This is a genomic window from Bacteroides sp. AM10-21B (genome assembly GCF_003472565.1).
In the GTDB taxonomy this organism is placed as follows: domain Bacteria; phylum Bacteroidota; class Bacteroidia; order Bacteroidales; family Bacteroidaceae; genus Bacteroides; species Bacteroides propionicigenes.
In genome coordinates this window covers 230686-335577 of the sequence record NZ_QRME01000006.1, presented here as the reverse complement: position 1 = coordinate 335577, position 104892 = coordinate 230686, and the positions used below count along the sequence as shown (strand labels likewise).

Genomic DNA, 104892 nt, shown 5'->3' with positions numbered 1-104892 from the left:
AACTTTTTACTCATATTTATCAACTTAAATTAATTCCGCCAACGGGTATTTTTATTAAAATTGTTAATGTTATACTTATGAAAAACAAAGTTTTACTATTTTTTGTATTGGTGGTACTGTGCTATTCTTCAGCATGGGCTCAGATCCAAATTAAAGGGACCGTCGTCTCGGAAAACGATTCCGAACCGATGATTGGAGTTGCGATTCTAGAGGTAGGAACTTCGAACGGAGTCATTACAGATTTGGATGGAAATTTCAATATTCAGGTAAAGAACGCCAACAGCCAACTGGAAGTGTCGTTTGTGGGATATAAAAAGCAAATTATCAAACTGCAGGGGCGCACTAACTTAAACGTGCGACTGGTTGAAGACACGAAGGTGTTGGATGAAGTGGTCGTTGTGGGTTATGGTGTCCAGAAGAAAAGCGATTTGACAGGGTCGGTGGCGTCTGTAAAGGCTGATGAACTGAAAGGTTTGTCAACTACCGATGCTGCTGCCGCTTTGCAAGGTAAGGCAGCAGGTGTACAGATTTTGAATGGTTCTGGTAAACCAGGTCAAGGCGCATCAATCCGCGTTCGTGGTTATTCTTCAAACTCCAACAACATCGGTCCTTTGTTGATTGTTGATGGTTTGCAAGTTAGCTCTATCCAATACCTCGACCCTTCTATGATTGAATCAATGGAAGTATTGAAGGATGCTGCTTCGGCGGCTATCTATGGTGCTGAAGCGGGTAATGGTGTTGTTCTTATCACTACTAAATCAGGTGCGAAAGGACGAGGTTCTATTACTTATAGTGGTAAGTGGACTAACCAATCACTCGGAAGCGTGCCCAATTTGCTTAACGGTGCTCAATTCAAGGACTGGATGACTATGCAGCTTGGTGCTGAATCTGTGAATGGTACTTTGGCTGATGCTCAGACTCAATACGGATGGGATCCTAATACCAATACAGACTGGTTGGATGCTTATTTCGAAGATACTTGGGCTCAACAGCACACCCTTACTCTCCAAGGTGGTAACGACCGCGGTTCATACTTCCTGAGTGTGAACTATGTGAACCAAGACGGTATCGTTAAGGGTAGCAAAGACAAGTACGAACGTCTTACCGCTCAACTCAATGCCGATTATATGATTAAAGATTGGTTGAAAGTAGGTACCAACACCTCTATTGAAAAATGGAGATCTCGCGGCATATCAGAACAAGGTTATGGCTCTTCATTCGAGATGCTTCTTTTGATTGACCCGTTAACTCCGCTCTATTGGACAAAACGAGAACAGATGTTGGGTGAATATCGTAACTATTACGACCAAATTCAAGCAGGTAACTCTAACTACACTCTCTTTGGTGATGAAAATGGTTACTATGCCACTTCCTACTTCAACCAACGTCTTTCCGGTGGTAACCCCTTCTCACAACGCGACCGTTCAGAATCGCGCAACAGTGGTGTGAACGTTAATGGTACTGCTTACATGAACGTTACTCCTGTCAAGCAAGTGACTTTCACTTCCCGTTTGGGTTATCGTATCTCCTTCAACAACGAATCTGACTGGCAATACCCCTACTACCTCAATGCTCAAACCAAAGGTGACAACTACACTATCTCAGGCGCCAGTAGAAACTCTACTTGGTATCAATGGGAAAACTTCGTCAACTATAACGATATCTTCGCCGGTAAACACGTTGTAGGTGCCATGGCCGGTATGTCATACCGCCAAAGCGATTCAAATTATGTCAGTGCCAATGCTTCGGGTCCGGATATCCTTAAAGCTTATTCAGCTAACTTCATCTACCTTAATAGCGTAAATGCTAATGATAAAACGGTGAAGAACATCGGCGGCATACCGGGTACTTCTCGCGCCCTCTCTTACTTCGGTCGTGTAACTTATAGCTACGACAACCGCTATAGCGTTCAGGCTAACTTTCGTGCCGATGCTTTCGACGCTTCTAAGCTTTCGAAAGACAACCGTTGGGGTCAGTTCTTCTCCGCATCTGCAGGCTGGACATTCTCAAACGAAAGCTTCTTCAAAGACAGAGTCAACCCAAGCATCATGTCATACGGTAAGATACGTGCATCTTGGGGACAGAATGGTAACGTGAATGTATTGAATAACTATGCATATACAGCTGGTATTAATACAAATGGACAATTCTATAACTATGGTTCAACAAATGCCGTTACTTTAGGTTCAATGCCTAATGGCATTGCCAACCCTAACTTGACTTGGGAAACTTCAGAACAAATCGACTTGGGTGCTGACTTCCGTTTCTTAAACGATAGATTGACCGTTGGTTTCGACTGGTACAAGAAAAAGACTAAGGACTTGCTTGTAAATGCTCCCACTATGCCTGAATCAGGTGTTTCTTCTATGACTGTAAACGCTGGTGAAATTGAAAACAGCGGTTTCGAAGTGGAACTTAGTTGGAAAGACCATATCGGTGACTTCAAATATGGAATATCTGCTAACATGGCAACACTTCACAATGAAGTGACTTACCTCGAGCCATCTATCGAACGTATCGCTGGCGCAACTGTTGAAGGTGCATCTCCTGAAGTTGTTCGTTGCTACTTCGAAGAAGGCGAACCCGTATGGTACATGCGCGGTTATAAGTATGCAGGCGTTGCTGCTGACGGTACTGCACAATATTACACCAAAGATGGTGAATTGACCAAGGACCCACAAACTGAGGACATGACTAACATAGGTTCTGGTCTTCCTACTTTGACTTATGGCATTACCTTGAATGCTGAATACAAGGGATTCGACTTCACTTTGTTTGGTACTGGTGCTGCTGGTAACGATATCTACTACGGTCTCTATCGTACAGGCTACAACAACATATCAGAAGATGTTTATAAAGAATTCAAGTCTGGCAAACTTCCTAACGCAGCTTCTGTAGCAGGTAGCGGTACATTCTGGCGTTCATCTGCCATGGTTTACAATGGCTCGTTCTTCAAGATCAAGCAAATTCAACTTGGTTACACATTGCCTAAGAAACTCACCAGTAAAGCATTCATCGAAAACGCACGTGTTTATGTATCATTGGACGACTTCTTCACATTCACCAAGTATCCGGGTCTCGACCCTGAAACTTGTACAAATGAATACAACTGTCCGGGTCTCGACAAGGGTGCATATCCTAACATGAGCAAGATGGTACTTGGCGTAAGTGTTACATTTTAATTTTAATTAATCGAAAGAGATATGAGAAAAATATTTTTATCAATCATTTTGCTTTCAAGTATGATGTTCACTGCGTGTGAAGACAGGCTTGATGTTGAACAGAAAGCAACCAGCAGTACAGATAACTTCTACAAAACAGATGCGGATGCCGAATCTGCGTTGACAGCCATGTACGCTACTTATATCAATGAAATCGGTGGTAATGAAGGAATTTGGAATGCATATATCATGGGTCTTAACTACTCTGCCGACGACGTGTTTGCAGCCGGTGGTGACATTAACGACCACGCAGATTTCCGTATCCTTAATGAGTTCCGTTATGATGCCAGCTCTCTCCCTATCAGTACGCTTTATAATCACATTTATAAGTCAATCTATTCTGCCAACTTGATAATTCACTATTTTGGTGAAACAGCCGATACTCCTATTAAGAAACGAGTTGTTGCCGAAGCTAAGGTTATGCGTGCATGGGCACACATGTTGGCTGCACAGGTTTATTATCAACCTCCTTTGATTGACCACCTCATCACCAATGAAAAACCGGTTAATGCTGAGTCACAAAAGGCTATCTTTGACTGGTGCGTGAAAGAATGTGAAGACGCTCTTCCTGACTTGCCCGATCGTAATGGTAAGAATGATAAAGAAGGTGCTTGGGTTGTAACTAAAGGTTTCGCTCAATTCGTAGCCGGCAAGTCAGCTCTTTTTGCAGGCGACAATGCTAAGGTGATTAGCGTAATGAAGCCCCTTGTAGAGTCTGAAAACTACGATCTCGTTCCGGGTGAACGTTTCCGCGACTTGTTCCACGTAGAAGGTGATGGTTGTGAAGAAAAGATCTTCGAATTCAACTATATTACTAATACAGCGGCTGCAGGTGGTGTAGATCCTTGGAGAGTTGGTAATAATCGTGGTCGTTGGATGGTAGCTAACGTACTCAACTGGCGTGGTGATGATATTAAAGGTGGTGGTAAGAGTCCATCCATTTGCTCAACTGCTGGTTGGGGTGGTGGCTCTATCAATCATGAGTTTGCTCATAAAATGTTAGCAAACGATGGTGACAGCTATCGTCGTAAAGCTACTTTCTTGACTTCTGACGAATTCTTCTACGATGAAGAACTCTGCGGTTGGAAAAGCGATGCTACTTGCACGACTCGCCAAGAAAAAGAAATGGACCCGGAACGTGGTATCACCAAGACTAATGGTTCTTTCGCTCGTAGTGACGTGATGGAAGTGAAGATGATGATGCATCCTAATGACGCTGACTTATCTGTAGGTGACAACTGTAACAATACGAACCTCTGTATTGCCCGTTTGGGTGAAGCTTATCTGATTTATGCAGAAGCTTGTATTGCATCAAATCAGCTTGATGAAGCTAAGAAGTATATCAACAAGATTCAAACTCGTGCAGGCTCAAATACTGTATCTGAAACTGTTGACCTCAAAGTGCTTCAAGACGAAAAGCAATATGAACTTTGGTTCGAAGGCTGCCGTTGGTTCGATATCGTTCGTTGGGGTATTGCTAAGCAGTGCTACGACAAGGTGCTTGATAATATCCCTTATCAAACTGACGAATTTTGGACTTCCCCTGAAAATGCCAGAAAACCTCACAAGCTTGTGTATACCGTACATCACCCATTTGCCGAGGCTGGTATTACACTTAAATTCGTTGAGGGTAAGAACGAATACTGGCCACTTCCACAAAATATAATCGAAATCAACGACCAAATACATCAAGTGCGCGGTTGGGCAAAATAGTAAAAACTATATTCATAATTTAATCAGAACGATGAAGAGGTTGTGTCATTGACACAGCCTCTTCTATTTTAAATATAGGTGGAATCAAGGTATCTTGCATTAGGGCGAATTTTTTTTACTTTTATTGAAGCCATCTATTTCTTCTTTACCGTTTTGGCAATGCTGTCCAGCCGTGCTGCCTCACGTTCCTTACGTTTGGCTTGTTCGCTGATAACTGCTTGTTTTCTGACCGTTTCCTCGTATTCCTCCACGTCCTCTTTCATCTGACGGATTCTCTTATCGTCCCGGTTTACCTCAAACATATCCTCCAGTTCATTGATACGGTTAGCATTTTCGCTGCCAAGCAAAATAGTGCATTGTTGTTCATTTCAAACGAGTTATGTTTTATTCTCTATCGGTTACTTATCGTTGCTGATGGTGTACATTGCCATTGGGCAGGCACAAACGTGCCATCGAGTAGGCACAATTGTGCCAATAGGCTGGCATAAATGGCACAGTTAAGCGGCTCTATTCCTCTTGCGCCAATAGCTTCACTTCGTTGCTTTCTTTCTCAAACCGATAGTTGCCGCCTTTTTCGCTCAGTTCGAACAGGGACAGTTTATCGGTGGCCTTGTCCACTATCATCAGCGCACTTTGCTCGGCAAACCGTTTTACTTCAAAGTTAAAAGGTTCTTTGTCAATGCGTTGGTCTATCAGGATGCTGTCGTTGAGAAGAATGGAGATGGAATCTCCGGTGAATCCTTTCACTAAAGTGATGTTGTAGGTTTCGGCGAAATACCGTTCGCCTTCCTTCTGGCGCTGCAAGCGCATACTCATATAGACAAAAATAACGACAACGAATATTACGGCAAAGGCAAGGATGCCGTTACCTATCATAAACTGTTTATTGGTATTCAGGTGATGTGCCATGATGATTAAGTTTAAAGAACCATGCAAATGTAGTGATTAATTTTGAATGAGGGATAATTTCCGGCAGGAGTGCTAAATATTCTTTTTTTCTCCTATTATTTTGTAGTCGAACAGATTATTTATATCTTTGCACCCGAAACGGATGAAAGGTGGAGGGGCGATTAAGCTCCTCTTTTTCGTTCTTAATGGTTAATCTATGATAGAAAAGAAAACAGTTTGTCAGATTGTAGACGAGTGGCTGGAGGATAAGGATTACTTCCTCGTGGAAGTCATAATCAGCCCTGATGACAAGATTGTGGTGGAAATAGACCACAAAGAAGGTGTTTGGATTGAGGATTGTGTAGAGCTGAGCCGCTACATAGAGTCCCGACTGAATCGAGAGGATGAGGATTACGAGCTGGAAGTCGGTTCTGCCGGCATCGGACAACCGTTTAAAGTATTGCAGCAATACACCAACCACATTGGCAAGGAGGTGGAAGTGCTGGCAAAGGACGGTCGTAAGCATTGCGGAATATTGAAGGATGCCGATGAACGGCAATTCACCGTTACCGTCCGGAAGAAAGTGAAAGAGGAGGGAGCCAAGCGTCCTAAAATGGTGGATGAAGATATAACCTTTACATACGAAGAGATAAAATATACTAAATACTTAATTAGTTTTAAATAAGACTATGGCCAAGAAAGAAGAAACTATCAGCTTGATAGATACCTTTTCGGAATTTAAAGAACTGAAGAATATTGATAGAACCACCATGGTGAGCGTACTCGAAGAGTCGTTCCGCAGTGTGATTGCAAAGATGTTCGGTACTGATGAGAATTACGACGTGATTGTGAACCCGGATAAGGGTGACTTCGAAATATGGCGTAATCGTGAAGTTGTGGCAGATGAAGATCTTGAAAATCCGAACTTACAGATTTCTTTGAGCGAAGCCCAAAAGATTGACGCTTCGTATGAAGTGGGAGAGGAAGTGACGGATGAAGTGAACTTTGCGAAGTTTGGCCGCCGTGCTATCCTGAACTTGCGCCAGACATTGGCTTCCAAGATTTTGGAACTGGAAAAAGACAGTATTTACAATAAATACATTGATAAGGTAGGTACTATTATCAATGCAGAAGTTTATCAGATTTGGAAAAAGGAAATGTTGCTGCTCGATGACGAAGGCAATGAACTGCTGTTGCCCAAGACCGAACAGATTCCGAGTGACTTCTACCGCAAGGGTGAGACTGCCCGTGCCGTGGTGGCGCGCGTTGACAACAAGAACAATAATCCGAAGATTATCTTGAGCCGTACATCGCCCGTTTTCCTGCAACGTCTGTTTGAAATGGAAGTACCTGAAATCAATGACGGACTGATTACCATCAAGAAGATTGCCCGCATCCCCGGTGAGCGTGCCAAGATTGCCGTAGAGTCGTACGATGACCGTATTGACCCGGTAGGCGCTTGCGTCGGTGTAAAAGGTAGCCGTATTCATGGCATTGTCCGCGAGCTTCGCAACGAGAATATCGATGTTATCAACTATACGTCGAATATCCAGTTGTTTATACAGCGTGCCCTTAGCCCTGCCAAAATATCTTCTATCCGTCTGAACGAAGAAGAGCACAAGGCAGAAGTCTTCCTGAAACCGGAAGAGGTATCGCTGGCTATCGGTAAAGGTGGTTTGAATATCAAACTGGCCAGTATGTTGACTGAGTACACCATTGACGTATTCCGCGAATTGGATGAAGCGGTAGAGGATGAAGATATCTACTTGGATGAATTCCGCGACGAGATTGACGGTTGGGTAATTGATGCCATCAAAGCTATCGGCATTGATACCGCCAAGGCTGTATTGAATGCCCCGCGCGAGATGTTGATTGAGAAGACAGATTTGGAAGAGGAAACGGTGGACGAAGTATTACGCATTTTGAAATCGGAGTTTGAGGAAGAGAATAATTAAGCACTAAATTCCGCTTCTTTCTCCATTATTCATTAAATTAAAGTATGACGATAAGGTTAAATAAAGTAACAAGAGATTTAAATGTAGGAATCACGACGGTAGTTGAGTTCTTGCAAAAGAAGGGGTATGCGATTGAAACAAACCCCAATACGAAGATTACCGACGAGCAGTATGACTTGCTCGTGAAAGAGTTTAGTACAGATAAGGATCTTAAATTGAAAACGGAACGTTTCATTCAGGAACGTCAGAGTAAGGACCGTAACAAGGCATCAGTGTCTATTGACGGTTATGACAAGGAAACACAAGAGAAACCCAAAGCTGAGGAGGTTGTAAAGACTGTGGTTCCCGAAGATGTACGTCCGAAGTTTAAGCCTGTCGGTAAAATTGATTTGGATAAACTGAATCGTAAACATACTGTGGAAAAAGAGAAAGAAGCAGAACCGGAAAAACCGGTAGTTGAAGAGGTGAAGGCAGAAGAGCTTGCACCTGTTGTTGAGGCTCCGAAACCGGAACCCGTTCCCGAACCTCAGCCCGAGCCGACACCGGAACCGGTTGTTGAGCCGGCTCCCGTTGTAGAGGAAGAACCTGTGCCTGTGGTGGCCGAACCTGTATCAGCACCTAAGGAAGAACCGGCTCCCGTTGTAACCGAAGAGATGGTTTCAGAAGATAAAGAAGAGATATTTAAAATACATCAGCCGGAGTTTGTATCGAAGATTAACGTCATCGGACAAATAGACCTTGCTGCGCTGAATCAGTCTACACGCCCGAAGAAGAAATCGAAAGAGGAAAAACGTAAGGAGCGCGAAGAAAAAGAGAAGCAGCGTCAGGATCAGAAGAAGCTGATGAAAGAAGCTATTATCAAGGAAATCCGTCGTGATGACAATAAGACGAAGGATTCGAAAGATAGCAACGATCCCAATGCCAAGAAGAAACGCGTCCGTATCAACAAGGAAAAAGTGGATATCAACAACGCGTCCAACTTCCAGCGTGGCGGAAACGATCGTCCGAAAGGTGGCAACCAACAAGGCGGCAATAACCAGCAGGCCGGTAAGAACAAGAACAAAGACCGCTTCAAGAAGCCTGTAATCAAGCAGGAAGTAAGTGAAGAGGATGTAGCAAAGCAGGTAAAGGAGACGTTGGCACGTCTGACCTCTAAAGGCAAGAATAAGGGCGCGAAATATCGTAAGGAAAAACGTGATATGGCATCCAACCGTATGCAGGAGTTGGAAGACCAGGAAATGGCGGAAAGCAAGGTATTGAAGCTGACCGAATTCGTGACTGCCAATGAGTTGGCAAGCATGATGGATGTTTCCGTTACGCAGGTTATCGCTACTTGTATGAGCATCGGCATGATGGTTTCCATTAACCAGCGTCTGGATGCCGAAACAATCAATCTGGTGGCGGAAGAATTCGGCTTCAAGACTGAATATGTAAGTGCGGAAGTAGCCCAGGCTATCGTTGAGGAAGAAGATGCCGAAGAAGATTTAGAGCATCGCGCTCCGATTGTAACGGTGATGGGTCACGTAGACCACGGTAAGACTTCATTGCTCGACTATATCCGTAAGGCGAATGTTATTGCTGGTGAGGCGGGTGGTATTACACAGCACATCGGCGCTTATCACGTGACGTTGGAAGACGGACGTAAGATTACGTTCCTCGATACTCCGGGTCATGAGGCGTTTACCGCTATGCGTGCCCGCGGTGCCAAGGCAACGGATATTGCCATCATCATCGTAGCTGCCGATGACAACGTGATGCCGCAGACCAAAGAAGCCATCAACCATGCCATGGCTGCCGGTGTGCCTATCGTGTTCGCCATCAACAAGATTGACAAGCCTACCGCCAATCCCGATAAGATTAAAGAAGAACTGGCTGCCATGAACTTCCTTGTAGAGGAATGGGGCGGCAAGTACCAGTCTCAAGATATTTCCGCCAAGAAAGGTCTTGGTGTAAGCGATTTGATGGAGAAAGTATTGCTGGAAGCTGAAATGCTGGATTTGAAGGCAAACCCGAACCGCCGTGCTACCGGTTCCATCATTGAGTCCTCATTGGATAAGGGTCGTGGCTATGTAGCTACGGTGCTGGTGTCCAACGGTACTTTGAAGATGGGTGACATTGTGCTCGCAGGTACAAGCTACGGTAAGGTGAAAGCCATGTTCAACGAGCGTAACCAGCGTCTGAAAGAGGCAGGTCCTTCGGAACCGGCTTTGATTCTGGGCTTGAACGGTGCGCCGGCTGCAGGTGATACATTCCACGTAATCGAAACAGAACAGGAAGCGCGTGAAATTGCCAACAAACGTGAACAGTTGCAACGTGAACAAGGCTTGCGTACACAGAAGATGTTGACATTGGATGAAGTAGGCCGCCGTTTGGCATTGGGCGACTTCCACGAACTGAACATCATCGTGAAGGGTGACGTAGACGGCTCTGTTGAAGCGTTGAGCGACTCGTTGATTAAACTGTCTACCGAACAGGTACAGGTGAACGTTATCCATAAGGGTGTCGGCGCTATCTCCGAATCGGATGTATCTCTGGCTGCCGCTTCGGATGCGATTATTGTCGGATTCCAAGTTCGTCCTTCGGGCGCTGCCGCTAAGCTGGCGGAACAGGAAGGTGTGGATATTCGCAAGTACTCTGTCATCTACGATGCCATTGAAGAGGTGAAGGCTGCCATGGAAGGTATGCTGGCGCCTACTTTGAAGGAACAGGTTACGGCAACTATCGAGGTTCGCGAAGTGTTCAACATTACCAAAGTGGGTCTCGTGGCAGGTGCTATGGTGAAGACCGGAAAGGTGAAACGCAGCGACAAGGCTCGTCTTATTCGCGACGGTATCGTTATCTTCACAGGAAACATCAATGCTTTGAAGCGCTTCAAGGATGATGTGAAGGAAGTAGGTACCAACTTTGAATGCGGTATCAGCCTGACAAACTGTAATGACATCAAGGTGGGAGATATTATAGAATCTTACGAAGAAGTGGAGGTAAAACAGACTTTGTAAGAAAAAAATAAATTTTTAGGCGCGGATTACACGAATTTCACGGATTGGTTAAAAGAAAAACCGTGCTTATCCGTGTAATCCGTGCCTTTTTAATATCATATATGGCTGTTATAGACATCGTAATATTGGTAATTGTCGGTGCGGGAGCGGTTGTCGGCTTCATGAAAGGATTTGTGAAGCAACTGGCCACTCTGCTGGGGCTGATTGTCGGCTTGCTGGCGGCAAAGACTTTGTATGCTTCCGTGGCCGAAAATGTATTTTCTAAGGTTACCGATTCGATGACGGTGGCACAAGTGCTGGCATTCATCGCTATTTGGATAGCCGTGCCGCTAGCTTTTGCACTGGTAGCCGCGCTGCTGACAAAAGCAATGGAAGCGGTTTCGCTTGGCTGGCTGAATCGTTGGCTGGGTTCCGGGCTGGGGGCGTTGAAGTCTTTGTTGCTGGTGAGCCTGCTGGTTGGTGTCATTGAGTTTATGGATGCAGACAATACGCTGCTCAGCCAAACAAAAAAGGAGGAATCGGTGTTATATTATCCTATGAAGTCGTTTGCCGGGATATTCTTTCCCGCGGCTAAGCATGTTACAGAACAATATATATTGAATGAATAATGCAACAAGAAGAACCCAATAAATATGTAAAGGAACTCACTCAGGAGAAGTACAAGTACGGTTTTACGACCGACGTGCACACAGATATCATCGAGCGTGGCTTGAATGAGGATGTGGTGCGGTTGATTTCTGAGAAAAAAGAAGAACCCGAGTGGTTGCTGGAGTTCCGTCTGAAAGCGTACCGTCACTGGCTGACGCTGGAGATGCCTGCATGGGCGCATCTCCGTATTCCTGAGATAGATTATCAGGCCATTTCATACTATGCCGACCCTACCAAGAAGAAGGACGGGCCTAAAAGTATGGACGAGGTGGATCCTGAGTTGGTCAAGACCTTTAATAAGCTGGGTATTCCTTTGGAGGAACAAATGGCGCTGAGCGGTATGGCGGTGGATGCCGTAATGGACTCTGTGTCTGTAAAGACAACTTTCAAGGAGACGCTTATGGAAAAGGGGATTATTTTCTGTTCGTTCAGCGAGGCTGTACGCGAGCATCCCGATTTGGTGCAGAAATATCTGGGTTCGGTAGTGGGGTATCGTGATAATTTCTTTGCGGCACTGAATTCTGCGGTGTTCTCCGACGGTTCTTTTGTCTATATACCGAAGGGGGTACGCTGCCCGATGGAATTGTCTACTTACTTCCGTATCAATGCCCGCAATACCGGGCAGTTTGAGAGAACGCTGATTGTAGCCGATGATGATTCGTACGTTTCTTATTTGGAAGGATGTACGGCGCCGATGCGTGATGAAAACCAATTGCACGCCGCTATTGTGGAGATTGTGGTACACGACCGTGCCGAAGTGAAATACAGTACCGTTCAAAACTGGTATCCGGGAGATGCCGAAGGCAAGGGTGGTGTCTATAACTTTGTAACGAAGCGCGGGCACTGCAAGGGCATAAACAGCAAACTGTCTTGGACACAGGTGGAGACCGGTTCGGCCATTACATGGAAATATCCCTCTTGCATCCTTTCAGGTGACAACTCTACGGCGGAATTTTACAGTGTAGCGGTCACCAATAACTATCAACAGGCAGATACCGGTACAAAGATGATTCATCTCGGAAAGAATACCCGCAGCACTATTGTCAGCAAAGGTATTTCTGCCGGACGGAGCGAGAATTCTTATCGCGGTCTGGTGCGTGTTGCCCAAAAGGCGGACAATGCCCGCAACTATAGCCAGTGCGACTCACTGCTGCTGGGTGATAAATGCGGTGCGCATACTTTCCCCTACATGGATATCCATAATGAGACGGCTATTGTAGAACACGAGGCAACTACCAGCAAGATTAGCGAGGACCAGATATTCTATTGCAATCAGCGAGGCATTTCCACGGAAGATGCGGTGGGGCTGATTGTAAACGGTTATGCAAAGGAAGTACTCAACAAGCTGCCTATGGAGTTTGCCGTAGAAGCTCAGAAATTGTTGGCTATTTCATTGGAAGGAAGCGTAGGATAAATGAGGAATTAAGAATGAAGAATGAAGAATTAAAATAGACAATGGAGAATTAAGGATGATGAAATGGACCACGCACTGTTATGCCGCATGGTCATTCTTCATTCTTAATTCTTCATTCTTAATTTAAAAGTATAATGTTAGAGATAAAAGACCTGCATGCCAGCATCAATGGCAAAGAAATATTGAAAGGTATCAACCTTACAATTCGTGACGGTGAGGTACACGCCCTGATGGGACAAAATGGAGCCGGAAAAAGTACCTTGAGTAATGTGCTGGTGGGACATCCTGCATACGAGGTTACACGCGGTACTGTAACTTTCAACGGTAAAGACCTTTTGGCTATGAGTCCCGAAGACCGTGCCCATGAAGGTATTTTCCTTTCATTTCAGATGCCGGTGGAGATACCGGGCGTTTCTATGGTGAACTTTATGCGCGCTGCCGTTAACGAACAGCGCAAATACCGCCATCTGCCCGCCTTGTCTGCCAGTGAATTTTTGAAACTGATGCGTGAGAAGCGCGCCATTGTCGAGTTGGATAACAAACTTGCCAACCGTAGCGTGAACGAAGGCTTCAGCGGTGGTGAGAAGAAGCGTAACGAAATCTTCCAAATGGCCATGCTGGAACCTACCTTCGCCATTCTTGACGAGACGGATTCCGGTCTTGATGTAGACGCTTTGCGTATTGTAGCCGATGGCTTCAATAAGCTGAAGACTCCCCGGACCAGTGCAATGGTTATTACTCACTATCAACGTCTGCTGGACTATCTGAAACCGGATACCGTCCATGTATTGCTTGGCGGTCGCATCGTAAAGACAGGCGGTCCCGAACTGGCGAAGGAGATTGAAGCACGTGGCTTCGATTGGATAAAGAAAGAAGCAAGTGAATTGTAAATTATGAATGATGAACTCATAATTAGATAACATGAGTGTAGAGCAACAATATATAGACCTTTTCTCCCAAACGGAAGCGATGATATGCCGCCACAGCACCGAGGTGCTGAACGCTCCGCGTGCTGCCGCGTTTGCCGACTTCGAGCGGCTGGGGTTTCCCACCCGTAAGACGGAGAAATATAAATATACCGATGTCAGCAAGTTCTTTGAACCCGACTACGGTTTGAACCTGAACCGTTTGGAGATTCCTGTCAATCCCTACGAAGTATTCAAGTGCGATGTGCCGAATATGAGCACTTCCCTTTACTTTGTTGTGAACGATGCTTTTTATAGCAAGGCTTTGCCCAAGTCGCATTTGCCCGAAGGTGTTATTTTCGGCAGTCTGAAGGATATGGCGGAACATCATCCGGAGTTGGTGAAGAAATACTACGGCAAGCTGGCGGATACTTCCAAAGATGGAGTGACGGCGTTTAATACAGTCTTTGCGCAAGACGGTGTATTGCTGTATGTTCCTAAGAATGTGGTAGTGGAAAAGCCTATTCAATTAGTGAATATCCTGCGCGGTGATGTCAACTTTATGGTGAACCGCCGGGTGCTCATTATTTTGGAAGAAGGTGCACAAGCCCGTCTTCTGGCATGCGACCATGCAATGGACGGCGTAAATTTCCTTGCAACGCAAGTGGTAGAGGCGTTCATCGGTGAGAATGCCACTTTCGATTTCTATGAATTGGAAGAGACGCACACCAGTACGGTACGTATCAGCAGCTTATATGTCAGGCAAGAAGCTAACAGCAACGTTTTGCTGAATGGAATGACTTTGCACAACGGTACTACCCGTAATACAACCGAAGTTACGCTTGCCGGCGAGGGTGCCGAACTGAATCTTTGCGGCATGGCTATTGCGGATAAGAACCAGCATGTGGACAATAATACCACCATAGATCATGCAGTGCCCAACTGCACCAGCAATGAACTCTTTAAGTATGTGCTCGACGACCGGTCTGTCGGCGCTTTTGCCGGTCTGGTGCTGGTACGTCCTGATGCACAGCATACCAGTTCCCAGCAAACGAACCGTAATCTTTGCGCCACTCGTGAAGCGCATATGTACACTCAGCCGCAGCTGGAGATTTATGCCGATGATGTAAAGTGTAGTCATGGCGCTACGGTAGGCCAGCTTGATGAAAGCGCCCTGTTCTATATGCAGCAACGCGGCATCTCCATGCATGAAGCCCGTTTGTTGTTGATGTTTGCCTTCGTAAATGAGGTGATTGATACAATCCGTCTGGATGCCTTGAAAGACCGCCTGCATCTGCTGGTAGAGAAACGTTTCCGCGGTGAACTGAACAAGTGTCAGGGGTGCGCGATATGTAAATAATGAAGAATCCTCCATTCATCATTCATAATTTAAAAGATATGGACCTTCAAAAGATAAGAGCTGATTTTCCGATACTTTCCCGCGAGGTATATGGTAAGCCGTTGGTTTACTTTGATAACAGCGCGACTACACAGAAGCCCCGTCAGGTGGTGGATGCCATTACGGATGAGTACTATTCGGTCAACGCCAATGTGCATCGTGGTGTGCATTTTCTTTCGCAGCAAGCTACGGAGCTGCACGAAGCGTCTCGTGAGACGGTGCGGAAGTTCATCAATGCCGGCAGTACGAATGAAATCGTCTTTACCCGCGGTACAACGGAGAGCATCAATCTGTTTGTGTCCAGCTTCGGCGAAGAGTTTATGCAGGAGGGCGATGAGGTGATTCTCTCCGTTATGGAGCATCACAGCAATATCGTTCCCTGGCAGTTGCTGGCAGCCAAGAGGGGGATTGCCATTAAAGTTATTCCGATGAATGACAGAGGAGAACTTCTGTTGGACGAGTACAAACAGCTGTTTTCCGAGCGTACAAAGATTGTCAGCGTGGCGCATGTGTCCAATGTGCTGGGTACTGTAAATCCTGTCAGGGAAATGATAGGCTATGCCCACGAACAGGGCGTTCCCGTGCTTGTAGACGGCGCTCAGTCCATTCCGCATATGCCGGTGGATGTGCGGGACCTGGATGCGGATTTCTACGTTTTTTCCGGTCATAAGGTGTACGGCCCTACCGGTGTGGGCGTGCTTTACGGTAAAGAAGAATGGCTCGACAAGATGCCTCCTTATCAGGGTGGCGGAGAGATGATACAACACGTATCGTTTGAACGGACTACCTTCAACGAACTTCCTTTCAAGTTCGAGGCTGGGACACCCGATTATATCGGTACGACCGGGCTTGCCAAAGCATTGGATTACGTTTCTGCCATCGGTATGGAGAAAATCGCCGCCCATGAGCACGAACTGACCGCGTATGCTATGGCCCGCCTGAAAGAGATTCCCGGTATGCGCATCTTCGGTGAGGCCAAAGAGAAGGGCAGTGTTATCTCTTTCCTTGTAGGCGATATCCACCATTTCGATATGGGTACTTTGCTCGACCGTCTCGGCATTGCCGTACGTACGGGACATCACTGTGCACAGCCGCTGATGCAACGTCTTGGCATTGAAGGAACGGTACGCGCTTCGTTCGGCTTGTATAATACGAAAGAGGAGATAGATATATTGGTGGCGGGCATAGAGCGTGTCAGCAAAATGTTTTGATGTTTTGCAACTTTTCTGGGGTTTCGTGCGTCTAATGTATTAAGAACTTAAAATACAGAATTATGTTAGTAACAACAACTCACACTATTGAGGGTGGCCGTATCACCCGTTATTTTGGTATCGTCAGTGGTGAGACGATTATCGGAGCCAATGTTTTTCGTGATTTCTTTGCCAGTATCCGCGATGTGGTAGGCGGGCGCAGCGGTTCGTACGAGGAAGTACTTCGCGAGGCTAAAGACACGGCACTTCGCGAAATGCAGGAACAAGCCCGTCTGATGGGTGCTAACGCTGTGATTGGCGTTGACCTTGATTACGAAACAGTAGGCGGTAGCGGCAGTATGTTGATGGTAACTGCCTGCGGTACGGCGGTAACGATAGAATAAAGGGAGCATTTTGACATACCCCCGTGGTTTTTGTTCCTTAGCATAAATTCGGTTAATCGTTTGCTTATTTCATTTCAAATCAATATTTTTAGGCTTTCGTTCAACCTTTTAATACGATTTATGCTATGGACCAATTGCTTTTCTGGCTGGTTCCAGCCGCTTCCGTTCTGGCACTTTGCTTTGCCTGGTATTTCCACCGTCAGATGATGAAAGAGAGTGAGGGAACTCCTCAAATGGTTAAGATTGCCGCTGCGGTGCGCAAGGGAGCCATGTCCTATCTCCGCCAGCAATATAAGATTGTGGGCTGGGTGTTTTTGGGGCTGGTGATTCTTTTCTCGATTATGGCCTACGGCTTCGGAGTGCAGAACTCTTGGGTTCCGATAGCTTTCCTCACAGGCGGATTCTTCTCCGGTCTTTCCGGATTTCTCGGTATGAAGACGGCTACATATGCCTCGGCACGTACGGCAAATGCTGCACGCAACTCATTGAATGCGGGTTTGCGTGTCGCTTTTCGCAGTGGTGCGGTAATGGGGCTGGTTGTAGTGGGGCTTGGCCTGCTCGATATTTCCTTCTGGTATCTGCTGCTCAACGCAGTTATCCCTGTGGATGTGATGACACCTACCCATAAACTTTGCATCATCACCACTACGATGCTGACGTTCGGTATGGGAGCTTCTACACAAGCCCTGTTTGCACGTGTGGGCGGCGGTATCTATACGAAAGCTGCCGACGTAGGCGCCGACCTTGTAGGTAAAGTGGAAGCCGGTATCCCCGAGGACGACCCGCGCAATCCCGCAACCATTGCCGACAATGTAGGCGATAATGTAGGCGATGTTGCCGGTATGGGCGCCGACCTTTACGAGAGCTATTGCGGTTCTATCCTTGCTACGGCCGCTCTTGGCGCTGCGGCTTTTATCCATTCGGGAGATACGCTGATGCAGTTTAAAGCCGTTATCGCTCCGATGCTGATTGCGGCTGTAGGAATTATCCTTTCTATTATAGGCATTTTCTCTGTACGCACTAAAGAGAATGCCAAGATGAAAGATTTGCTGAATTCCCTTGCTTTCGGTACGAACTTGAGCTCGGTATTGATAGTCGTTGCCACTTTCCTTATCCTTTGGCTGCTGAAGCTGGATAACTGGATGTGGATTTCCTGTTCGGTAGTTGTAGGTCTGGTGGTAGGTATCGTTATCGGACGTTCTACGGAATACTATACTTCCCAATCCTATCGTCCCACCCGGAAGTTGAGTGAGAGCGGCAAGACGGGACCGGCTACTGTCATTATCTCCGGCATCGGTTTGGGCATGCTTTCTACCGCTATTCCGGTGATTGCCGTAGTGGTGGGCATCATTGCTTCTTATCTTTTTGCTTCCGGATTCGACTTTGCCAATGTAGGCTTGGGACTTTACGGTATCGGTATCGCTGCCGTAGGTATGCTTTCCACTTTGGGCATTACATTGGCTACGGATGCTTACGGACCTATTGCCGACAATGCCGGCGGTAATGCGGAAATGTCCGGTCTGGGCGAGGAAGTGCGCAAGCGTACCGATGCGCTCGACTCTTTAGGAAATACAACAGCCGCCACGGGTAAAGGTTTCGCTATCGGTTCGGCTGCGTTGACAGGGCTTGCCTTGCTTGCATCTTATATTGAGGAAATTCGTATCGGACTGACCCGTTTGGGTACTACCGACATCTTTGTGGGTGGTGAAGCGGTGTCTGTGCACGATGCTACTTTCTTTGACTTCATGCACCATTACGATGTTACGTTGATGAATCCTAAAGTCCTTTCGGGTATGTTCCTCGGCAGTATGATGGCTTTCTTGTTCTGTGGATTGACGATGAATGCCGTAGGTCGTGCTGCCGCTCATATGGTAGACGAAGTGCGCCGTCAGTTCCGTGAGATAAAAGGTATTCTGACCGGTGAGGCGGAACCCGATTATGAACGTTGCGTGGCCATCTCTACGAAAGGTGCGCAGCGCGAAATGGTAGTTCCCTCACTGATAGCAATTGTAGCTCCTATTCTGACCGGACTTATTTTTGGTGTTCCCGGTGTGCTGGGACTGCTTATCGGCGGGCTTAGCAGCGGATTCGTACTTGCTATCTTTATGGCAAATGCCGGTGGCGCGTGGGACAATGCCAAGAAATATGTAGAAGAGGGCAACTTCGGCGGCAAAGGCAGCGAAGTGCATAAAGCCACGGTTGTGGGCGATACGGTAGGCGACCCGTTTAAAGATACCTCCGGTCCGAGCCTTAACATCCTTATCAAGCTGATGAGTATGGTAGCCATCGTGATGGCGGGGCTTACCGTGGCTTGGAGTTTGTTCTGATAGCCGCATAACTTCTGCTACTTTGAAGAAAAGAGTACCAAAGGGGGAAACTGTAAGTACCAAAGAGTGAAACTGTAAATACCAACGGTTGGTACAGGAAGTACCGACGTATAAAACCCGAAGTACCAACGGTTGGTATTTTCTATTCCAACCGTCGGTACTTCGGGTTTTATAGGAAGGAACAGAAATATCCTCCTATGTTAATATCGGAAAGTCAGTTACTTCAGTTTCTTCCCGTAGTCATCGTACATCATCAGCAGATGCGATGAACTCCAACTGAAGTGTGGGGCTTTCAGGCGTTCACCTGTGTGGGTTCCATAGTTTTCGTGTATTGGGGCTCCTTCCTTCAATCCGTTCAGACGCTCAAACACTTGCAACGTATATCGGTCGGCAAGTTCGTTATAACCGTAGTTACGCAATCCTCGAATGGCAAAATACGTCTGGTCCAACCAGATAGGTCCACGCCAATATCCGCGGGGATTGTATTTGGGATTATCTGCGGCAATCGTCGGGAAAGGGATATAAGTAGAGAACTTGGCGGTATCTTGCAGCATAGGCAGCATACTGTCTACTTGCTCCTGTGTAGCAACTTCCGTCCACAAAGGGGTGTAGGCTTCGCATCCCGGTTCGCGTACGAAAGAGCCGTCTTTCAGGCGACGGTCGAAGAAGAAGTTCATCTCCTTGTCGAAGAAGTAGTCGGCAACCTTGTCGCCATAGTCGGGGGCGTCAAAGGCGGTGTTCAGCAGTCCGGCGAATTTCTTCAGCAGCTTGCACTCCAATGCAAGATAGGCATTCAGATCCACACTTTCCTGATCCATGCTCCAAGCATCGCTGGCACCTTTGTTTTTCAGCATTACGGCATCGTCAAAGCGGATGGCATTGTCCATGCCGCTTTCCCATGCGGCAGCTTCGAGCGTTCCGTCGGTAGAGCCGTATTCGCACATTCCGTTTTGGTTATGGTCGCGTTTCTTGTACCACCATTTGTAGTAAGAGAGCAACTGCGGATACATCTCCGCCACAAAAGCGGTATCACCGGTGTGCGTAAAGATTTCGTCCACCGCCCAGCACACCAAAGGAGGCTTGCTGTCGCGGGCATTGTTTTCGGACGGGTCGGTGTAGATGCAGTCTATTATCATGCCGTCAGGCTGCTGGTAGTCGAACATGGCGCGGATGTTGTTCTTGGCCAGTTCGGGATCGAACTTGGCGGTTCCCGCACTGAAGCGCCAGCTGTCCCATGCCCAAAAGCCTACAAAGTAACCTACGGCATGGCTGGGGATGATACCTTCGTGCAGTAGTCCGCCACGATGTGTCCGCCAGTTCGCGATAAGCGTTGTTACGGCTTTCACGGCGATGCGGTCGTATTCGGGTTTCATGTCAGTGCGTAAAATCTTCTTCAGGTAGCCTTCCCAGCGTTCGGAGTTGGCGCGTATGGCTTCTTCCGGGTTATTGAGTACCGTGATGGTGTTTTGTATGCCGGCGGTCAGTTCCTTTTCGGAGGTGAAGAAAGAAATGACTACATTAGTCTGTTCTTTCGGAGTGTGCAGTGTGGCGGTGTAGTTATTGTCAAGTTGCGCCAGAACTACATCGGACATGAATGTCAGGACCACGCTTTCACCGCTGGGGTGATGTGCTACGACTGAATTCTGTTCTACGCTTATCGTGACATCCTTGCCCCATTGGCTTCCTGTAAATACTAACCCTTCTTTACTGTCGGTGTTGATACGCAGCAAGGCGGTAGTGGCATCGATGAAGTTGAGGCGTTGGCTGATTGTGCCTTTGCCGGAATGCGCAGACATATACAGCTCGCCCGGATAGTAGCACGTAGAGTCGGGAACGAAACTTGTTTCGGGAGCTTTTGCAAACTTCACTGTTACGGCGGACCGGGCAATCCATTGGCGGCGGAACATATCAAGGCTGAAAGGACCGCAGAACCCGTTTACCCATTTGTCCTTTTCGGGCAGGGTGAATCCCATCCACGAACCGGCATCGGTGAACCAGCCGTAGCAACGGTGCAGTGTGTCGGGAGTGTAGGCTATGTCCAGAATATTGTTGAAGGTGTACCTCTTTTCGGTAACGGCCTTGCTGCCTGATTGGCAGGCTGTGATGCCTGCAATCAGCAGCGAGAGGCAGATGAAATATCTTACTTTATGTAGCATGGTTTTTGAGCTTTTTTAGAACAAACATTTATGTGCCTGTCGGGCGGCATCTTGTTGTGTGCCGAGCGGTTGCAGGGTGAAGCTGTACTTCCATTCATGCGGGGTGATGGTGTATTCGGGATGTACCTGCGCTCCCCAAGTGTTGTCACCGCCTACGCCCATTTGTTTGTAGTCGATGTTGAGCCACACCATGTCTTTCTTCAGGATGCTTCCTCCATGACGGCGTTCTATTTGTGACGGACGGTATTCGATGTCTTCCATCGGGAAGTTCCAGGCACTGATGCTGAGCGGTTGCTCACCGGTGATTAACAGACCGTTTCCGGAGGCGTCACGCAGGGCTATCCAGCGCACATCGCAGTGGTTCCCTGTTTCTTGGGCGCGTACATAGGGGTGGAAGGTGTCCCACACCGTAGATTGGTATACTCCAATGAGTGCGCCTGTTTTGCGGTCGGCATAGTTTTCCTGTGGTCCGCGTCCCAGCCAAGACATCATTTCGTATTCGGCAGGCAGTATCATGCGCATACCCAGTCGCGGCATTTCGCTCAGTGGCTTTTTGCCGGGCGTGAAGTGCATGGTTACGCGGACAGCACCGTCGGGGCGTATATCGTATACGGTTTGCAGGCGGGAGTCTTGTGCTTCCATACGGTAAGTGGCAGTGAGAGTTGCCGATTGCTTGTTTTCTGTAACTTTCAAATCCGTCAGTCGGGCATCGCGTCCGGCCGTTTTCCAAGTGGCGCAGCGGTCAAGGTGTCCGGTGGGGATGTCATTATCGGTCAGCGGACGCCAGAAGTTGGGTTGCAGGCCTTGTTTCACCATCTCCTTTCCGTTGTAGGCAAGGCTCGTCATTTCACCGTTGCGGGTGGAGAACCGCACTTGGAAGTTATTACCTTTCAGCAGGACGGCGCTGTCGCTGCGTTCTACCGTAAGTATACCGTTGGCAGGCTCTGCGGTCTTTGCAATCTGTGCAGAAGGCAGTAACCATTGTTCGATAGCCGCTTCATGTCCTTTCGGCACTAATGGCGCTTCATGTTTGGTGAAGGTACGCAGGGTAAGGAAATATTCTCTGCCGTCAGCGGGCAATGCTTCCAGCGGAAGTTCTATTTCGGCAGATGCTCCCGGGGCGATGACGGGGAAGTCTGTTTCGCCGCTTTGTACCGCTTTGCCGTCACATTCTACCGCCCAGCGGAGTCGGTATCTTTCCAGTCCGATGAAGTCGTGCCGGTTGGTTATTTTTATTTTGTTGGCTGTGAAAGCTACGGGGGCGAAGTGGATATATTGCAATACCTTTTTCACTTCATAGATGTGCGGATGCGGGGTGCGGTTGGCAGCTACCAGTCCGTTGGCGCAGAAGTTGGAGTCGTTTACAACACCCACGAAGCCCATATCACCGCCAAATGCCCATATATCGCGGTTGTTCCGGTCTTTGATGGCGAAGGTCTGGTCCACCCAGTCCCAGATGAAGCCGCCTTGCAGTTGGTCGTATTTATAAATCAAATCCCAGTAATCTTGGAAGTTTCCCACGCTGTTGCCCATGGCATGAGCATATTCGCACATAATCATCGGACGCTTGTCGCGTTGGTTGATATGGCGGCGAAGCGACCATATACGTGCATACATGGGACAGTAGATGTCACTCTTTGCATCATAGCCGCCGCCTTCGTACTGCACGGGACGTGTTGTGTCTGTCTTTTTTGTATAGTCATAGAGTGTCTCGAAGTGTTTGCCATAGCCCGATTCATTTCCCATAGACCATGTGACGATGGCGGTGCAGTTACGGTCGCGGGCTATCATGCGGCTCATGCGTTGCATGAACGGCAGTTCCCAATCGGGATAGTTGGCGAGGGTTTCGTCTTTGTGGAACATCATTCCATGGCTTTCGATGTTGGCTTCGTCCACCATATATAAGCCGAATTCGGTGCAGAGTTCGTACCAGGGGGCATTGTTGGGGTAGTGGCAGTTGCGTACACCGTTCAGATTGAACTGTTTCATCAGCTGAATGTCATGTATCATGGATGCTACGGTAATGGTACGTCCCTTGTGAGGGTCGTGTTCGTGGCGGTTCACTCCTTTGAAGAGTACTGCCTTGCCGTTAATCATCTGCATACCGTTCGTCATCTCTACGGTACGGAAGCCGAAGAGGTGAGTGAAAGACTCCAGTGGTTTGCCTTGTGCATCAAAGTGGTTCACTACCAATGTATAGGTGTTGGGTGTTTCGGCGTTCCATGCGCGGGCATTGGGGAAGAGTTGCCGTTGGCTGAACAACGTGTCAGTGGCGGTGGAAATAGTTTTCTTTTGTTTGTAAGCAACCTTTCCCTCATCCATGACTTTCACTTCTACCGTTTCGCCGGGTTGGGGGCAGTGGAGGATGACGTCTAATTGCAGTTCGCCGTCCTTGTAGCCGTTCACCAGTTCAGAGGTCATGCGGAAATCCTTTACACGGCTTTGCGGGCGTGCATAAAGATAGACATCACGTTCTATGCCGCTGTACTTCCAGTAATCCTGACCCTCCAAATAAGAGCCGTCACTGTAGCGGAACACTTTTACAGCAAGCTTGTTATTCCCTTTTTTCAGCAGCTTGGTGATGTTGAAGTGCGACGGCAGGCGGCTGTCTTCGGCATAACCGGCGAGTTCTCCGTTGACCCATACGTAGTAAGCGGATTCTACTCCTTCGAAATCAAGGAAGACGTCCATGCCTTTCCAATCGGCAGGCACGGTGAATTCACGGATGTATGCGCCTACAGGATTATAGTCGGTAGGTACGTAGGGTGGATTGGGTGGGAAAGGATAACGGGTATCTGTATAAATGGGAGCGTCGAAACCTTGTAGTTCCCAACTTCCGGGAACTTGTATCTTGCTCCATTTGCGTGTACTGTAGCCGGGTTTATGGAAGTCTGCAGGGCACAACTCGTTGTTTTTCGAGAAAAGGAACTTCCAAGTGCCGTTCAATGAGACACGTCGTTCGGCGGCGGGATTCAGGTCGAAGCGTTGGTCGGCGGGCAGTCCGCGTTGCTTCATTGCGCCGGCTTCATCTACAAAGGGGGTGAAGTGCGCATACATCGGTTCCCGGTTCATTTCGTTCACCTGCGGGTTTTGCCAAGGCTCGTTATCTGCCAAAGCGCTTGTACACAGTAGCGAAGAGAGTAAGAATGTATAAAGTTTGATTTTCATGGTTTTCTTAATTATAGGTTTATATCGAACAGAACAGAGTCACCAGAAACGGTACGCTGAAATCGACTACAAATCCGTGGAATATGGAAACTACTACAAATTGTTGTCCTGCCGTGCGGGTAATGATAGGAAGCGTAGTATCCATCGTTGTGGCGCCGCCGGCGGAGATAGGGGCCAGATTGCCGAACCAGCGCACCAATAACGGTGCTGCCAGTAGAGTAAGTATCTCACGGGTAATGTTTGCCAACAGAGCGATGGTTCCTAATTCAGCTCCTTTGTATTCGGTAATGAAGATACTGGAAAGCGAATAATACCCGAATCCCGAACCGACTGCCAGACAGTCCGTCACGGAACGGTGTGTCAGGAGCAGGCTGACTGCTGCAGAGCCTGCCAGCGTACCCAGTATGGTCATTATGGGCAGGAAGATTAACCGTGGATTGAGTGAACGGAAGTTTTTCAGCGTCTGCGGATCGTTACCCACACTCAGTCCTACACTGAACATCAATGCACAAAGAGCATAGAAACTGATTTGACTGTCCATGATGAGGTCAACGGGTATCAGGTGGAAAACTCCGCAAAGCGTACCCAGCACAAAGAAACCGACTATGATGAGACTTCCTTTCATGCTTCTTCTCCTTTCCTTTTATATAAAGCTCTCCACAATGCCCAAGCGGCAATGACGCTTCCCAAAGTTCCGCCCAGAGTCAATACAACAGCCTCCATTCCTATAGTGTGCAGCCCTTTGATAATTTGCTCGTTTCCGCCTACTTCAATGCCGAGAATGAAGAGAAGTACCCAGATTAGCACTGTGATAATGGTATGAATTTTACGTAAATTCCGTTTCCGTAAGAAGTAGCCCAGCAGCATTCCTGTGAGCATAAGTCCGATAATTGTAAACATATCTATTGTCGTTTAATTTTATTGGGCAAAGATAATGTAATTTGCGCAAAGGCAAGAATCAAACAAGGCAAGGCGGTATTACCCGAAGGCATATGCCGCCTTGTCTGGATTGCCGGATTAGGTTATTGAACCTGAGGGTTAGCGTTGACTTCCCACAATGGGATAGGGAAGAATTCATGTGTACCCTTCACAAAACCGCGGCTGCCTAATTGTTGTTCCAGTTTGCCCCAACGACGCAAATCATACCAGCGATAGCTTTCCAACGGAAACTCTATGATGCGTTCGTGTTCTATTTGGGCTTGAACTTCTGCCTGAGTAGTTCCGGACATGGCGGGCATATCACCGTGGGTTCTTCTGATGTCGTTGATGATAGGAATCGCCAGTTCGGGATGGCCTTGTTTGTTCAATACCTCGGCTTTCATCAGCAGTACGTTGGCATAACGCATTAAAGGAATGTTGAAGCCGCATCTTGTTTTAAGTTCTTTTTTTGTGGCAGGAGTGAAGCGGCGGAAGGCCGGGCGGTCAATCAACTTAGCGTCGGGTGCAGGTTCTTTTAACGCATCCCCATCTTCGTCTTTAATGTTGTTGCCTTCTTCATCCTTGGGATAAATGTACTTATCAGCGAACCAGTAACTGTATTTCTTTCCTATCACTGTCTCTTCTTCCTCTTCTGTGAAATATTCGTCGAGGAAATATACAGTATTGTACAAGCGTTGGTCGTAGCGTCCTGCAGTTCCACCGGGTCTGACTCTGCCTTCTTTCTTAAACTCGTTCATCAGGAAATCATTAGGCAGGATTTCGTCCCAGCCGCCCAATTGCTTGCTTGCTATGAATTGGTGAACGTAAGAATAGTATCTGGCACCGTTATCTGTGTTTGAACTATATTGCAGTTCAAAAACGGACTCTTTGCTGTTTTTGTTTCTGCCGTTGAACATATCGACCAAATCATTGCCGCTTACCAATTCATAGTTCTTAACTTCGTTCAGGGCATTCAGAGCGTCTTTCAAGAAAGTTGTTTCTTGCTCCGGTTCTTCGTATGCACGCGTTAAATAAGCGAAGCCTAAATAAGCGTTGGCTGCTCCGGATGTAGCGCGTCCGGCTTCTGTGCTGGGACGTTCAGATGGAAGAGCTGCTCCTAATTTAAGCTCATCGATGACAAAATTCCAGCAGGTTACACGGTCGGATAGAGGAAGGTTTAATTCATCCTGATTGTTGATATATTTGTCGCGTATGATAATCTTTTCCCAATTTAATATTAACATCATATGAAGGTAACCTCTCATAAAGTGGGCTTCAGCTATCAACTCATTCCGTTTGCTGGTAGTAATGCCGCTTTCGGGTATCAGGGGAACAAATTCCAATACCTGATTGGCAAAATTGATTCCGCGATAAAGGTCTTGGTAATAATAAGAGAATTGCGTATTACCGTTAGTATACGTGAATTTATAAATGTCTGTCCAAGTCTGATAGTTGATGGCATCATTTCCCATAGCGTATAAATCAGTACGGAAAGCTTCTACCGGCCATCTGACTTCACTGGTGGCATAGGCGTCACCATGATAAAGCTGTGCGTAGACTGAAGCCATGGTAGCTTCGGCGTCTTCTTGATTTCTCCAGAAGTTGTCGGTGGTCAACTCGTCGGGAGAAGATACGGTTAGAAAGTCGTCGCAGGAAGCGAAAGACATTGTGAGGCATAAGCTTGCCAAATATATAAATTTTTTCATATTCTTATGTATATATCTGTTTGTAATGGTTAGAATGTAAGTTGTGCACCTACCGTATATGAGCGGGTAAACGGATAAATGTGTCTGTCAATACCTGAATTGACGGGACTGCTGGTAGAGAATTCTGGGTCAATGCCGTCATATCCTGTAATGGTAAATAAGTTATCGCCGCTGATATAGAAACGGAGTTTCTCAATGTGTGCTTTCTTCAACAAAGAAGTAGGTAAAGTATAGCCTATTTGTGCTTGACGCAGACGGACGAAGTTGCCGTTTTCAAGGAAACGTTCAGACTCGCGGGAGTTACCGTTGGGGTCGTTATAAACGGCACGCGGGATATCGGTACCTTTGTTATTCGGTGTCCAAGCATTGGCTACACTGCTCAACATATTGGTAGGAGCACTCATTGACTGGTAGAAGTATTTGTTACCATTGTAAATCTTATGCCCCCACGCGCTACCCAAGCTCAATGAAAGGTCGAAGCCTTTATAGGCAGCTGAAAAGTTTAGGTTGGCTTCTACTTTGGGAATACCTGTACCACAGTATTCTTTATCGTCTTCATCGATAGTACCGTCACCGTTTGAATCTACAAAACGGATATCACCGGCTTTGGCATTGGGTAGAAGACGTTCGCCGTCTTTGTTGACATATTCGGCAGCTTCTTGGTCACTCTGGAAAATACCGTTTGTGCGATACAGATAGAAACCGCTGATTGGCTTACCTTCTTTGGCATAAGCGGGGACGTGGTCGGTGTCGTACAATAAACCTGTGGCGGGCAATGCTTGGCCTTTGTCTGCCAATTCCACCACTTCATTCTTGGTAGTGGCAAAGTTGAAGCCTATATTGTATTCAAAATCTTTTACTTTATCACTCCAGTTCAGTTCCAGTTCTACACCTGTATTGCGTATCTTTCCTACGTTCAAAATTGGATTCTCGTAACCTGCGGAAGGAGACAAGCGTTTGGTTATCAGAAGGTCTTCTGTTTGATTGATGTAGTAGTTGATGCTACCCGTCAGTTTATTGTTAAACATACCGAGATCGAAACCGATATTCTTTGTATCGGTAGTTTCCCATTTCAAGTCATTCCTCTCAATATTCCAAGATGCGGAGCCCGGCCATGCGTTTCCACCCTGTATGTATCCGCCTTCGTGACGGTTATAAGAGGTTATAAGTGCTTGGAAATCATAGTATCCTAAAGCATTTTCGTTACCCAAGCGTCCCCAACTGGCACGGAACTTCAGGTTATTTATGAATATGTCTTTCGGGAAGAAATCCTCTTCACTGATTCTCCAACCCAAAGCTACAGACGGGAAACAACCCCAACGGTTGTTGGAACCGAATTTGGAAGAACCGTCATAGCGCATGGTAGCTTGGACAAGATAACGATTGTTGTAGTTGTAGTTTATGCGGCCGAAGAAAGAGGCACGGTTGTATTTATAGTTGTAGCCGTCACCTGCAAAAGTACCGCCGATACCTGCATTGATAGTGCTGAAACTCGGATCGAGGAAACCGGCAGGTTCCTCGCGGTTTGCGAGATTACCATTTTGGTCTACATAGTATTTAGTGGTTTTACCGGTTACGTTTACACCGTTTTCAGTATATTTGGTGGAAGTGATAGAAGAGCCTGCCATCACATTCAAGCTGTGCTTGCCGAACTCTTTGTTGAAAGTCAGCACATTGTCTATAACCTGCTCTTCCCAATAGTAAGTATCTTCCTGTTGATAAGGGTAATTGTAGGGATTTTGTCCGTTGGATATATAGTCAGGGTAGTGCAAGGCATAACGATAGTGTACACCGCGATAGGCATAGCTGGTCTTGAAGTTAAGCCACGGAGCCAATTTTACGCCTAAAGAGACGTTGGCTGTGGTATAGAATTTTTTGGTAGCAGCGTTACGGAAAGTGTAGTCTGCCATAACGTTGTTGTTGGCAGGCAATTGATGAGTGGATGCCAGACCGAAACCGTACTTCTCTGTTTCATCATAAACGGGAAGCAACGGAGAGGAAGCATACATTTCTTTCAGGCTGTATTGCGGTTGCTTGCTTTTGGTATAGCGTAAGCCAAGATTGGCATCAATGTCAAAAATGTATTTGCTCATGTGCATTTTCATACGGGCGTTATCTTGACGATAGTCGTTACCCAAGAAGATACCTTTGTCATCCGCATGGTTGTAAGATACGGAATATTGCGCTGTCTCTCCACCACCGCGTACACTGAACATATAGTTCTGTGAAAGACCATTGCGCAACATCAAATCTTGCCAGTCAGTGTTTACACCCGTATTGGAAGTAACATATGCGGGAATTGTTTCCGCATCGTCGGGATACTGTGCATTGTAATTCTCGAACATTGTTTTGATAGTGTTCTTGTACTGTTCTGCATTGGTCATCTCCAACTTATTGGCAACCTGAGTTACGCTTAAATAAGTATTAAAGTCGATGTGTGTTTCACCTTTCTTTCCGTTTTTGGTAGTGATGATGATAACCCCGTTAGCGGCTACCGAACCATAGATTGCAGCTGCGGCTCCGTCTTTCAGAACTTCCATAGACTGAATATCTTGCGGATTGACATTGTCAATATCACCGGGGAAACCGTCGATGATGTAGAGAGGTTCGTTGCTTCCGAATGATTTCACACCACGGATTTTTACAGATACGCCGGCGCCGGCATTGCCACCGGCTTTCATAATGTTTACACCGGCAATCTTGCCTTGAAGGGCTTCTGCAGGATTGGTTGTGGCGCGTTTGGTTAATTCCTCCGTATCCACCGAAGAAATGGCTCCTGTCATGTCGCTCTTTTTCATGGTTCCGTAGCCGATGACAACTACTTCATCCAGCATTTCGTTGTCTTCCTTTAAAACAACGTTTAATGTTTTACGGCCGTTGAGAGGGATTTCCTGTGTTGTATAACCCACATAAGAGATTACGATTGTTGCGTTGGGTGATACGGTTAATGAGAAGTTACCGTCAATGTCTGTAATAAGACCGTTGGTGGTTCCTTTTTCCAGTACACTGGCACCGATGACTGTTTCGCCGGATGTATCGGTTACTGTACCTGTCAACTGGATGCTTTGTGCCCATGTACATACAGGTAACATAAAAGCAAAGAAAAGGAACAGTTGGATTGTTCTTTCTTTAAAAGCATTACTTTTACTCATTTGAATAAGTTTTTTAAGGTTAATATTTTTTTTGTTTTCCACAATGCCAAATTAAGATGATATTAATGGGCTTTACTAATAAAGGTTATCTACAAATAGCCTACAAATAGGACGTTTCTGCTCTTTTATAATCTACATGAATACTTGTAATCTATTGATATATAGTAGTATAATTGCTTAATCCTATCTACAGAATAGAATATTGCTTTATAGTATATATTAAAGTTCAATGAATTGAATGTGGTGAACAGGGACGGTAATGAAGATAGTTCGTCTCTTCGTTGTCTCAATGAAATAATCTCATATATTCTGCAGATAGTCTGTCAAGTCCTCTTCGGAAGATAAGTTTAAAGATTTACGTAAGCGATAACGGTTCATGTTGATGGTTTTAGGAGTAGTGCCCGTCAGCATAGCTACTTCTTTGGTGGAAAGGTTAACTCTTAACAGGGTAGCAAGATATTTTTCTCCTTGCGTTAATTTGGGGTGTAGGGTAATGAGCTTCTGCAAGAATTCATTATTCTTATCTTCGATATTAATTAATAAAGAAGTGTTGGTTTTATCGCCATTTTGATATTGTTTGATAAATGAATTGATTTTCTTAAGATGCGGAACAATGGCTTGAGAATCCATTTTATATCCTTCTTTTATCATTTCGCGTATCTTGTCCAGCAGTTCATTGCGGCTTTTCAGGAATACGGCAAAACTTGTAGCTTCCTGCCGGCTTGCCTGCAAGGCACTCTGTACATTTTGTAGTTCCAATTCTTGTTGGTGTAGTTTCAGTTCGGCAACTTCCCGTTCGGATAGTTGAAGTTGGTATCGGGCTTCTACCAATTGTAGGTTCTTTTTGCGCTTATACCATTTATATAGAAAAATGCAGGAAGCTATTCCAAGAATGAATATGCAACTCAGAAGCCATAGATTTCGTTTTAGGAGTTCTATCTTGTAGATTTGTTCCTGTATCTCGGTAGCATATTTTTGGTCTTGATACCTTTTGTAAGAGATTTCCTGTTCAATATTGCGCAGTTTATTGCTGCTTTGGAGTTTTTTACTTAAAGCGGACATTTGGCTTAAGCATTTGAAAGCTTGGTTATAGTTACCAATGGCGGCATATACCCAAGATGAGTATTCATAGTTGTCACAAATCAGTTCACGTGCACCGATGCTATGAGCATATTCATAGGCTTTTTCTAAAGCTTCCAATGCTTTGGAATATTGCTCTCCAAAGTAATATTGCTTACCCATATTATTATAGTTTTCGCCTAAGGACCATTGGGAATCTAAATTTTTGTTGATGGTAATGGCTTCATGTATGAGTTTCAGCTTTTCGTCGGTATTACCTTGATACAGACAAAGATTACTTAGATTTGTAGCAATACCTTTTAGATTGCGTTGGGCACGGTTGATTATTAAAGCGCGCTGAAAGAATCTTTCGGCAATCAAAAATTCATTAAGGAGATAATGCATGACACCCCGTTCATTATAACATTCGGCTATGGAGATTGAATCTCCCAATACTTTGAAAATAGAAGTGGCTTTGTCGTTTAATTCAATCGCTTTGTTGTAATCACCCAATTTGCTGTATACTCGGCCCATGAGTGAGTAGAGTTGTGCATTTTGTAGTTTGTTCGAGGGTGTGATGTATTTTTCTGTATCATATAGATTTTTGATACTCATATCAAAGTTTCCTAACAGCTGTTCTGCTTGACTTTGAAGCAACATGGCTTGTGCGCGTATCTCATTAGGCTCATTTTCCGGGAATAAGTTTACTGCCTGCCCTGCATAGTATGAGGCTTGTTTTGGAGTACTGAATAGGTCCTTCTGTGCTTGTTCGATAAATTCCAGTGCTTTCTCTAAGTCTTGGGCCTGTAGAAGTATGTTGGGTAAAAGGTAGATAAAGAAAAAGATATAGTATTTTTTCATAAGGGTTTCTTCTTTCTGCAAATTTAATTATTTTTGTTTAAAAGCCTCGTTTGCTTATGAAAAGATTTATCTTTGTGCGCTCTAATATAGTGATATATGCTATTACCTTACTTAAATAAAGATATGATAGAAGCCGGCTGTGATGAGGCCGGACGTGGCTGTCTTGCAGGTGCTGTTTATGCTGCCGCCGTTATTCTGCCTACGGATTTTAAGAATGACTTGCTGAATGATTCTAAGCAACTGACTGAAAAACAACGGTACGCTTTGCGTGAAGTCATTGAGAAAGAAGCGTTGGCTTGGGCGGTGGGAGTTGTTTCGCCTGAAGAAATAGACAAGATAAATATCCTGAACGCTTCTTTTCTTGCAATGCATCGCGCTGTAGACCGGTTAAAATTATGTCCGCAACATTTGCTTATAGACGGTAACCGCTTCAAGAAATACCGGGATATTCCACACACTACTGTAGTGAAAGGTGATGGCAAATATCTTTCTATTGCGGCAGCTTCCATTCTTGCCAAGACTTATCGTGATGATTATATGAATCGTCTACATGAAGAATTTCCTTATTACGATTGGGAGCATAATAAGGGATATCCCACAAAAAAACATCGTGCAGCTATTGCCGAACGGGGGACTACTCCGTATCATCGTATGACCTTTAATCTGCTGGGTGATGGACAGTTGGAACTGGACTTCAAATAGTCGTCATTTTCTCTGCTCCAACTGTTCAATTCTTTTGCATAGTAAATCAATCGTCCTGCAATTAGCCTTGACCAGTTCATAAAGGGTATTGTAACTTTCAGGATCATTATTATTTAGAACATTATTGGCAGAATTATTTTTCTTATAATAAGAATCGGTATCTGTGTACTTATCAATGCGTGCCAATAAATCCATAAAAGATATGTCTAATGCTTGTGCTATTTTATATAATCGTGTAAGCGTTAAATCAGTCTCTCCATATTCAATTTTGCAATAAGCACTTGTAGACAGATTTAGTTTCTCGCCCATCTGCTCTTGGGTTAAGTTCCTTTCCAGACGCAATAGCTGTAGTTGTTGACCTGCAATTTTCTTCAGTTTTTTTTCCATACTGATAATGTTTTGGGGAGTGTTGCTTGTTTATCGGGTAAATATAATAAAATCTGTGGATATAATCAATGTTAAAACCTACTTATCTTTGTGAACAATGAAAAACATTTATGTCAAACCGGTTAATGTGATGCGATATCACTGTTGAGTAAGTTAATAATGTTTTAACTGGAGAGAGATTTACACATTTATTATAAACCCGAAACAGAGATATTACCTCTGCTTCACATTAACGATTACAGGTTATGAAAAAGTATTTATTTATTCTATTGGGTATTTTTGTCTTAAGTACTACTGTTTATGCTCAGGAACTGACAGAAAAGGAAAAAGCAAGACAAGAAAAAGAGGCGGCCAAACAAGAAAAAGAGAATGCCAAGAAAGAAGCTAAACTTAAAAAGGCAGCAAAGAAGCAGGCTAAAGATGCTGAACGCCGTGCTGATTATGAAGCATTCTTGAAAGAATGGGAGCCTATTGAAGCTAATGTCGGTATTGCAGAAGTAGACACTTTCTTTGTACATTCTAACGAACTGTTTGCCTTGTTGGTTTCCATTGAGCAGAATATCGGTTTTATTGAAATGGTTCCTGAACCCTATTTTGATGAGGAAATGGGTGTGAATGATACCATTTGGAATGCCAAGAATAAGTTGACTAATGAGCCTATTGCCAAGAATGATGCCCTGAAAGTATACAGCTTAGCTTTATTGGATGCAACGACAGCTACTGCCAGTACCGTTTCTCTGACAGCCGAGGGTGTCAGTGCTATTGCCGCTTTGACGGGTGACCCTTTGAAAGCTTTGACTTTGGGCAAGCAAGTGAAGAAAGTAGGAAAATACATTAAAATCGCAGGAGATATTCTTCCCTTAACCATACGGAATATTAAAAGTAATACAGAGAAGTTGAAGTATAAGAAAGCTAATGAGGGGCAAGAAGTTGCAACCGAATAATAGCGAAGCGGATAAAGATAGATTATGAAAAGGATATATTTATTGTTTGTAATGGTTGCCCTTGCTCTGAACGGTTTTGCTCAGAGTAAGGGCAAAAACGCAATGACACTGCGTTTGGTTGATATAAAAGTAACCGATGGGACTTTAGTTAATATTGCTAAAGAACAGGAAGCCAAAGGTAATACCAAGCCTATGGATTTGATTCGTATTTATGAAGGAAATGTACGCGCCAAGTTGGATGAAGTTGCGAAAGCCTGCGGACGTTTTGAAATATCGGATGAGAAGGCGCTGCAAGCCCTTACACGGGATGCAGAAGAGAAATTGTTTATGAAGATGTCTAAAGCAGAAAGAATAGAATACGTTTCTGCCCAGCAGAATGACTACACTCTTTCCTGTGACATCAATAGTTGCCAGTTTACGCGCAGGGCGGGTGGAGCAGGTTATTCTTGTGTGCTTCGCTTGAAAGTGAGCATAGGAGATGCACGCGATTCTACTGCCGCCGCTTTAATTTCTCGTGAGTTCATCAGCGATATAAAGAAAACGGCAATCCGTCCCAATAGAGACGCTGCGTGTCAGGAAGCTTTGGCTACATTGACGGAGCCTCTTACTGATTTTTTTCTGAATAACATCCCTATATACGGGCTTCTTGACTACGAAGGAGATGAATATATAGTTACTTGCGGTGAAAATCTGAATATCAGAAAAGGTGATCAATTTCAAGTCTCCTTGGTAAAGTATAATGGAGGGGAGCGAGAAAGTGAGGTTGTTGGTGTGGTAAAAGTGCAAGATTTGCGTGCTTCAACATCCGCCATCTCTTTCTCCGAAGGTAAAGACCGTATTATAGAGGCGATACCCACTTTGGATGCTAATAGTTTTCTGCAATGCAGATTGTTACTTTTAAAATCTCGTTAACTTATGAAAAAGGTATTAATTTTTTCTTTGTTCTGTTTGCTGTTCTTTACAGGGGCTTTTGCTCAAAAGGTAAAACCTGTGAATTATGGCGGCTCGGTAAATTTAATGGAAGTGAAAGGACGTGCAGGAGATGCCACACTGGTGCTTCGTACGTTGGGTTATGGTAAAAATGATGCTTTGGCACAGGAAGATGCGGAAGTACGCGTAATACGTGCACTGTTGTATTCCGGCTTTTCCAAAGATTATCCGGCTGTTATTTCAATGACCGAATCGGAAGCGGAATCGAAGAGTCAGGGTAAACTGCTCGCTTTCTTTGAGAATAAAGAGTATAAGGATTGCATAAGTTCGGTAAAGCCGTTGGGTAAGCTGGATAAAGTGAAAGGAGAAAAGGTCAAGAAGAAACCGTTTGATATAACGGTCAACTATTTTGTCCTGAAGAATAGAATTGCGAGTATGAATTTTGATTCATTTGGTTTTTGAATCATTAATATAAGATGATGATTATGAAAAGATTAATTTTCTTTTTGAGTATGTTTTTGCCTCTTTATCTTTTTGCACAAGGCAATTCGGCAAGAAATCCGAGTGTGATAGTTGTACCTTTTGTAGAACCGGGTGATGGAGAGAATGATCGTATTAAAGAGGCAGTTCTGAATGATGAGGCTGTGCCACTGGCTCTTTCTAAAATAAAAGAGCAGTTCAATCTGCGCAGTTTTAATACGATTGATTTTATGACCGAATTTCAGAGAGTACAGAATCGCTCTTATGCAGCTTCTGCCTTGAATGCCAAGTCTACCGGTCTGCAAGCCTATGTGGATGGTGCAAGAGCGGACATATACGTAACCGTAAAGATTAGCAAAGAAGATTTTGACGGGGGAGCCTCAAATGTCACCCTTCTGCTGGAAGCCAAAGAGAGAGAAACGGGGTTCTCATTGGCTAATGCCAGTGTTGTGAGCGATCGTTTTCGGGCATCGAAGAAAGAGTTGACGGAGTATGCTTTGGAAGGAATTACAGAAAATTTCTTCAATCAGCTGAAACTTGCTTTTCGCGATATGGTGAATAACGGACGTGAAGTGAATGTAACGCTCAATGTAGACGAAAACTGCGAGTTTGACATGGAGAACGATGTGGTAGGTACACAAGACATGACTTTGAGTGAGGAACTTGATGAATGGGTGCTCAACAATGCTTTTAAAGGTAATGGAGAAGTGCGTTGGGGTGGTAATAGTCTGAACGTCTTTATGCGTGTACCTGTGTATGACCCTGAAACCGGAAGACCGCGTTCCATAAGTTCGGAAGTCGGTAAAATGAGAAGATTCATTTCCGGCTTGTTGAAAAGCAAAGGTTATACAGCAAGTTCAAAAGCAGCTTCCGGACAGTATATCCAGCTTTTGATTCAGAATTCAAGAGAATAACCTAAGGCGGATATTCGGTGCGTGTTGGTCTGAGTAAATACACAGCTGGGTATCGGTCTTTTAATAATAATAGACATGAGGAAATTTTTATTTCTATTGGCGACAGCTTTCTGCACTGTTCAGCTTTGGGGTCAGACAATTAATTTTTCTGTTCAGCCTTTGGCGGAAGCGGGCGATTTGTCCGACGCATCGCAGGAGCTGCTGCAAAATAAATTGAAGCAAATCATTACCCGTAATAGTGCAGGTGCATCAAATGATTATAATGTCTTTGTAATAGAACCTACAATAGATATTGTGGACAAACAATCTACTACGGGGCTGATGCGCAATGCCACTCTTGTGAAAGGAGAACTGACCTTAGTGGCTAAAAACAAAGTAGACGGCAGCTTGTATCACAGTGCTGTCGTGCAGATTTCCGGACAGGCGGCGGAAGGAGCCGACCCTTATAAAGCAATGATTACCGGTATCCGTTCTACCGATCCGGTTTATACCCGCTTCATCCGTATAGCTCGTCAGAAGATACAGGATTATTATGCGGCTAATTGTGCAACTATACTTCAGAAAGCCCAAAGTCTTTACGGTTTGAAAAAATATGCGGAGGCTTTAAGCTATCTCTCTGCGATTTCGGAGAGTGTGCCTTGCTATGAGCAGGCGGCTGTACTCCAGACAGAACTCGCACAGTATGTTCCCGATGCACAACCCGATACGGTGATTATACAAAAAGTTATTGAAAAACCTGTTGAGGTGGAAAAGATTGTGGAAGTTGAAAAGATAGTGGAGAAGCCGGTAGTCGTTGAGAAGGTAGTAGAAAAACCGGTTGTTGTAGAAAAAGTAGTTGAGAAACCTGTGGTTGTTGAGAAACCGGTTGTCAGGGAAACGCCGAAGGCGGACTGTGAAATAACCTTTTCCACCAACAGACTGCAACTTAACGTACTGAAGTGCTACGGTAACGCTGCTCAACAACGTATTACAATCTTGGTTGAGATGACCAATTTGGATACTAATCGCAATACGGAGGAGTATCTGCGAATAAATTCGGCTGTGACCGATAGCGGCGCGGAGTGCAAGAATTTTGAGATTCAGAATGGAAATTGGATGAAGATGCCTCCTCGCGTAAAGCTTCGTCGTGAGTTTTATATAACGAAAGTTTTTGATAGATTTTCCAGTTTCTCTTATGTGGAACTGAAGATTGCAGATACTCAGGTATACATCCGTAATCTGCCTATCCAATGGCAATAAAAAACAAGATGCTTATGAAACGATTGATGTGGGTGGTTTGTGCCTTGTTACTGGCAGTTGGGATAAATGCCCAGACTAAAGTAATAGAGAAAAGTGCCAAGAAAGTTCCGGGGTGGATGAATACGGCTGTGGATGATTATCTGATAGTTTCTGTTACAGCAAGTTCTTTGGCAGACGGGCAGTCGAAAGTCTTGCAGGAAATTACGGAGCGTATCATTCAGGCTGTTGCGAGTAACGTTTCTGTCTCTAAAGAGAATATCCTTTCGGAGGTGAATACAAATGGAGAGATTGAGTCTTCGGATGCTTTTAAGCAAATATCCAAGATTAAATCGGCGAACCTTCCTTTTTTGAAAGGCATTTCTCTTTCTAATGTGGAAGAAATCTATTGGGAGAAAGTACAGGATAAGTCTACGAAAAAGGAACACTATAACTATTCGGTGAAGTATCCGTTCTCGCAGGCGGAGCAGCGTAAGTTGGTGGCGGAGTTTGAAGCGTTGGATGCTGAGAAAGTAGCTCAATACAAGGCTTTGGAACAGAAATTGCATTCGATAGAGTCAGTAGACGAAATCAATCAGGCTGTTTTAGCATTGAATACTTTGTCCGAGTACTTTTTTGATGAGGTGCGTTTGAGTCAAGTAAAAGGCCTAATCAGCCAGTATAATGAATTGTATAAAGCGATTTCCGTTACCGGCACTTTTCTTGATAACGGGAAATACCAATGCCAAGTATTGCTTGAAGGCAATCCGGTAAAGGTGTCTGCCACCCCGAAAGTAACTTCTAACTGTGCCGGCCAGCTCAGTGCCCGTCCTGATGACGGTAGGTTTGTTATTTCTTATAATGCGGAAGACTGTCTGCCTGAGGAGGAGAATGTATTGAACATTACATTCGTCATCAATGGAAAGCGCATACAGCACCAAGCTTTCTTGAATGAATCGGGAGCAAGCGGCGTATCCTTTTCAGTAGTGCCCGAAGGAAAACTTATTCTCACTGCCGATTCCGTAGTGTCTGCCAACAGGAAATTGTTCAATATCAATATCCGCCTCACGCTCAACAACCGTGGCGGTACTCCTTTCGGACTGAAATCACTGGAACTCCATATTCCGGAAATTTCCACTCCTATCATTTTTGATGATATTGACGGAGTGTACAAGACCAAGGGAATCGTTCAGATAAAGGCATTGGCTGAGGGTGAATTTACCGCAAAAGAGAAGAAAAACTCAGCTTTCTCCTTTGCTAAGGGTTCCATTACATTTGTCAATCCGTTGACAGGCGCTGTAGAACGCAGTCAGCTCTCTTTGCCTTATATAACGAATTGGGAATAAAGAAGTAAAGTCATAGTATTAACTGTTAAATTAGAATGATTATGAAAAGAAGTTTTGCATTTTTTGCGCTTGTCTGCGCTATACTTTTCGGATGCGTGGCAACTGTCGATGCACAATCCAAAGCTCTGAAGAAAGATGTCAAGAAGAGAGTGAAAGAGCTGAAGAAGGAAGGATGGAAGCCTTTGGCAAGTTCTTCTACATTGGAATATGCTTTCTCTAAATATCGTACTTATCTGGAAGAAGACCCCGAAAACCGTATTGAGATGGTGGGTATTGCAATTGGTAAGAATGTGAAGATTGGCAGAGAGAACGCCATAATGAACGGTATTACCAGCTATGCTTCTCGCGCTAAGGCACAGGTAGTGGGTAAAATGAAGAGTCTGCTTTCCTCCTCCGCAACCGATGCTCCGGAAGAAGAGATTGATAAGTTTGGAGCTGCCTATCAGGCTGCGGTGAATACAAAGATTGCCGGGCTGGTGAAGCAACACCTTGTTTTGGTGAAAGAGAATAAAGACGGAAGCAAAGAATTTAACGTTTATATGTCCATTGATGAGGCTCAGGCAAAGAAGGCCAGAGAAGCGGCTGCATTGGAAGCCAAGAAAAATGCTGCTTTGGGAGACTTGTCACAGAAGGTGGAAGAATTTATTGGCGAACCGGTAGAGGAATACTAATCCGGATAAATCTATAAAGGTTGTCCTTGTGCCGAACGGCTCCGGGTACAACCTTTTTTAAATTATTTAAAAGTATGCGACCATGAAGAAAACAGGAGTTTTTATTGCGGGGCTTTTCCTCTCTTTGGCAGGAATGGCTCAAGAAAACAAGGGAGGCATATCTGACTTTATGAAAGAGGAGATAGCGGATTTCGATAAGTTTATGAGCGATGCCGATAAAGAATTCATAGACTTCATGCGTAATCCCTGGAAAGAGTTTGAGGCAAAGAAGCCTGTGGTGAAGCGGGTGAAGCCCGAACCTGTGAAACCGGTCGTCTATGATGAAAAGGTTACGCCCAAGGATGCAGCGCCGGTATGTCTTACGATTGAGGAGATACTGGACATGACTACTTCCGAAGGCAAGCAAAAGCCGGTGATACAGCTGGATGACGTAGATAAAATCACTTTTGACAAACCTGAAGTAATTGTCAAGAAGAAAAAAGACCCCAAGGTCATTATTATCGAAGAGAAGTTGCCTGATAAACCGTCAGTACAGCCCGAGAAGAAACCGGTGGTTGAGGTCGTTGAGCCGGAACCGGTTGTTCCTTCTCCCGTCATTCCGCAGCCCGCAGTAAAACCGGAGACACCTGTCGCCACACCGCCTAAGACTTCTCCGTTGTACACCGCCCAAACAGGACGTAGCAAGATAACTTATGCCGGTGAATCTTTCTATCTGAGCAACGCACTGAGTGGCAAGTGCCGCTTGAGCGGACTGAATGAGAACGCCATTGCTGACGCTTACGAAGCATTATGCAGATCCAATTACCAACCGTTGGTGGCTGACTGTGCGCAGATAAAGAAGGATTTACGGCTGAATGACTGGGGGATGTTCACGCTGATACGGCAGATATCCGATGCTTATTGCAGTACAACTGATGAAAGTATCGTCATGCAGCAGTTTCTGCTGAATGAGATGGGATATAAGGCTCGTATGGCGCGAAAGGCCACGGGAAATAAGATGATGCTCTTTGTGGCTACGGATTGTAACATCTATGCGCATCCTTATATCACATTGGAGGGGCGCAATTATTACAATATGAGTGGTGATAATACGCAGTGCCAATTCTATATGTGCCCGAAGGATTCTCCGAAAGCTAAGAATCTTGTGGGTATGCGTCTGAATGCAGCTCCTAACTTTTCGGGTACAGTGGCCACTGCCACTCGTCAGGCACGGGGAAGCGCCGCCAAAGTTACGGTGGAGGTTCCCAAAGCCCTTGCCGATTTTTATAAAAGCTATCCTCAGTGTGATTACAGTGTTTATTTCAATGCTACGGTCAACAGTGCTGTCGAGAGCCGGCTCATTTCTTCTTTATCTCCTTTGATACAGGGCAAGAGTGAAGCTGATGCGGCAAATATCCTTATAAACTTTGTGCAGACCGCGTTTCAGTATCAGACGGACGACGAGCAGTTTGGGTATGAAAAGCCGTTTTTTGTCGAAGAGCTTTTCTATTACCCTTATTCCGATTGCGAAGACCGTTCCATGTTGTTTTCTTACCTGGTAAGGAAGTTGCTGGGACTTGATGTGGTGTTGCTGGACTATCCCAACCATATAGCCACGGCCGTTCGTTTCAAAGGAAACGTCAGTGGAGATTATGTCATGGTAAACGGGCAGAAGTATACGGTATGTGACCCTACTTATATCGGAGCCTCCATCGGCATGACAATGCCGAAGTTTAAGACCGTAGCGGCAAAGGTCTTGAGATACTAAGTCTTGAAGATATTAAAGTGGTTCTTTTCAGAACCACTTTATTTTTCTGAACCAGATGAAAGTTATAGCCGACAGTATTGCGGACAACAAGATGATGAGCACAAACGCATGTGGGAAACTTTCCAGATGTATGTCCACATTCATGCCATAGAAACTGGCTATCAAGGTGGGTATCATCAGTGTGATGGACAGGCTCGTCATACGTTTCATGATAGCGTTCACGTTGTTGGATATGATGGAAGCAAAGGCATCCATTGTTCCCGTAAGGATGTCGCTGTAGATGTTTACCGTATTATAGGCCTGCTTCAGTTCTATCACGACGTCTTCCAGCAGCTCCATGTCAAGGTAGTCTGTATCTTGGAAGATATTCTTCAGCCGTCCTATCATAACCTCGTTTCCTCGGATGGAAGTGTTGAAGTATACGAGCGTTTTTTGCAACTTCATCAATTGAAGGAGGTCCTCGTTACGGATACTCTTCTCCAGTTCCTTTTCGGCGGTGGCCACATCGTTATTGATTTGTTTCAGGTATTTCAGGAACCATACGGCTGAGGAATAGATAATACGTAAAATCAGAGTCAGCTTATTGTTGACAACAATGCCTTTGCGACGGGTGTGCTGTATGAAGTCCGGTATCAGTTCGGTGTGGTGATAGCATACGGAAACAATGATGTCGTTATTGGTGATGATTCCGATGGGTACTGTGATAAACGGAATACCATGTTGGCTGCTCTGCATGGGAATACGCAGAATGGTGAGCAACCAGTTGCCTTCCGTTTCCGTACGAGGGCGCTCGTCCGTATCGGCAATGTCTTCAAGGAATGATTCGGGAACTTTCAGTTCTTGGGTAAGGAATTGGAAATCGCTGTCGTCCGGGCATTCTACATTTACCCAGCAGTTAGGTTTCCACTCGGCCTTTTCTACGAAGCCGTTTTCGCTGTAGAGATACTTTCTCATTGTTTTGCCTCCTTTCTTTAGTCCGAACAGAGGCATTGCGACCAACGTCTCCGCTCGCTTTAATTGTAAACACTATTGCACGTTCGTGGGTTTGAATCGTCCATAATTTTAATTGATTATGATGGAAAGTTCTGCAAAAGTATGAAAATCAAACCTTACTTCATGTCTTTGTACTGCTTTTTTAGTATTTCTTGTTATTTAGCCTTCGTGGTAAATGCTGTTTTCCCTTGTGTGAAATGCCCCGGTGCCTTGTATGAAATGCTGTGATGCTCCATGTATTTCTTCGTCCCGCAGTTGGCAACCGCAGAGCCCGCAGCTGGCAACCGTACAGCCCGCAGCTGGAAAACGGGATAATGCACGAAGTGTTGTAGGCTTTTGCATGAAGGAGCACGGCTTTTGGCAGTATGTATAAGCATCTTTTATACAGGGGCGGGAGGGAGCCGCCCTGGGGAGTGTGCCGGGTTTGCCCTCTATAAATGTTATTTTTACTTTTTGAAGTAACATAGTTTGGTTGCTATTTCGTACCTTTGTGCGCGGAAAAACAAATGGTACCTCCGCAGTGTTTTCTATGTGAGAAAGAGATTGTACAATTAAAACAATAATAATTATGAGTAAGAAAGCCCTTTTAATGATTCTTGATGGCTGGGGTGTCGGCGATCAAGGCAAAGATGATGTGATTTTCAACACGCCTACTCCCTATTGGGATAGTCTGTTGGCTACTTATCCGCACTCTGAGTTGCAGGCAAGCGGTGAGAATGTCGGATTGCCCGACGGACAGATGGGTAACTCGGAAGTAGGCCACCTCAATATCGGTGCAGGACGTATCGTATATCAGGACTTGGTAAAGATTAACCGCGCTTGTGCCGACGGCAGTATCTTGAAGAACAAGGAAATCGTTTCTGCTTTCTCTTACGCTAAAGAACACGGAAAGAGTGTCCACTTTATGGGACTGACCAGTAACGGTGGTGTGCACAGTTCTTTCGACCACTTGTTCAAACTCTGCGATATTTCAAAGGAATATGGCATCGAAAATACATTTATCCATTGCTTCATGGACGGCCGTGATACCGACCCGAAGAGCGGTAAAGGTTTCATCGAACAACTGACAGCGCATTGCGAGAAGTCGGCAGGCAAGATTGCCTCTATCGTGGGCCGTTTCTACGCTATGGACCGTGACAAACGTTGGGAGCGTGTGAAAGTGGCTTATGACCTGTTGGTAAACGGTGAAGGCAAGGCTGCTTCCGATATGGTGCAGGCTATGCAAGAGTCTTATGACGAAGGTGTAACCGATGAATTCATCAAACCGATTGTGAATGCCAACTGCGACGGCACTATCAAGGAGGGTGATGTTGTAATCTTCTTCAACTACCGTAACGACCGTGCCAAGGAGTTGACTATCGTTCTGACCCAACAAGATATGCCGGAACAGGGAATGCATACCATCCCTAACTTGCAGTATTACTGCATGACTCCGTATGATGCTTCTTTCAAGGGTGTTCATGTTCTCTTTGATAAGGAAAATGTACAGAATACATTAGGCGAATACCTCGCTGCCAATGACAAGACCCAGCTTCACATTGCCGAAACGGAGAAGTATGCTCACGTTACATTCTTCTTCAACGGCGGTCGCGAAACTCCGTACGATGCCGAAGAACGTATCCTTGTTCCGTCTCCCAAGGTTGCTACCTATGACCTGAAGCCGGAAATGAGCGCTTACGAAGTAAAAGACAAATTGGTTGAGGCTATCAATACGAAGAAGTTCGATTTCATCGTAGTGAATTATGCAAATGGTGACATGGTTGGTCACACCGGCATCTACGAAGCCATTGAGAAAGCCGTAAAAGCTATCGACGAATGTGTGAAAGATACGGTAGAAGCTGCCAAAGCCAACGATTATGAGGTAATCATCATTGCCGACCACGGTAATGCCGACCATGCTCTGAACGAGGATGGCACTCCGAATACGGCTCACTCTTTGAATCCTGTTCCGTTTGTTTATGTAACGGCAAACAAGGACGCTAAGGTGGAAAACGGTGTGTTGGCGGATGTGGCTCCTTCTATCCTGCATATTCTGGGTATGAAGCAACCGGCTGAAATGACGGGTAAAGACTTGATAAAGTAATTAAGAGGCCGGATTAGATAATTTAGGCGCAGATTACACGGGTTACACGGTGCTTACTCCGTATATGTTCCCGCGTACTCTGCGCCTTATTTCGTTTGTAATATGGCTTTGGGCCTTTAATTTTTTAATTTAAAACAATGTTACAGATTGGTGATATAGTAGTCAGCTTCGATGTGTTGCGTGAGAAATTCCTTTGCAACCTTGAAGCTTGTAAGGGCGAATGTTGTATTGAAGGGGATGCCGGTGCTCCGGTGGAATTGGAAGAAGTGGAGAAACTTGAAGAAGTGCTTCCCGCGATTTGGAATGAGCTTTCTTCGGAAGCACGGGCTGTGATAGATGCGCAGGGTGTGGTGTACACGGATGAAGAGGGCGATTTGGTAACCTCTATCGTTAATAATAAGGATTGTGTATTTACTTGCTATGATGAGAAAGGCTGTTGCTATTGCGCCATAGAGAAAGCGTACAGAGAAGGCAAAACGGACTTCTACAAACCTGTTTCCTGCCATCTTTATCCTATTCGTATAGGCGATTACGGCCCTTATAAAGCGGTGAACTACCATCGCTGGGATGTCTGCAAGGCAGCGGTGTTATTAGGACAGAAAGAGGATGTCCCTGTATATAAGTTTCTGAAAGAGCCTCTGATACGCAAATTCGGTGAAGACTGGTATGCCGAACTGGAAGTGGCGGCTGAGGAAATGAAAAAGCAAGGAATGATATAAGAAAAGCTCCGGTCAACAGGTATTTCCTGTCCGTCCGGAGCTTCTTCGTTGTAAGATGTGAGGTTGGTAAATAAAAACGTTATTCGGTGATTAATGACTAAATGCTAATCATTAATCACTGTCCTTTTATGCATCGATATTTGCATACGTTGCATTCTTTTCAATGAAATCGCGGCGCGGACCTACGTCTTCACCCATCAGCATGGAGAACGTGTAGTCGGCTTCGGCGGCATTTTCAAGATGTACTTGTTTCAGCATACGGTTTTCCGGATTCATGGTTGTTTCCCACAGCTGTTCCGGGTTCATTTCACCCAAACCTTTGTAGCGTTGGGTATGGATTGCATTTTCCGAACCGCCGCCGTAAGTGTCGATAAACTTCTGGCGTTGCTGGTCTGTCCAGCAATACTCTTTTACTTTGCCCTTGGTGCAAAGGTAGAGCGGGGGAGTGGCAATATACAAGTAACCTTGCTGTATTACCTGCGGGAAATAGCGGAAGAAGAGCGTCATAATCAGTGTGTCGATGTGAGAACCATCGACATCGGCATCGGTCATGATGATTACTTTCTTATAACGCAGCTTGTCTATGTTGGCTTCTTTGCTGTCTTCGCTGTCTACACCGAAGCGGATACCCAAGGCTTGGATGATGTTGTTTACTTCGTCGCTTTCGAATGCTTTGTGCCACATGGCTTTCTCCACATTCAAAATCTTACCGCGAAGCGGCAGGATAGCTTGGAAAGCGCGGTTACGTCCTTGTTTGGCAGAACCGCCTGCAGAGTCACCCTCGACGAGGAACAATTCGCATTCTTCCGGGTCTTTGCTGGAACAGTCGGCTAGTTTGCCCGGCATACCGCCGCCTGACATCGGCGACTTGCGCTGTACGGATTCACGTGCCTTGCGTGCTGCCACACGTGCTTGTGCTGCCAATATCACCTTGTCTACAATTACCTTGGACTCTTTGGGGTGCTCTTCCAGATAGTAGGAGAGCGCTTCGCCCACGGCTTGGTCTACGGCTCCCATAACCTCGTTGTTGCCGAGCTTGGTTTTGGTCTGCCCTTCAAACTGCGGTTCGGCCACTTTGATAGAAATAACGGCGGTCAGACCTTCGCGGAAGTCATCACCGGATATCTCTACTTTTGCCTTTTCCAGCATCTTGTTGTCCTCGGCATATTTCTTTAATGTACGGGTCAGCGCACGGCGGAAACCTGCCAAGTGAGTACCTCCTTCAATGGTATTGATATTATTTACATAAGAATGGATGTTCTCGTTGTAGGAAGTGTTGTACATGATGGCTACTTCTACCGGTGTACCTTGCTTTTCGGTGTTGATGTAGATGACATCGTTCACCAGATGCTCGCGGGAAGAATCGATGTAGCGTACAAACTCCTTCAAGCCCTCTACGGAATAGAAAATTTCTTGCTTGTAACTTCCGTCTTCTTCTTTTACGCGAAGGTCGGTCAGCGTGATTTTGATTCCGGCATTCAGATAAGCCAACTCGCGCATACGAGTTGCCAGAATATCATAATTGTAGACCGTTTCGGTAAAGATTGTATCATCCGGCCAGAATTGTTGGCGCGTACCTGTAATCTCGGTAGTGCCGACTTCCTTTACCGAATAAAGCGGATGTCCGCATTCGTATTCTTGCTGATAGACTTTTCCGTTACGGAAAACTTGGGTAGTCATGTGCGTGGACAATGCGTTCACACAAGATACGCCGACACCGTGCAGACCACCGGATACTTTATAAGAGCCCTTGTCGAACTTACCACCGGCGTGCAGCACAGTCATAACAACTTCGAGAGCTGATTTCTGTTCTTTTTCGTGAAAGTCTACCGGAATACCGCGTCCGTTATCTTGTACGGTGATAGAGTTGTCTTCGTTAATGGTAACCTCGATGTGGTCGCAATAACCGGCGAGCGCTTCGTCAATAGAGTTGTCTACAACCTCGTAAACCAAGTGATGAAGTCCCTTGATACTAATGTCGCCGATATACATGGCGGGACGTTTACGTACGGCCTCCAAACCTTCCAAAACTTGGATGTTACTGGCCGAGTAATTGTTTTCGCCGTTTATCTTTTCTTCTTCAGTCATAATCTAATTTCTCTTATTGTAATAACAAAGCAAAAATAGTGAAAATCCTTGATATATCATGCCTGTGCTCTGATAAATTTGGGTCGTTTACAGCTTTTTAGCATCGTGAGGACTTGCTTTGAGAATGTGGTGCAGGAATGATGTGAATGCAGAAAAGGCCGGACTAAAAAGTCCAGCCTCTCATATCTTTTTTACTTATCAGCTTAACCGAGCTTGTTGATGTAAACCGCCAACTTAGACTTCAAGTTGTTCGCTTTGTTCTTGTGGATTATGTTAGTCTTAGCCAACTTATCCAACATCTTGGTGATACCAGGATACATAGCTGTTGCTTCAGCTTTATCTGTAGTAGCGCGAAGCTTGCGAACAGCGTTTCTCATGGTCTTACCATAATATCTGTTGTGAAGTCTTCTTGTCTCTTCTTGTCTGATTCTCTTCAGTGATGATTTGTGATTTGCCATCTCGACTAATCTTTTTTTAATTCGTTTATTCTTTTAATTGTAGCCCGTGGGGGAATCGAACCCCCCTTTCAAGAATGAAAATCTTGCGTCCTAACCGATAGACGAACGGGCCATCCTTTGGTGAGCGTTTCCGCTCTTGCATCCGCTTTTCCTTTCGTTTGCGGTTGCAAAGGTAGAAACTATTTTTGAATTGGCAAACATTTCTGATGAAAATTTTATAGCATTTCTCAGGTGATTCCTTTGTTCTTGGATTTTATCTACTGATAATCAGGTGTATATATGTATTGTATTTTTTATTCTTTTACCTCGTTTTTTTATTCCTCTTCTTTAAATTCTGTGGTTTCATGCTTTTTTTGTAGCTTTGTTTGCAGGATTGAAACTTGACAAAGGACGGAAATGTTACAGAAAACACAGGGAATCGTATTGCATTCTTTAAAGTATAAGGATACTTCTATTATAGTGGACATCTATACAGAGGTATCCGGACGGGCTTCTTTTTTGGTTCCGGTATCCCGTTCGCGCAAGGCGGCGGTGAAGTCGGTATTGTTCCAACCTTTGTCCTTGGTGGAGCTGGAAGCGGATTTTCGGCCGAATACTGCTATATATAAAGTAAAAGAAGCGAAATCGCTTTATCCTTTTACTTCCATTCCTTATGACCCTTATAAGTCTGCTATCGCTTTGTTTTTGTCCGAGTTCCTATATCGTGCTTTGCGTGAAGAAGCGGAAAACCGTCCTCTGTTCGCTTATTTGCAGCATTCCATTATTTGGTTGGATGAGTGCGGCAGCGGTTTTGCCAATTTTCATTTGGTCTTTTTGATGCGTTTGTCCCGTTTCCTCGGATTATATCCTAATTTGGAAGATTACCGCAGCGGTGATTTCTTTGATTTGCAGAATGCTTGTTTTACCCCGTTGCGCCCGCAACTACACTCTGGCTACATAGGCCCGGAGGAGGCATCTCGCCTGACGGGGTTGATGCGCATGAATTACGAAACGATGCATCTCTTTGCCATGAGCCGCACCGAACGTGCCCGCTGTCTGACAATAATGAATGAGTATTACCGTTTGCATCTGCCCGATTTTCCCGTATTGAAGTCTTTGGAGGTTCTGAAAGAGTTGTTTGATTGAGTTTCGCCCGCAATCATTTGTTTATGGTGTAGAAAAACTATAAACAAATGATTGCGGGCGAGTGATATGGCTCTACTTATATTGGGAACGGAGGAACTCTTATCCCAACAGTTCTTTTACTTTGGCTGAAATGGCACGTCCTTCGGCAAGTCCGGCAAGTTTCTTGCTGGCTACGCCCATTACCTTGCCCATGTCTTTGCCACCGGTAGCGCCTACTTCGGCAATGATTGTTTTCAGGGCAGCTTCCAGTTCTTCGGGAGACATCTGTTTGGGCAGATATGCTTCCATGACTTTCACTTGTGCCAGTTCTGCATCGGCAAGGTCCTGACGTCCTTGTTGTACATAAATTTCGGCGGCATCTTTGCCTTGTTTGGTCAGCTTCTGAATGATTTTCAGGGCGTCGGTATCGGTCAGGGTATCATTGGCTCCCGGAGCTGTCTTTGCTTCAAGGAATACTTTCTTTACGTTTCTCAAAGTTTCCAGGGCTACTTTATCTTTAGCCTTCATTGCGGTTTTAATGTCTTCGCTGACTTTTTCAAATAAATCCATCTTATTATATTTATAGTTTTATTATTTGCAATTTGCTATCTCCGGTCGAAGTTTTCGAACCGTCGCGTCGGCAGTTTAGAAAGTAATTACGTTGCCATTACCGTTTTCGGTATCTTGGGCTTCTTCGGTAGCGAGCATTCCGGCTTCCTCCGCCTTGATTTTAATTGTAGCCAGTGTACTTTTATCGCGCAGGTAGGTGGGAGAGTTCTCTACCATGCTGATGATGTCAGTATTGTCCATATCTTCGGGGTTGAAAATATAAATATGCCGGCGGCGCAGACGTTGGTACTTGGCATTGGCATCCTTTCCGTAGTATGTTTCGCGGCGTGAGCGTCTCTGTTCTTCTTCCTCTTCCAGTTCGGCAAGGCGTTTTTGCTCTTCTGCAGTACGCTGAGTGATGCGTTCATCCATTTCTTTCATATGAATATCCTGAATGCCGAAGCCGGTGGCAAGTAAGGTAATCTTGACGCTTTGTCCCAGTTCCGGATCTTCGGCCATACCGAATTTGGTTTCGAAGTCACGGTTGAAACGGTTCATAAATTCCTTTACTTCATCCATTTCGCTCATCATCAGTTCATGGTCGGGACTGTAGGAAATATTGAGCAATACTTTCTTGGAGTTGAAGATGTCATTGTTATTGAGTAGCGGAGAGTGCTGTGCATTTTTGATGGCTTCGCTGACGCGGCTTTCGCCTTCGCCGTAACCGGTACTCATGATAGCTACCCCGCCGTCCTTCATAACTGTTTTTACATCGTTGAAGTCGAGATTAATGATGCCTCGCATAGTGATGATTTCGGCAATGCTCTTGGCGGCAATCAGCAATGTGTCATTTGCTTTGGCAAATGCACTGGTAACGGAGAGGTCCGGATAAATCTCGCCCAGCTTCTCGTTGTTGATGACAAGCAGCGCATCTACATGTTTGCTGATTTCTTCTACACCGTCCAGTGCCTGATCTATCTTTTTATCCCCCTCCCAGCGGAAAGGAATAGTGACGATGCCGACGGTCAGTATATCCATATCTTTGGCAATCCGGGCAATGGTAGGGGCTGCGCCGGTACCAGTGCCGCCACCCATGCCGGCGGTGATGAATACCATTTTCGTACCGTCATTCAGCATACCTTGCACTTCGTTAATGCTTTCTTCAGTTGCTTCTTTCGCTTTCTTGGGGCGGTTTCCGGCTCCCAATCCTTCGTGCCCCAGTTGCAGTTTGACCGGAACCGGAGATTCTTCCAATGCTTTGCGGTCGGTATTGCAAACGACGAAAGCAACATCATGTATGCCTTCCCGATACATATGGTTTACGGCATTACCGCCACCACCACCTACACCGATAACTTTAATAATCTTTGGTGAATCGGTCGGAAAATCGAATTGTGCTATATCATCCATGATTATATAGTTTTTTTGAATTATTTCATATCGTCATCTGAGAATATCTCGTTGGAGAGTTTGTTGAAGGTTTTTTCAAACCAGCTGGGACCTTTCTTCTTCTCTTTATCTTTCTTCTCCCGGTCTCTACGTTCTTTCTCTCTGCGCTCCTTTTCCTCTTTCTCGCGTTGAGCTTTGGCGGCACGGGCTGCGGCTTCCTGTTCTTTCAGGGCTTCGTCATTGCCGAACATATCTACCGGTTTGGGCGTGGGATTACCGGCAGGTTGTGCAGGCTTTACCTCTTGCAGGCAGCAATTTTCATTGCCTGCGGCAAGAAGGCCGAGCAATGTATTCTGCATACCGTCTTTGGTCAGCACGTCACTGAAGCCGTGAATCGTATTATGGACAAAGCGCATTGTTTTTATCTTCTCTATTTTGCTGTGCTTGCGGAAAGCTTCTTCAATGTTCTTCAGGTTTGCGCCGCCACCGGTGAATACTACTCCGGAGAACAGCTTGTCTTCATAGCCGGAGAGTTGTAACTGGTTCCATACGTTGGCAAGGATTTCTTCGGCACGGGCTTCGATGATGTTATTCAGTGTGGCCTGTTCGATAGTGCGTCCGTCGTCCAGCGTACATACGGCGGGAGTTTCGCTATCTTCCTCTTCTTCGTAAAGGGCGTTGCCGTATTGCAATTTCAGTTTTTCGGCATCTTGTTCCTCCATTTGCAATGAGGTGATGTCACGGGTGATGGTGTTTCCGCCCAAAGGCAATACACTCAGGTAGCGGAGAATGTTGTTCTTATAAACTGAAATAGTAGTTGTATCGGCGCCAAAATCCACCAACGCACAGCCCGAGCGCATTTCATTTTCCGTTAAAACGGCATTTGCCAACGCTATCGGGGCGATGAGAAGGTCGGCTATCTCTACCTTTGCCTGCTCAAAACTGTGTTCCAGATTCTTCTTGAGTGAAGCGCGGGCTACGATATTGAGGAATTGTCCTGTGATATGCTGCCCTGCCACTCCTACCGGGTCGGCTTGGAGGTTATTGTCTATCTTATATTCTTGAGGGGCAACATCCAGTACACTCATGTCTGCCAACGGCACTTCAAGGTTCTCGTCGCAGATAGAGTCTACCAGCTCTTGTGAGATGATGCCTTCCTCTTCCAGTGTACGACTTACCGCATTTTTTACTGTGCGCAATGATTGTCCGCCGATGCCTACATATACTTTGGCAATGGAGTTGTTAAGCTGGCTTTCCAGTTTGTTGGTGATGGAAGTCAATGCCTGCGCTGTCTTATCTATGTTGTAGATGACACCCTTGTGAATGAACGAGGAGGCGTCTTCACGTGCATAAGCCAACACCTGAATACTTCCGTCACTGTTCTTCTTTCCTGTGATACCGGAAATCTTGGAAGAACTCAACTCAATAGCGGCGATGAAATCTGTTGTTGCCATAACTATTTTATTTACTATTTTACTATTTACTGTCTACTATTTGCTACACGGAAACTATTCTCTTTTCGTGCAGATAATCTGGTTACCGAATTCAACACTGATGCGGGAATATTTGTTCCAGCCTACTTTGTTTAAGCCTTTTTCGTAGAATGTCTTTACTCGTTTCAGTTTTTGTTCGAAACCATCTAATTTGCCGAGGTAGATGATATGGTCGCCTACACGCGGTACTAACTCTATGTTTTTGCCCGGTAATACATGGATCTGTTCGATTTGTGCATCCCAGAACGAATTCTTTTGCAAAAATACACCAAACTTATATAAATCCCTCATGGCAAACGACTTTTCTACGTTTCCGGTTACAATGGCGAGGTGTGCAACGCACTTTGCATCAGGCGGCATCACTGTGCCTTTGTTGTCCAGATAGTAGTTATCGCCATTGGCACTCATTATCCGCAGGATTGGAATGCGTTGGCTTACTTCGATACAGAGTTTGCCGCTTGGTGTCTTGTAACATTCCACTTCGTCGATAAGCGGATGCTTGGAGAGTACCTGTTCTAAAGTCTTGGTGCGGATACGATCCAAGTTTTTGCCTATGGGGCTGATGCCTTTCTTCTCCAGCATGGCGGCTACTTCCTTTTTCGTGATGAAACCGGCGTATACCGTATCCTTGATGACCAACTCTACATCGCGGCACACCTGACCGGCCGGCTTTCGGTTGAAAGCGGTAACGGCTACTACCAGATAGGCGAGGACAAGCAGCAGGACGATGGAGAGTAAAATCCGTTTAATCATAGGCTTATTTACTGTTTCACGATTTATTATTAACTGTTTGCTCTCTGTTCAAGCAATTGGGTTATGGAAGGCACATAGTTATCCAAGTCGCCGGCTCCCAACACTATCAGCACTTCGATAGGTTTCTCCGAAAGCAGGTTCAGAATATCTTCTTTCTTACAAATGCACTTTTCGATACCTGGGCGCAGGTTGTCATAAATGAGCCGGCTGCTGACACCGGGAATGGGTTGCTCGCGGGCAGGATAGATTTCTGTCAGAATCACCTCGTCCAATAGAGAAAGACTGTCTGCAAACTCTTTGTAGAAATTCTTGGTGCGGGTATAAAGGTGCGGCTGGAAGATAGCGGTTATCTTCTTGTCCTTGTAGAGTTCGCGGATGGACGTTACGCTTTGTGCGATTTCGGCAGGATGATGGGCGTAGTCGCTGAGGAATACGAGCTTGTCTGTTTTAATCTTGAAGTCAAAGCGGCGGTCTACTCCGCGGAAACTTGCCATTCCTTGTTTGATTTCCTCATCGGTGACCCCGTTCAGGTGGGCAAGCGCCATGGCAGCCACGCCGTTTTCTATGTTGATGCCGATGGGCACACCGAGCCGGATGTCATTGATGCGGGTGTCCGGCGCAACGAAGTCTATGAAGATTTCACCATTGCCGATGCGGATATTCTCTGCATGGAAGTCTCCTTCGTTGCGAGAGTAGGTGTATATCTTTACTCCCGGTTGTACCTCCGGCTGCAAGGCAAGGCCTTTACGGATAATCAATGCGCCTCCCGGTTGGATAAGGGTGGTGTAGTGGCGGAAACTTTCAAGGTAAGCTTCGCGTGTACCGTATATATCCAAATGGTCGGGGTCTGTGGCGGTGATGACGCTCATATAGGGAGAGAGCCAGTGAAAGGAACGGTCGAATTCGTCCGCTTCAATTACAGTGTACGGGCTGGTTTGCGACAAAAGCAGGTTTGTTCCGTAGTTTTTGGAAATACCGCCGAGAAAAGCGGTACAGCCTATATGCGACTGATGGAATAGGTGTGCGGCCATTGTACTCGTAGTGGTCTTTCCATGAGTGCCGGCAACGCACAGTCCCTTGCTGCTGCGGGTGATTGTACCCAGTACTTGGGAACGTTTATGTATCTCAAAGCCGTTTTCATGGAAGTATGTCAACTCAGCGTGTTCTTGAGGAATGGCAGGGGTGTACACAACCAGAGTGCTTTCTTTCTCCTTACAATTCTCCGGAATGAGGGCGACGTTTTCCTCATAATGTATTTGTGCACCTTCTGCAATCAGATGCCCGGTCAGCGCGCTTGGTGTGCGGTCATACCCTGCTACGAATTTGCCTTTGGAAAGGAAATAGCGTATCAGTGCGCTCATGCCAATGCCGCCGGCGCCGACGAAATAAACGGATTTTATAGTTTCTATATTCATGTCCTTGTCATTTTATAAGTTTCAGTACCTCTTTGGCAATGATTGTTGCCGAGCCGGGTAGTGCCAATTTGGCGATATTGTTACTCAATTCTTTCAGCTTACTACTGTCTTTTACGGTTGCCAGTGCTACGGGCAGAAGTTTTTCTTGGGCTTCCGCATCCTTTACATAGATAGCGGCGTCTTTATCGACGAGCGCCAGCGCATTCATGGTCTGGTGGTCTTCCGCCACATTGGGCGATGGAACAAGGATTACAGGCTTGCGCAGCAGGCAGAATTCAGAGATGGAACCTGCACCGGCGCGGGAGATTACCAAATCGGCTGCCGCATAGGCATTCGCCATGTCTTTGATGAAATCTGTTACATACAGATTAGGAATGGCGTTGATATGAGGATGATGCACGGCTTCACCGGTTGCTGTGGTGATGGCGGCTCTTACTTGGTCGATGTATATTTTACCGGTTTGCCAAATGAACTGTATGTCGGGGTTCTGCCGAATGATGTCAAGCCCTGCGGTTAAAGTCCGGTTAATGGTTCGCGCCCCAAGACTGCCGCCCAATATCAGAATAGTCTTTTTGGACGGGTCCAAACTGAAATAGCGTACGGCTTCTTCGTGCGAAATGGAATGTCCGAACAGATTTTGACGGACCGGGTTGCCGGTCATGATAATTTTCTCTGCAGGAAAGAACTTTTCCATACCTTCGTAGGCAACGCATATCTTACAGGCTTTCTTGGCAAGTAGCTTGTTGGTGACACCTGCATAAGAGTTTTGCTCTTGTATTAAGGTTGGAACTCCCATCATTCCTGCCGTTTTCAGGGTAGGACCACTGGCATAACCGCCTACGCCTACTGCCACTTGCGGACGGAATTGTTTGATGATTCTGCGCGCCTTCCATTGGCTGCGCGCCAGTTTTACCAATACGGCAAAGTTCTTCCACAAATGCTTGCGATCAAATCCCGCTACAGGCAGACCGATAATCTTGTAGCCGGCATCGGGTACACGCTGCATTTCCATACGCCCTTCTGCGCCTACAAACAGGATTTCCGCATCGGGACACAACTCCTTAATTGCGTTGGCGATGGATACAGCCGGGAAAATATGTCCGCCTGTGCCGCCACCGCTGATAATAATGCGCGGCTTGTTATTCTTTGTTTCCATATCTAAGTTTATCTACTTGCTACTACTGATGATTAATCTTATTCAAATTCGGCATCGCTGTTCAGCATTTTGGCTGTCGGCTCTGCGGCGCTTTGCGCCTCACTGTAAATACTCTCGTCTCCGTTGCCGGCTTCTACTTGCATGGTGATTTGCGCATCGTGTTCTCTCTGTTCTTCCAATTTAGCTGTATATCGGCTGACGCTTAATATCATGCCGATATAAGCGCAGTTTATCAACGTAGAAGTACCTCCCTTGCTGATAAGCGGTAACGGCTGTCCGGTAACGGGAGCCAACCCCACGGCTACCATCATGTTGAAGACGGCCTGTGACACCAGTAACAGGGCGATGCCGATGATGAGAAAGGCGGGGAAAGTACGGTCGCATTTCTTGGCAATACGCCCTACACGTATCAATAGGCAGATGTAGAGGAATACAACTACGACTCCTCCTACCAGTCCGAGTTCTTCGATGATAATGGCAAAGATAAAGTCGGAGAATGCCTGGCTCAAGAAGTCCCGCTGCACGGAATTACCCGGACCTTTGCCCACAACATTGCTGGTGGCAACGGCGATACGTGCGTGGGCTATCTGTGCATCTTTGTCTATGTCAAACTTGGCGGCGGGTACTTCCTTGTCACTCGTGAATTTCTCAATACGGGCGCGCCATGTATCAAACCGGTGCAGGAAAGGTATGTCGCTGTTCTTTGTCATCAGCAGGAAAGTTACGGCAATAATACCTACCGATGCCAAACCGCCAATCAGTATCAATAGTTTTTTTGCGGAGACACGTCCTATGAACATCATCAAAAAGACCACCCCGAACAACAATGCCGCTGTGGACAGGTTCTCCGGAGCAATGAGCAGGCAGATAACTCCGGTTATTATCATAATCCGCTTGAAAGCCTTCGGATTGGCGCCGTCCTCGTCCTGTCCTTTGGATAGTATAAAGGCTGTGACGATGATAACCGCCATTTTTGCAATCTCCGAGGGCTGGAACTGTATACCCATGAATGTCATCCAGCGTGCCGCGCCATTGATGCGCTCCATCATCATAACCAGCACCAGCAATATTGCGGAAGCCGGCAACAGGAAGACGGGAAACACTTGGAACCATTTATAGGGGATGTTGTGCATAAGAACCACAATCACAGCACCCACCATTAGAATAATGCTGTGCTGGGTGATAGGGCCCCAATGGTCGCCACTCTTGTAAGTAAGCGTACTGGCAGCACTGAACACCTCTGTGATGGAGATGAGACAGAGGAAGAGGAAGATAATCCAGATTACCTTATCTCCTTTGAATATGCTTTTTAATAAATCCATTTATAGCTCTCTTACGTATTTCTTAAATTGGTCACCTCTGTCTTCGTAGCTCTTGAAGAGGTCGAATGAGGCGCAACAGGGGCTCAATAATACCGTTTCACCTTTCTGTGCCAGCTTGAAAGCTGCATCTACCGCATCTTTCATACCGGTTTGCACATCGGCTACAGGCAGACCGAAACGGTCAAAAAACTCATGCAGCTTTTCATTGTGCAGCCCCAAGTAAACTAAGGCTGAGCATTTGGTGCGTACCAAGTCCTCTATTTCGGTATAATCATTCCCTTTGTCTTTGCCGCCAAGAATAAGTACGGTCTTGGTCGTCATGCTTTGTAAGGCATACCAGCAAGAATTGACGTTGGTTGCTTTGGAGTCATTGATGAACCGGATGCCGCGTACGGTCGCCACTTTTTCCAATCGGTGCTCCACACCCTTGAAGTCGGACAGGGCTTTGCGTATATCTTCTTTCCTGATACCTGCAAGGTTGGCAGAGATACCGGCAGCCAGTGAATTATAGAGATTGTGGGTTCCGTGCAGGGCAAGCTCCTCTTGTTCCATATTGAAAGCGATAGGCTCGTTGATTTCCACTTCGCCGTCTTCCACATAAGCGATGGCTCCATCCTCTTTCACGGCGGCAAAAGGATAGGGATGCGCTTTCAGACCGTGCTTCTCCAACTCCTTGCGGATAATAGGGTCGTCGTTCCAGTAGATGAAGGCATCTTCCGGCGTCTGGTTTTGCGTGATGCGGAATTTGGCATCTACGTATTTCTGCATACAATGATCGTATCGGTCCAGATGGTCGGGAGTGATATTCATCAGGACAGCGATATTGGCACGGAACTTATACATATTATCCAGTTGGAAGGAACTGAGCTCGATAATATAATAATCGTGCTTTTCCATTGCTACTTGCAAGGCAAGGCTGTTGCCGATGTTTCCGGCCAGCCCCACGTTCAGTCCCGCACTCTTAAAGATGTGGTAAATGAGCGAAGTAGTGGTAGTCTTACCGTTAGAACCTGTAATACAAATCATCTTGGCGTTTGTATAACGTCCGGCAAATTCTATCTCGGAGATGATAGAAATACCTTTTTCTTTTAACTTCAGAATCAGCGGAGCATCATTAGGGATACCGGGGCTTTTTACCACTTCATCGGCATTGAGTATCAGTTCTTCCGTATGCTGTCCCTCCTCCCAAGCAATGTCATACTTGTTCAACAGTTCCTTGTACTTGTCTTTAATGGCGGACATATCGGATACGAACGTGTCGAAACCCTTGACTTTGGCAAGTACGGCAGCTCCCGCGCCGCTTTCGCCTGCTCCTAAAACTACAATTCTACTCATACTTTATTATAATTAAGAATGAAGAATGATGAATGAAGAATTCCTCATTTAATTGTTATCTTATCTTTAACGTTATAATTGTTATTGCCGCCAGTACAATGGTTACAATCCAGAAACGGACGGTAATCTTTGATTCATGGAACAATTGCGTCGGTTGGGTAAATACCACTTTGCAACCGGGTTCTATCAGGTTCATGCCGGTGCGGAAGTGGTCGTGTATCGGCGTTCGCTTAAAGAGACGCTGCTTGACTCCTTTTCGTTTACCGGCCTTGTAATATACCCGTTGCAGAATCACCGACAGGTTCTCTACGAGGAATATGCCGCAGAGAATCGGTATCAATAGTTCTTTGTGAATAATGATGGCGTATACGGCAATGATGCCGCCGATGGTCAGACTACCCGTATCACCCATGAATACTTGTGCCGGATAAGCATTGTACCAGAGGAAGCCTATCATTGCACCGATAAAGGCGCAGATGAAGATTACCAGTTCTTCCGACCCAGGGATATACATGATGTTCAGATAACCGGCATATTCGATGTGGCTGGATACGTATGCCAGTATACCCAAAGTCAGACCGATGATGGCGGAGTTGCCCGCTGCCATGCCGTCCATGCCGTCATTCAGGTTAGCACCGTTGGAAACGGCTGTCACAACGAAGATTGTGACGAATACGAACAGTATCCAGCCGGCTGTTTGGGCATGCTCTCCCAGAAAGGATACGAGGTCGGCATAGTCAAGGTTATTGCTTTTGAAAAAAGGAATGGTAGTCTGTGTAGCCTTGATTTCTTTGGCGGCATGTACTACTTCAATGCCTTGTCCGGGCTTTTCCACTTCGATGTTTTCACGAATAACGACCTGCGGGCTGAGATACAGCGTAAGTCCTACGATGAGCCCGAGACCTACCTGACCGATAATCTTGAACTTACCGTGCAGACCTTCCTTGTCTTTCTTGAATATCTTGATATAGTCGTCGGCAAACCCCAGTGAGCCCAACCAAACGGTTGTGACAAGCATTAGAATCATATAGATATTACCTAACTTGCCCAGCAACAGGCAGGGAATCAAAATGGCAAAGATTATGATTACCCCGCCCATACTTGGTACGCCCACCTTGTTTACGCCAAACGGGTCGATACTGGCATCCCGCTGTGTTTCGGTGATTTGCTTGCGTTTTAATAAATTAATGAACTTGTCACCCCATATACTCGAAATGAGCAATGCCAGGATGATAGCCATTAACGCCCTGAAAGATGTATAACCGAACATACCCGCACCGGGGAAGTCGTATTTATCTAACCATTGGAATAAGTAGTATAACATAGTCTCTCTCTTTTATAATAATAAGTGATAAGGGGTAGTGTGATGTCACATTACCGCCTTATGACTCTAAAACATAATCGCCTTTAACTCTTCTTTGTCATCAAAATGATGTTTCACTCCTTTTATCTCCTGATAATTTTCGTGTCCTTTGCCGGCAACGAGGATTACATCTCCCGGTTGTGCCAGCATACAGGCGGTTTTTATGGCTTCTTTTCTATCGGTGATGCTGATCGTTTTCTGCAAATCGTCTTTGTCCAAGCCTGCCAGCATATCGTTGATGATGTCTTGCGGCTCTTCAAAGCGGGGGTTGTCGGAAGTGATGATAACCCGGTCGCTCAAACGGGCTGACTCTTTCGCCATGATAGGGCGTTTCCCTTTGTCGCGGTTGCCGCCTGCGCCAACTACGGTAATAACCTTTCCCTTACCTTCCAATACGCCGTGGATGGCATTCAGCACATTCACCAAAGCATCCGGAGTATGGGCGTAGTCTACAATGGCGGTAATCCCCTTCGGGGAACGGATTGAGTCGAATCTGCCGGCTACCGGATGCAGAGTGCTGAGGGCAACGAGGACATCTTCTTCTTTTTTGCCTAATAACACGGCTGCGCCGAACACGGCAAGAAGGTTGGACGCGTTGAACCTGCCGATGAAGCGTACGGCCAGCTCGCGGTTATTGAAATCGAGCAACATCCCTTCAAAATGAGATTCCAATACTTTCCCTTTAAAGTCGCTGAGGCTTCTTAATGAATAGGTATATACGTGCGAACGTGTATTCTGAGTCATAACCAGTCCGTTCTTATCATCCAGATTGGTCAGGCTGAACGCATTCTTCGGCATATCGTCGAAGAACTTCTTTTTCGCCTTGAGGTAGTTCTCCACTGTCTTATGATAGTCCAAGTGGTCACGCGTAAGGTTGGTGAAGATACCTCCGGTAAACTTCAGGCCGCTAATGCGTTGCTGTGCGATGGAGTGGGAACTGACTTCCATAAATGCGTATTTGCATCCGGAGTCTGCCATCTCGCCCAACAGGCGGTTGAGGGTAATCGGGTCCGGAGTGGTATGCTCGGTCGGAACGGGCTGGTCGTCGATGTAGTTGCATACGGTAGAAATCAGTCCTACTTTATACCCGAAATAGCGGAATGTATTATATAATAAGGTGGCGATGGTTGTTTTGCCATTGGTGCCGGTTACGCCTACCAACTCCATTTTGGAGGTAGGGTCGCCGTAGAAGGTGGTGGCAATCTTGCCTACCGCATTTTCGCTGTCCTTTACTTGGATATATGTAATGTCGGGGTTAAGCTCTTCCGGCATATCTTCGCACAGCACAGCTATAGCGCCTTTGTCAATGGCTGTCGGGATATATGTGTGCCCGTCGGTCTGCGTGCCGCGCATTGCCATAAACAAATGTCCGGCCGCCACTAAACGGGAGTCTATATTTACTCCGGTTATATCAATCTCCGTACTGCCGATAATCTGTATCGGTTGTATCGCTTTTAATAGTTCGCTTAATTTCATACCTTATTATATATAATGTATATTCTATTGTTAACGTAAAGTCAAGGCTATTGTCTGACCTCTTACCAGCCGGCTTCCACCCGCAATGGACTGGCTTCTTACTTTGCCGATTCCGTTGAGGCGTACTTTGAGCCCTTTGCTTTCCAGCAAATAAACGGCATCTTTGGCCCCCATGCCCACTACGCTGGGTACTATGCCGGCGGAAACCTTCTGATTTTGCAGGATAACGGCAGACGGGGCAGCCTGGCTGTGTCCCCATAATTCTCTCCCTTTTTGTGTTTCAAACTGTTTCTGTACCGGAACATCCAATGTGTTGAGCACACGCAACGCTTCGTTCATCTCTCCGGCCTTTACTGCAGGAATCACATTTGTGGTGCTGTCTATCGCACTGCGTATGTCAAATCGCAGATTCTTGGCATATACCCTCTCTGCAATCTTGCTGAATACGCTACCCGCCATTAAACCGCCCGATGCCGGAAGTCCCGGCTTCTGTATGGAGACGATGCAACTGTATTTGGGAGCCTCTGCCGGGAAGTATCCGCAGAAGCTGACGAGATAATTCACCCGTCCTGCCTTATACCCGGCGGCGCCTTGTGAAATCTGTGCCGTACCCGTTTTGCCGGCTACGGCAAATTGCTTGCTTCCCGCAGGCTTTGCCAAACCTTCGGAGACTACTTTGTACAGAATCTCCCGTATCTGCGTCAGCGTATTGTCCGAGCAAATCTTGGGATTGATAACCTCCGTAGGGAATTCATGCACAACCTCACCGTCTTTCACCGCCGCTTTCACGAATTTCGGGCGTACCATCGTACCGTTGTTGGCAATGGCGTTATAGAAAGTCAGGATGTTCAGTGGCGGTACTTGCGTTTCGTAGCCTATACTCATCCAAGGCAAAGTAGTCTTGGCAAAGTAACGTTCTTTCGGACCGCGGATGTTAGGCTTACCTTCTCCGGCTATTTGCAGATGAAGCGGGCGGTCTATGCCGATACGCTTCAATCCGTCTACAAACTTTTGCGGATTGTCGCTATAGTGCTTGTCGATAAGGTAAGAAACGCCGATGTTGGATGATACTTCCAGAATACGTGTCACATTAATCTTGCCATATCCGCCCCGGTGCCAGTTATGGTCTTTCATCGGGCGGCCGTGCATCATCATGATGCCGTTGCCCGTATCAACCTCGGTGTCGGGGGTGATTTTTCCGTCTTCGAGGGCTACCATGATGGAGGCTGTCTTGAATGTGGAGCCCGGCTCCAGCATATCACTGATGGCATTGTTGCGCATTTCGTAATAGTTGCCGTCACCCGCTTTCATCATGTTGACAATGGCTTTTACTTCTCCCGTTTGTACTTCCATCAATACGGCGACACCTACATTGGCATTGATTTCTTTCAGCTTGTCTATCAATGCTTTCTCGCAAATATCCTGCATACCTACGTCGATGGTGGAGATAATGTCGCAGCCGTCTACGGGAGCAATGTCCACTATGTTCAGGTATTTGTTCATCACCTTTTGGCGATGGGTGATGCCGTTGCGTCCTTTCAACAGCGTATCAAATGCCAGCTCGATACCGTTCTTTGCTCCTTGCGCCGTGTCGGCGTAGAGGTCGCCCAACGTACGGGCTGCCAAAGAGCCGAAAGGCTTTTTGCGCTGATTGTAAATCTGTTCGTGGAAGCCGCCTTTGTATTTGTTCAGGTTGAACACCGGTAACCTCTTGGCTTCTTTGTACTGGATGTAAGAGATACGTTTGGGGTAAATCAGGTAATTACGGCTTCCCTTCTTGCGCCCTTTTAACAAGTGTCTTTTAAATTCGGCGGCGCTTTTATCGGGGAATATTTGGTGCAGTCCTTCGCATATTTCACCCAGATGATTCATAAGCATGGTGTCTTTCTTCTCACCACCGGCTTTGAAGTCCATATAGATGCGGTACTCCGGCAGGGAACTCGCCATTAGCTTACCGTCGGATGAAAGGATGTTTCCGCGGTTGGGTTTCACCGTAACATTCTCCTTCACAAAGCGGTCGGCGACATCTTGCCAGTACTGTCGTTCGGCAAACATGATGACAGTGCCTTTTACGATAATAGCTACTCCTATCAGTCCCATGACGAGGACTACGAAGAAGTAACGGGTCATTATATTTTTCTTGTTTACTGCCAAGGCTTTTTTTAGTTTACTATTTCACTATTTACAATTTACTAATTCATGGTCTACGATTTACTAAATCGTTGCTTGCAATTTACTAAATCTTATTTGCTCCTCGTATCTTGCGTCTATTTGATTAAATACGGCGGATTGGTTGAAGTCTGCAAATCGCTTTCTTTCGTTGCAATATATTCTTCGATGCGCGATTGGCGGCTTCGTTCCATCAATTCGGAACTGCGCGTCAGAGCATCGTATTTTATATCTATCAACTCTTTTTTGAGTTTGTCTATCTCTATCATCTGTTGCTGGCAAGCGTAACGGTTGTGGATGTAGAACAGAATAAGAACCATGATAAGGACAAGTAGTTTTGTCTGACGACGGAAAAAGTCCGTAGCCAGAATATCGCCGCCTATAATATTCTTTAGCGAAGTGTGTCTTTTTACTTTTTCGCTTTTTTGTTCTTCTTGTTTGGTACCTGTCTCGTTCATCACCTTGTTATTTTACCACATTACCGTCTTGTCACTTCTTTCCTTCCGCCACTTTTTCCGCAATCCTCAGCTTGGCGCTTCGTGAACGCGGATTATGCTCAATCTCGGCTTCGTCCGGAACAATCACTTTGTTGTTTACCAAACGGAAAGGCGTTTGCACGTTTCCGAAGAAGTCTTTTTCCGCCTTGCCTTCTATGTTGCCGGTCTTCATTATGTTTTTCACCATGCGGTCTTCCAGCGAATGGTAGGTGATTACTACCAACCGGCCGCCGGGCTTTAATGCTTCCGTAGCCGCATAGAGCATTTCTTTCAGCGCTTCCATCTCTTGATTGACTTCGATGCGCAACGCTTGAAATACTTTTGCAAGTTCTTTCTTTTCTCTTTCGCGTCCGAATAGGGGCTTGATAATGTCCAGGAATTCTCCGATGGTGCTAATCTTTTGGGTAGCGCGTGCCTTGGCTATGACAGACGCTAATTTGCGGCTGTTCTTTAATTCTCCGTACAAATAGAATATATCGGCAAGACGCTCTTCGTCGTATGTATTCACAATATCGGCAGCGGTGAGCCCGGCACGCTTGTTCATACGCATATCGAGCGCTCCGTCGAAACGGAAAGAAAATCCCCGCTCGCTGTCATCGAAGTGGTGTGATGACACACCGAGGTCGGCAAGTACGGCATCCACTTGCTCGATACCGTGATAGCGCAGGAAATTATGCAGATAGCGGAAGTTGCTGCGTACAAATGTAAAGTGCGGGTCGTTTACGATGTTTTGTTCCGCATCCTCATCTTGGTCAAATCCCAGTAATCTTCCTCCTTTGCCTAAGCGGGACAGTATTTCCCGGGAATGACCGCCTCCGCCGAATGTTACGTCCACGTACGTTCCGTCCGGACGGATGTCCATTCCGTCAACACTTGGCATTAGTAATACCGGAATATGATATGTCGTTTCTTCCTTCATTTTTCTTTCGTTAGAATCGTTTATTGCTCTATTGTCTCACCACTTCTCTCTGTCGCTTCCCAATTATCATCTCCCAGAATATCTTGTAACGCTTCGCTGAACTCTTCCGGGTTCATGAAAGGTTGTTCAGCCTTCTCTTTCGCCCAGATTTCAATGGTGTTGTCCACGCCGATAAAGCGTACATCGCTTTGTATGCCTGCCATTTGCAAGTAACGCTTAGGCAGCAGGATACGTCCGTTCCCGTCGGGAATCATGATTTCCGCATCACTGACGAATTGCCGGAAGATTTGTTGGTGTTTGGCATTCCACTTGTTCAGCCTCTGCCGAAGTTGGGTTTGCGTTTTGAACCAGACGCTTTCGGGATAGAGTATCAAGCAGTCTTGGAATACGTCTTTGCGCAATACAAGTCTTTCTTCGGAAACGGCTTGTAGCTGTTTCCGGAAGCTGGCGGGGATAAATACGCGTCCCTTTGTATCTGTCTTTGCTTCAATATTGCCTAAAAAGCGTATCATTTTCACCTTATTATAATAAGCGACGGTAAAAATACACATTTCCCCACAATTCCCCACAATGTTTTAACTAAAATCTTGCTTAGAAGTTTTCAACAAGTTGTTGATTACTTATACTGTTGAAAATGAATATGGTGCTGTATCACTTTATTGGTGGGGGATTGATGCGGGTATTGGATAAAAAAAATCATCCCATGAGATGAATGTGCTTATCTCATGGGATGACTTTATATCGGGTGTTAGTTAAACAAAATCTTTCAAATCTTGTTGTAGTTTTTGGCGGGTAAAGAAGATGCGGCTTTTTACGGTTCCTAATGGAAGACCCAGCTTCTCAGCTATTTCGCGGTATTTAAAACCGGAAACATGCATGGAGAATGGAACTTTATATTCACGCGGCAGTGCGTTGACAATGCGGTGCATTTCTTTCAGGTCGTATGTGCTTTCCGTACTCTCAAAGGCGGAGTCACGCGGCAGGTTCAGATGATAAAGATTGTCTGTCTGGTCTACAAATGTCTGGTCGCGCACAACTTTACGGTAGTTGTTGATAAAGATGTTGCGCATGATAGTATATATCCACCCCTTGAAATTAGTATCGGGCATGTATTTATCTTCATTATCCAAAGCCTTGAGAGAGGTTTCCTGAAGAAGGTCGTTTGCTTCTTCGCGGTCGGAGGTGAGCTTATATGCGAAGCGTAATAAGTCGTTTTGTACTCCAACCAGATCTTTTTTAAATGTAATACTGTTCATAATGTGCTTTGTTAAATGATTACTTGTTCGTTTAGCTTTTCAGCAATGCAAGTTTACGGAAATTTTAGCTTTGTGACGGGTGGTTTTTAGGCAATCTTTGGGGTAAAATCTATCAATTGATAGATTTTAGGTGCTGTTTGATAGATTTTGGGTGCAGTTTTCTATCAAATATTTGCATTTAATTAAAAAGATGCGTTAATTTTGCGCAATCATTTCATCATAAAAAGAATGGCTGACGACTCTTTATTTTTGATTGACATTGATAAGATTCTTCGGGAGAAAGCTCCGAAGCATGTAAAATATATCCCTAAGTTTGTCGTGTCTTATTTGAAGCGCATCGTTCATCAAGATGAATTGAATGTCTTTCTGAAAGAGTCGAAAGATAAAGTTGGGGTGGAGTTTCTGCAGGCTTGTCTGGACTTCCTTGATGCCAAATTGATTGTAAAAGGCGAGGAGAATCTGTCTAAGGACGGTCTTTATACGTTTGTTTCCAATCATCCTTTGGGCGGACAGGATGGAGTGGCGCTGGGTTACGTGCTTGGAACTTATTACGATGGAAAGGTGAAATATATGGTAAACGACTTGCTCATGAACCTGCACGGATTGGCTCCCCTTTGCATTCCTATCAATAAGACCGGCAAGCAGGCTAAGGACTTTCCGAAAATGGTGGAAGCCGGATTTGCGTCGGATGACCAACTTATTATGTTTCCTGCCGGACTTTGCTCGCGTCGTCAGAATGGGGTTATCCGTGATTTGGACTGGAAGAAGACATTTATAGTAAAGAGTGTTGAAGCACATCGTGATGTAGTTCCCATTCATTTTGAGGGACGTAATTCCGACTTCTTTTATAATCTGGCCAATCTTTGTAAAACGTTGGGCATCAAGTTCAATATTGCCATGCTTTACTTGGCGGACGAAATGCTGAAAAACCGTCATAAAACATTTACTATTACAATAGGCAAGCCTATTCCCTGGCAAACATTCGATAAAACGAAAACACCTGCACAATGGGCGCAGTATGTGAAGGATATCGTGTATAAATTATAAGTTGAAAATTGAATATTAAAAAATAGAAAATCGGAAGATGGAAGATATTATTGCACCGATAAGCAAAGAATTGCTGAAAGCGGAGTTGACTGAAGACAAACGCTTGCGCATGACGAACAAGAGTAATAATCAGATATACATTATTACCGCTCAGGACTCACCTAATACGATGAAAGAAATCGGGCGTCTGCGTGAGATTGCATTTCGTGCTGCCGGTGGCGGAACAGGGTTGTCCATGGACCTTGACGAATACGATTTGATGGATAATCCCTATAAGCAGTTGATTGTCTGGAATCCGGAAGCGGAGGAGATATTGGGCGGTTATCGCTATATCCTCGGTACGGATGTACGCTTTGACGAGCATGGGGCGCCGATTTTGGCTACTGCGCATATGTTTAATTTTTCCGAGAAGTTCCTGAATGAGTATCTTCCTACCACCATCGAACTCGGACGTTCATTCGTGACGCTCGAATATCAGTCTACCCGTCGTGATAGCAAGGGATTGTTTGCGCTGGATAATTTATGGGACGGTTTGGGCGCATTAACGGTGGTTATGCCTAATGTGAAATATTTCTTCGGAAAGGTTACCATGTATCCCAGTTATATCCGTAAGGGACGCGACATGATTCTTTATTTCTTGAAGAAGCATTTTGCGGATAAGGATAGCTTGATTACTCCGATGAAACCGTTACAACTGGAAGCTGACGAAAATGAATTGGCAGCTTTATTCTGTAAAGATACATTTAAGGAGGATTATAAGATTCTGAATGGTGAAATCCGTAAATTGGGATACAATATTCCGCCGTTGGTGAATGCGTACATGAGTCTTAGCCCGACAATGCGTATGTTCGGTACGGCTATTAATTACGGTTTCGGTGATGTGGAAGAAACGGGAATCTTAATCGCTGTCGATGAAATTCTGGCAGAGAAGCGTATCCGGCATATCCAGTCATTCATCGAGAGCGAACCGGAATCATGCAATCTGACTTCCGGAGCGAATAAGATATTTTTTCCAAGCAGGTAATTACACGGCCGGCAGACTGTTTCCGTTGATTTTCCGGTATAGGTCGAGGGCAAATACGTCCGTCATTCCGGATATGTAGTCTAATACGGCTTGCACTCTTTCATATAACGCAGTTGCTTTCATGTTGTATTGATCGGACACCCGGTTGATGAGCAACTGCGAATATGTTTTTTCCGGTGAACATACCGCATCAATCATCAGTTCGAGCAGAGTGCTGATGATGCGAAATCCGGCAAGTTCTATATCCAATACGTCACGCGAACGGTATATCTTTTTGAAAGATACCTTCTCGCAATTTTTATAGGCTGTGGCAGGCCGTTCTGCAATATGCTTGATGAGACTTCCCTCAAATTCTCCTTCCAAAATTTGCGTTTCATTGTCAAGGAATGCTTGGGTGCATTCGCCGATAAGCAACCCGATGACAGAAGAACGCAGGTAAGCAATCTGTTCATTGGTGTCGCTCACAATCTTGAACGTATCGAGTATGTGCGCTTTGCGCTCATCAGGGAAATAAGACAGTAATAAGTCCTGTGTTTCCTGAGTTGTCAGAATCTTCAGTTTGTGGGCATCTTCAATATCCATCATCTGATAGCAAATATCGTCTGCGGCTTCTACCAGATAAACGAGCGGGTGGCGTGCGTATTTTAGGGGCGAGTCATTAAGCTTCTTCATGCCTAATTCTTCAGCTATCCGCCGAAAGCTTTCTTCTTCGGTCGTGAAGAATCCGAATTTGGATTTTTGTCCCGCTAAACTCGATGAAAAGGGATATTTTACGATGCTGGCAAGTGTGGAGTAGGTTAGAACGAAGCCGCCTTTGCGGCGTCCTTCAAATTGGTGGGTAAGCAGGCGGAAGGCATTTGCGTTTCCTTCAAAGTGTGTCAGGTCTTCCCATTGCGCCGGGGTGAGTTGTTCTCCGTTAGGTTGCTGTTCTTTTAAAGCCAATCCTTTCCCTTCCGAAAAGAAAGTGGAAATGGCACGCTCGCCGGAATGGCCGAATGGCGGATTGCCCAAATCGTGTGCCAAGCATGCGGCGGAAACAATAGAACCGATTTCCGGCAGATAAGAACTTTGCAATTCGGGACGTCGGGCAAGGATGGCTTTGGCTACATCATTACCCAATGAACGGCCTACACAAGAGACTTCCAAACTATGTGTCAACCGGTTGTGTACGAATATGCTTCCGGGCAGGGGGAATACTTGCGTCTTGTTCTGTAATCTTCGGAAAGGTGCGGAGAAGACGAGGCGGTCGTAATCCCGCTGAAATTCGGAACGGTTCTCGCGGCGTTCTTTATGAAACTCTTCCAAGCCGAATCGCTTGGCAGATATGAGGGTATTCCAGTCCATCATGTTGTTACTTTCTTATTATTTAACTGCAAATGTATGACTATTTGCTTCAAAATCCGTAATTTTGCCCGTTAAATAGTGAATTTAAAGTAATCTCAATCGTAAATAGCAAATTGTAGTATGACTGTCCAAATTATAAATAAGTCGAAACATCCGTTACCCGCATATGCCACTGAATTATCTGCCGGAATGGATATCCGCGCCAACCTTTCCGAACCGATAGCTTTGGAACCCTTGCAGCGTTGTTTGGTTCCTACAGGTTTGTACATTGCTTTGCCGGCAGGTTTTGAAGCGCAAATCCGTCCACGTAGCGGTTTGGCTATCAAGAAAGGCATTTCGGTATTGAATTCTCCGGGAACCATCGATGCCGACTATCGCGGTGAAATCTGTATTATCCTCGTAAACCTTTCTTCGGAAACATTTGTAATTGAGGATGGCGAACGAATAGCCCAAATGGTAATAGCCCGCCATGAGCAGGCTGTATGGCAGGAGGTGGACGTGTTGGACGAAACAGAACGCGGCGCCGGCGGCTTTGGACATACGGGCGTATAACAAGAAGCTTGCATGAGAAATAAGAATATTCACATAATCGGATGCTTATTGGCCTGTGTGCTGTTTGTCTCCTGCGGCACTTCCCGCCAGAAGATGAAAGTGCAATCGGTGGAGACTGCCGTGCTCGCTCCGGAACAGCAGCGTAAGTATGATTACTTTTTTCTGGAAGCAGCCCGCTTGAAGATTCAGAAAGATTATGATGCCGCTTTTGATTTGTTGCAGCACTGCCTGACTATCAATCCGAATGCTTCGTCGGCTCTATATGAACTGGCGCAATATTATCTGTTCTTGAAACAAATGCCTCAGGGACAAGCGGCATTGGAAAAAGCTGTGGAAAATGACCCCGGCAATTATTGGTACAGTCAGGGACTGGCAAATCTCTATCAGCAGCAGGATGAGACTGAGAAAGCGACGAAGCTGTTGGAAAGTATGTCCGTACGTTTCACTGATAAGCTTGATCCGCTTTATGCCTTGTTGGACATCTATAATCGGCAGGAGCAGTACGATAAGGTAATTGCCACTTTGAACCGTATTGAGGGAAAGATGGGCAAAAGCGAGCAGCTGAGTATGGAGAAGTTCCGTATCTACCTGCAAATGAAGGATAATAAGAATGCTTTCCATGAGATAGAGAGTTTGGTTGCGGAGTACCCGATGGATTCCCGTTATCAAGTTGTGCTGGGCGATGTGTATATGCAGAACGGGAAGAAGGAAGAAGCATATAATATGTATCGTAAGGTGTTGGATGCAGAGCCGGACAATGCCATGGCGATGTATTCGCTGGCTTCTTATTATGAGGCGACCGGTCAGAAGGAACTCTATCAGCAGCAGATGGACACATTATTGCTCAACAAGAAAGTGCCGTCGGAAACAAAGCTGAATGTAATGCGGCAGTTCGTGGTGCAGAATGAGCAGGACGGTAAGGATAGTACGCGGGTCATCAACCTTTTCAACCGTATTCTGGAACAGGAACCGGATGATGCGGGCATACCGATGCTTTATTCCCAATACCTTTTGTCTAAAGGCATGAACAAAGAAGCATTTCCCGTGCTGCGCCAAGTATTGGCAATAGACCCTACCAATACGGCTGCACGTATGATGTTGCTGGGTGAGGCCGTACGCAAGGAAGATTACAATGATGTTATCAATTTGTGTGAAGCGGGTGTTGAAACCAACCCTGAAATGTTGGAGTTCTATTTCTATCTGGCCATTGCTTATAATCAGGCGGAACGGACTGATGATGTGATTTCCGTCTGCCGGAAAGCATTGACGCAAATCACGGCCGACAGTAAGAAAGAGGTTGTTTCGGATTTCTATTCCATCTTGGGAGATGCTTACCATACGAAAGACCTGAATACGGAAGCTTATGCCGCTTATGATTCGGCATTGGTGTATAATCCTTCCAATATCGGAGCATTGAACAATTATGCTTATTACTTGTCCGTTGAGCGCCGCAATCTGGACAAAGCAGAGGAGATGAGTTATAAGACGGTAAAGGCAGAACCCAATAATGCTACTTATCTGGATACTTATGCTTGGATTCTGTTTGAGAAAGGCAATTATGCCGAAGCCCGTTTGTATATAGACGATGCCATGAAAAATGATGGCGGCAAGAGTGATGTTATCGTGGAACATTGCGGTGACATCTATTATATGACAGGTGATGCGGATAAGGCTTTGGAATACTGGAAGCAGGCATTGGAGATAGGAAGTAAGTCCAAAACGCTGAAACAGAAGATTCAGAAGAAGAAATATATTGATGAAAAGTAAGGCGATAGGGGGATAAAGTGATAAATGATAAAAGTGATAAGGTGATGGTACAGACAAAATTCAATAGTAAGACACTGGTCTTTATGCTTTTTCTTCTCTGTTGTTTGGCAGGTTGTAAGACTTCCCGTAAGGCGGAGACATCCAAATTGCCTGAAAGCGCCCGTTACTTATCTTCTAAGGTACGATTGACAGTTCCTACCAAAGATGCCGTTTTCACCGTCAACGGAACGATGAAATTGATAAGCGGTGAACGGATGCAGCTCTCTTTCCTTATGCCTATTATACGTACAGAGGTGGCGCGCATGGAAGTGACGCCCGAAGAAATATTACTGGTAGACCGCATGGGTAAGCGTTATGTGCGGGCTACTCGCAAAGAATTGAAGGATGTATTGCCGAAGAAAGCCGATTTTGTCCATTTGGAAAAGATACTGTTCGATGCTTCCAAGCCCAATGGGAAGAAGGAATTGTCCGGAAAGGAACTGGGTATCCCTTCATTGGAGAAGGGTAGAATTGAGTTGTCCGGCTTCTCCAGTACTTCGTTTTCCCTGACGCCTACCGAACTGTCTTCAAAGTATACACAAGTCGAGTTACATGAAATATTAGAAATGCTGATGAGCTTATGAAACGTTTGCTTTGTATTTTTATAAGTTGTTTCTGTCTGGCCCTTCCGCTTCTTGCACAGTCTAACAAGCTGATAAAAGAATTGGAAAGTAAGCGCGGCGCTTTGCAAAAGCAGATTACGGAATCGGAAACACTTCTGAAAACTACAAAGAAAACCGTAAGCAGCCAGCTGAACGGACTTGCCGCCCTGACCGGGCAGATAGAGGAGCGCAAGCGCTATATTCTTACCATAAATAATGATGTGGAGTCGATAGACCGTGAGTTGGCGTCACTGGAACGTCAGTTGGGGAAATTACAGCGAGACTTGAAGGACAAGAAGAAGAAATACGACTCGTCCGTGCAATATCTTTATAAGAATCGCTCCATTGAAGAGAAGCTGATGTTTATTTTCTCCGCCCAAAGTTTGGCGCAGACCTATCGCCGCTTGCGTTATGTACGAGAGTATGCCACTTACCAACGTCTGCAGGGCGAGGAAGTGCTGAAGAAGCAAGAGCAGGTCAATAAGAAGAAAGCGGAACTACGGCAGGTACGGACTGCCAAAGCCAATTTGCTGAAAGAGCGTGAAGCCGAAAAGGTAAAGCTTGAAGCGCAGGAGAAGGAAAAGCGTACTCTTGTAACCAGTCTGCAGAAGAAGCAGCGCGGATTGCAGAATGAGATTGCCAAGAAGCGTCGTGAAGCCAATCAGCTTAATGCACGCATCGACCGCTTGATTGCTGAAGAAATAGAGAAAGCCCGCAAACGCGCCGCAGAAGAAGCGCGTCGTGAAGCGGCTGCCCGCAAGAAAGAAGGGGCAAAGACGGATAAGCCGGCAACATCCGCCTCCAAAACAAAAGCGGCTCCTCTGGAGACCTATACTATGAGCAAAGCCGATCGCGAGTTGTCCGGTGACTTTGCCAATAATCGTGGTAAGTTGCCTATGCCTATCAGCGGGGCTTACATCATAACCAGCCATTACGGGCAATATGCGGTGGAAGGATTGCGCAATGTCAAACTTGATAATAAGGGTATCGACATTCAAGGAAAACCGGGAGCGCAAGCTCGTGCCATCTTCAACGGCAAGGTAGCGGCAGTATTCAAGTTGAACGGGTTGTTTAATATCCTTATCCGTCATGGAGCTTATATTTCCGTATATTGTAACCTGTCTTCTGCCTCGGTGAAACAAGGTGATATGGTTACTACCAAGCAGGCTATCGGCCAGGTATTCTCGGACGGGGCTGATGGCGGGCGCACGGTACTTCATTTCCAGCTACGCCGCGAGAAGGAGAAACTGAATCCCGAACCTTGGCTGAACAGGTAGGTCTTATATCTTTGCTCCGTCCAATAATTCCAGATAGAGCGTAATCGCCTCTTCAATCTCCCTGATGAAAATAAATTCATCGGCTGTATGGGAACGGCTGCTCTTGCCCGGTCCTATTTTCATGGATGGGAATGACATCAACGCTTGGTCTGAAAGTGTAGGAGAGCCGAACGGCACTCTGCCCAGCTCGACAGCTTTTCTTACCAGCGGATGGTCGGGTGAGACGTGCGAAGAACTCAAACGGAAAGAGCGGGCTTTGGCTTCACAACCGATATGTTTCTGTATTTCGTCGAAAAGCTCCTGATTGCTATAACATTCATTACTGCGGATGTCGACAACGAACGTGCAACGGTCCGGTATCACATTGTGCTGTGTCCCTGCATTTACCATGGTCACACTCATCTTCACCGGCCCCAGTAAGGACGATTCTTTCGTGAAACGGTAGTCGCGGAACCAGGCAATATCGTTTAGTACCTTATATATGGCGTTGTCGCCTTCATTTCGGGCGGCATGGCCCGATTTACCGTAAGCGATAACATCCAGTACCATTAGTCCTTTTTCGGCAATGGCGGGTTGCATCTCCGTGGGCTCACCCACAACGGCGAATTGTATGGGCGGCAGTTCCGGCAGTACGGATTCTATTCCGTTCTTGCCCGACACTTCTTCTTCGCAGGAAGCCAAATAAATGAGATTGTATGCCTGTGTAGTCCGGCAGAGTTGCAGGAACACTTGCAACAGGCTGACGACACTTGCTCCGGCATCGTTACTCCCTAAACCATAAATCTTGCCGTTCTCTTCCAACGGGGTGAACGGAGCTTTCCGCCACCCGTTTACAGGTTTCACCGTGTCAATATGTGAGTTTAACAGCAACGTCGGCTTGTTCAAGTCGAACATCGGGCTGAGACACCATACGTTGTTGCCTTTTCTTCCGGTTGACATTCCCTGCATTTCGATATAATTCTGTAAAAAGTCCGCAGCTTGTTCTTCTTCGCGGCTTAATGAGGGAATGGCTATCAATGATTTAAGCAATCCGGTAGCTTCGGAAACCAAAGTCTGTATGTCGGTTATCATCGTCAAGATTAGTTATATATTTGTTATTACTTTGCAAACTTACGGATAAATCCCGAAAAAGGGAGATAGTTTCAAATAAAACTAATACCTTTGTGCCCATATTTACCAATTTATTAAAGATATGACTTATCATCATTTGTCTGTCATGGTACACCGTCAGGCAGAGAAGTATGGAGACAAAGTAGCCCTTAAATACAGGGACTATGAAACATCACAATGGATACCTATCACTTGGAATAAATTCTCCCAAACAGTACGTCAGGCAGCCAATGCGCTGGTGGCTTTGGGAGTGGAGGAACAGAGGAATATCGGTATCTTCTCACAAAATAAACCAGAATGTTTGTTTACTGATTTTGCAGCTTTTGCCAATCGCTTGGTGACCATACCGCTGTATGCCACCAGTTCCTCGGCTCAGGCGCAGTATATTATTAATGACGCTCAGATACGCTTCCTTTTTGTAGGCGAACAGTTTCAATACGATGCGGCCTTCAGCGCATTCGGTTTTTGCCATTCTTTGCAGAAGTTGATTGTTTTTGACCGTAGTGTCGTGCTCGACCCTCGCGATAAAACATCTATTTACTACGATGATTTCCTTGCGTTGGGCGAGGGACTTCCTCATAACGATGTTGTAGAAGAGCGTACCGCCCGTGCGTCGGACGACGATCTTGCCAATATTCTTTATACATCCGGTACTACCGGTGAGCCGAAGGGAGTTATGCTGCATCACTTCAACTACAGAGAAGCTATACGCATTCATGACATTCGCCTGACCGCCATGACGGATAAGGACGTGTCCATGAACTTCCTTCCGCTGACACATGTATTTGAGAAAGCCTGGACTTATCTCTGCATTCACAGAGGAGTACAAGTCTGCATTAATCTTCGCCCGGCAGATATTCAGACCACTATCAGGGAAATACGTCCTACGTTGATGTGCAGTGTTCCCCGCTTCTGGGAAAAGGTATATGCAGGTGTGCAAGAGAAGATTGCGCAGGAAACCGGTTTGCGGAAGGCGATGATGCTGGATGCCATCAAAGTAGGCAAGATACATAACATAGATTACCTGCGTGCAGGCAAAACACCGCCGTTGATGCTTCATTTGAAGTATAAGTTTTATGAAAAGACTATTTATGCTTTGCTGAAAAAGACAATCGGTATTGAGAATGGTAACTTCTTCCCTACGGCAGGTGCGGCTGTGTCCGATGAAATATGTGAATTTGTACACTCCGTAGGCATCAATATGGTAGTGGGCTATGGACTGACGGAGTCTACGGCTACCGTTTCCTGTTTCCTCGACAAGGGATATGAAATAGGTTCGGTAGGAACTGTGATGCCCGATGTTGAAGTGAAAATAGGAGAGAACAATGAGATTCTGCTCCGAGGCAAGACTATTACTGTCGGCTATTACAAGAAGCCGGAAGCTACTGCTGCGGCTATCGACAAAGACGGTTGGTTTCATACAGGTGATGCCGGTTATATGAAGGGTGACCACTTGTATCTGACTGAGCGCATTAAAGACTTGTTCAAGACTTCCAATGGCAAGTATATTTCCCCGCAGGCTTTGGAAACCAAGCTGGCAATAGACCGTTATATCGACCAGATTGCTGTTATTGCCGATCAGCGTAAGTTTGTGTCCGCTCTGATAGTTCCCGTGTACGGCTTGGTGAAGAATTATGCCAAAGAGAAGGGACTTGAATATAAGGATATGGAGGACTTGTTGCAACATCCTAAGGTACAGGGCTTGTTCCGTGCCCGCATTGATACGTTGCAGCAACAGTTTGCTCACTATGAACAAGTGAAACGTTTCACTTTATTGCCCGAACCGTTTAATATGGAACGGGGCGAGTTGACAAATACATTGAAGCTGAAGCGCTCTGTGGTATCAAAGAACTACAAAGAGTTGATTGATAAGATGTACGAAGAATGAAACTTTTGCACTATCTTTGCATCCGAAAAAGATAGAATTTGAAGAAAGTATATGATTACCATTGAACAACTGAAAGATATCAAGGAACGTACCGAAGCGTTAAACCGCTATCTGGACATTGAAGGAAAGAAAATACAAGTAGAAGAGGAACAGTTGCGTACGCAAGCTCCGGGCTTTTGGGATGACCAGAAAGCCGCCGAAGCACAGATGAAGAAAGTAAAAGGCTTGCAGCAATGGATTTCCGGCTACAATGAAGTCAAGGTTATGGCAGATGAGTTGCAACTTGCATTCGATTTCTATAAAGATGAACTGGTGACGGAAGAAGAGGTGGATGAGGCCTATGCAAAAGCATCTGTTGCTGTAGAGGCCCTTGAACTCAAGAATATGCTTCGTGAAGAAGCCGACCAGATGGACTGCGTACTGAAAATCAATTCCGGTGCCGGCGGTACGGAAAGCCAGGATTGGGCAAGTATGTTGATGCGTATGTACTTGCGATATGCCGAAACTCATGGATATAAGGCAACTATCGCCAACTTGCAGGAAGGTGATGAAGCCGGAATCAAGGCTTGTACCATTGAGATAGCGGGTGATTATGCTTACGGTTATCTGAAAGGCGAGAACGGCGTACACCGTTTGGTGCGCGTATCTCCCTACAATGCCCAGGGTAAGCGTATGACATCTTTCGCATCTGTTTTCGTCACTCCGCTGGTAGATGATACGATTGAGGTGAATATTGAACAAGCGCGTATCTCTTGGGATACTTTCCGTTCCAGTGGTGCGGGCGGGCAGAACGTAAATAAGGTTGAGTCCGGTGTGCGTCTGCGTTATCAGTTCAAAGACCCTTATACAGGCGAGGAAGAAGAAATTCTGATTGAGAATACCGAAACGCGCGACCAGCCCAAGAACCGCGAAAACGCGATGCGTCAGTTGCGTTCTATCCTGTACGATAAGGAACTACAACACCGTATGGCGGAACAGGCAAAGGTGGAGGCCGGTAAGAAGAAGATTGAGTGGGGATCGCAAATTCGCAGTTACGTGTTCGATGACCGGCGTGTGAAAGACCACCGTACCAACTTCCAGACGTCGGACGTGAATGGAGTAATGGACGGAAAGATAGACGGTTTCGTCAAGGCCTATCTGATGGAGTTTGCAGGCGGAGATACTATTTAGCCCTTTTTAAAAGTTAACATCATTGTCCGGAACAAGTTAACTGAGTTGCGGGCAAAAAGTTAATATCGTATATGCGGGAAGTTAACATCATATAATCAATGATGTTAACTTCCCGCTTTTTTCTTTTATAAATGTTTGCAAACTTCCCGAATTTCCTTTTACTTTGTTTATCGTTGAACTTTAAACTATAGAAACACCATGGGAAAGAGTAAAAAGAAAGTAATGCACAGCCGGAAAGAGGAACAACAAGCCAAGAAAGTATTGCTGATTATCGGAGTGACCGCTTTGGTATTGGTAGTTGGTATGCTGATATTGTACTCTTTCTGGTAATAAAATAGCAGAATATGCCGCAAGAGATAGAACGGAAGTTTCTCATAAAAGGAGAGTATAAGTCGCAAGCATACGCACAGAACCGCATCATTCAAGGATATATCAGTAGTGCGCGCGGACGGACGGTAAGGGTTCGCATACGCGGCGGGCAGGGCTACCTTACCATTAAGGGGGCATCTGATGTGTCCGGCATCAGCCGTTACGAGTGGGAGAAAGAGATTCCCTTGAATGAAGCCGAGGACTTAATGAAGTTGTGCGAACCGGGTATTATTGATAAAACCCGTTATCTGATACGCAGTGGAAACCATGTTTTTGAGGTAGACGAGTTCTATGGGGAAAATGAAGGACTGGTAGTGGCGGAAGTAGAGCTTACCTCGGAGAGCGAGCCTTTCGAGAAGCCGGATTTTATCGGGCAGGAAGTAACGGGAGACATCCGTTATTATAATTCGCAGTTGATGAAGCATCCGTTTAAAGAATGGAAGTAAACTAATCATGTCCCGTAATTGTTGATTCGTATATGGAGAAACTATACCAATACCTGCCGGAAGAACTTGTCACTTTTATTTTGGTGACAGTGTTTTCTTTGCTTATAGGCCTTTCCTTGCGGCGTATCAGCTTGAAGCGCGAAGGGGAGACTACCCTTTTCGGTACGGACCGTACTTTTACCTTTATCGGTATTCTGGGTTATCTCCTTTATATTCTTGATCCGGTAGACTATCGCCTTTTTATGGGGGGAGGGGCTATCTTAGGCCTATTGCTTGCTTTGAACTACTACGTTAAGCAAGCCCAGTTTCACGTATTCGGGGTTACTACTATTGTCATTGCACTCATTACGTATTGCATTGCGCCTATTGTTGCTACACAGCCGTCTTGGTTTTATGTAATGGTGATTGTGACGGTATTGCTCTTTACGGAGTTGAAACATACATTCACCGAACTGGCGCAGCGGATGAAGAATGACGAAATGATTACGCTTGCCAAGTTCCTTGCCATTAGCGGTATCATACTTCCGATGCTGCCTAACGAGAATCTGATACCGGGCGTCAATCTCACGCCTTATAGCATTTGGCTGGCTACGGTAGTGGTTTCAGGTATTTCCTATCTTTCTTATTTGCTGAAGAGATATGTATTTCGTGAATCGGGCATTCTGGTTTCCGGTATTGTAGGAGGGTTGTACAGCAGCACTGCCACTATATCCGTACTGGCGCGTAAAAGCCGTAAGGCATCACCTCAGGAAGCTCCCGAATATGTGGCCGCCATGCTGCTGGCAGTCAGTATGATGTTCCTGCGATTCTTGATACTGATTGGTATATTCAGCGTAGATACTTTAACGGCTATCTATCCCTATCTGTTGATTATGTCCGCTGTCTCTGCGGGAACGGCTTGGTTTCTGCATTCCAAATGGAAACGTCCTGCCGTATCGGGAGCGGCCGATGAAGATGAGGACAGCAGTAACCCGTTGGAATTTAAGGTAGCGCTTATTTTTGCCGTACTTTTTGTGGTATTTACAATAGCTACCCATTACACGTTGATATATGCCGGCAAGAGCGGGTTGACTTTACTCTCCTTTGTGTCCGGTTTCAGTGACATCACTCCGTTTATTTTGAATCTTCTACAAGGTACGGGCAGTGTGCCCGTTTCGTTGATAACGGCTTGCAGTATGCAGGCGATAGTAAGTAATATTGCCGTAAATATGTGCTATGCACTCTTTTTTTCCGGTAAGAAAAGCTCGCTGCGTTCGTGGATTTTGGGCGGTTTCGGTTGTGTCATAATCGCCAATGTATTCTTGTTATTATTCTTCTACTTTCTGTAAATCAACGGACTTTTCGCTTTTTTAACTCCGGTGTTCCGCTAAATGCCGAAGAATGCTCTATTTTTGCCCAGTCCATAACAACACAATATGGATAGAACACTTATAATACAAAACAATAAACCAAAATACTGATTTAAACAGGGGAATACCATGAAAATTAGATGGGTTATGTTGCTGACGGTATTATTACTATCTGCCGGGGCAACTGCACAGAATACGACAAATTCTTCATTTCAGATTAAAGGGGTTCTGCTCGACTCGCTTACTCAGGAAGGAGAGCCTTATGCAACAATCAAGATTGTAAAGAAAGAAGCACCGGCACAAGCTGTCAAGATGCTGGTAACGGATATGAAAGGACAGTTTCAGGAGAAAGTGCCCGGTAATAAAGGTAACTTTATTATGACAATTTCTTCGGTAGGGCGAAACAGCATTGTGAAGAATTTTTCCGTAAAATCCGATAAGTATTTGCAGGTAATTTAGAATGAGAGCGTTATAAGTTTATCTGTTTTTTAGGGTAATGACTTGGCAACAGTCCTAATTTCAATGTTTTGCGGCTCATTACTGTCAAACAACTCTTCTGTATGCAAAGGTAACATTATTTTTTGAAACCTCTGTCTTTATTGAGGATGAAATTGCAACATTGACATTCGTAATAATCTAAATTAAATGAATTATCAACTATGATTGCCCGAATTTGTATTTCAATCCATACTCTTCCAGTTTGCTGTACAGCGTTGTACGTCCTATTCCGAGCAGTTCGGCGGCAATCTTTCTGTTTCCGTTCGCCTGCTTCAACGCACGTAAAATCCGCTCTTTGTCTTCCGCATCGTTACGCAGGGCAAAGCTGGCGGATGAGGACGATAATGTCTCGTCACTGCCAAACTCCAGATTTTCTTTGGTTATCATATCGGCTTCCGTATGTAGGACTGCCACCTGTATCTTTTGTTTCAGTTCGCGCACGTTGCCCGGCCACGGATAAGTGAGCAGGGCTTTCCGTGCGGATGCGTCAAAGCCCTTGATGTTGCGCTCCAACTCCTTGTTCGCAAATTCAAGGAAGAACTCTGCCAGTGGCATGATGTCCTCTTGGCAGTTGCGAAGCGGAGGCACGGTTATCGTGTACTCTTTCAGACGATAGAGCAAGTCTTCGCGGAAACGCTTTTCGGCGACTGCCTTTTGCAAGTCCTCGTTGGTTGCCGCCACGATGCGCACATCGGCTGTCTTGTCCCCCTTTGCCCCAATGGGGCGATAACGGCGTTCCTGTATGGCACGAAGCAACATCCGCTGCATTTCCATCGGCAGGTTGGCCACTTCATCAAGAAACAATGTACCGCCATTGGCTTCTTGAAAATACCCAACATGGGTAGAATCTGCTCCTGTGAATGCACCTTTGATGTGTCCGAAGAATGCGGACAGTGCCAATGTCGGGGACAACGAACCACAGTCCACCGCCACGAAAGGCTTATCCGCACGTTTGCTCTGTGCGTGGATGTGTTGGGCAATATGTTCTTTGCCCGTACCGTTCTCACCTAATATCAATACACTCATACGGGTGGGTGCAACCAACCGGACACGCCGCTTGATTCCTTGATATGCCGTACCTTGCCGGACAAATATCGGGACTTGTTTGTTCCTTTTCTGTTCCTGTGCTTTGTGTATGGAGCGGATGAGAGGAACAAGCCTGTCCTCTACCAATTGCTTGGGAATATAGTCGGCGGAGCCGAGTTTCATACTTTCCACTGCCGTATGCACCTCGGCGTAATCGGTCATGATGATGAACGGCTGCGGCTTCCCTTCCTTGCGCATCCAACGCAACAGGTCGACACCCTCACCATCAGGTAGACGCAAGTCGGCAAGCACAGTATTATCTTCCTCTGCCTTTGCCAGCAATTTCTTGGCGGTAGAAAGCCGATACGCCTGCATGGTGTCGAAGCCGCCTTTCTTCAAGAAGTTGCAGACATAATCGTTATAAACGGGATTGTCCTCTACTACAATTACCTTCATAATCCGTCTTCCTTTCGTTTTTTAGCCTGTTCCACAATCTTGTCACCCATTGCCAATACTGCATTCACGGTGTGTTGAATCTCGTTATCGGAACATTCCGTGTCTGAATGCAGAAGTCTGTGCAGTTCCCATAGTGGTTTGTCCGCACGGATTACTGCCCACGAACTGCGTAAACGGTGTACCTGCATATCCAATTCTTTGCGGTCACACCGCTCTCCGGCATCGCTAATGGCTTGCATGTCCTTTTCCGTTTCGGTTTTCAGTTTGTCAAGCATAGTCACCTTGTCACCATACGCCAATAAAGAAGAAAGGTCAGGTTGTTTCTCTTTGTTATTTTTGACAGAAGATACTGAAAGGCATTTGCCCGACACCGCCAGCAGTTCCGACAGGCCGAACGGCTTGAACAGGCAGGCGGAAAAGCCATGAGCCAGCAGTTCTTCTTCGGTGCAGCTTCCCGAAGCAGTGGCGACAATCACAGGGATGGTCTTCGAGTTGCCGACGTGGGACGAGCGCAGCAGTTCCAATACCTCAAAGCCATTTATTTCCGGCATCTTCAAGTCTGTAATCAGCAGGTCGTAGTCCTTTGTCCGCATGGCTTCCATGAGGTCGCTTGTATTAGTGCACACATCACAACGGATACCGTAATGGGCATACATATCCATTGCCATCGAAAGAAGAATGTCGTTGTCATCCAACATAATGACCGAATAGGCACGTTCAGAATAAGGATATTGTTCTTGCACTTCTTTCTTTTCGATGACAGCAATATCAGCGGTTTGCATGGGTATTTCTATCGTGAAACGACTGCCCCGACCTTTCTTGCTTTCCAATCGGACAGTACCGCCTAACATATCCACGATGCGTTTCACGATGGATAATCCTAATCCGAAACCGTCCTGCGTGGCGGCGTTGGAGAGCCGTTCAAATGCTCCGAACACCCGTTGCTGTTCTTCTTCGCTCATACCGCTGCCTGTATCTTCCACCACAATGGAAAGGTTATTGCCGTTGTAGTCCATGCGGAGCGATACGCTTCCGGCTTGCGTGAACTTGATGGCATTGGATAACAGGTTTGCGGAAACCTGCATAATGCGCTCCTTGTCGCCCATGAGGATAACATCGGTATTGCATTCCACCGTCAAACACAAGTCCTTTGTCTCTGCCAATGGAGCAAATTCCGCCGATAAAGCGTCTGCCATGCCCTGCAAACGGAACGGGGAAGTATTCGCACTCTCCTTTCCACTATCCAACCGAAAGAAGTCAAGCAGCGTGTTCAACATGGCAATCATTCGTTGCGATGCCTGCCGGATATTGCCCGAATAGCGTTCCGTCTGCGTTGCATTTTCTCCGTTGGCTATCAGTTCCGCATAGCCGTGTATGGCGGTCAGCGGTGTACGCAGTTCATGAGTAATGGTGTGCATGGCTCTCTTGCGTGAGGAAATCAGTTCCCTGTTTCTCATATCCGATTCATGGAGTTGCCTTATCAGATTAACGGTCTTTGCCTTATACCGCTTTATGCGGCGTATGTCCCTGTGGATGATGATGTATGACACAACCAAAAGAAGAAAAAGAAATCCTGTCAGCCCTCCGATTTGAAAGAACGAGCGTTCACGCATGGCGGTTATCTCTGCCTCACGCTTTTGCAGGTCACGTTCTACTTTCCTGTCCATCTGCCCGATAAGCGATTGCAGTTGTCGATTCAATTCGCTGTTGCGCATGGCGAGGCTGTCGGCATGTTCCGACAAGCGGCGGCTTTGCGCCTGTTGTTGTGTAATCTCCTTGCGGTTCAGTGCATGGAGCATGGAGGTTGTGGCGGTCGGTTTCGACTTTTCTTTCTTGCCGAACAAGCCTAAGAAACCTTTGCGCTTCGTTTTCTTAGGCTGTTCCTGTGTGCTTTTTGCCGCAATGAAGGGTACACGCTTAGCAATTTCCCGATTCAAATTTTCCTGTTTATTCAATACTTCCACAATGCTACAAAGCAAATTTTCCTTGCTTTCTAACAAATGACGCACACTGTCTATCCGCTCTGCCGGATAAACGGTTTTGAAACGGCACAGCAGACTATCCACCGCCATGCGCCGGATATGGTAATGCTCCAAATCCTCGTCTTCCCACTCCAACACACTTTCGCCCAAAAGGGAAAGCCCCGTCATTTCCCCATAAACAAGATGCACTTCCTGACGAAAAGCATTTATACGTCGGTTCTCCGTTTCCAATGCTTCAATCTCTTTCCATTCATAAAACCACAGGTACATGATGCCGACTGCCAGCAGGCACATCAATAAATAACCTGCGGCAATCAGCGTGCGGAGAAATTTTGTTCCTATGGTACTTCTCATTTGATTATTCCTTTTTAATCATGCAGCCCGTAGTCCATCTAAAACCACAGGCTGCATACATTATAGCAATCTTTGTCAGCAATGACATTATCCCAAAGGATTGTCACCATCTTCGCCATTACCGGAACCGTCTGTGCTTCCGCCACCCTGCGCCGGGTCATCGTCCTTCGCATCGGCAGAAAGTTCAATCCATTCCAAATCATCGCTGTCCACAAGGGCACGGGTGTAGGTCTTGTTCGACAGCCGCTCCCGTTCGGGTGTGAACTGCACGCGCACCGCCTGCACCTGCTTGTCGAAGTCCGCCAAATCCTTCACGCCCTTCGTGTCGAGCGTGTAGCGGAAATAGCCCAGCCCCTTGATGTGGACGCTCTTGCCCTGCGCCATGCGCGTGTGCATCACGCCTGCGATGTCGCCCAACACGGCTTGCACGTCACTGTTACTTACTGTGAAGATTTTCGTCAAATCCTTTGCTATGGTCTCCGTTTCCACGGGCTTGCCCTGCACTACGGCTTGGGGATAGTAAACGCCCTGTTGCTTCTGAAACGCTTTTTCCCCAAAAGGCATAGTCTTACGTTTTTAATTGGTTGATGAATAATGTTTATTGTCTCACTCGGATGCCTTTGCAAGCATCCGTTTTGCTGTTGCCTGAACTAACCTCCACTCTTGATTTTCCGAAGTGCCACTTCGACCACCACAAAGTGGCACCTTGTGCGCCTCGAAGTGCCACTTTGTCTTTCACCAGCTTCCACCTCCCAACGCATGATACAGATTTATCATCCCCTGTATTTTGTCGAAATGATCGTTTGCTTCCGTCAGTTCAGCGGAGAGCAGGGATTGCTGAGCGGTAAGCACTTCCAAATAGGTGGTGCTACTGCTGTGTTCCATCAGCTGGCGGGTACTTTCCACGGTGCGGCGCAGAGCGGCTATCTGCTTGCCATCAAGTTGCAAACGGCGGTCGGCTGTCTGCCATTGTGCAAGAGCATCGTTCACCTCGCTACCCGCTTTCAGCAGACTTTGCTGGAAAGAGAGTAACGCTTCCTGTTGCTGTGCCTTGGCGATGCGCAGGTTGGCGATGTTACGCCCACGGTTGAAGAGGGGGTGTGTCAATGAGCCGACTGCACTCAGTAGCCAGCGTCCGGGATTGATAATGGCGGCACCGGTACTGTTTGTCCAACCTGCAGACCCGCCCAGCGTAATGCTGGGATAAAAGGCGGAGCGGGCGGCACCGGTGGCATAGAACGCCTGTGCCAGCGATGCTTCTGCCTGACGGATGTCGGGACGGCGGGCAAGCAACTGCAGGGGTACACCTACGGAGAGTGTATCGGGAAATTGCTGTTCTGTCAACGTACCGCGTTCGATATGGGAAGGCACATCGCCTAAGAGCAAGGAGATGGCATTTTCCTGTTTCTTGACTTGCTGTTCCAGAGTAAGCACATTCGTTTCCACGGTAAGCAGGTTGGCACGTGCCTGCTGCACGGCAGCTTCGGTGGTGTTGCCGAACTGCTTTTGCAGTTCCAACGTGCGCAACGACTCGCTCCAACTCTCGGCGGTGCAGCGGTTGATGTCGAGTTGTACATCCAACATCAGCAAGTTGTAATAACTGTTGGCAATTGTGGCGATGAGTTGTGTCTGCACTGCCTGCCGGTAAGCGCGGCTCTGCTCTAAGGCGGCACGGGCACCACGTTTGGCATTGGTCAGCTTGCCGAACAAGTCCAGCTCCCACTCGGCGGAAGCAGCAAGGGTGTAGGTCTTGGTCGTCTTGCTACCATCGAAGCTACTCAACGTACCTTGCGGGGCAAGCGACACTGAGGGCAGGTAGGCAAGGCGCGAAGACATCAGCGTGGCTTCTGCCTCCACCACTTTCAGACGTGCGACGTTAAGGTCGTTGTTATTCTCCAGTCCTCGCCGGATGAGGGATTGCAAGCGTGTGTCGGTGAACAGTTCGCTCCAATGCAAGGAGGCGATGGAGGCTGTGTCTTCCGCTTGTATGTCGGTGCCATACAGCCCATCGGTTTTCACTTCCTCCGGACGGGAGTAAGGTTTATAGACTCCGCACGAGGCAAGCAGCAGTGCGGTAACTGTTGTCAGTAATATATTTCTCATGATTCCTTTTCCTTTTTATGTTTCTTCAAATCTTCCATTTCACCTTGTATCGACCATTCGCCGGAGGAAACAGCCTGCATGGGACGTACCTTCTCTTGCAACCACTGGAAAGCAATGAACAGTGCCGGAACCACAAATAGCAAGGCAAGTGTACCGACCAGCATACCACCCACCGCACCGGAACCCAACGTGCGGTTACCGTTGGCTCCTACTCCCGTTGATACCATCAGCGGTAGCAGTCCGAACACCATTGTAAGGGCTGTCATTAGGATGGGGCGCAATCGCACCTTGGCGGCTCCAACGGCAGCTTGTATCAGCGACATGCCCGCCTGTCGGCGTTTGACGGCATATTCCGTTATCAGGATGGCGGTCTTTGCCAGCAATCCGATGAGCATAATCAAACCGGTCTGCATATAGATGTTATTCTCCAATCCCATCAGCTTGGCAAACAGGAAACTGCCCAGCAAGCCGAAAGGAAGGGCGAGCACCACGGCAAACGGGATGAGGAAACTTTCATAAAGTGCGCTCAGGATGAGATAGACCAGCACAAAGCAAATGGCGAAGATAATCACCGTGTTGCTGCTCGACTGACTTTCCTCGCGGGTGATGCCGCCAAACTCGTAGGTATAGCCTTTGGGCAATGCCGTGGACGCCGCTTCGCCGATGGCACGGATGGCGTCGCCGGAAGAATAGCCGTCGGCAGCCGAACCGTTGACCGCAATGGAGCCATAGAGGTTGAAGCGGTTGAGCGACTGTGGCCCGTAGGTCTTGGTAAGCCGGGCAAACTGGCTGATGGGAGCCATTTCACCGTTGCCGGTACGCACATAGAGGTGGTTCAGCGATTCCGGTGTGACCCGTGTGTCCGGCTCCGCCTGTATCATGACACGGTAGAGCTTGGAGAAACGGTTAAAATTGGAGACATACTGCCCGCCATAGTAACCGGACACCGTGGAAAGCACCTCTGCCGGAGAAAGCCCCGAACGTTCGCAACGGGCGGCATCAATGTCCAGCGTATATTGCGGATAGTCTGCTGAAAAAGCGGTATAGGCAGTCCCGATTTCCGGGCATTGGCTCAGGGAGGCAATGAATCCCTTGGTGGCATCGTCCAACTCACTGACAGGTTTGCCCGTCTTGTCCTGCACGTGCAGTTCAAAACCGTTCACCATGCCGTAGCCGTTAATCATGGGCGGGGCGGCGGCAAATAACTGCGCATCCGGTATTTTCTGTGAAAGGGTGTTGATGCGTCCGATGATAGAGTTTACATCATCTTCCTTGCCGTCACGTTCCGACCAGTCGCGCAGGGAGATGATAATCAGTCCCGCACTGGCTCCCGAACCGCTGAGCGAATATCCGCTGACGGTGGCATAATGCTTCACCTGCGGCATTTGTTGGATTTCCTTTTCCAACTGCGCCAATACTTGGGTGGTGCGGAAGAGCGAAGTGCCCGGCTTGGTATTGACGCTCACCATGACCGTACCCGTATCTTCATCGGGCACAAGTCCGGTCTTGGTAGTGCGCATCAGCACCACCACCAGCGCCACCGTAGCCACCAGCAGTCCCCATGTCACCACCCGATGGCGGCAGAAGTAGATGACACCCCGAACGTACCGCTTCACCAAGACCTCGAAAGCCGCATTGAACGCCTTGCGGAAGCGTGCCGAAAAACCGCTTTTCTCTTTGCCGTCCGCATCTATATAAGGTTCAAGCAGTAAGGCACACAGAGTCGGTGAAAGTGTCAAGGCATTGACTGCCGACAGTCCGACCGCCACCGCCATCGTGATGCCGAACTGCGTATAGAATACGCCGGACGTGCCGCCCATCATGGAAACCGGGATGAATACCGCCATGAACACCAGCGTAGAGGTAACGATGGCAGCCGTAATGCCCGACATGGCTTCGTTCGTCGCCATATACGATGAGTAGTAACCGGCATCGAACTTCGCCTGTACTGCCTCGACTACCACAATGGCATTGTCCACCACCGTACCGATGGCAAGCACCAGTGCGAACAGCGTCAGCAAGTTGATGGAAAAGCCCGCCACCGCCATGAAAGCGAACGTGCCGACCAAAGAGACGATAATGGATATGGTGGGAATCAGTGTCGAACGGATGTCCTGCAAAAACACATAAACCACCAGTACAACGAGAATGATAGCCTCTATCAGCGTCCAAAGCACATTCTCGATGGAGGCAAAGAGAAAGTCGTTCACGCTCAACAAGCTGGCAAACTTCAATCCTTCAGGCAAGTCTTCGGATATTTCATCTATCAGCGCATCAATCTCCTGTACCACCTCCGTAGCATTGGAACCGGCACTCTGGTAAGCCTCGGTGATACATCCCGCATGACCGTCCGTCATGGCACGATAGGTATAGGCTTCATCACCCAACTCGATGCGGGCAATATCTTTCAGACGCAAGATTTCTCCGTTGGAAAGCGAACGGATAACAATATCACCAAACTCTTCGGGCGTGGAGAAGCGTCCCCTATATTTGATGGTATATTCGTAGGCATTCTCGTGGTTCTCGCCGAAAGCACCCGTAGCCGATTCCAAATTCTGCTTTTCGAGGGCATTGGTCACGTCTGACGGTATCAGTTTGTACTGCGCCATCACGTCCGGTTTCAGCCAAATGCGCATGGAATAGTTGGATGCCAATACATTGAACTCACCCACACCGGCAATACGCTTGACGCGCGGCTCCACATTTATCTTCATGTAGTTGTTGATAAACTGCATATCGTATGAATCGTCCGGGCTGTAGAGGGCGACCACCTTCAATAGCGACTTCTGTTGTTTCTGCGTCTGCACCCCGATTTTGGTTACTTCGGCAGGAAGCAATCCCTGTGCCTTCGATACGCGGTTTTGCACATTGACTGCCGCCATGTCGGCATCAGTTCCCTGACGGAAATAGACATTCACTGTAACATCTCCCGTATTGGAGGCTTCCGAATGGATGTAGCTCATGTTCTCCACACCGTTGATGGCTTCCTCCAACGGGACAATGACCGACTTCTGCACCGTTTCGGCATTGGCACCGGGATAAGAAGTCGTTACTTGCACCGTGGGCGGCGCAATGTCTGGATATTGCTCCACAGGCAGCCCCGTCAGGGATATGATGCCCAACAAAACAATAATTACGGAAATAACGATGGAAAAGACCGGGCGGTCTATAAAGAATCGTAAATTCATAACTTCTTCCTCCTCTTATTACGGTTTTAAGGTTACGGCATCGCCGTTATTGAGCAAGCCTACGCCTGTAGTCACAATCACATCGCCAACATCCAATCCGGAAGTGACGGTATAGCGGATGCCGTCATGCACCGGATTGACTTCAATACGGGTAGCCACCGCCTTGCCATTCACTACCCGATAGACAAACAGCTTGTCCTGCAATTCGTAGGTGGCTTCTTGCGGAATGGGAATAGCATCCTGCAAGGTCTGCGGGATAAGTATATTTCCCGTGCTTCCGCTCAGCAGCACCCGTTCGGCGTTGGGGAATACGGCACGCAAGGAGCCACTTCCGGTCTGTCGGTCAAGTACGCCGCTGATGCTCTCAATACGCCCTTCCTTTTCATAGATAGTTCCATCACCCAGTTGCAGACGGACGGCAGGCATCTCTTCCAAGGTTCGGTTGATGGAGCCGTAACAGCGTATCAATGACTGCAATCGCTGCCCCGACATGGAGAAATAGACATACATCTCCGAATTATCCGATACGGAAGTAAGCGGTTGTGCCGAACCGGAACTGACCAATGTGCCCACGCGGTAAGGGATGGTGCCTATTACTCCGTTTGCGGGACTCTTTACTTCTGTATAAGAAAGGTCGTTGTGGGCATTCACCTCCTGCGCTTTGGCTTGTTCCAACGCGGCTTCGGCCACGAGAAGCGCATTGCGGGCTGTGGAGAGGTCATATTCCGAAATGACCTTTTCACGATGAAGTGCCTGCTTGCTTTCGTAGGTCAGCCGGGCGGTCTGTACCTGTGCTTCGGCAGAATGGACATTGGCAATAGCTGTCCGCAGGGCTGCTTGGTAAGGAACTTGGTCTATAATAAACAACCGTTCACCCCGACGTACCTCTTGCCCTTCTTTCACGCATACCTGTTGTATCGTCCCGGACACCTGCGGATAGATTTCAATGTCCTGCCTTCCCTGTACGGATGCGGAATAAGATTCGGTCAGCGTCACTTCTCCTTTTCCTACGGTCATGACCGAATAATTGACTTCTTCCTGCTCCGGTTCCGTTTGGTGACAGGCAGTAAATGATGTTGAACAGAGTATCAACGTACTCAAGAAATACTTTTTCATAAGTTCGATATGTTTTTGTTGTTTCTGTTTAGCAGATAATAAACTAAAATAAGGATTTGTGTCATTATTTCCGATAGGGGAACTGACAGCCAAAGTCCCGGAACGCCGATGACACGCGGTAACACAAGAAAAGCCGGAACTACGAAAACAAGACCTCGCAATAGCATGAGCAAGATGGCGGTCTTGAAACATCCAAGGCTTTGATAGTACCCCACACATACCAAATTGAGAGCGAAGAACAGAAATGCGACAGAGAAATAGGGAAGTCCCTCTTGTGCGATATTAGCGGCGGTCGTTGCGCCGGAAAGGAACAGCGACACAATCCGAGGACTTTCTGTCATGCCTCCCAATGTCATCAACAGTCCACATGCAAAAGCCAGCGATATGGAGAAACGGAAAGCCTGCGTCACCCTCGCCTGCAGACCGGCACCGTAATTGTAGCTGACAATGGGTTGTGCCGATTGTGCGATGGCATTGCCTATCATAAATACCAGCGGGAAGCAGTAGCAAGCAACGCTGAAAGCAGCCACGCCATCCTCTCCAAGGTAACGGATGAAGACAAAGTTGCCCGTAAGCATCATGCACGCAATAGCCAGTTCTCCAATCATGGAAGGTATTCCGAGTTTCACCTGATACCCGATGTTGCGCATTGTCAGGCGTATGCTCTTTACCGTGAATTTTGGTTTGTAGAAATGAATGGTTCTGGCGTATCATTTCCATCAGTGCCGCAGCATCGGTGCAAGTGTCGCAGTGTATTCCTTCTTGGGAATACATCTCTTTCAGCATCAGAAGTAATACCTCATCATTGTCAATGGCGACAACATCATGGAATTTATTGTTATGATAAACAGGTGTATTGCTTGTATATCCAAGCTGTTCTTCAGCTTCCTGCATAGAAATTTCAACTGTGAAACGACTGCCTTTCCCTTTCTTGCTGTCTAAACGGATTGTTCCGCCAAGCATCGACACAATATTACGCATTATGGCAAGCCCAAGCCCGAAACCCTCCTTTGCGGCGGCATTTGATAGACGTTCAAACGCACCGAACGCTTGTTTCTGTTCCTCTTCTGTCATGCCTGTACCTGTATCTTCAACGACCAGTGTCAGAACTCCATTATCATATTCAGTAATCAAAGAAACACCGCCTTCTTCTGTGAACTTGACAGCGTTTGACAGCAGGTTATTCCCGATTTGTATTATTCGCTCTTTGTCGGTCAATACAATGGCATCGTGTCCAGTCTTCACGGACAAGGACAGCCCTTTGTTCACGGCAACAGGCATGAACTCCGTTTCAAGTGTGTGCGTGATTGCTGAAATCCGGCAGGGTGACAGACGGGGCTGTTCCTTGCCGTTGTCCAGGCGGAAGAAGTCAAGCAAAGTGTTAAGCATATCCCGCATACGGTCGGAGGATTGCAGTATGTTTTGGATATACTGCCCGGACTTATCCTCACACTGTTCTTTCCGTATCAGTCCGGCATAGCCTGTTATTGCTGTCAGCGGTGTGCGCAGTTCATGGGTGATAGTATGTACCGCCTTCTTCCTTGACGTTATCAGTGCCTCGTTCCGTTGTACGGATTGTTCCAGTTGCCTTATCAAATCAGTTGTCTTGTGCTTGTATTGTTTAATGCTTTTTGCATCACGATGTATGATGATGTAGGAAATTAACAACAATAGAAGAACGAATCCCATTAAACCGCCTACTTGCATAAATGACTTTTCACGCATGGCAACTATTTCGTTTTCCCGGCTTTGCAGTTCGGTTTGTACCTTTTCTTCTATTTGGCAAATCAATTCTTGCAGTTGTCTGTTAAGTTCTGCATTACGAGCTGCAAGGCTGTCGGCTTGTTCCGACAATTGGCGATCCTGCACTTTCTGTTCGCTGATTACGTTTCTATTGACCGAATGAAGGATAGTGGTTGATACTGCTGGAGTTACTTCCTTTTTTTTGCCGAATATGCCTAAGAAACCTTTTCGTTTTGGCTTTTTGGACTGTTCCTGCACACTTTTCTGTACAATAACCGGAATTTGATTGGCTATCTTCTTGTTAATAGATTGTTGTTCATCCATTAACCGGACTATCTGGAACATCTGTCGTTCCTTATCCTCTAAAAGACTGCGCACACTATCGATGCGCTCTGCTGGATAGGTGGCCTTGAAACGGCAGAGCATACTGTCCATTGCCATACGCCGTGCATGGTAATGCTCGATATCTTTATCGTTCCATTCCAGTATTGTTTCACCCAATAGAGAAAATTTTATCATTTGAATATTGATATTGTTTATTTCTTTTCGGAGCTCGTCTATTTTTTTATTGCCAAGTTCTAATGCTTCTATCTCCTGCCATTCATAGAGGCTATTATATGCCATACATCCGATAAGAATGGAGATAAGTATATATCCCAACCGTATTGCCTTATAGAAATTTCCTGACCGCTCCATTATTTTAATGACATTGATTTTTGGAACATGAATAAAAGTTTATCTTTTTCGTTCATGCGGATATTATCAGAATAACCGTCTTTTGTTATTTGATACCCACATGGCTTAACCATAAAAATGCCTAAGCCCTTAGTGTACGAACTTACTTCTGAGGCATAGTCTTTACTTGTATTTAATGGAACTTTCCCTTTAATATGACACCACTCATTATTACAACTGATGTCTTCAATCTCAGACATCAGTTTTTGCAAATCTGTAATAGCTTTGGAACTCGCTACTTGGGGTATCTGCAACTCAAAACAGAGCATCGGTTCGAGAATGTCCACACCTGACTGTTGCAAAGCCAGCCTGAAGACATAAGGGGTCAGCTGTCTGAAATCAGCAGGTGTACTTACCGGGCTATAATACTCGGCTTGAGTAAAAGTTACTTTCAGATCTGTCACTTCCCATCCATGTAAACCAGATTGGCAAGACATACGAATCCCTTCAAAAACGGCATTTTGAAAAGAATGGTTCAGATAACCATAGGAGATGTCACTTTCGATTTGCAACCCTGCCCCTAACGGTAAGGGTTCAAGAGTCAGCCCTATTGTGGCCCAGTAAGGGTTGGGTGGTACTTCGATCTGAATAATCTTATTGACCTTTTTTATAGGTCGTTCTTTGTAGATAGTCTTGATCTCATCAAAATGGACCTTTACGGAAAATCGTTCTTCCAGCAATGTCTGTATGATTTCCTTTTGGGTCAAACCATATAACGAGATTTCCAATTCATCACTATATGAGTTTATGGAAAAGGACAAAGACGGGTCTTCAATCCACAATGTATTCAGAGCGGATATCACCTTGCTTCTCTCTTCGGGCTTATTTGGCCGGACGGAGGATTTGAGAGCGGGATGCTGATGAGATAATCCTTGAATCAAACAAGGTTTAGCACCTAAATAATCTCCGATTCGAAAATCTTCTATATCTTCTACAATCGCGATATCATTGGCACCCACTTCATCAACATTTATCTCTCTGCCCTGATAAATAGTCTTTAGATTTTTAATCTTGATGAATTTTTCCGAATCGTTGATTCTTACAACGTCTCGAAGTCTCAGACTTCCGTCAATTATTTTAAGAAAACTTCTTTTATGCCCTTTGGGGTCATGCTCTATCTTATAGAGATAAGCTGAAAGTCTGTTTGAGACTGATGCCGGAGGAAGTATAAAAGAAGAAATGGCGTCCAACAACTCATTGATACCGATATTGAACATTGCTGATCCATGTAGCACCGGATAGACTTTGGCTTTTGCCACAAGAGCGATTATCGTATTCCAATAATCAGCCGGTGAAATTTCGCTATCCGCCAAATATCGTTCTAATATATCGTCGTCATGGTTGCATACAAATTCTTTGTATTCTTCCTTTATATATGTTTGGGAGCAAACCGGATAAACCGATCCATCGACAACAGTTTGCATAAACAGGACATCTTGCGACAGATTTGTTTTTATATCCATATACAAACGCTCCAAATTCACACCGGCACGGTCAATCTTATTGATAAATATAATTGTCGGGATTTGCAGCTTTTGTAAAGTACTGAACAGCAACTTTGTCTGCGCTTGTATGCCTTCCTTTGCGGATAAGATGAGGACTGCTCCATCAAGCATTTTGAATGTCCGCTCCACTTCCGCAATAAAATCCATGTGTCCCGGAGTGTCAATGATATTGCATTTCACTCCATTCCAGATAATAGATGTCGTAGAAGCCCGGACAGTAATTCCTCTACGTTTCTCTATATCCATAGAGTCCGTTATGGTGTCACCATTATCCACACGGCCGCACTTTTCCGTTGCTCCACTGGCAAACAGCAGATTCTCGGTTACGGAAGTTTTTCCTGCATCAATGTGAGCAAGAATTCCTAAATTTATAATATTCATTTGGATTAAGCAATAATATACTACAGTAGATGCATTGTCGAAACGCACCTTTTAATACCTCCTCGTAGCATATGAGAACTACAGGATTACTAACTCGTATTAATATGTATATTATTACTGCCGCATAACGATTACAAAATTACACAAAATCTCTGGAAAAGACGAATAAAAAGGGACAAATGTCTTCGTAATGCCTGTCAATAAGGCGTTTGCGAAGACAAATGAGGACAGGCGAAAAATCGAGGTAACGTAAAGGAAAGCGGATTTATGAAGAAGAACGGTCTCCAAATCATTACCCGCCGAATGGTGATTTTTAACACACCGTGTTGTATTTGGCAGCTTGTGGCACAGGTTGGCATATCAAGGTCTAACTCGTTGAGTAATAACTTTGCAAACAAAAAACGAGTATGGCAAGAAGCACATTCAAGGTTCTGTTCTACGTGAACGGCAGCAAGGAGAAAAACGGTATTGTCCCCATCATGGGACGAGTGACAATCAACGGGACTGTGGCGCAGTTCAGTTGTAAGCAGAACATCCCGAAAACGCTTTGGGACGTGAAAGGAAACAAGGCGAAAGGCAAGAGCCGCGAGGCACGAGACATCAACCTTGCCCTTGACAACATCAAGGCGCAAATCATCAAACATTACCAGCGCATTTCAGACCGCGAGGCATTTGTTACGGCTGAGATGGTGCGCAACGCCTATCAGGGAATCGGCAGCGAGTATGAGACGCTGCTAAAAGCATTCGACCGTGAGAACGAAGTGTTCAAGAAACGGGTAGGCAAAGACAGGGTAATGGCTACCTATCGGGCACGTGTACGGGCAAGAAACCATGTAGCCGCCTTTATCAAGTCGTTTTACAGACGCAGCGATATGTCCATGTTGGAACTTACTCCCGATTTCATCAAGGAGTTCGCCGCATACCTCTCGACTGAAGCCGGATTGCGGAACGGTTCGATATGGGCAAACTGTATGTGGCTGAAAGGCGTGGTCATGAAAGCGCATTATAACGGGTTGATACCGCGCAATCCTTTCATCCAGTTTCATATCAGCCCCAATGTGAAAGAACGGGAATATCTGACGGAGGATGAACTGAAAGCGGTCATGACACATGAGTTTGCAGACAGCAAGCTCGCATACATCCGTGACATTTTCATCTTTGCCAGTTTCACCGCCTTGTCATTCGTGGACATTCAGGAACTGACGAATGACAACATCGTGGAGGTGAACGGCGAGAAGTGGATATTGTCCAAACGCCACAAGACAAAAGTCGCCTTCCAAGTGAAGCTGCTGGATATACCCTTGCAGATAGTCGAACGCTACCGACCGATGCAGAAAGACAATCGTATATTCCCCGGCTTGAACTATTGGTCTATCTGCAAACCGTTGAAACGGATGATAAGGGAATGTGGCATAACCAAGTCAATATCATTTCATTGCAGTCGTCATGGCTTCGCAACATTAGCTTTGAGCAAGGGGATGCCCATTGAAAGCGTAAGCCGTGTGTTGGGACATACGAATATAGTCACGACCCAACTCTACGCAAAGATAACCACGCAGAAGCTCGACAACGACCTGACCATGTTCGGCGACAAACTGAGTAAGACGTTTAACGGAATAACGATGTCATGAGTATGAGAAGAAACAGCATAACAGTGAATGAATCCGGCAATATCATCATGCCGGAGAATGTCTCAAACATTTGGATGAGCGAGCCGGAATTGGTGGAACTGTTCGGAGTAATTGCTCCGACACTTCGTTCTGCCATCAGAAACATCTATAACAGTGGAGCATTAAAAGAATACGAGGTACAGAAGTATGTTCGGCAGGAGAACGGGTATCATGCCGATGTGTTCAGCTTTCCGATGATAGTCGCACTTGCTTTCCGCATTGACAGCTTCGGTGCGGAACAGGTGCGCAATGCCATATTTAAAAGGCTGTACTTGCGAAAAGAGAAAACAAATATCTTCTTTTCGCTGGGTATAAATGGTTGGGATATGTCTAATTATCAGGCATAAGTTCTAATGATATGACGACATGAAGTAGTGAGACCTATGCGTATTCCCATTGCCAACAATGTATTTATACGAGTATGTGAATAGGTGTATTGCCATTCATACGTACGATTACGACAAACCCGAAGAAAAATCCATTAGAATGGCATTTCTTCGGGCTTTTGTTGTATGTCATAAAGCCAAATCCAAGAAAATCTTACGTGAGGTATGCGTGAGTTGTTAATCCGTTCTGCGCTAATTGCCGAGTTTTGCACTGATTAAACAAAAAAATGAAGTGCTAATGAAACAAGGCAACTTTGAAAATGAGGAGTTTATCCGTGTGGGTACTACCCTCTACAAGTTAGTGAACCAGCCCCGTCTGAACGGAGGCTATGTGAAGAAGCGCATCGTGTGGAACAACGAAACACTGCGGCAGGACTACGGCAAGGACTATCTCGCCACCGTGCCGAAGTACGACGGCTTCTGCACCGTCCCCGACCATGTGGACTACCGTCCCGTGGTGGACAAGTTCCTGAACCTCTACGAGCCGATAGGACACCGTCCGCAACAAGGCGAGTTTCCCTGTATCCGGTCATTGGTGCGCCATATCTTCGGTGAACAGTATGAATTGGGCATGGACTATCTTCAATTGCTCTACCTGCAACCCGTGCAGAAACTGCCTATCCTGCTGTTGGTATCAGAAGAACGCAACACGGGCAAGAGTACATTCCTGAACTTCCTGAAAGCTGTGTTTCAAAACAATGTCACTTTCAATACCAACGAGGACTTCCGCAGCCAGTTCAATTCCGACTGGGCAGGAAAACTGCTCATCGTGGTGGACGAGGTATTGCTCAACCGCAGGGAGGACAGCGAGCGGTTGAAGAACCTCAGCACCACACTTTCCTACAAGGTGGAAGCCAAAGGCAAAGACCGTGACGAGATAGCGTTCTTTGCCAAGTTCGTGCTATGCTCCAACAACGAGTATCTGCCTGTTATCATTGATGCAGGTGAAACACGCTATTGGGTGCGCAAGATAGACCGTCTGCAATCCGATGACACAGACTTCCTGCAAAAGCTGAAAGCTGAGATACCTGCCTTTCTGTATTACCTGCAATACAGACAACTTTCCACCGAAAAGGAAAGCCGTATGTGGTTTGCGCCCTCTTTGCTGCATACCGAAGCCTTGCAGAAGATTATCCGCAGCAACCGCAACCGATTGGAGATAGAGATGTGCGAACTTATCCTTGACATTATGGAAAGTGTCGGCACGGACACATTCTCGTTCTGCCACAACGACATTCTTCTTTTGCTGGTACATTCGCAGGTAAAGGTGGAGAAGCACCAAGTCAGAAAGGTATTGCAGGAATGTTGGAAACTTACTCCTGCCTCTAACGGGCTTACATATACCACTTACCAATTCAATTACAATCGGGAGTGCCGATATGAGCCGATAAAAAGAGTCGGTCGTTTCTACACCGTCACAAGGGAACAACTTGAATCCCTGTAATACTATTCTTTTTTTGTTGAATTGATGAATAATGATATAACCATACTGATAATAAACAGCATACACTCTCAACAAATTCTCAACAATCGAAAAGAAAAGTTGAGAGGGAAACAGCATCAGTTTGTTGGATTCTCTATTTGTGAGTGGTTTGTTGAGAAGATGTTGAGAATATAAAGCATTAACGTATAGGACAATACATATCTCATTCATCAAATCAACGTTTTTACAGTCATCATCAAATCCATAGAAATTATATCATGAACATCCAAGAAGCAAAACAAATCAAAATTGCGGACTATCTGCAAAGTTTGGGTTATTCGCCCGTAAAGCAACAGGGAAACTGCCTGTGGTATAAATCCCCGTTCCGTCAGGAAACGGAAGCCTCGTTCAAGGTGAACACCGACCGCAACCTGTGGTTCGATTATGGACTGGGAAGAGGTGGTAACATCATCGCACTTGCAGGGGTACTGTACGCATCCGACCATGTGCCTTATCTGCTTGGCAAGATAGCGGAACAGGCACCACACATCCGTCCCATATCTTTCTCTTTTCGCCAGCAGGCATCCGAACCGAGTTTCCAACATTTGGAGGTGGGCGAACTCACCCATCCGGCATTGCTCCGATACTTGCAGGAACGGGGCATAAACATCGCTTTGGCAAAGGCGCAATGTAAAGAGCTCCACTTCACCCATAACGGCAAGCCCTATTTCGCCATCGGTTTTCCGAATGTGGCGGGAGGATTTGAAGTGCGTAACCGTTTTTTCAAAGGCTGTGTCGCACCCAAAGACATCAGCCATATTCGGCAACAGGGAGAAGCGAGAGAGAAATGCCTTGTATTCGAGGGCATGATGGACTATCTTTCATTCCTCACGTTGCGGAAGAGGAACTGCTCGAACTTGCCCGACCTTGACAGGCAGGATTACGTCATCCTCAATTCGACCGCCAATGTTTCCAAAGCTATAGATGTGCTGCACGGGTATGGACGTATCCACTGCATGCTCGACAATGACGAGGCGGGAAGAAAGGCGTATCGGGAATTGGAAAGGAAGTTCGCCGGACGCATCCGCGACTTCTCCGACAACTACAAAGGGCATAAAGACCTGAACGATTACCTGCGTGGAATCCGGCAGAAATTAGCCGTTAGTCCACCGCCAAGAACTATCGTAAAACCCAAGAAGAAAGGGTTGGGATTATGACATCCCGAATGAGAAAAACGGGAGATGCCCGAAACTCATTCCTTAAGGATTGGGAGGTAGCAAGTTTGTGTTTCGGGTGTACCGAAACCGCTTGCCACCCACCATCCAAATTGCAGGAGGTGGCATCCCGTCGGTCTATACAGTTGAATCAGTAACCGAATTAAAAGGAATAAAATATGGAACAGACAAAGGAACACAAGGAACGCAACAAGGGAGGTCGCCCCAAGAAGGAAGCAACCGAGAAACTGAAATACCGTATCGCAGTGAAAATGACGGCAGCCGACTACTTCCGCCTGCTGACACGATCGCATGAGGCGGGCGTATCACCAAGCGAGTACATGAGGGAATGTTTCCGTAACGGTCATGTGAAAGAACGGCTGTCGGAGGAACATGCCGGATACATCCGCCAACTCTGCGGCATGGCTAACAATCTCAACCAGCTTGCGCGTAAGGCAAACGCCGGAGGCTTCCACGATGAACGGTGGGACTGCAAGGTGGCAGTGGCAAGGATTCATGAACTTATAACCAAGATAGGGATATGATGGCGAAAATCGTAAAAGGAAGCGACTTCAAGGGTGTGGTGGATTACATCATCGACAAGAAGAAGGATACGCAGATAGTAGCAAGCGAAGGCTTGTTTATGGAAAATCTGGAAACTATCGCCATGAGTTTCAATGCCCAGTCACGGATGAACGATAAGGTGACAAAACCTGTCGGACATATCGCGTTGAGTTTTTCCAAAGAGGATGAGTTACGGCTGACGAACCGTATCATGGCAGGCATCGCGCTTGAATATATGGAACGGATGGGAATCAAGAATACGCAGTTCTTCATCGCCCAGCATTTCGACAAGGAGCATCCGCACGTGCATATTGCTTTCAACCGCATAGACAACAACGGCAATACCATATCGGACAGGCACGAGCGTCTGCGCAGTACCCGCATCTGCAAGGAATTGACCTTGAAATACGGCTTGCATATGGCTGGCGGAAAGGACAATGTCAAACGCAACCGCCTGAAAGAGCCAGACAGGACGAAATATGCGCTTTACGACATCATCAAAATGGAAGTCGGCAGATGCGGCAACTGGAACGTGCTTATCGCCAACCTGAAACGGCAGGGAGTGGAAGTACATTTCAAGCATAAGGGGCAGACCAGCGAGGTGCAGGGTGTTGTATTCTCCATGAATGGCTACCATTTCAACGGCTCCAAAGTGGACAGGCGTTTCAGTTATTCCAAGATTGACGCGGCTTTGCAGCACAACAGATGCAGGGAACGTATGGGAATAACAGCCGGAATATATGAAACGGCTACACCAAGCGCACCGTCCGGCACGGCACAAAGCGAGTTGTTCAACGGCTCTTGGGGATTGCTAAAAAGCAGTGGCTCATCTTATAACGCTGCTGATGCGGAAGCCAATCAGGAAATGGTGGATATACTTCGCAGAAGGAAGAAAGTTAAGCGCAAGAGAGGTGTTGGGTTCTAATATTCTGTACTAATCCAATTCTCACGACACTTGCGCTCTATATTCATTCGGAGTGTAACCTACCTCTTTCTTGAACAGTCGGGTAAAATGTTGCGGGTACTGAAAACCGAGATTATAGGCGATTTCATTAACGGTGTCGTCTGTAGATGCAAGTTCCGTCTTGGCTATTTCAATAGACTTGTCATGAATGAAATGCAGGGCGGTTGAACCTGTTTCTTTTTTCAATAAATCACTGAAATAGTTGGGCGAGAGGCAGAGCTTGTCTGCACAATACTGTACAGTGGGCAAGCCTATCCGTTTAGCAGCCCCATCATGGAAGTATTCGTCAAGCAACCGCTCAAATCTTGCGAGGATGTCTCGGTTTTGGTTGTCGCGTGTGATGAACTGGCGGTCATAGAAACGTGTGCAGTAATCAAGGAACGTCTTGATGCTGTCTGTGATGAGGTTCTTGCTGTGACGGTGTATCGGATGGTTCAATTCATATTGAATCTTGTGGAAGCAATCCATGATGATTTGCCGTTCTTCCACACTAAGGTGCAATGCCTCGTTTGTCTCGTAGGAAAAGAACGAATATTCACGCATTATCCGCCCGAGAGGTGTATTCCGCAGCAGGTCGGGATGGAACATAAGCAGGTAGCCATCTGGTTGGAACTGCATGCCGTTATCTTCCGCACCGAACACCTGTCCGGGCGCGATAAATATCAGTGTGCATAATTATTCCTAAGTCTGTGAAACCGGAACGCATGAAGCAGAATCTCGACATATTAGACTTCACCCTGTCGGCCGACGACATGGCACGGATAAAGACGCTGGATACCGACAAGCCTTTCTTACTCGGCTCGCACGAAGATCCAGAAATCGTAAAATGGTTCATGCAGTACAAAAACGCCTGAACATCAACAACCATATTTCGATAGCCGCTATCGACTATATTAAGAAGTTATTCGTATATGCCTTTATTGTAATCCGTCATGTACTGAGTAAATGTTTTGCCTGTTTGCTGTTTGAAGAAGCGCATGAGATGGCTCGGATCAGAGAAATTGAAATCATCCGCCATTTCACTGACAGTGCGGTTGGAGAATAGCAATTCGTTCTTCAGTTCCTCAAGCAGACGTTGTTTTATCAAATGGGTAGCTGATACTCCGAATTGGGCTTTTACTGAGTTATTGAGTGTGATGCGACTGACATGAAGCATGTCTGCATATTCCTGCACCCGCTGGTGGGTGCGGATATTCTGTTCCAACAAGTCCTTGAACCGAAAAGCGAAATTGTTTTTAGCAATTTCAGCGGGCAAGCAATAGGCGGCAGCGTATGTACGATTGATAATCAGCAAAAGATAATATAGTAAGGAAACAATGATATTGTACGTATCGGACACTGGATTCATCAGCTCATACTTAATCTTTCCGAGCAGCCGCATATATTCCTTCATTTCGTCATGTGTGGCATTGATGTAAGGCGGCGTATCTGTCTGGTAACAATACAAAAGGCGAAAAACGAAGAACTTGTCGGCGATAAAAGTACGCATGAAATCTTCGCGGAATATAAGGAACGTGTAATCCAACGCCGTCTCATCTACATGCCACTCTTGTTGCTGATGGGGTGAAAGCAGGAGAACCATGCCGTCGCGCAGTTCAATCTTGCGGAAGTTCAGTAGCAAATATCCGTTTGCCTTACGGAAAAAGTAGAAGCTGAAGAAGTCTGTCTTAAACCGCTTGTTTTCTGTCAGCACAAGTCCGATGTCCTTGTTTATGGCAGTATTGATGTAAAAATCCACGCCGCAGCGTGTCTTGTTGAACGGTACGCTGACCAGTCGATCAGGGTTGATTATCTCGTCCATATCCTTGTCGTTTTTGCAAAGATAATAATTTCATTTATCAAAATGGCATAATTACCGTTTTTTCAGGCATAGATGTTTCGCCGGATTCTTCCGAACTTTGCACCCGTAATCAATAACAAGACATATAGTCATGAAAAAGACATCCACAGTACAATTGGTGCGCAATGCCACCTTGAAAATCAGGTATGCGGGACACACCATGCTAATTGACCCCGTTTTAGCCGACAAAGGCACTTTGATATCGGCCCTCGGTGTGAATAAAACACCGAGGGTACACCTCACCATTCCTATTCAGGATATTATCGGAGGCGTGGACATGGTGCTCCTGACCCACAATCACATCGACCATTACGAGCCGAGTGTCCCCACACATTTGCCCAAAGAAATTCCTTTCTACGTTCAGCCCCAGGACGCGGACGCCATCAGAAACGACGGATTTACAAATGTGATACCCATCGAAGAAATAAAAACAATAGACGGCATATCCATTTACCGCACGACCGGACATCATGGTTTCGGGCAGATCGGGCAGATGATGGGACCTGTATCAGGTTATGTGCTAAAAGCCGAGGGCTTCCCGACCGTTTATATAATGGGTGACTGCCGATGGGAAGCATGTATCCGAGATACCGTGGAACGGTTCAATCCTGACTATATCGTGGTAAACTCCGGAGGTGCAATCTTTCCCGAATTTTCCAAAACGGACGGTCCTATCATCCCCGACGAGAACGAAGTGATGCAGATACTTGACGAATTGCCTTCGCATATCAAGCTGATAGCCGTACACATGGATGCCATCGACCATTGCCAGACCACCCGTGCAATTCTGCGCAATGAGGCAACGCATCACGAAGCCGACATGAGCCGGCTGATTATCCCGGAGGACGGAGAAACAGTTGTGTTATGAGTGTCTGCATTAAATCCCTGATAAAAAACATGAACATAGTGGTAGGGTGCACTATAGGATGCCCTTACTGCTATGCCCGTAACAACTGCCGCCGTTTCCACATTACCGACGACTTTTCCGTGCCTGAATACATGGAACGAAAACTGCGCATCATCGATACGTCCCGTCCTCATGTGTGGCTCATGACAGGAATGAGCGATTTCTCCGATTGGAAGCCTGAATGGAACGCAGAAATTTTCGAGCGGATCAGCAGCAATCCCCAGCACGCCTATATCTTTCTGACGAAGCGCCCTGACAAAATCAGTTTCTCCTCTGACGACGAGAACGTATGGATGGGCGTGACCGTCACGCGCAGTTCCGAGAAAAGGAGGATTGATGATTTGAAAAAGAATATCAAAGCACGACACTACCATGTCACGTTTGAACCTCTCTTCGATGATATCGGCGAGATTGATTTCGAGGGAATTGACTGGATTGTCATAGGCACAGAGACCGGAAACCGAAAAGGAAAGTCATATTCGCGCCCCGAATGGGTGCTTAGCATTGCAGAACAGGCAAAGGCTCATGGCATACCGGTGTTCATGAAAGAGGATTTGCTGCCGATTATGGGCGACGAAAGAATGATTCAGGAATTGCCGGAACAATTTACCAGACGAATACAATGAATATGGATACAATAAAGGAAATAGATGTAAAGAGTGTAATGACCAAATCCTCTCTGCCGGTGGGAGGATATTCGGTCAACCCTTATGTAGGGTGTCCCCACGCCTGCAGGTATTGCTACGCATCGTTCATGAAACGGTTCACCGGGCACACCGAGCCGTGGGGTACGTTTTTAGATGTAAAAAACTGGAAGCCGATAACGAATCCTCATAAATACGACGGTGAACGTGTTGTAATAGGGTCTGTGACGGACGGTTACAATCCGTATGAAGA

86 protein-coding genes, 1 tRNA gene and 2 pseudogenes (1 of these 89 only partly in view) are annotated in these 104892 nt (G+C 46.2%); 46 read left to right on the top strand and 43 right to left on the bottom strand.

Annotated elements, in window-relative coordinates; genetic code table 11:
* Nucleotides 1–77: 77 nt before the first annotated feature.
* Nucleotides 78–3182 carry a SusC/RagA family TonB-linked outer membrane protein gene (locus DW121_RS10275; protein WP_117713303.1) on the top strand — a complete coding sequence of 1035 codons (3105 nt, stop codon included), beginning with the start codon at nucleotides 78–80 and terminating at the stop codon, nucleotides 3180–3182.
* Between the two features lie 60 nt (nucleotides 3183–3242).
* Complete coding sequence (locus DW121_RS10270) at nucleotides 3243–4934, top strand: RagB/SusD family nutrient uptake outer membrane protein (RefSeq protein ID WP_233514934.1); 1692 nt, start codon at nucleotides 3243–3245, stop codon at nucleotides 4932–4934.
* A gap of 134 nt (nucleotides 4935–5068) precedes the next feature.
* Here the strand turns inward: DW121_RS10270 and DW121_RS10265 are convergent, their stop codons facing one another.
* Together DW121_RS10265 and DW121_RS10260 are read right to left on the bottom strand one after the other, a co-directional pair.
* Nucleotides 5069–5281, bottom strand: a complete 213-nt coding sequence (locus DW121_RS10265; protein WP_117713301.1) for a hypothetical protein — start codon at nucleotides 5279–5281, stop codon at nucleotides 5069–5071.
* A 160-nt stretch (nucleotides 5282–5441) separates the two neighbouring features.
* Nucleotides 5442–5843: a hypothetical protein gene (locus tag DW121_RS10260; protein WP_117713300.1), complete on the bottom strand. Its 402-nt coding sequence runs from the start codon at nucleotides 5841–5843 to the stop codon at nucleotides 5442–5444.
* Nucleotides 5844–6039: 196 nt separating this feature from the next.
* On the opposite strand from DW121_RS10260, the gene rimP reads away from it, so the two are divergent.
* The 10 genes from rimP to DW121_RS10210 all read left to right on the top strand — a co-directional run bounded on the left by rimP (nucleotide 6040) and on the right by DW121_RS10210 (nucleotide 19063).
* Nucleotides 6040–6507: a ribosome assembly cofactor RimP gene (gene rimP, locus DW121_RS10255; RefSeq protein ID WP_117713299.1), complete on the top strand. Its 468-nt coding sequence runs from the start codon at nucleotides 6040–6042 to the stop codon at nucleotides 6505–6507.
* Between the two features lie 4 nt (nucleotides 6508–6511).
* Complete coding sequence (gene nusA, locus DW121_RS10250) at nucleotides 6512–7777, top strand: transcription termination factor NusA (protein ID WP_117713298.1); 1266 nt, start codon at nucleotides 6512–6514, stop codon at nucleotides 7775–7777.
* Between the two features lie 44 nt (nucleotides 7778–7821).
* Complete coding sequence (infB, locus tag DW121_RS10245) at nucleotides 7822–10776, top strand: translation initiation factor IF-2 (RefSeq protein ID WP_117713297.1); 2955 nt, start codon at nucleotides 7822–7824, stop codon at nucleotides 10774–10776.
* A 101-nt stretch (nucleotides 10777–10877) separates the two neighbouring features.
* Complete coding sequence (locus DW121_RS10240) at nucleotides 10878–11384, top strand: CvpA family protein (protein WP_117713296.1); 507 nt, start codon at nucleotides 10878–10880, stop codon at nucleotides 11382–11384.
* The gene (gene sufB / locus DW121_RS10235) at nucleotides 11384–12838 is read left to right on the top strand and encodes a Fe-S cluster assembly protein SufB (RefSeq protein ID WP_117713295.1); all 1455 of its coding nucleotides are present in this window, start codon (nucleotides 11384–11386) and stop codon (nucleotides 12836–12838) included. Before DW121_RS10240 ends, sufB begins: the two co-directional genes overlap by 1 nt.
* A 134-nt stretch (nucleotides 12839–12972) precedes the next feature.
* Nucleotides 12973–13728, top strand: a complete 756-nt coding sequence (gene sufC / locus DW121_RS10230; protein WP_009120284.1) for a Fe-S cluster assembly ATPase SufC — start codon at nucleotides 12973–12975, stop codon at nucleotides 13726–13728.
* A gap of 31 nt (nucleotides 13729–13759) precedes the next feature.
* Nucleotides 13760–15103 carry a Fe-S cluster assembly protein SufD gene (sufD, locus tag DW121_RS10225; RefSeq protein ID WP_118323689.1) on the top strand — a complete coding sequence of 448 codons (1344 nt, stop codon included), beginning with the start codon at nucleotides 13760–13762 and terminating at the stop codon, nucleotides 15101–15103.
* 38 nt (nucleotides 15104–15141) lie between these two features.
* Nucleotides 15142–16353, top strand: coding sequence for an aminotransferase class V-fold PLP-dependent enzyme (locus tag DW121_RS10220; RefSeq protein WP_118323703.1), 1212 nt, complete (start codon nucleotides 15142–15144; stop codon nucleotides 16351–16353).
* 62 nt (nucleotides 16354–16415) lie between these two features.
* Nucleotides 16416–16736 carry a heavy metal-binding domain-containing protein gene (locus tag DW121_RS10215; RefSeq protein WP_117713293.1) on the top strand — a complete coding sequence of 107 codons (321 nt, stop codon included), beginning with the start codon at nucleotides 16416–16418 and terminating at the stop codon, nucleotides 16734–16736.
* A gap of 125 nt (nucleotides 16737–16861) precedes the next feature.
* Nucleotides 16862–19063, top strand: coding sequence for a sodium-translocating pyrophosphatase (locus DW121_RS10210; RefSeq protein ID WP_117713292.1), 2202 nt, complete (start codon nucleotides 16862–16864; stop codon nucleotides 19061–19063).
* 218 nt (nucleotides 19064–19281) lie between these two features.
* Here DW121_RS10210 and DW121_RS10205 read toward each other — a convergent pair whose 3' ends face one another.
* The 7 genes from DW121_RS10205 to DW121_RS10175 form a co-directional block, all read right to left on the bottom strand.
* Complete coding sequence (locus DW121_RS10205) at nucleotides 19282–21219, bottom strand: MGH1-like glycoside hydrolase domain-containing protein (protein ID WP_118323688.1); 1938 nt, start codon at nucleotides 21217–21219, stop codon at nucleotides 19282–19284.
* Nucleotides 21220–21234: 15 nt separating this feature from the next.
* Complete coding sequence (locus tag DW121_RS10200) at nucleotides 21235–24387, bottom strand: glycoside hydrolase family 2 TIM barrel-domain containing protein (RefSeq protein ID WP_118323687.1); 3153 nt, start codon at nucleotides 24385–24387, stop codon at nucleotides 21235–21237.
* A 19-nt stretch (nucleotides 24388–24406) separates the two neighbouring features.
* Nucleotides 24407–25012, bottom strand: a complete 606-nt coding sequence (locus DW121_RS10195) for a lysine exporter LysO family protein (RefSeq protein ID WP_117713289.1) — start codon at nucleotides 25010–25012, stop codon at nucleotides 24407–24409.
* The gene (locus DW121_RS10190; RefSeq protein WP_117713288.1) at nucleotides 25009–25287 is read right to left on the bottom strand and encodes a LysO family transporter; all 279 of its coding nucleotides are present in this window, start codon (nucleotides 25285–25287) and stop codon (nucleotides 25009–25011) included. Before DW121_RS10190 ends, DW121_RS10195 begins: the two co-directional genes overlap by 4 nt.
* A 122-nt stretch (nucleotides 25288–25409) precedes the next feature.
* A complete protein-coding gene (locus tag DW121_RS10185; protein ID WP_117713287.1) occupies nucleotides 25410–27011 on the bottom strand; it encodes a RagB/SusD family nutrient uptake outer membrane protein in 1602 nt (533 codons plus the stop codon).
* 29 nt (nucleotides 27012–27040) lie between these two features.
* Entirely contained in the window at nucleotides 27041–30163 is a 3123-nt protein-coding gene (locus tag DW121_RS10180) for a SusC/RagA family TonB-linked outer membrane protein (RefSeq protein ID WP_117713304.1), read from the bottom strand.
* A gap of 300 nt (nucleotides 30164–30463) precedes the next feature.
* Nucleotides 30464–32083 carry a tetratricopeptide repeat protein gene (locus tag DW121_RS10175; protein WP_118323686.1) on the bottom strand — a complete coding sequence of 540 codons (1620 nt, stop codon included), beginning with the start codon at nucleotides 32081–32083 and terminating at the stop codon, nucleotides 30464–30466.
* Between the two features lie 96 nt (nucleotides 32084–32179).
* Between DW121_RS10175 and DW121_RS10170 the strand changes: the two genes are divergently transcribed.
* On the top strand, nucleotides 32180–32785 hold the full coding sequence (locus tag DW121_RS10170; protein WP_118323685.1) for a ribonuclease HII: 606 nt from the start codon (nucleotides 32180–32182) through the stop codon (nucleotides 32783–32785).
* A 3-nt stretch (nucleotides 32786–32788) separates the two neighbouring features.
* Here the strand turns inward: DW121_RS10170 and DW121_RS10165 are convergent, their stop codons facing one another.
* Nucleotides 32789–33172 (bottom strand): helix-turn-helix domain-containing protein, encoded by a 384-nt coding sequence (locus DW121_RS10165; protein WP_117713284.1) that lies wholly within the window; start codon nucleotides 33170–33172, stop codon nucleotides 32789–32791.
* A gap of 245 nt (nucleotides 33173–33417) precedes the next feature.
* On the opposite strand from DW121_RS10165, the gene DW121_RS10160 reads away from it, so the two are divergent.
* From DW121_RS10160 to DW121_RS10125, 8 genes are all read left to right on the top strand, one after another.
* Nucleotides 33418–34116, top strand: a complete 699-nt coding sequence (locus DW121_RS10160; RefSeq protein ID WP_117711690.1) for a hypothetical protein — start codon at nucleotides 33418–33420, stop codon at nucleotides 34114–34116.
* A 24-nt stretch (nucleotides 34117–34140) separates the two neighbouring features.
* Nucleotides 34141–35028, top strand: coding sequence for a hypothetical protein (locus DW121_RS10155; protein WP_118323684.1), 888 nt, complete (start codon nucleotides 34141–34143; stop codon nucleotides 35026–35028).
* Between the two features lie 3 nt (nucleotides 35029–35031).
* On the top strand, nucleotides 35032–35508 hold the full coding sequence (locus DW121_RS10150; protein WP_118323683.1) for a hypothetical protein: 477 nt from the start codon (nucleotides 35032–35034) through the stop codon (nucleotides 35506–35508).
* 23 nt (nucleotides 35509–35531) lie between these two features.
* On the top strand, nucleotides 35532–36440 hold the full coding sequence (locus DW121_RS10145; RefSeq protein WP_233514891.1) for a DUF6175 family protein: 909 nt from the start codon (nucleotides 35532–35534) through the stop codon (nucleotides 36438–36440).
* A 75-nt stretch (nucleotides 36441–36515) separates the two neighbouring features.
* Nucleotides 36516–37679 (top strand): hypothetical protein, encoded by a 1164-nt coding sequence (locus tag DW121_RS10140; protein ID WP_118323682.1) that lies wholly within the window; start codon nucleotides 36516–36518, stop codon nucleotides 37677–37679.
* Between the two features lie 14 nt (nucleotides 37680–37693).
* Nucleotides 37694–39001 carry a plethodontid receptivity factor PRF gene (locus DW121_RS10135; RefSeq protein ID WP_117711713.1) on the top strand — a complete coding sequence of 436 codons (1308 nt, stop codon included), beginning with the start codon at nucleotides 37694–37696 and terminating at the stop codon, nucleotides 38999–39001.
* A gap of 41 nt (nucleotides 39002–39042) precedes the next feature.
* The gene (locus DW121_RS10130) at nucleotides 39043–39672 is read left to right on the top strand and encodes a hypothetical protein (RefSeq protein ID WP_117711712.1); all 630 of its coding nucleotides are present in this window, start codon (nucleotides 39043–39045) and stop codon (nucleotides 39670–39672) included.
* An 82-nt stretch (nucleotides 39673–39754) separates the two neighbouring features.
* Nucleotides 39755–41419 (top strand): hypothetical protein, encoded by a 1665-nt coding sequence (locus tag DW121_RS10125; protein WP_118323681.1) that lies wholly within the window; start codon nucleotides 39755–39757, stop codon nucleotides 41417–41419.
* Nucleotides 41420–41446: 27 nt separating this feature from the next.
* On the opposite strand, the gene DW121_RS10120 is transcribed toward DW121_RS10125, so the two are convergent.
* A complete protein-coding gene (locus DW121_RS10120; protein ID WP_117711711.1) occupies nucleotides 41447–42373 on the bottom strand; it encodes a magnesium transporter CorA family protein in 927 nt (308 codons plus the stop codon).
* A 198-nt stretch (nucleotides 42374–42571) separates the two neighbouring features.
* A complete protein-coding gene (locus DW121_RS10115; RefSeq protein ID WP_118323680.1) occupies nucleotides 42572–42877 on the bottom strand; it encodes a hypothetical protein in 306 nt (101 codons plus the stop codon).
* A gap of 103 nt (nucleotides 42878–42980) precedes the next feature.
* Here DW121_RS10115 and gpmI point away from each other — a divergent pair, with 103 nt between their 5' ends.
* Both gpmI and DW121_RS10105 read left to right on the top strand, forming a co-directional pair.
* Nucleotides 42981–44495: a 2,3-bisphosphoglycerate-independent phosphoglycerate mutase gene (gpmI, locus tag DW121_RS10110; RefSeq protein ID WP_118323679.1), complete on the top strand. Its 1515-nt coding sequence runs from the start codon at nucleotides 42981–42983 to the stop codon at nucleotides 44493–44495.
* A gap of 137 nt (nucleotides 44496–44632) precedes the next feature.
* The gene (locus tag DW121_RS10105; protein ID WP_117711684.1) at nucleotides 44633–45214 is read left to right on the top strand and encodes a DUF3109 family protein; all 582 of its coding nucleotides are present in this window, start codon (nucleotides 44633–44635) and stop codon (nucleotides 45212–45214) included.
* A gap of 126 nt (nucleotides 45215–45340) precedes the next feature.
* Here the strand turns inward: DW121_RS10105 and gyrB are convergent, their stop codons facing one another.
* From gyrB to DW121_RS10090, 3 genes are all read right to left on the bottom strand, one after another.
* Nucleotides 45341–47302, bottom strand: coding sequence for a DNA topoisomerase (ATP-hydrolyzing) subunit B (gene gyrB, locus DW121_RS10100; RefSeq protein WP_117711683.1), 1962 nt, complete (start codon nucleotides 47300–47302; stop codon nucleotides 45341–45343).
* A gap of 203 nt (nucleotides 47303–47505) precedes the next feature.
* On the bottom strand, nucleotides 47506–47760 hold the full coding sequence (gene rpsT, locus DW121_RS10095; RefSeq protein ID WP_117711682.1) for a 30S ribosomal protein S20: 255 nt from the start codon (nucleotides 47758–47760) through the stop codon (nucleotides 47506–47508).
* A 40-nt stretch (nucleotides 47761–47800) separates the two neighbouring features.
* Nucleotides 47801–47872: transfer RNA gene (locus DW121_RS10090), tRNA-Glu, on the bottom strand.
* A gap of 284 nt (nucleotides 47873–48156) precedes the next feature.
* On the opposite strand from DW121_RS10090, the gene recO reads away from it, so the two are divergent.
* Nucleotides 48157–48885, top strand: a complete 729-nt coding sequence (recO, locus tag DW121_RS10085; RefSeq protein ID WP_117711681.1) for a DNA repair protein RecO — start codon at nucleotides 48157–48159, stop codon at nucleotides 48883–48885.
* Between the two features lie 99 nt (nucleotides 48886–48984).
* Here recO and DW121_RS10080 read toward each other — a convergent pair whose 3' ends face one another.
* The 15 genes from DW121_RS10080 to DW121_RS10010 all read right to left on the bottom strand — a co-directional run bounded on the left by DW121_RS10080 (nucleotide 48985) and on the right by DW121_RS10010 (nucleotide 65956).
* A complete protein-coding gene (locus DW121_RS10080; RefSeq protein ID WP_117711680.1) occupies nucleotides 48985–49434 on the bottom strand; it encodes a GatB/YqeY domain-containing protein in 450 nt (149 codons plus the stop codon).
* A gap of 75 nt (nucleotides 49435–49509) precedes the next feature.
* Nucleotides 49510–50823 carry a cell division protein FtsZ gene (ftsZ, locus tag DW121_RS10075; protein ID WP_118323678.1) on the bottom strand — a complete coding sequence of 438 codons (1314 nt, stop codon included), beginning with the start codon at nucleotides 50821–50823 and terminating at the stop codon, nucleotides 49510–49512.
* A gap of 20 nt (nucleotides 50824–50843) precedes the next feature.
* Nucleotides 50844–52256, bottom strand: a complete 1413-nt coding sequence (gene ftsA, locus DW121_RS10070; protein ID WP_118323677.1) for a cell division protein FtsA — start codon at nucleotides 52254–52256, stop codon at nucleotides 50844–50846.
* Between the two features lie 54 nt (nucleotides 52257–52310).
* Nucleotides 52311–53048 carry a cell division protein FtsQ/DivIB gene (locus DW121_RS10065; protein ID WP_118323676.1) on the bottom strand — a complete coding sequence of 246 codons (738 nt, stop codon included), beginning with the start codon at nucleotides 53046–53048 and terminating at the stop codon, nucleotides 52311–52313.
* A gap of 29 nt (nucleotides 53049–53077) precedes the next feature.
* A complete protein-coding gene (locus DW121_RS10060) occupies nucleotides 53078–54463 on the bottom strand; it encodes a UDP-N-acetylmuramate--L-alanine ligase (RefSeq protein ID WP_118323675.1) in 1386 nt (461 codons plus the stop codon).
* 7 nt (nucleotides 54464–54470) lie between these two features.
* Nucleotides 54471–55619: an undecaprenyldiphospho-muramoylpentapeptide beta-N-acetylglucosaminyltransferase gene (gene murG / locus DW121_RS10055; RefSeq protein WP_117711675.1), complete on the bottom strand. Its 1149-nt coding sequence runs from the start codon at nucleotides 55617–55619 to the stop codon at nucleotides 54471–54473.
* Nucleotides 55620–55657: 38 nt separating this feature from the next.
* Nucleotides 55658–56941, bottom strand: a complete 1284-nt coding sequence (locus DW121_RS10050; RefSeq protein WP_117711674.1) for an FtsW/RodA/SpoVE family cell cycle protein — start codon at nucleotides 56939–56941, stop codon at nucleotides 55658–55660.
* Nucleotides 56942–58276: a UDP-N-acetylmuramoyl-L-alanine--D-glutamate ligase gene (gene murD / locus DW121_RS10045; protein WP_117711673.1), complete on the bottom strand. Its 1335-nt coding sequence runs from the start codon at nucleotides 58274–58276 to the stop codon at nucleotides 56942–56944.
* A gap of 55 nt (nucleotides 58277–58331) precedes the next feature.
* On the bottom strand, nucleotides 58332–59600 hold the full coding sequence (mraY, locus tag DW121_RS10040; protein ID WP_117711672.1) for a phospho-N-acetylmuramoyl-pentapeptide-transferase: 1269 nt from the start codon (nucleotides 59598–59600) through the stop codon (nucleotides 58332–58334).
* A gap of 66 nt (nucleotides 59601–59666) precedes the next feature.
* Entirely contained in the window at nucleotides 59667–61115 is a 1449-nt protein-coding gene (locus DW121_RS10035; RefSeq protein WP_117711671.1) for a UDP-N-acetylmuramoyl-L-alanyl-D-glutamate--2,6-diaminopimelate ligase, read from the bottom strand.
* Between the two features lie 30 nt (nucleotides 61116–61145).
* Entirely contained in the window at nucleotides 61146–63245 is a 2100-nt protein-coding gene (locus tag DW121_RS10030) for a penicillin-binding protein (protein WP_117711710.1), read from the bottom strand.
* Nucleotides 63246–63382: 137 nt separating this feature from the next.
* On the bottom strand, nucleotides 63383–63742 hold the full coding sequence (locus DW121_RS10025) for an FtsL-like putative cell division protein (RefSeq protein WP_117711670.1): 360 nt from the start codon (nucleotides 63740–63742) through the stop codon (nucleotides 63383–63385).
* A 31-nt stretch (nucleotides 63743–63773) separates the two neighbouring features.
* Entirely contained in the window at nucleotides 63774–64700 is a 927-nt protein-coding gene (rsmH, locus tag DW121_RS10020) for a 16S rRNA (cytosine(1402)-N(4))-methyltransferase RsmH (RefSeq protein WP_118323674.1), read from the bottom strand.
* A gap of 20 nt (nucleotides 64701–64720) precedes the next feature.
* Entirely contained in the window at nucleotides 64721–65212 is a 492-nt protein-coding gene (mraZ, locus tag DW121_RS10015) for a division/cell wall cluster transcriptional repressor MraZ (RefSeq protein WP_117711709.1), read from the bottom strand.
* Between the two features lie 240 nt (nucleotides 65213–65452).
* Nucleotides 65453–65956, bottom strand: a complete 504-nt coding sequence (locus tag DW121_RS10010) for an RNA polymerase sigma factor (protein WP_117711668.1) — start codon at nucleotides 65954–65956, stop codon at nucleotides 65453–65455.
* Between the two features lie 228 nt (nucleotides 65957–66184).
* On the opposite strand from DW121_RS10010, the gene DW121_RS10005 reads away from it, so the two are divergent.
* Together DW121_RS10005 and DW121_RS10000 are read left to right on the top strand one after the other, a co-directional pair.
* Nucleotides 66185–67003: a 1-acyl-sn-glycerol-3-phosphate acyltransferase gene (locus tag DW121_RS10005; protein WP_117711667.1), complete on the top strand. Its 819-nt coding sequence runs from the start codon at nucleotides 66185–66187 to the stop codon at nucleotides 67001–67003.
* A 37-nt stretch (nucleotides 67004–67040) separates the two neighbouring features.
* The gene (locus DW121_RS10000; RefSeq protein ID WP_117711666.1) at nucleotides 67041–68027 is read left to right on the top strand and encodes a GNAT family N-acetyltransferase; all 987 of its coding nucleotides are present in this window, start codon (nucleotides 67041–67043) and stop codon (nucleotides 68025–68027) included.
* Here DW121_RS10000 and DW121_RS09995 read toward each other — a convergent pair whose 3' ends face one another.
* On the bottom strand, nucleotides 68028–69374 hold the full coding sequence (locus DW121_RS09995; protein WP_117711665.1) for a deoxyguanosinetriphosphate triphosphohydrolase: 1347 nt from the start codon (nucleotides 69372–69374) through the stop codon (nucleotides 68028–68030).
* Nucleotides 69375–69491: 117 nt separating this feature from the next.
* Between DW121_RS09995 and dut the strand changes: the two genes are divergently transcribed.
* The 4 genes from dut to DW121_RS09975 are packed head-to-tail and all read left to right on the top strand — an operon-like array spanning nucleotide 69492 to nucleotide 73608.
* Entirely contained in the window at nucleotides 69492–69923 is a 432-nt protein-coding gene (gene dut / locus DW121_RS09990; RefSeq protein ID WP_117711664.1) for a dUTP diphosphatase, read from the top strand.
* Nucleotides 69924–69935: 12 nt separating this feature from the next.
* Nucleotides 69936–71690, top strand: coding sequence for a tetratricopeptide repeat protein (locus DW121_RS09985; RefSeq protein ID WP_118323673.1), 1755 nt, complete (start codon nucleotides 69936–69938; stop codon nucleotides 71688–71690).
* Nucleotides 71691–71734: 44 nt separating this feature from the next.
* Entirely contained in the window at nucleotides 71735–72313 is a 579-nt protein-coding gene (locus DW121_RS09980) for a DUF4292 domain-containing protein (RefSeq protein ID WP_117711708.1), read from the top strand.
* A complete protein-coding gene (locus tag DW121_RS09975; RefSeq protein WP_117711662.1) occupies nucleotides 72310–73608 on the top strand; it encodes a murein hydrolase activator EnvC family protein in 1299 nt (432 codons plus the stop codon). The genes DW121_RS09980 and DW121_RS09975 overlap by 4 nt, the downstream gene beginning before the upstream one ends.
* A 3-nt stretch (nucleotides 73609–73611) precedes the next feature.
* On the opposite strand, the gene DW121_RS09970 is transcribed toward DW121_RS09975, so the two are convergent.
* Nucleotides 73612–74679 carry a M20 family metallo-hydrolase gene (locus DW121_RS09970; RefSeq protein ID WP_118323672.1) on the bottom strand — a complete coding sequence of 356 codons (1068 nt, stop codon included), beginning with the start codon at nucleotides 74677–74679 and terminating at the stop codon, nucleotides 73612–73614.
* Between the two features lie 121 nt (nucleotides 74680–74800).
* Between DW121_RS09970 and DW121_RS09960 the strand changes: the two genes are divergently transcribed.
* The 6 genes and pseudogenes from DW121_RS09960 to DW121_RS09940 form a co-directional block, all read left to right on the top strand.
* Nucleotides 74801–76606 (top strand): AMP-dependent synthetase/ligase, encoded by a 1806-nt coding sequence (locus DW121_RS09960; RefSeq protein WP_117711659.1) that lies wholly within the window; start codon nucleotides 74801–74803, stop codon nucleotides 76604–76606.
* Nucleotides 76607–76657: 51 nt separating this feature from the next.
* Nucleotides 76658–77776 carry a peptide chain release factor 2 gene (gene prfB, locus DW121_RS09955; RefSeq protein ID WP_117711658.1) on the top strand — a complete coding sequence of 373 codons (1119 nt, stop codon included), beginning with the start codon at nucleotides 76658–76660 and terminating at the stop codon, nucleotides 77774–77776.
* A gap of 198 nt (nucleotides 77777–77974) precedes the next feature.
* Nucleotides 77975–78106, top strand: a complete 132-nt coding sequence (locus DW121_RS15910; RefSeq protein ID WP_255419894.1) for a hypothetical protein — start codon at nucleotides 77975–77977, stop codon at nucleotides 78104–78106.
* A gap of 14 nt (nucleotides 78107–78120) precedes the next feature.
* Nucleotides 78121–78591, top strand: a complete 471-nt coding sequence (locus DW121_RS09950) for a CYTH domain-containing protein (RefSeq protein WP_117711657.1) — start codon at nucleotides 78121–78123, stop codon at nucleotides 78589–78591.
* Nucleotides 78592–78623: 32 nt separating this feature from the next.
* Nucleotides 78624–79919 (top strand): MgtC/SapB family protein, encoded by a 1296-nt coding sequence (locus DW121_RS09945; RefSeq protein ID WP_117711656.1) that lies wholly within the window; start codon nucleotides 78624–78626, stop codon nucleotides 79917–79919.
* Nucleotides 79920–80069: 150 nt separating this feature from the next.
* Nucleotides 80070–80387 (top strand): annotated as a pseudogene (locus DW121_RS09940) (TonB-dependent receptor); the annotation flags it as partial.
* A 210-nt stretch (nucleotides 80388–80597) separates the two neighbouring features.
* Here the strand turns inward: DW121_RS09940 and DW121_RS09935 are convergent.
* The 9 genes and pseudogenes from DW121_RS09935 to tet(Q) all read right to left on the bottom strand — a co-directional run bounded on the left by DW121_RS09935 (nucleotide 80598) and on the right by tet(Q) (nucleotide 95027).
* Nucleotides 80598–81920 (bottom strand): sigma-54-dependent transcriptional regulator, encoded by a 1323-nt coding sequence (locus DW121_RS09935; protein ID WP_118295840.1) that lies wholly within the window; start codon nucleotides 81918–81920, stop codon nucleotides 80598–80600.
* On the bottom strand, nucleotides 81917–84256 hold the full coding sequence (locus DW121_RS09930) for a hybrid sensor histidine kinase/response regulator (RefSeq protein ID WP_117588718.1): 2340 nt from the start codon (nucleotides 84254–84256) through the stop codon (nucleotides 81917–81919). Before DW121_RS09930 ends, DW121_RS09935 begins: the two co-directional genes overlap by 4 nt.
* Before the next feature lie 87 nt (nucleotides 84257–84343).
* The gene (locus DW121_RS09925) at nucleotides 84344–84820 is read right to left on the bottom strand and encodes an HU family DNA-binding protein (protein WP_117588717.1); all 477 of its coding nucleotides are present in this window, start codon (nucleotides 84818–84820) and stop codon (nucleotides 84344–84346) included.
* A 171-nt stretch (nucleotides 84821–84991) separates the two neighbouring features.
* Nucleotides 84992–86359, bottom strand: a complete 1368-nt coding sequence (locus DW121_RS09920) for an efflux transporter outer membrane subunit (protein ID WP_117588716.1) — start codon at nucleotides 86357–86359, stop codon at nucleotides 84992–84994.
* Nucleotides 86356–89547, bottom strand: a complete 3192-nt coding sequence (locus tag DW121_RS09915; protein WP_117588715.1) for an efflux RND transporter permease subunit — start codon at nucleotides 89545–89547, stop codon at nucleotides 86356–86358. The genes DW121_RS09920 and DW121_RS09915 overlap by 4 nt, the downstream gene beginning before the upstream one ends.
* Nucleotides 89548–89565: 18 nt before the next feature.
* Complete coding sequence (locus DW121_RS09910) at nucleotides 89566–90663, bottom strand: efflux RND transporter periplasmic adaptor subunit (RefSeq protein WP_117588714.1); 1098 nt, start codon at nucleotides 90661–90663, stop codon at nucleotides 89566–89568.
* Entirely contained in the window at nucleotides 90660–91241 is a 582-nt protein-coding gene (locus DW121_RS09905) for an MATE family efflux transporter (protein ID WP_233555800.1), read from the bottom strand. Before DW121_RS09905 ends, DW121_RS09910 begins: the two co-directional genes overlap by 4 nt.
* A 94-nt stretch (nucleotides 91242–91335) precedes the next feature.
* A pseudogene (locus DW121_RS09900) lies at nucleotides 91336–93102 on the bottom strand (hybrid sensor histidine kinase/response regulator); the annotation flags it as partial.
* Nucleotides 93102–95027 (bottom strand): tetracycline resistance ribosomal protection protein Tet(Q), encoded by a 1926-nt coding sequence (gene tet(Q) / locus DW121_RS09895; RefSeq protein WP_004291466.1) that lies wholly within the window; start codon nucleotides 95025–95027, stop codon nucleotides 93102–93104. The gene tet(Q) and the pseudogene DW121_RS09900, both read right to left, overlap by 1 nt.
* Nucleotides 95028–95434: 407 nt before the next feature.
* Here tet(Q) and DW121_RS09890 point away from each other — a divergent pair, with 407 nt between their 5' ends.
* The 6 genes from DW121_RS09890 (at nucleotide 95435) to DW121_RS09865 (ending at nucleotide 101209) form a co-directional block, all read left to right on the top strand.
* Nucleotides 95435–96658, top strand: coding sequence for a site-specific integrase (locus DW121_RS09890; protein WP_005775881.1), 1224 nt, complete (start codon nucleotides 95435–95437; stop codon nucleotides 96656–96658).
* Nucleotides 96655–97044 (top strand): hypothetical protein, encoded by a 390-nt coding sequence (locus tag DW121_RS09885; protein WP_004328110.1) that lies wholly within the window; start codon nucleotides 96655–96657, stop codon nucleotides 97042–97044. The genes DW121_RS09890 and DW121_RS09885 overlap by 4 nt, the downstream gene beginning before the upstream one ends.
* Nucleotides 97045–97321: 277 nt before the next feature.
* A complete protein-coding gene (locus DW121_RS09880) occupies nucleotides 97322–98527 on the top strand; it encodes a primase-helicase family protein (RefSeq protein WP_004328112.1) in 1206 nt (401 codons plus the stop codon).
* 257 nt (nucleotides 98528–98784) lie between these two features.
* On the top strand, nucleotides 98785–99723 hold the full coding sequence (locus DW121_RS09875) for a toprim domain-containing protein (protein WP_005775883.1): 939 nt from the start codon (nucleotides 98785–98787) through the stop codon (nucleotides 99721–99723).
* A gap of 176 nt (nucleotides 99724–99899) precedes the next feature.
* Nucleotides 99900–100265, top strand: a complete 366-nt coding sequence (locus DW121_RS09870; protein WP_004329306.1) for a MobC family plasmid mobilization relaxosome protein — start codon at nucleotides 99900–99902, stop codon at nucleotides 100263–100265.
* The gene (locus tag DW121_RS09865) at nucleotides 100262–101209 is read left to right on the top strand and encodes a relaxase/mobilization nuclease domain-containing protein (RefSeq protein ID WP_007560543.1); all 948 of its coding nucleotides are present in this window, start codon (nucleotides 100262–100264) and stop codon (nucleotides 101207–101209) included. Before DW121_RS09870 ends, DW121_RS09865 begins: the two co-directional genes overlap by 4 nt.
* A 21-nt stretch (nucleotides 101210–101230) precedes the next feature.
* On the opposite strand, the gene DW121_RS09860 is transcribed toward DW121_RS09865, so the two are convergent.
* Nucleotides 101231–101890, bottom strand: a complete 660-nt coding sequence (locus tag DW121_RS09860; RefSeq protein ID WP_118323671.1) for a helix-turn-helix domain-containing protein — start codon at nucleotides 101888–101890, stop codon at nucleotides 101231–101233.
* 62 nt (nucleotides 101891–101952) lie between these two features.
* Here DW121_RS09860 and DW121_RS15725 point away from each other — a divergent pair, with 62 nt between their 5' ends.
* On the top strand, nucleotides 101953–102102 hold the full coding sequence (locus DW121_RS15725) for a hypothetical protein (protein WP_004329303.1): 150 nt from the start codon (nucleotides 101953–101955) through the stop codon (nucleotides 102100–102102).
* A 47-nt stretch (nucleotides 102103–102149) separates the two neighbouring features.
* Here DW121_RS15725 and DW121_RS09855 read toward each other — a convergent pair whose 3' ends face one another.
* On the bottom strand, nucleotides 102150–103049 hold the full coding sequence (locus DW121_RS09855; RefSeq protein ID WP_004329302.1) for a helix-turn-helix domain-containing protein: 900 nt from the start codon (nucleotides 103047–103049) through the stop codon (nucleotides 102150–102152).
* 130 nt (nucleotides 103050–103179) lie between these two features.
* Between DW121_RS09855 and DW121_RS09850 the strand changes: the two genes are divergently transcribed.
* The 3 genes in view from DW121_RS09850 to DW121_RS09840 are tightly spaced (each overlapping or abutting the next) and all read left to right on the top strand, a layout consistent with a single transcriptional unit that may run on beyond the window.
* Nucleotides 103180–103956, top strand: a complete 777-nt coding sequence (locus DW121_RS09850) for an MBL fold metallo-hydrolase (RefSeq protein ID WP_004329300.1) — start codon at nucleotides 103180–103182, stop codon at nucleotides 103954–103956.
* The gene (locus DW121_RS09845) at nucleotides 103953–104621 is read left to right on the top strand and encodes a radical SAM mobile pair protein A (RefSeq protein ID WP_004329299.1); all 669 of its coding nucleotides are present in this window, start codon (nucleotides 103953–103955) and stop codon (nucleotides 104619–104621) included. The genes DW121_RS09850 and DW121_RS09845 overlap by 4 nt, the downstream gene beginning before the upstream one ends.
* Nucleotides 104618–104892, top strand: the 5' end (the start) of a protein-coding gene (locus DW121_RS09840) for a radical SAM mobile pair protein B (protein ID WP_004329298.1). The gene runs 601 nt beyond the window's last position; the window shows 275 of its 876 coding nt (coding positions 1–275); its start codon is at nucleotides 104618–104620; the stop codon falls past the right edge of the window. Before DW121_RS09845 ends, DW121_RS09840 begins: the two co-directional genes overlap by 4 nt.

Bases quoted from the DNA above. Each gene is read 5' to 3' on its own strand.
- DW121_RS09950 (WP_117711657.1), top strand. From the start codon at position 78,121: ATGCCGCAAGAGATAGAACGGAAGTTTCTCATAAAAGGAGAGTATAAG.
- DW121_RS09935 (WP_118295840.1), bottom strand. From the start codon at position 81,920: ATGAAGGTAATTGTAGTAGAGGACAATCCCGTTTATAACGATTATGTC.
- DW121_RS09930 (WP_117588718.1), bottom strand. From the start codon at position 84,256: ATGAGAAGTACCATAGGAACAAAATTTCTCCGCACGCTGATTGCCGCA.
- DW121_RS10190 (WP_117713288.1), bottom strand. From the start codon at position 25,287: ATGTTTACAATTATCGGACTTATGCTCACAGGAATGCTGCTGGGCTAC.
- DW121_RS10270 (WP_233514934.1), top strand. From the start codon at position 3,243: ATGATGTTCACTGCGTGTGAAGACAGGCTTGATGTTGAACAGAAAGCA.
- DW121_RS15910 (WP_255419894.1), top strand. From the start codon at position 77,975: ATGGGAAAGAGTAAAAAGAAAGTAATGCACAGCCGGAAAGAGGAACAA.
- DW121_RS09960 (WP_117711659.1), top strand. From the start codon at position 74,801: ATGACTTATCATCATTTGTCTGTCATGGTACACCGTCAGGCAGAGAAG.
- DW121_RS10130 (WP_117711712.1), top strand. From the start codon at position 39,043: ATGAAAAGAAGTTTTGCATTTTTTGCGCTTGTCTGCGCTATACTTTTC.
- murD (WP_117711673.1), bottom strand. From the start codon at position 58,276: ATGAGTAGAATTGTAGTTTTAGGAGCAGGCGAAAGCGGCGCGGGAGCT.
- DW121_RS09855 (WP_004329302.1), bottom strand. From the start codon at position 103,049: ATGGACGAGATAATCAACCCTGATCGACTGGTCAGCGTACCGTTCAAC.
- DW121_RS10180 (WP_117713304.1), bottom strand. From the start codon at position 30,163: ATGAGTAAAAGTAATGCTTTTAAAGAAAGAACAATCCAACTGTTCCTT.
- rsmH (WP_118323674.1), bottom strand. From the start codon at position 64,700: ATGAAGGAAGAAACGACATATCATATTCCGGTATTACTAATGCCAAGT.
- DW121_RS09945 (WP_117711656.1), top strand. From the start codon at position 78,624: ATGGAGAAACTATACCAATACCTGCCGGAAGAACTTGTCACTTTTATT.
- DW121_RS10215 (WP_117713293.1), top strand. From the start codon at position 16,416: ATGTTAGTAACAACAACTCACACTATTGAGGGTGGCCGTATCACCCGT.
- DW121_RS09905 (WP_233555800.1), bottom strand. From the start codon at position 91,241: ATGCTTACGGGCAACTTTGTCTTCATCCGTTACCTTGGAGAGGATGGC.
- gyrB (WP_117711683.1), bottom strand. From the start codon at position 47,302: ATGACTGAAGAAGAAAAGATAAACGGCGAAAACAATTACTCGGCCAGT.
- DW121_RS10115 (WP_118323680.1), bottom strand. From the start codon at position 42,877: ATGTTACTTCAAAAAGTAAAAATAACATTTATAGAGGGCAAACCCGGC.
- sufB (WP_117713295.1), top strand. From the start codon at position 11,384: ATGCAACAAGAAGAACCCAATAAATATGTAAAGGAACTCACTCAGGAG.
- DW121_RS09920 (WP_117588716.1), bottom strand. From the start codon at position 86,359: ATGAGAAATATATTACTGACAACAGTTACCGCACTGCTGCTTGCCTCG.
- DW121_RS10150 (WP_118323683.1), top strand. From the start codon at position 35,032: ATGAAAAAGGTATTAATTTTTTCTTTGTTCTGTTTGCTGTTCTTTACA.
- DW121_RS09995 (WP_117711665.1), bottom strand. From the start codon at position 69,374: ATGATGGACTGGAATACCCTCATATCTGCCAAGCGATTCGGCTTGGAA.
- infB (WP_117713297.1), top strand. From the start codon at position 7,822: ATGACGATAAGGTTAAATAAAGTAACAAGAGATTTAAATGTAGGAATC.
- prfB (WP_117711658.1), top strand. From the start codon at position 76,658: ATGATTACCATTGAACAACTGAAAGATATCAAGGAACGTACCGAAGCG.
- DW121_RS09880 (WP_004328112.1), top strand. From the start codon at position 97,322: ATGAAACAAGGCAACTTTGAAAATGAGGAGTTTATCCGTGTGGGTACT.
- ftsA (WP_118323677.1), bottom strand. From the start codon at position 52,256: ATGGCAACAACAGATTTCATCGCCGCTATTGAGTTGAGTTCTTCCAAG.
- DW121_RS10120 (WP_117711711.1), bottom strand. From the start codon at position 42,373: ATGAGAAAGTATCTCTACAGCGAAAACGGCTTCGTAGAAAAGGCCGAG.
- sufD (WP_118323689.1), top strand. From the start codon at position 13,760: ATGAGTGTAGAGCAACAATATATAGACCTTTTCTCCCAAACGGAAGCG.
- DW121_RS10200 (WP_118323687.1), bottom strand. From the start codon at position 24,387: ATGAAAATCAAACTTTATACATTCTTACTCTCTTCGCTACTGTGTACA.
- DW121_RS09970 (WP_118323672.1), bottom strand. From the start codon at position 74,679: ATGATAACCGACATACAGACTTTGGTTTCCGAAGCTACCGGATTGCTT.
- dut (WP_117711664.1), top strand. From the start codon at position 69,492: ATGACTGTCCAAATTATAAATAAGTCGAAACATCCGTTACCCGCATAT.
- DW121_RS15725 (WP_004329303.1), top strand. From the start codon at position 101,953: ATGAAGCAGAATCTCGACATATTAGACTTCACCCTGTCGGCCGACGAC.
- DW121_RS09890 (WP_005775881.1), top strand. From the start codon at position 95,435: ATGGCAAGAAGCACATTCAAGGTTCTGTTCTACGTGAACGGCAGCAAG.
- DW121_RS10185 (WP_117713287.1), bottom strand. From the start codon at position 27,011: ATGAAAAAATTTATATATTTGGCAAGCTTATGCCTCACAATGTCTTTC.
- DW121_RS10160 (WP_117711690.1), top strand. From the start codon at position 33,418: ATGAAAAAGTATTTATTTATTCTATTGGGTATTTTTGTCTTAAGTACT.
- ftsZ (WP_118323678.1), bottom strand. From the start codon at position 50,823: ATGGATGATATAGCACAATTCGATTTTCCGACCGATTCACCAAAGATT.
- DW121_RS09875 (WP_005775883.1), top strand. From the start codon at position 98,785: ATGAACATCCAAGAAGCAAAACAAATCAAAATTGCGGACTATCTGCAA.
- DW121_RS10010 (WP_117711668.1), bottom strand. From the start codon at position 65,956: ATGAACAGTATTACATTTAAAAAAGATCTGGTTGGAGTACAAAACGAC.
- DW121_RS10205 (WP_118323688.1), bottom strand. From the start codon at position 21,219: ATGCTACATAAAGTAAGATATTTCATCTGCCTCTCGCTGCTGATTGCA.
- DW121_RS09975 (WP_117711662.1), top strand. From the start codon at position 72,310: ATGAAACGTTTGCTTTGTATTTTTATAAGTTGTTTCTGTCTGGCCCTT.
- DW121_RS09865 (WP_007560543.1), top strand. From the start codon at position 100,262: ATGATGGCGAAAATCGTAAAAGGAAGCGACTTCAAGGGTGTGGTGGAT.
- DW121_RS09985 (WP_118323673.1), top strand. From the start codon at position 69,936: ATGAGAAATAAGAATATTCACATAATCGGATGCTTATTGGCCTGTGTG.
- rimP (WP_117713299.1), top strand. From the start codon at position 6,040: ATGATAGAAAAGAAAACAGTTTGTCAGATTGTAGACGAGTGGCTGGAG.
- DW121_RS10065 (WP_118323676.1), bottom strand. From the start codon at position 53,048: ATGATTAAACGGATTTTACTCTCCATCGTCCTGCTGCTTGTCCTCGCC.
- DW121_RS10035 (WP_117711671.1), bottom strand. From the start codon at position 61,115: ATGAAATTAAGCGAACTATTAAAAGCGATACAACCGATACAGATTATC.
- DW121_RS10155 (WP_118323684.1), top strand. From the start codon at position 34,141: ATGAAAAGGATATATTTATTGTTTGTAATGGTTGCCCTTGCTCTGAAC.
- DW121_RS10060 (WP_118323675.1), bottom strand. From the start codon at position 54,463: ATGAATATAGAAACTATAAAATCCGTTTATTTCGTCGGCGCCGGCGGC.
- DW121_RS10125 (WP_118323681.1), top strand. From the start codon at position 39,755: ATGAAGAAAACAGGAGTTTTTATTGCGGGGCTTTTCCTCTCTTTGGCA.
- DW121_RS10175 (WP_118323686.1), bottom strand. From the start codon at position 32,083: ATGAAAAAATACTATATCTTTTTCTTTATCTACCTTTTACCCAACATA.
- DW121_RS09885 (WP_004328110.1), top strand. From the start codon at position 96,655: ATGAGTATGAGAAGAAACAGCATAACAGTGAATGAATCCGGCAATATC.
- DW121_RS10165 (WP_117713284.1), bottom strand. From the start codon at position 33,172: ATGGAAAAAAAACTGAAGAAAATTGCAGGTCAACAACTACAGCTATTG.
- DW121_RS10080 (WP_117711680.1), bottom strand. From the start codon at position 49,434: ATGGATTTATTTGAAAAAGTCAGCGAAGACATTAAAACCGCAATGAAG.
- DW121_RS10105 (WP_117711684.1), top strand. From the start codon at position 44,633: ATGTTACAGATTGGTGATATAGTAGTCAGCTTCGATGTGTTGCGTGAG.
- DW121_RS09910 (WP_117588714.1), bottom strand. From the start codon at position 90,663: ATGAAAAAGTATTTCTTGAGTACGTTGATACTCTGTTCAACATCATTT.
- DW121_RS10220 (WP_118323703.1), top strand. From the start codon at position 15,142: ATGGACCTTCAAAAGATAAGAGCTGATTTTCCGATACTTTCCCGCGAG.
- DW121_RS10135 (WP_117711713.1), top strand. From the start codon at position 37,694: ATGAAACGATTGATGTGGGTGGTTTGTGCCTTGTTACTGGCAGTTGGG.
- murG (WP_117711675.1), bottom strand. From the start codon at position 55,619: ATGGAAACAAAGAATAACAAGCCGCGCATTATTATCAGCGGTGGCGGC.
- gpmI (WP_118323679.1), top strand. From the start codon at position 42,981: ATGAGTAAGAAAGCCCTTTTAATGATTCTTGATGGCTGGGGTGTCGGC.
- DW121_RS10030 (WP_117711710.1), bottom strand. From the start codon at position 63,245: ATGACCCGTTACTTCTTCGTAGTCCTCGTCATGGGACTGATAGGAGTA.
- DW121_RS10260 (WP_117713300.1), bottom strand. From the start codon at position 5,843: ATGGCACATCACCTGAATACCAATAAACAGTTTATGATAGGTAACGGC.
- mraZ (WP_117711709.1), bottom strand. From the start codon at position 65,212: ATGATACGCTTTTTAGGCAATATTGAAGCAAAGACAGATACAAAGGGA.
- DW121_RS10025 (WP_117711670.1), bottom strand. From the start codon at position 63,742: ATGAACGAGACAGGTACCAAACAAGAAGAACAAAAAAGCGAAAAAGTA.
- DW121_RS09980 (WP_117711708.1), top strand. From the start codon at position 71,735: ATGGTACAGACAAAATTCAATAGTAAGACACTGGTCTTTATGCTTTTT.
- DW121_RS10195 (WP_117713289.1), bottom strand. From the start codon at position 25,012: ATGAAAGGAAGTCTCATCATAGTCGGTTTCTTTGTGCTGGGTACGCTT.
- DW121_RS10275 (WP_117713303.1), top strand. From the start codon at position 78: ATGAAAAACAAAGTTTTACTATTTTTTGTATTGGTGGTACTGTGCTAT.
- DW121_RS09845 (WP_004329299.1), top strand. From the start codon at position 103,953: ATGAGTGTCTGCATTAAATCCCTGATAAAAAACATGAACATAGTGGTA.
- DW121_RS10005 (WP_117711667.1), top strand. From the start codon at position 66,185: ATGGCTGACGACTCTTTATTTTTGATTGACATTGATAAGATTCTTCGG.
- DW121_RS10210 (WP_117713292.1), top strand. From the start codon at position 16,862: ATGGACCAATTGCTTTTCTGGCTGGTTCCAGCCGCTTCCGTTCTGGCA.
- DW121_RS10145 (WP_233514891.1), top strand. From the start codon at position 35,532: ATGAAAAGATTAATTTTCTTTTTGAGTATGTTTTTGCCTCTTTATCTT.
- DW121_RS09870 (WP_004329306.1), top strand. From the start codon at position 99,900: ATGGAACAGACAAAGGAACACAAGGAACGCAACAAGGGAGGTCGCCCC.
- DW121_RS10050 (WP_117711674.1), bottom strand. From the start codon at position 56,941: ATGGATTTATTAAAAAGCATATTCAAAGGAGATAAGGTAATCTGGATT.
- DW121_RS10000 (WP_117711666.1), top strand. From the start codon at position 67,041: ATGGAAGATATTATTGCACCGATAAGCAAAGAATTGCTGAAAGCGGAG.
- DW121_RS10140 (WP_118323682.1), top strand. From the start codon at position 36,516: ATGAGGAAATTTTTATTTCTATTGGCGACAGCTTTCTGCACTGTTCAG.
- recO (WP_117711681.1), top strand. From the start codon at position 48,157: ATGTTACAGAAAACACAGGGAATCGTATTGCATTCTTTAAAGTATAAG.
- DW121_RS09925 (WP_117588717.1), bottom strand. From the start codon at position 84,820: ATGCCTTTTGGGGAAAAAGCGTTTCAGAAGCAACAGGGCGTTTACTAT.
- rpsT (WP_117711682.1), bottom strand. From the start codon at position 47,760: ATGGCAAATCACAAATCATCACTGAAGAGAATCAGACAAGAAGAGACA.
- sufC (WP_009120284.1), top strand. From the start codon at position 12,973: ATGTTAGAGATAAAAGACCTGCATGCCAGCATCAATGGCAAAGAAATA.
- DW121_RS09850 (WP_004329300.1), top strand. From the start codon at position 103,180: ATGAAAAAGACATCCACAGTACAATTGGTGCGCAATGCCACCTTGAAA.
- DW121_RS10170 (WP_118323685.1), top strand. From the start codon at position 32,180: ATGCTATTACCTTACTTAAATAAAGATATGATAGAAGCCGGCTGTGAT.
- DW121_RS10240 (WP_117713296.1), top strand. From the start codon at position 10,878: ATGGCTGTTATAGACATCGTAATATTGGTAATTGTCGGTGCGGGAGCG.
- nusA (WP_117713298.1), top strand. From the start codon at position 6,512: ATGGCCAAGAAAGAAGAAACTATCAGCTTGATAGATACCTTTTCGGAA.
- DW121_RS09915 (WP_117588715.1), bottom strand. From the start codon at position 89,547: ATGAATTTACGATTCTTTATAGACCGCCCGGTCTTTTCCATCGTTATT.
- mraY (WP_117711672.1), bottom strand. From the start codon at position 59,600: ATGTTATACTACTTATTCCAATGGTTAGATAAATACGACTTCCCCGGT.